The 112,445-nt window shown below is 73.0% G+C and carries 106 protein-coding genes, 2 pseudogenes and 1 riboswitch; of the genes and pseudogenes, 67 read left to right on the top strand and 41 right to left on the bottom strand.

Annotated features, from left to right (window positions below):
* Positions 1-161: 161 nt before the first annotated feature.
* The 10 genes from clsA (at position 162) to IE274_RS35790 (ending at position 10,557) form a co-directional block, all read left to right on the top strand.
* Positions 162-770, top strand: coding sequence for a cardiolipin synthase ClsA (gene clsA / locus IE274_RS35835; protein WP_190120119.1), 609 nt, complete (start codon positions 162-164; stop codon positions 768-770).
* Between the two features lie 112 nt (positions 771-882).
* Positions 883-3,378 carry a mannose-1-phosphate guanyltransferase gene (locus IE274_RS35830; protein WP_190120118.1) on the top strand — a complete coding sequence of 832 codons (2,496 nt, stop codon included), beginning with the start codon at positions 883-885 and terminating at the stop codon, positions 3,376-3,378.
* A gap of 89 nt (positions 3,379-3,467) precedes the next feature.
* Positions 3,468-4,367 (top strand): DUF881 domain-containing protein, encoded by a 900-nt coding sequence (locus tag IE274_RS35825; protein WP_190120117.1) that lies wholly within the window; start codon positions 3,468-3,470, stop codon positions 4,365-4,367.
* On the top strand, positions 4,364-4,696 hold the full coding sequence (locus IE274_RS35820) for a small basic family protein (protein WP_003988855.1): 333 nt from the start codon (positions 4,364-4,366) through the stop codon (positions 4,694-4,696). Before IE274_RS35825 ends, IE274_RS35820 begins: the two co-directional genes overlap by 4 nt.
* Positions 4,697-4,710: 14 nt before the next feature.
* Positions 4,711-5,559 carry a DUF881 domain-containing protein gene (locus IE274_RS35815; protein WP_190120116.1) on the top strand — a complete coding sequence of 283 codons (849 nt, stop codon included), beginning with the start codon at positions 4,711-4,713 and terminating at the stop codon, positions 5,557-5,559.
* A gap of 139 nt (positions 5,560-5,698) precedes the next feature.
* Positions 5,699-6,583 (top strand): double zinc ribbon and FHA domain-containing protein, encoded by an 885-nt coding sequence (locus IE274_RS40490; protein ID WP_372447256.1) that lies wholly within the window; start codon positions 5,699-5,701, stop codon positions 6,581-6,583.
* 42 nt (positions 6,584-6,625) lie between these two features.
* Positions 6,626-7,369 (top strand): transcriptional regulator FtsR, encoded by a 744-nt coding sequence (gene ftsR, locus IE274_RS35805; RefSeq protein ID WP_190120114.1) that lies wholly within the window; start codon positions 6,626-6,628, stop codon positions 7,367-7,369.
* A 53-nt stretch (positions 7,370-7,422) separates the two neighbouring features.
* A complete protein-coding gene (locus IE274_RS35800; RefSeq protein ID WP_005475662.1) occupies positions 7,423-7,896 on the top strand; it encodes a bifunctional nuclease family protein in 474 nt (157 codons plus the stop codon).
* 247 nt (positions 7,897-8,143) lie between these two features.
* On the top strand, positions 8,144-8,773 hold the full coding sequence (locus IE274_RS35795) for a MerR family transcriptional regulator (protein ID WP_190120113.1): 630 nt from the start codon (positions 8,144-8,146) through the stop codon (positions 8,771-8,773).
* Between the two features lie 92 nt (positions 8,774-8,865).
* Positions 8,866-10,557 (top strand): DNA polymerase IV, encoded by a 1,692-nt coding sequence (locus tag IE274_RS35790; RefSeq protein WP_190120112.1) that lies wholly within the window; start codon positions 8,866-8,868, stop codon positions 10,555-10,557.
* A gap of 400 nt (positions 10,558-10,957) precedes the next feature.
* On the opposite strand, the gene IE274_RS35785 is transcribed toward IE274_RS35790, so the two are convergent.
* Positions 10,958-11,320, bottom strand: coding sequence for a PRC-barrel domain-containing protein (locus IE274_RS35785; protein WP_190120111.1), 363 nt, complete (start codon positions 11,318-11,320; stop codon positions 10,958-10,960).
* 206 nt (positions 11,321-11,526) lie between these two features.
* Positions 11,527-11,624, top strand: a riboswitch (glycine riboswitch).
* A gap of 188 nt (positions 11,625-11,812) precedes the next feature.
* Between IE274_RS35785 and gcvP the strand changes: the two genes are divergently transcribed.
* Positions 11,813-14,701 carry an aminomethyl-transferring glycine dehydrogenase gene (gcvP, locus tag IE274_RS35780; protein WP_190120110.1) on the top strand — a complete coding sequence of 963 codons (2,889 nt, stop codon included), beginning with the start codon at positions 11,813-11,815 and terminating at the stop codon, positions 14,699-14,701.
* Between the two features lie 111 nt (positions 14,702-14,812).
* Here gcvP and IE274_RS35775 read toward each other — a convergent pair whose 3' ends face one another.
* A complete protein-coding gene (locus tag IE274_RS35775) occupies positions 14,813-15,019 on the bottom strand; it encodes a DUF5999 family protein (protein ID WP_190120131.1) in 207 nt (68 codons plus the stop codon).
* A gap of 358 nt (positions 15,020-15,377) precedes the next feature.
* Positions 15,378-15,962 (bottom strand): hypothetical protein, encoded by a 585-nt coding sequence (locus IE274_RS35770; protein WP_190120109.1) that lies wholly within the window; start codon positions 15,960-15,962, stop codon positions 15,378-15,380.
* Positions 15,963-16,445: 483 nt separating this feature from the next.
* On the opposite strand from IE274_RS35770, the gene IE274_RS35765 reads away from it, so the two are divergent.
* On the top strand, positions 16,446-17,966 hold the full coding sequence (locus tag IE274_RS35765) for a glutamate-cysteine ligase family protein (RefSeq protein ID WP_190120108.1): 1,521 nt from the start codon (positions 16,446-16,448) through the stop codon (positions 17,964-17,966).
* A 25-nt stretch (positions 17,967-17,991) separates the two neighbouring features.
* Here the strand turns inward: IE274_RS35765 and IE274_RS35760 are convergent, their stop codons facing one another.
* Entirely contained in the window at positions 17,992-19,764 is a 1,773-nt protein-coding gene (locus IE274_RS35760; RefSeq protein WP_190120107.1) for a substrate-binding domain-containing protein, read from the bottom strand.
* Between the two features lie 203 nt (positions 19,765-19,967).
* On the opposite strand from IE274_RS35760, the gene IE274_RS35755 reads away from it, so the two are divergent.
* Positions 19,968-20,768 (top strand): CPBP family intramembrane glutamic endopeptidase, encoded by an 801-nt coding sequence (locus IE274_RS35755; RefSeq protein WP_190120106.1) that lies wholly within the window; start codon positions 19,968-19,970, stop codon positions 20,766-20,768.
* A 107-nt stretch (positions 20,769-20,875) separates the two neighbouring features.
* Here the strand turns inward: IE274_RS35755 and IE274_RS35750 are convergent, their stop codons facing one another.
* The gene (locus IE274_RS35750; RefSeq protein ID WP_190120105.1) at positions 20,876-21,703 is read right to left on the bottom strand and encodes a PhzF family phenazine biosynthesis protein; all 828 of its coding nucleotides are present in this window, start codon (positions 21,701-21,703) and stop codon (positions 20,876-20,878) included.
* A gap of 217 nt (positions 21,704-21,920) precedes the next feature.
* Between IE274_RS35750 and IE274_RS35745 the strand changes: the two genes are divergently transcribed.
* Entirely contained in the window at positions 21,921-22,550 is a 630-nt protein-coding gene (locus IE274_RS35745) for a PadR family transcriptional regulator (protein ID WP_190120104.1), read from the top strand.
* Between the two features lie 97 nt (positions 22,551-22,647).
* Here the strand turns inward: IE274_RS35745 and IE274_RS35740 are convergent, their stop codons facing one another.
* On the bottom strand, positions 22,648-23,076 hold the full coding sequence (locus IE274_RS35740; RefSeq protein WP_190120103.1) for a type II toxin-antitoxin system Rv0910 family toxin: 429 nt from the start codon (positions 23,074-23,076) through the stop codon (positions 22,648-22,650).
* 154 nt (positions 23,077-23,230) lie between these two features.
* Between IE274_RS35740 and IE274_RS35735 the strand changes: the two genes are divergently transcribed.
* Positions 23,231-24,013 carry a putative protein N(5)-glutamine methyltransferase gene (locus IE274_RS35735; protein WP_190120102.1) on the top strand — a complete coding sequence of 261 codons (783 nt, stop codon included), beginning with the start codon at positions 23,231-23,233 and terminating at the stop codon, positions 24,011-24,013.
* Positions 24,014-24,077: 64 nt separating this feature from the next.
* Here IE274_RS35735 and IE274_RS35730 read toward each other — a convergent pair whose 3' ends face one another.
* On the bottom strand, positions 24,078-24,266 hold the full coding sequence (locus IE274_RS35730; protein ID WP_190120101.1) for a hypothetical protein: 189 nt from the start codon (positions 24,264-24,266) through the stop codon (positions 24,078-24,080).
* 198 nt (positions 24,267-24,464) lie between these two features.
* Here IE274_RS35730 and IE274_RS35725 point away from each other — a divergent pair, with 198 nt between their 5' ends.
* The 3 genes from IE274_RS35725 (at position 24,465) to IE274_RS35715 (ending at position 27,447) form a co-directional block, all read left to right on the top strand.
* Complete coding sequence (locus IE274_RS35725) at positions 24,465-25,007, top strand: Clp protease N-terminal domain-containing protein (RefSeq protein ID WP_190120100.1); 543 nt, start codon at positions 24,465-24,467, stop codon at positions 25,005-25,007.
* A gap of 179 nt (positions 25,008-25,186) precedes the next feature.
* Positions 25,187-26,206: an EamA family transporter gene (locus IE274_RS35720; protein ID WP_229910021.1), complete on the top strand. Its 1,020-nt coding sequence runs from the start codon at positions 25,187-25,189 to the stop codon at positions 26,204-26,206.
* 263 nt (positions 26,207-26,469) lie between these two features.
* The gene (locus IE274_RS35715; RefSeq protein ID WP_190120098.1) at positions 26,470-27,447 is read left to right on the top strand and encodes a DMT family transporter; all 978 of its coding nucleotides are present in this window, start codon (positions 26,470-26,472) and stop codon (positions 27,445-27,447) included.
* Between the two features lie 198 nt (positions 27,448-27,645).
* Here IE274_RS35715 and IE274_RS35710 read toward each other — a convergent pair whose 3' ends face one another.
* The gene (locus IE274_RS35710) at positions 27,646-28,290 is read right to left on the bottom strand and encodes an FMN-binding negative transcriptional regulator (RefSeq protein WP_190120130.1); all 645 of its coding nucleotides are present in this window, start codon (positions 28,288-28,290) and stop codon (positions 27,646-27,648) included.
* 7 nt (positions 28,291-28,297) lie between these two features.
* Entirely contained in the window at positions 28,298-28,999 is a 702-nt protein-coding gene (locus tag IE274_RS35705; protein ID WP_229910020.1) for a pyridoxamine 5'-phosphate oxidase family protein, read from the bottom strand.
* 107 nt (positions 29,000-29,106) lie between these two features.
* Here IE274_RS35705 and IE274_RS35700 point away from each other — a divergent pair, with 107 nt between their 5' ends.
* Positions 29,107-30,438: an aminotransferase class I/II-fold pyridoxal phosphate-dependent enzyme gene (locus IE274_RS35700; RefSeq protein WP_190120096.1), complete on the top strand. Its 1,332-nt coding sequence runs from the start codon at positions 29,107-29,109 to the stop codon at positions 30,436-30,438.
* Between the two features lie 116 nt (positions 30,439-30,554).
* Here IE274_RS35700 and IE274_RS35695 read toward each other — a convergent pair whose 3' ends face one another.
* Positions 30,555-31,604, bottom strand: coding sequence for a DMT family transporter (locus IE274_RS35695; RefSeq protein WP_190120095.1), 1,050 nt, complete (start codon positions 31,602-31,604; stop codon positions 30,555-30,557).
* Between the two features lie 74 nt (positions 31,605-31,678).
* Between IE274_RS35695 and IE274_RS35690 the strand changes: the two genes are divergently transcribed.
* A complete protein-coding gene (locus IE274_RS35690) occupies positions 31,679-32,581 on the top strand; it encodes a LysR family transcriptional regulator (protein ID WP_190120094.1) in 903 nt (300 codons plus the stop codon).
* A 226-nt stretch (positions 32,582-32,807) separates the two neighbouring features.
* On the opposite strand, the gene IE274_RS35685 is transcribed toward IE274_RS35690, so the two are convergent.
* A complete protein-coding gene (locus IE274_RS35685) occupies positions 32,808-33,275 on the bottom strand; it encodes a pyridoxamine 5'-phosphate oxidase family protein (protein ID WP_190120093.1) in 468 nt (155 codons plus the stop codon).
* A gap of 203 nt (positions 33,276-33,478) precedes the next feature.
* Between IE274_RS35685 and IE274_RS35680 the strand changes: the two genes are divergently transcribed.
* Complete coding sequence (locus tag IE274_RS35680; RefSeq protein ID WP_190120092.1) at positions 33,479-34,123, top strand: cysteine hydrolase family protein; 645 nt, start codon at positions 33,479-33,481, stop codon at positions 34,121-34,123.
* Between the two features lie 117 nt (positions 34,124-34,240).
* Here the strand turns inward: IE274_RS35680 and IE274_RS35675 are convergent, their stop codons facing one another.
* Both IE274_RS35675 and IE274_RS35670 read right to left on the bottom strand, forming a co-directional pair.
* Positions 34,241-34,816, bottom strand: coding sequence for a Rieske (2Fe-2S) protein (locus IE274_RS35675; RefSeq protein ID WP_190120091.1), 576 nt, complete (start codon positions 34,814-34,816; stop codon positions 34,241-34,243).
* Between the two features lie 32 nt (positions 34,817-34,848).
* A complete protein-coding gene (locus IE274_RS35670; RefSeq protein WP_190120090.1) occupies positions 34,849-37,095 on the bottom strand; it encodes a S9 family peptidase in 2,247 nt (748 codons plus the stop codon).
* A gap of 97 nt (positions 37,096-37,192) precedes the next feature.
* Between IE274_RS35670 and IE274_RS35665 the strand changes: the two genes are divergently transcribed.
* The 7 genes from IE274_RS35665 to IE274_RS35635 all read left to right on the top strand — a co-directional run bounded on the left by IE274_RS35665 (position 37,193) and on the right by IE274_RS35635 (position 43,382).
* Positions 37,193-37,969 carry a HipA family kinase gene (locus IE274_RS35665; protein WP_190120089.1) on the top strand — a complete coding sequence of 259 codons (777 nt, stop codon included), beginning with the start codon at positions 37,193-37,195 and terminating at the stop codon, positions 37,967-37,969.
* Entirely contained in the window at positions 37,966-38,376 is a 411-nt protein-coding gene (locus tag IE274_RS35660; RefSeq protein ID WP_190120088.1) for a DUF3037 domain-containing protein, read from the top strand. The genes IE274_RS35665 and IE274_RS35660 overlap by 4 nt, the downstream gene beginning before the upstream one ends.
* A gap of 191 nt (positions 38,377-38,567) precedes the next feature.
* A complete protein-coding gene (gene fabG, locus IE274_RS35655) occupies positions 38,568-39,329 on the top strand; it encodes a 3-oxoacyl-ACP reductase FabG (protein ID WP_190120087.1) in 762 nt (253 codons plus the stop codon).
* A 46-nt stretch (positions 39,330-39,375) separates the two neighbouring features.
* Positions 39,376-40,131, top strand: coding sequence for an SDR family oxidoreductase (locus IE274_RS35650; RefSeq protein WP_190120086.1), 756 nt, complete (start codon positions 39,376-39,378; stop codon positions 40,129-40,131).
* Between the two features lie 172 nt (positions 40,132-40,303).
* Entirely contained in the window at positions 40,304-41,890 is a 1,587-nt protein-coding gene (locus IE274_RS35645) for an ABC transporter substrate-binding protein (protein ID WP_190120085.1), read from the top strand.
* Positions 41,891-41,994: 104 nt separating this feature from the next.
* On the top strand, positions 41,995-42,678 hold the full coding sequence (gene ung, locus IE274_RS35640) for a uracil-DNA glycosylase (RefSeq protein ID WP_190120084.1): 684 nt from the start codon (positions 41,995-41,997) through the stop codon (positions 42,676-42,678).
* A 209-nt stretch (positions 42,679-42,887) separates the two neighbouring features.
* Positions 42,888-43,382, top strand: coding sequence for a hypothetical protein (locus IE274_RS35635; RefSeq protein ID WP_190120083.1), 495 nt, complete (start codon positions 42,888-42,890; stop codon positions 43,380-43,382).
* 44 nt (positions 43,383-43,426) lie between these two features.
* Here IE274_RS35635 and IE274_RS35630 read toward each other — a convergent pair whose 3' ends face one another.
* A complete protein-coding gene (locus IE274_RS35630; protein WP_229910019.1) occupies positions 43,427-43,948 on the bottom strand; it encodes a hypothetical protein in 522 nt (173 codons plus the stop codon).
* A 212-nt stretch (positions 43,949-44,160) separates the two neighbouring features.
* Positions 44,161-44,775, bottom strand: coding sequence for a TetR/AcrR family transcriptional regulator (locus IE274_RS35625; protein WP_190120082.1), 615 nt, complete (start codon positions 44,773-44,775; stop codon positions 44,161-44,163).
* Positions 44,776-44,886: 111 nt separating this feature from the next.
* On the opposite strand from IE274_RS35625, the gene IE274_RS35620 reads away from it, so the two are divergent.
* Together IE274_RS35620 and IE274_RS35615 are read left to right on the top strand one after the other, a co-directional pair.
* Positions 44,887-46,125, top strand: a complete 1,239-nt coding sequence (locus IE274_RS35620; RefSeq protein WP_190120081.1) for an FAD-dependent monooxygenase — start codon at positions 44,887-44,889, stop codon at positions 46,123-46,125.
* Positions 46,126-46,135: 10 nt separating this feature from the next.
* A complete protein-coding gene (locus IE274_RS35615; protein WP_190120080.1) occupies positions 46,136-47,041 on the top strand; it encodes a Gfo/Idh/MocA family protein in 906 nt (301 codons plus the stop codon).
* Here the strand turns inward: IE274_RS35615 and lnt are convergent.
* The 4 genes from lnt to IE274_RS35595 form a co-directional block, all read right to left on the bottom strand.
* Complete coding sequence (gene lnt, locus IE274_RS35610; RefSeq protein WP_190120079.1) at positions 46,986-48,617, bottom strand: apolipoprotein N-acyltransferase; 1,632 nt, start codon at positions 48,615-48,617, stop codon at positions 46,986-46,988. The two genes, IE274_RS35615 and lnt, sit on opposite strands and share 56 nt — an antisense overlap.
* Before the next feature lie 103 nt (positions 48,618-48,720).
* Entirely contained in the window at positions 48,721-49,257 is a 537-nt protein-coding gene (locus IE274_RS35605) for a nuclear transport factor 2 family protein (RefSeq protein WP_190120078.1), read from the bottom strand.
* Positions 49,258-49,501: 244 nt separating this feature from the next.
* On the bottom strand, positions 49,502-49,681 hold the full coding sequence (locus tag IE274_RS35600; protein ID WP_078619226.1) for a hypothetical protein: 180 nt from the start codon (positions 49,679-49,681) through the stop codon (positions 49,502-49,504).
* A 294-nt stretch (positions 49,682-49,975) separates the two neighbouring features.
* Positions 49,976-51,352, bottom strand: coding sequence for an MFS transporter (locus IE274_RS35595; RefSeq protein ID WP_229910018.1), 1,377 nt, complete (start codon positions 51,350-51,352; stop codon positions 49,976-49,978).
* 329 nt (positions 51,353-51,681) lie between these two features.
* On the opposite strand from IE274_RS35595, the gene IE274_RS35590 reads away from it, so the two are divergent.
* On the top strand, positions 51,682-52,377 hold the full coding sequence (locus IE274_RS35590; protein WP_190120077.1) for a TetR/AcrR family transcriptional regulator: 696 nt from the start codon (positions 51,682-51,684) through the stop codon (positions 52,375-52,377).
* Between the two features lie 9 nt (positions 52,378-52,386).
* Here IE274_RS35590 and IE274_RS35585 read toward each other — a convergent pair whose 3' ends face one another.
* Positions 52,387-53,310, bottom strand: coding sequence for a LysR family transcriptional regulator (locus tag IE274_RS35585; protein ID WP_190120076.1), 924 nt, complete (start codon positions 53,308-53,310; stop codon positions 52,387-52,389).
* Between the two features lie 170 nt (positions 53,311-53,480).
* Here IE274_RS35585 and IE274_RS35580 point away from each other — a divergent pair, with 170 nt between their 5' ends.
* Entirely contained in the window at positions 53,481-54,029 is a 549-nt protein-coding gene (locus IE274_RS35580; RefSeq protein ID WP_190120075.1) for a cupin domain-containing protein, read from the top strand.
* On the opposite strand, the gene IE274_RS35575 is transcribed toward IE274_RS35580, so the two are convergent.
* Positions 54,001-56,844: an alpha/beta hydrolase family protein gene (locus IE274_RS35575; protein ID WP_190120074.1), complete on the bottom strand. Its 2,844-nt coding sequence runs from the start codon at positions 56,842-56,844 to the stop codon at positions 54,001-54,003. The two genes, IE274_RS35580 and IE274_RS35575, sit on opposite strands and share 29 nt — an antisense overlap.
* Positions 56,845-57,046: 202 nt before the next feature.
* Here IE274_RS35575 and IE274_RS35570 point away from each other — a divergent pair, with 202 nt between their 5' ends.
* From IE274_RS35570 to IE274_RS35550, 5 genes are all read left to right on the top strand, one after another.
* The gene (locus IE274_RS35570; protein ID WP_190120073.1) at positions 57,047-57,589 is read left to right on the top strand and encodes a GNAT family N-acetyltransferase; all 543 of its coding nucleotides are present in this window, start codon (positions 57,047-57,049) and stop codon (positions 57,587-57,589) included.
* A gap of 577 nt (positions 57,590-58,166) precedes the next feature.
* Positions 58,167-59,186, top strand: coding sequence for an ATP-grasp domain-containing protein (locus IE274_RS35565; protein ID WP_190120072.1), 1,020 nt, complete (start codon positions 58,167-58,169; stop codon positions 59,184-59,186).
* Between the two features lie 195 nt (positions 59,187-59,381).
* Positions 59,382-59,765, top strand: a complete 384-nt coding sequence (locus IE274_RS35560; RefSeq protein WP_190120071.1) for a hypothetical protein — start codon at positions 59,382-59,384, stop codon at positions 59,763-59,765.
* A gap of 79 nt (positions 59,766-59,844) precedes the next feature.
* Entirely contained in the window at positions 59,845-60,276 is a 432-nt protein-coding gene (locus tag IE274_RS35555; RefSeq protein ID WP_229910029.1) for a peptidase inhibitor family I36 protein, read from the top strand.
* Positions 60,277-60,648: 372 nt separating this feature from the next.
* On the top strand, positions 60,649-61,233 hold the full coding sequence (locus IE274_RS35550) for a hypothetical protein (RefSeq protein WP_190120070.1): 585 nt from the start codon (positions 60,649-60,651) through the stop codon (positions 61,231-61,233).
* Positions 61,234-61,879: 646 nt separating this feature from the next.
* On the opposite strand, the gene IE274_RS35545 is transcribed toward IE274_RS35550, so the two are convergent.
* The 3 genes from IE274_RS35545 to IE274_RS35535 all read right to left on the bottom strand — a co-directional run bounded on the left by IE274_RS35545 (position 61,880) and on the right by IE274_RS35535 (position 64,424).
* Entirely contained in the window at positions 61,880-62,239 is a 360-nt protein-coding gene (locus IE274_RS35545) for a hypothetical protein (protein ID WP_190120069.1), read from the bottom strand.
* A gap of 350 nt (positions 62,240-62,589) precedes the next feature.
* Positions 62,590-63,462 carry an undecaprenyl-diphosphate phosphatase gene (locus tag IE274_RS35540; RefSeq protein WP_190120068.1) on the bottom strand — a complete coding sequence of 291 codons (873 nt, stop codon included), beginning with the start codon at positions 63,460-63,462 and terminating at the stop codon, positions 62,590-62,592.
* Between the two features lie 254 nt (positions 63,463-63,716).
* Positions 63,717-64,424: a TVP38/TMEM64 family protein gene (locus IE274_RS35535; protein WP_190120067.1), complete on the bottom strand. Its 708-nt coding sequence runs from the start codon at positions 64,422-64,424 to the stop codon at positions 63,717-63,719.
* 49 nt (positions 64,425-64,473) lie between these two features.
* On the opposite strand from IE274_RS35535, the gene IE274_RS35530 reads away from it, so the two are divergent.
* The 4 genes from IE274_RS35530 to IE274_RS35515 all read left to right on the top strand — a co-directional run bounded on the left by IE274_RS35530 (position 64,474) and on the right by IE274_RS35515 (position 67,953).
* A complete protein-coding gene (locus IE274_RS35530) occupies positions 64,474-65,187 on the top strand; it encodes a DNA alkylation repair protein (protein WP_190120066.1) in 714 nt (237 codons plus the stop codon).
* 167 nt (positions 65,188-65,354) lie between these two features.
* Positions 65,355-65,504, top strand: a complete 150-nt coding sequence (locus IE274_RS35525) for a hypothetical protein (RefSeq protein ID WP_190120065.1) — start codon at positions 65,355-65,357, stop codon at positions 65,502-65,504.
* A 121-nt stretch (positions 65,505-65,625) separates the two neighbouring features.
* A complete protein-coding gene (tuf, locus tag IE274_RS35520; protein ID WP_190120064.1) occupies positions 65,626-66,801 on the top strand; it encodes an elongation factor Tu in 1,176 nt (391 codons plus the stop codon).
* A 348-nt stretch (positions 66,802-67,149) separates the two neighbouring features.
* Positions 67,150-67,953 carry a spermidine synthase gene (locus tag IE274_RS35515; protein WP_229910028.1) on the top strand — a complete coding sequence of 268 codons (804 nt, stop codon included), beginning with the start codon at positions 67,150-67,152 and terminating at the stop codon, positions 67,951-67,953.
* Positions 67,954-67,984: 31 nt separating this feature from the next.
* Here IE274_RS35515 and IE274_RS35510 read toward each other — a convergent pair whose 3' ends face one another.
* The 3 genes from IE274_RS35510 to IE274_RS35500 form a co-directional block, all read right to left on the bottom strand.
* The gene (locus IE274_RS35510) at positions 67,985-69,310 is read right to left on the bottom strand and encodes an MFS transporter (RefSeq protein WP_190120062.1); all 1,326 of its coding nucleotides are present in this window, start codon (positions 69,308-69,310) and stop codon (positions 67,985-67,987) included.
* 123 nt (positions 69,311-69,433) lie between these two features.
* The gene (locus tag IE274_RS35505) at positions 69,434-70,537 is read right to left on the bottom strand and encodes a DUF8017 domain-containing protein (RefSeq protein ID WP_190120061.1); all 1,104 of its coding nucleotides are present in this window, start codon (positions 70,535-70,537) and stop codon (positions 69,434-69,436) included.
* A 139-nt stretch (positions 70,538-70,676) separates the two neighbouring features.
* Positions 70,677-71,717, bottom strand: a complete 1,041-nt coding sequence (locus IE274_RS35500) for a DUF8017 domain-containing protein (protein WP_190120060.1) — start codon at positions 71,715-71,717, stop codon at positions 70,677-70,679.
* 205 nt (positions 71,718-71,922) lie between these two features.
* Here IE274_RS35500 and IE274_RS35495 point away from each other — a divergent pair, with 205 nt between their 5' ends.
* The 7 genes from IE274_RS35495 to IE274_RS35465 all read left to right on the top strand — a co-directional run bounded on the left by IE274_RS35495 (position 71,923) and on the right by IE274_RS35465 (position 81,091).
* A complete protein-coding gene (locus IE274_RS35495) occupies positions 71,923-72,381 on the top strand; it encodes a DUF4442 domain-containing protein (RefSeq protein ID WP_190120059.1) in 459 nt (152 codons plus the stop codon).
* 135 nt (positions 72,382-72,516) lie between these two features.
* A complete protein-coding gene (locus IE274_RS35490; protein ID WP_190120058.1) occupies positions 72,517-72,984 on the top strand; it encodes a DUF6234 family protein in 468 nt (155 codons plus the stop codon).
* 76 nt (positions 72,985-73,060) lie between these two features.
* Positions 73,061-75,454 (top strand): beta-glucosidase family protein, encoded by a 2,394-nt coding sequence (locus IE274_RS35485; protein ID WP_229910017.1) that lies wholly within the window; start codon positions 73,061-73,063, stop codon positions 75,452-75,454.
* A gap of 14 nt (positions 75,455-75,468) precedes the next feature.
* On the top strand, positions 75,469-77,166 hold the full coding sequence (locus IE274_RS35480) for a carboxylesterase/lipase family protein (protein ID WP_229910016.1): 1,698 nt from the start codon (positions 75,469-75,471) through the stop codon (positions 77,164-77,166).
* 80 nt (positions 77,167-77,246) lie between these two features.
* Positions 77,247-77,954 (top strand): DedA family protein, encoded by a 708-nt coding sequence (locus IE274_RS35475; protein WP_190120057.1) that lies wholly within the window; start codon positions 77,247-77,249, stop codon positions 77,952-77,954.
* Between the two features lie 384 nt (positions 77,955-78,338).
* Positions 78,339-79,514 carry a serine hydrolase domain-containing protein gene (locus IE274_RS35470; protein WP_229910015.1) on the top strand — a complete coding sequence of 392 codons (1,176 nt, stop codon included), beginning with the start codon at positions 78,339-78,341 and terminating at the stop codon, positions 79,512-79,514.
* Positions 79,511-81,091 carry an alpha/beta hydrolase gene (locus tag IE274_RS35465; RefSeq protein ID WP_372447255.1) on the top strand — a complete coding sequence of 527 codons (1,581 nt, stop codon included), beginning with the start codon at positions 79,511-79,513 and terminating at the stop codon, positions 81,089-81,091. Before IE274_RS35470 ends, IE274_RS35465 begins: the two co-directional genes overlap by 4 nt.
* Before the next feature lie 62 nt (positions 81,092-81,153).
* Here IE274_RS35465 and IE274_RS35460 read toward each other — a convergent pair whose 3' ends face one another.
* Complete coding sequence (locus tag IE274_RS35460; RefSeq protein ID WP_190120055.1) at positions 81,154-81,693, bottom strand: gamma carbonic anhydrase family protein; 540 nt, start codon at positions 81,691-81,693, stop codon at positions 81,154-81,156.
* 175 nt (positions 81,694-81,868) lie between these two features.
* Between IE274_RS35460 and IE274_RS35455 the strand changes: the two genes are divergently transcribed.
* On the top strand, positions 81,869-82,642 hold the full coding sequence (locus IE274_RS35455; RefSeq protein WP_190120054.1) for an acyltransferase: 774 nt from the start codon (positions 81,869-81,871) through the stop codon (positions 82,640-82,642).
* Positions 82,643-82,763: 121 nt separating this feature from the next.
* Here IE274_RS35455 and IE274_RS35450 read toward each other — a convergent pair whose 3' ends face one another.
* The gene (locus IE274_RS35450) at positions 82,764-83,630 is read right to left on the bottom strand and encodes a DMT family transporter (RefSeq protein WP_190120123.1); all 867 of its coding nucleotides are present in this window, start codon (positions 83,628-83,630) and stop codon (positions 82,764-82,766) included.
* A 112-nt stretch (positions 83,631-83,742) separates the two neighbouring features.
* On the opposite strand from IE274_RS35450, the gene IE274_RS35445 reads away from it, so the two are divergent.
* A complete protein-coding gene (locus tag IE274_RS35445) occupies positions 83,743-84,327 on the top strand; it encodes a helix-turn-helix domain-containing protein (RefSeq protein ID WP_190120053.1) in 585 nt (194 codons plus the stop codon).
* A gap of 14 nt (positions 84,328-84,341) precedes the next feature.
* Positions 84,342-84,896: a YbaK/EbsC family protein gene (locus tag IE274_RS35440; RefSeq protein ID WP_190120052.1), complete on the top strand. Its 555-nt coding sequence runs from the start codon at positions 84,342-84,344 to the stop codon at positions 84,894-84,896.
* Positions 84,897-84,934: 38 nt separating this feature from the next.
* Here the strand turns inward: IE274_RS35440 and IE274_RS35435 are convergent, their stop codons facing one another.
* Together IE274_RS35435 and IE274_RS35430 are read right to left on the bottom strand one after the other, a co-directional pair.
* Entirely contained in the window at positions 84,935-86,131 is a 1,197-nt protein-coding gene (locus IE274_RS35435) for a CaiB/BaiF CoA transferase family protein (protein WP_190120051.1), read from the bottom strand.
* Positions 86,132-86,137: 6 nt separating this feature from the next.
* Complete coding sequence (locus tag IE274_RS35430; RefSeq protein ID WP_198897916.1) at positions 86,138-86,551, bottom strand: VOC family protein; 414 nt, start codon at positions 86,549-86,551, stop codon at positions 86,138-86,140.
* A 350-nt stretch (positions 86,552-86,901) separates the two neighbouring features.
* Between IE274_RS35430 and IE274_RS35425 the strand changes: the two genes are divergently transcribed.
* The 3 genes from IE274_RS35425 (at position 86,902) to IE274_RS35415 (ending at position 89,836) form a co-directional block, all read left to right on the top strand.
* A complete protein-coding gene (locus IE274_RS35425) occupies positions 86,902-87,768 on the top strand; it encodes a GNAT family N-acetyltransferase (RefSeq protein WP_190120050.1) in 867 nt (288 codons plus the stop codon).
* Positions 87,765-88,568, top strand: a complete 804-nt coding sequence (locus IE274_RS40150; RefSeq protein ID WP_198897915.1) for a lysophospholipid acyltransferase family protein — start codon at positions 87,765-87,767, stop codon at positions 88,566-88,568. Before IE274_RS35425 ends, IE274_RS40150 begins: the two co-directional genes overlap by 4 nt.
* Before the next feature lie 230 nt (positions 88,569-88,798).
* Positions 88,799-89,836 carry a phytase gene (locus IE274_RS35415; protein WP_190120049.1) on the top strand — a complete coding sequence of 346 codons (1,038 nt, stop codon included), beginning with the start codon at positions 88,799-88,801 and terminating at the stop codon, positions 89,834-89,836.
* Positions 89,837-89,871: 35 nt separating this feature from the next.
* Here IE274_RS35415 and IE274_RS35410 read toward each other — a convergent pair whose 3' ends face one another.
* A complete protein-coding gene (locus IE274_RS35410) occupies positions 89,872-91,239 on the bottom strand; it encodes a hypothetical protein (RefSeq protein ID WP_190120048.1) in 1,368 nt (455 codons plus the stop codon).
* A 229-nt stretch (positions 91,240-91,468) separates the two neighbouring features.
* Here IE274_RS35410 and IE274_RS35405 point away from each other — a divergent pair, with 229 nt between their 5' ends.
* The gene (locus IE274_RS35405) at positions 91,469-92,851 is read left to right on the top strand and encodes a molybdopterin-dependent oxidoreductase (RefSeq protein WP_229910014.1); all 1,383 of its coding nucleotides are present in this window, start codon (positions 91,469-91,471) and stop codon (positions 92,849-92,851) included.
* Positions 92,851-93,303, top strand: a pseudogene (locus tag IE274_RS35400) (hypothetical protein); the annotation flags it as partial. The gene IE274_RS35405 and the pseudogene IE274_RS35400, both read left to right, overlap by 1 nt.
* Here IE274_RS35400 and IE274_RS35395 read toward each other — a convergent pair.
* The 3 genes from IE274_RS35395 to IE274_RS35385 are packed head-to-tail and all read right to left on the bottom strand — an operon-like array spanning position 93,195 to position 95,439.
* Entirely contained in the window at positions 93,195-94,103 is a 909-nt protein-coding gene (locus tag IE274_RS35395) for a class I SAM-dependent methyltransferase (RefSeq protein WP_190120046.1), read from the bottom strand. The pseudogene IE274_RS35400 and the gene IE274_RS35395 overlap by 109 nt on opposite strands.
* Positions 94,100-94,741, bottom strand: a complete 642-nt coding sequence (locus tag IE274_RS35390) for a TIGR04282 family arsenosugar biosynthesis glycosyltransferase (RefSeq protein ID WP_190120045.1) — start codon at positions 94,739-94,741, stop codon at positions 94,100-94,102. The genes IE274_RS35395 and IE274_RS35390 overlap by 4 nt, the downstream gene beginning before the upstream one ends.
* Complete coding sequence (locus IE274_RS35385; protein WP_229910026.1) at positions 94,738-95,439, bottom strand: glycosyltransferase family 2 protein; 702 nt, start codon at positions 95,437-95,439, stop codon at positions 94,738-94,740. The genes IE274_RS35390 and IE274_RS35385 overlap by 4 nt, the downstream gene beginning before the upstream one ends.
* A gap of 345 nt (positions 95,440-95,784) precedes the next feature.
* Between IE274_RS35385 and IE274_RS35380 the strand changes: the two are divergent.
* Positions 95,785-96,543: pseudogene (locus IE274_RS35380) on the top strand (response regulator transcription factor); the annotation flags it as partial.
* A gap of 245 nt (positions 96,544-96,788) precedes the next feature.
* Complete coding sequence (locus IE274_RS35375) at positions 96,789-97,904, top strand: sensor histidine kinase (RefSeq protein WP_190120043.1); 1,116 nt, start codon at positions 96,789-96,791, stop codon at positions 97,902-97,904.
* Between the two features lie 34 nt (positions 97,905-97,938).
* Here the strand turns inward: IE274_RS35375 and IE274_RS35370 are convergent, their stop codons facing one another.
* A complete protein-coding gene (locus IE274_RS35370; RefSeq protein WP_190120042.1) occupies positions 97,939-98,988 on the bottom strand; it encodes an NAD-dependent epimerase/dehydratase family protein in 1,050 nt (349 codons plus the stop codon).
* 52 nt (positions 98,989-99,040) lie between these two features.
* Positions 99,041-100,081, bottom strand: coding sequence for a helix-turn-helix transcriptional regulator (locus IE274_RS35365; RefSeq protein WP_190120041.1), 1,041 nt, complete (start codon positions 100,079-100,081; stop codon positions 99,041-99,043).
* Positions 100,082-100,685: 604 nt separating this feature from the next.
* On the opposite strand from IE274_RS35365, the gene IE274_RS35360 reads away from it, so the two are divergent.
* Positions 100,686-101,429, top strand: a complete 744-nt coding sequence (locus IE274_RS35360; protein ID WP_229910012.1) for a hypothetical protein — start codon at positions 100,686-100,688, stop codon at positions 101,427-101,429.
* A 161-nt stretch (positions 101,430-101,590) separates the two neighbouring features.
* On the top strand, positions 101,591-102,655 hold the full coding sequence (locus IE274_RS35355) for a PucR family transcriptional regulator (protein ID WP_190120040.1): 1,065 nt from the start codon (positions 101,591-101,593) through the stop codon (positions 102,653-102,655).
* Positions 102,656-102,659: 4 nt separating this feature from the next.
* Here the strand turns inward: IE274_RS35355 and IE274_RS35350 are convergent, their stop codons facing one another.
* Together IE274_RS35350 and IE274_RS35345 are read right to left on the bottom strand one after the other, a co-directional pair.
* A complete protein-coding gene (locus tag IE274_RS35350; RefSeq protein ID WP_190120039.1) occupies positions 102,660-103,076 on the bottom strand; it encodes a CoA-binding protein in 417 nt (138 codons plus the stop codon).
* Positions 103,077-103,204: 128 nt separating this feature from the next.
* Entirely contained in the window at positions 103,205-103,780 is a 576-nt protein-coding gene (locus IE274_RS35345) for a TerD family protein (protein ID WP_190120038.1), read from the bottom strand.
* 242 nt (positions 103,781-104,022) lie between these two features.
* On the opposite strand from IE274_RS35345, the gene IE274_RS35340 reads away from it, so the two are divergent.
* Positions 104,023-104,433, top strand: coding sequence for a BlaI/MecI/CopY family transcriptional regulator (locus IE274_RS35340; protein WP_190120037.1), 411 nt, complete (start codon positions 104,023-104,025; stop codon positions 104,431-104,433).
* A gap of 8 nt (positions 104,434-104,441) precedes the next feature.
* Entirely contained in the window at positions 104,442-105,422 is a 981-nt protein-coding gene (locus IE274_RS35335; protein ID WP_190120036.1) for a M48 family metalloprotease, read from the top strand.
* A gap of 7 nt (positions 105,423-105,429) precedes the next feature.
* On the opposite strand, the gene IE274_RS35330 is transcribed toward IE274_RS35335, so the two are convergent.
* Entirely contained in the window at positions 105,430-105,885 is a 456-nt protein-coding gene (locus tag IE274_RS35330) for a tellurite resistance TerB family protein (protein WP_164326594.1), read from the bottom strand.
* 136 nt (positions 105,886-106,021) lie between these two features.
* Between IE274_RS35330 and IE274_RS35325 the strand changes: the two genes are divergently transcribed.
* The gene (locus tag IE274_RS35325; protein ID WP_190120035.1) at positions 106,022-106,723 is read left to right on the top strand and encodes a transcriptional regulator; all 702 of its coding nucleotides are present in this window, start codon (positions 106,022-106,024) and stop codon (positions 106,721-106,723) included.
* A 96-nt stretch (positions 106,724-106,819) separates the two neighbouring features.
* Here the strand turns inward: IE274_RS35325 and IE274_RS35320 are convergent, their stop codons facing one another.
* A complete protein-coding gene (locus IE274_RS35320; RefSeq protein ID WP_190120120.1) occupies positions 106,820-107,488 on the bottom strand; it encodes a 4'-phosphopantetheinyl transferase family protein in 669 nt (222 codons plus the stop codon).
* A 157-nt stretch (positions 107,489-107,645) separates the two neighbouring features.
* On the opposite strand from IE274_RS35320, the gene IE274_RS35315 reads away from it, so the two are divergent.
* Genes IE274_RS35315 through IE274_RS35300 form a run of 4 tightly spaced genes read left to right on the top strand, consistent with a single transcriptional unit; the run spans position 107,646 to position 112,391 of the window.
* Positions 107,646-108,272, top strand: coding sequence for a YigZ family protein (locus tag IE274_RS35315; protein ID WP_190120034.1), 627 nt, complete (start codon positions 107,646-107,648; stop codon positions 108,270-108,272).
* Positions 108,273-108,311: 39 nt separating this feature from the next.
* Entirely contained in the window at positions 108,312-110,693 is a 2,382-nt protein-coding gene (locus IE274_RS35310) for an FHA domain-containing protein (RefSeq protein WP_190120033.1), read from the top strand.
* Between the two features lie 25 nt (positions 110,694-110,718).
* Positions 110,719-111,372, top strand: coding sequence for a hypothetical protein (locus IE274_RS35305; protein WP_190120032.1), 654 nt, complete (start codon positions 110,719-110,721; stop codon positions 111,370-111,372).
* Positions 111,372-112,391, top strand: a complete 1,020-nt coding sequence (locus IE274_RS35300) for a serine/threonine-protein kinase (RefSeq protein WP_190120031.1) — start codon at positions 111,372-111,374, stop codon at positions 112,389-112,391. The genes IE274_RS35305 and IE274_RS35300 overlap by 1 nt, the downstream gene beginning before the upstream one ends.
* The last annotated feature ends 54 nt before the right edge of the window (positions 112,392-112,445 follow it).

Here is a 112,445-nt window from a genome sequence, read left to right as displayed (position 1 = left end):
ATTTGATAGAGAGCTGGTCCCTGAACTTCGGTTCAGGGACCAGCTCTTTTTTGTTTCCTGGACCTTTTCCGGTGCCGCGCCACCCCCTCTGCACAGCCATCTGACAACTGACGGTAAGGTCAGGGGGCATCATTGGCTCGTTCCCCACAGGAGGCCCCCGGGTGGAGGTCCAGGAGACTCGCGTCCAGACGGACCGGGTCCTCACCATCCCGAACATCCTCAGCATGGCGCGTCTCGTCGGCGTACCCGTCTTCCTGTGGCTGATCCTCAGGCCGGAGTTCGGCGGGCCGAACAGCGACGGCTGGGCGCTGCTCGTACTCGCGCTGAGCGGCGTCAGTGACTATCTCGACGGCAAACTGGCGCGACGATGGAACCAGATCAGCAACCTGGGCCGGCTCCTCGACCCGGCAGCCGATCGGCTCTATATCCTGTCGACGCTGGTGGGCCTCACCTGGCGGGGGATTCTTCCGCTGTGGCTGACTTCGCTGCTACTGCTGCGCGAACTGGTTCTGCTGGTGATGGTCTGGATCCTCCGGCGGCACGGCTATCCGCCGCCGCAGGTGAACTTCCTCGGCAAGGCCGCCACCTTCAACCTGATGTACGCCTTTCCACTACTGCTGCTCAGTGACGGAACTGGCTGGATCCATACACTCGCTGCTATTTTCGGATGGGCGTTCGCCGGATGGGGTACAACGCTGTACTGGTGGGCAGGGATCCTCTACGTGGTTCAGGTCCGCCGACTTGTCAAGACGGATGCCATGGCCGATTGAGCCCGTCAAAATGACGGGTGGGGCGGCCGGAAGGCTCGTACCTGAGTGAACGGGCTAATCCTGGCAGGCTGAGTCGGCTAGATCGTCGTCTATCAAGGAGGACGTTTCCGACATGAAGGCCGTCGTGATGGCTGGGGGCGAAGGCACGCGCCTGCGCCCCATGACCTCGAGCATGCCCAAGCCGCTCCTGCCGGTGGCCAACCGGCCGATCATGGAGCATGTGCTGCGCCTGCTGAAGAAGCATGGGCTCACCGAGACCGTAGTGACAGTCCAGTTCCTGGCGTCGCTCGTCAAGAATTACTTCGGCGACGGTGAAGAGCTCGGGATGGAGCTGACCTATGCCAATGAGGAGAAGCCACTCGGCACCGCCGGCAGCGTGAAGAACGCTGAGGAGGCCCTGAAGGATGATGCTTTTGTCGTCATCTCCGGCGACGCTCTGACCGACTTCGACCTCACCGATCTGATCCGCTTCCACAAGGAGAAAGGCGCGCTTGTCACCGTCTGTCTGACACGCGTTCCCAATCCGCTGGAATTCGGCATCACCATCGTCGACGAAGAAGGCAAGGTCGAACGTTTCCTGGAGAAGCCGACCTGGGGGCAGGTCTTCTCCGACACCGTGAACACCGGCATCTACGTCATGGAGCCCGAGGTCTTCGACTATGTCGAGGCCGATGTGCCGGTCGACTGGTCGGGTGACGTCTTCCCGCAGCTCATGAAGGAAGGCAAGCCCATCTACGGCTACATCGCCGAGGGCTACTGGGAGGACGTCGGCACCCACGAGAGCTACGTGAAGGCTCAGGCGGACGTGCTGGAGGGCAAGGTCGACGTCGAACTCGACGGCTTCGAGATCTCGCCCGGCGTATGGGTCGCCGAAGGCGCCGAAGTGCATCCCGATGCCGTGCTCCGCGGCCCGCTGTACGTCGGGGACTACGCGAAGATCGAAGCGGACGCCGAAATCCGTGAGCACACCGTCGTCGGCTCGAACGTCGTCGTGAAGAGCGGAGCCTTCCTGCACAAGGCGGTCGTGCACGACAACGTCTACATCGGGCAGCACAGCAATCTGAGAGGCTGCGTCGTCGGCAAGAACACCGACATCATGCGGGCCGCCCGCATCGAGGACGGCGCCGTCATCGGCGACGAATGCCTCGTCGGTGAAGAATCGATCATTCAGGGCAACGTGCGGGTCTACCCGTTCAAGACGATCGAGGCCGGCGCGTTCGTCAATACCTCGGTCATCTGGGAGTCCCGCGGACAGGCGCACCTCTTCGGCGCGCGCGGCGTCTCCGGCATCCTGAACGTGGAGATCACACCGGAACTCGCCGTACGGCTCGCCGGAGCGTACGCGACGACGCTCAAGAAGGGCTCCACCGTCACCACGGCACGTGACCACTCCCGTGGTGCGCGGGCACTGAAGCGGGCGGTGATCTCCGCCCTCCAGGCCAGTGCCATCGACGTACGCGACCTGGAGAACGTGCCGCTGCCGGTCGCGCGGCAGCAGACGGCGCGTGGCAGTGCCGGTGGGATCATGATCCGTACGACGACGGGGGTGCCGGACTCCGTCGACATCATGTTCTTCGACGGGCGCGGGGCGGACCTTTCGCAGGCGAGCCAGCGGAAGCTCGACCGGGTGTACGCGCGCCAGGAGTACCGGCGCGCGTTCCCCGGCGAGATCGGGGACCTGCACTTCCCGGCCAGCGTCTTCGACTCCTACACCGGGTCGCTGCTGCGCAACGTCGATACGACGGGGATCGCCGAGTCGGAGCTCAAGGTCGTCGTGGACGCGTCCAACGGCAGCGCCGGGCTCGTCCTGCCCAGCCTCCTCGGGAAGCTCGGCGTCGACGCCCTGACGATCAACCCCGGGCTCGACGAGTCGCGGCCCACCGAGTCCGCCGACGCACGCCGGTCCGGTCTGATGCGGCTCGGTGAGATCGTGGCGTCGGCGCGCGCGGCCTTCGGGGTGCGGTTCGACCCCGTGGGCGAGCGGCTTTCGCTCGTCGACGAGAAGGGGCGGATCGTCGAGGACGACCGGGCCCTGCTGGTGATGCTGGACCTGGTGGCCGCTGAGCGGCGCAGCGGCCGGGTGGCGCTGCCGGTGACCACGACACGTATCGCCGAGCAGGTCGCCGCTTACCACGGCACCCAGGTGGAGTGGACGACGACGTCACCGGACGATCTGACCCGCGTCGGACGCGGTGATTCCACCGTCTTCGGCGGCGACGGGCGTGGTGGGTTCATCGTGCCCGAGTTCAGCAGCGTCTTCGACGGCACGGCGGCCTTCGTACGGCTCATCGGGCTCGTGGCGCGCACGCAGCTCACGCTCAGCCAGATCGACGCCAGGATTCCGCGTGCGCACGTCCTGCGGCGCGATCTGGCTACTCCGTGGGCCGTCAAGGGTCTCGTGATGCGGCATGTCGTCGAGGCCGCGGGCGAGCGGTCCGTGGACACGACGGACGGGGTACGGGTCGTGGAGGCCGACGGACGTTGGGTTCTCGTACTGCCCGACCCCGCGGAGGCCGTCACACACCTGTGGGCCGAGGGGCCCGACGACGCGTCCGCCCAGGCGCTGCTCGACGAGTGGGCCGCGGTGGTGGACAGCGCCGGACACTGATGGCGCAAATGTGCCGGACAGCACCCGTAAGTGGTGCTGTCCGGCACGCCGGTGGGGCCGTTCGGAGGTAGTGCCCGCGACGTGCGACGATGTGCGGCATGCCGCAGCAGCCCCCCGTTCGGAGCACCGTCTCGCGCCCCCGGCGCCCGGACGCCTCCATGTCGCTGCTCACCACCGTCATGGACCACAGCCTGGACGAGGGGTACGCGGAAGCCGCCGCCCGCAAGAGGGAAACCGGCACAGGTGGAGTCCCCAAGACGCTGCGGGCCAAGCTGGGGCTCGCGGTCGGTCTGGTGCTCGCCGCGCTCGTGGTGACCGTGGGTGCGGCGCAGGCGCGGATAGCGGCGCCGGAGCTGGCCAAGGAGCGCTCCGAGCTGATCGAACGAGTCGAGTCGGCGACCGCGGACGCGGACAAGCTCGAGGACGAGGTCGACGATCTGCGCGGCGATGTGAGTGCGCGTCAGCGGGCCGCCCTGGAGAAACACGGCGGCGGCCGGGCCGAGTTGGTGTCGCTGCTGTCCGGCGCGACGGAAGTGCACGGGCCGGGTGTGAAGCTCGTGATCGACGACAAGAAGGAAGCCGACCAGGGCGGTGGCGGGCCCCGGGAGAGCTCGGGGTTCTCCGACAACGGCCGGGTGCGGGACCGCGACATGCAGCGCGTCGTCAACGGCCTGTGGGAGTCGGGCGCGGAAGCCATCGCGATCAACGATCAGCGGCTGACCGCGCTGTCGGCGATCAGGGCGGCCGGTGACGCGATACTGGTCGACAACAGGCCGCTGGTGCCGCCGTATACGGTGCTCGCGGTGGGCGACGGGCAGAAGCTGAGCACGAGGTTCCAGAACAGCGTGGACGGCCAGTATCTGCACGGTCTGCAGGAGAACTTCGGCGTCCGGACCAGCATTTCCGCGATGGACGACGTCCGGCTCCCGGCCGCGCCCAGTGTGACCGTACGAACAGCAGAGCCGAAAGCAGGAAAGGGCACATCGTGATCGCCGTACTGGGCCTCGTCGTGGGAGTCGTGGCCGGATTGTTGGTCCGGCCCGAGGTTCCGGCGGTGGTCGAGCCGTATCTTCCGATCGCCGTGGTGGCCGCGCTCGACGCGGTGTTCGGCGGTCTGCGCGCGATGCTCGACGGCATCTTCGACGACAAGGTCTTCGTGGTGTCGTTCCTGTCGAACGTGGTGGTGGCCGCGCTGATCGTCTTCCTGGGCGACAAGCTGGGCGTCGGCGCCCAGCTGTCCACCGGTGTCGTCGTGGTCCTCGGCATCCGGATCTTCTCCAACGCCGCGGCGATCCGCCGGCACGTCTTCAGGGCGTGACGGCGATGAGTCCCATGAACCCCATGAACAGGGAGAACCCGCCCGAGGACGGCAGGCGCAGGGAACTGCCCGCCGAGGTCCCGGTGACGCCCGGCACGGCCGCTGACGGGGCGCCGGGGAAGCCGAGCGGGGACACCACCCTGACCGGCCGTCAGAGGCTCGTACAGGGGATCTGGCCGCCGCGCCTGACGCGGGCGCAACTCATCGTCGCCCTGCTGTTGTTCGTTCTCGGCCTGGGGCTCGCCATCCAGGTGCGGTCCACCAACGACAGCAGCGCGCTGCGCGGAGCACGGCAGGAAGATCTTGTCCGTATTCTCGATGAACTGGATGACCGAACTCAGCGTCTGGAAGATGAGAAGCGGAGACTGGAGGAACAGCGCACCGGTCTCGAGAACAGCTCGGACCAGGCCGAGGAGGCCCGCAAGCAGACGGTCGAGAGAGAACGACAGCTCGGCATTCTGGCGGGCACCGTGGCGGCGCAGGGCCCCGGCATCACGCTGACCATCGACGACAAGAAGGGGACGGTTGAGGCTGACATGCTGCTCGACGCCATCCAGGAGTTGCGCGCCGCCGGTGCGGAGGCCATCCAGGTCAATGACGTCAGGGTGGTGGCCAGCACCCATCTGTCGGATGCGACGGGCGGCGGTGTGCGCGTGGACGGCCGGAAGGTCTCCGCGCCCTACCGCTTCAAGGTCATCGGCAAGCCGCAGGACCTGGAGCCGGCACTGAACATCCCCGGAGGGGTGGTGCAGACTCTGGAGAAGGAGCAGGCCACGGTCACTGTCGCACGTACGGAGAAGATCGTCGTGGATGCCTTGCGACCGGCGAAGCGGCCTGACTACGCTCGGTCGTCCTCCCAGTGAGCCGGGAGCGCATGGGGGCCGTTGGTCCAGGGCATGAGGTTGCGGGGGGTCGGCGCACCGCAGACGGGGTGCGTGGTGGAAACTGTTTGGCGGCTACGGACGTTGTGAGGATGTCGGTAGTACCGCGGTATGACGGTGTGTGCAATCAGGGTTCGTCCTGCCCCACGGGCGGGTCTGTTTCGGTCAAGGGGAATCGCCCGTGAAGTTGTTTGCGAAGTTGTTCGGCAAGAGCGCACGTGAAGACGCCCGTCATCGTGCGCCGCGCGCTGGAGACGTGCCGGAGACACAGGTGGGCGAGCGCCCGCTGTTCCGGGACCAGGTCGGCGGAGACATTTCGGGCGGACAGGGCGCGTCGTCTGTTGACCCTGCCAGTTCCGGCCGCATAGGTTTCGGGGAACCGTCAACCTCAAGTACGGGTGGAGGGTTTACCCCCGACCCGTACGCGTCCAATGCCCCTGCGGGGCAGCCGCGGCAGGAGGATCCGTCCATGTCGGCCCTGGTGTGTACGAGGTGCGGGAACCGCAACGCGCAGGCGAGCCGGTTCTGTTCCAACTGCGGTGCGCCGCTGCGGGCCGGAGCGGTCGCCGAGCGTCCGTCCGAGACCACTTCGACGATCTCCATCTCCGGACTCGAGGCCTACGACGCCGAGGTCACCGGACAGACGCTGTCCCCGGCGCTCTCGCCCGAGGCGCAGGCGGCCGTGGACGCGCTGCCGCTCGGCTCGGCGCTCCTCGTGGTGCGGCGCGGCCCGAACTCGGGCAGCCGCTTCCTCCTGGACGGCGAGCTGACGACGGCGGGGCGCCACCCGCAGAGCGACATCTTCCTGGACGACGTGACCGTGTCGCGCCGCCACGTGGAGTTCCGTCGCCTCGCGGACGGCTCCTTCACCGTCGCCGACGTGGGCAGCCTCAACGGCACGTACGTGAACCGGGAGCGGATCGACTCCGTCGCGCTGTCCAACGGCGACGAGGTGCAGATCGGCAAGTACCGGCTGGTCTTCTACGCGAGCCAGCGGGGCATCTGACCCTCCCCCAGACTCCGTCTGGGGGGACCCCAGGGAAGGTCCATGCTGCACACAACGAGGGGCGGTGCCGGAAGCGGCACCGCCGCCGCGGACCAACGGCTGATGAGCATCGGCACCGTGCTGAACGTGCTGCGTGACGAATTTCCCGAGGTCACCATCTCCAAGATCAGGTTCTTGGAGTCCGAAGGGCTTATCGAGCCGCAGCGCACACCGTCCGGCTACCGCAAGTTCAGCCCGGACGACGTCGAGCGGCTCGGTTACGTCCTGCGGATGCAGCGCGACCACTACCTGCCGCTCAAAGTGATCCGTGAGCAGCTCGACGCCACGGAGCCCGGTGGGGTACCCGCCGTACCCGCTCCTGGGCAGTCGCCCGAGTCTGCTGACAGCGAATTCCCGGAGGCCGACGAGGAGCGCACCGCGGCGCGGCTGGGGCGGGACACCCTGCTGGCCGCCGCCGAGGCCGACGAGCGGCAGCTCGCCGAGTGGGAGACGTACGGCCTGATCGCGCCCCTGCCCGACGGGAGCTACGACGCGGACGCCGTGACGGTGGCCGCGCTGGTCGTCGAACTCGGTCGATTCGGTATCGAACCCCGCCATCTGCGGGCCATGAAAGCGGCCGCCGACCGGGAGGCGGGCCTCGTCGACCAAGTCGTCGCGCCGCTGCGCAGGCACCGCAATCCGCAGACCAGGGCCCATGCGGAAGCCCGTACGAAGGAGCTCGCGGGGCTCACGGGCAGGCTGCACGCGGCGCTCGTGCACAGTGCCCTCGGCGTCCGGGTGCGCTGACCCGATCGGTGCCCGACTACCCAAACCTGCCGGGCACGTCCTAGGGTTGCTGTGTGAACGAGCTCGACGTCGTAGGTGTCCGGGTCGAAATGCCCTCCAACCAGCCGATCGTGCTCCTGCGTGAAGTGGGAGGCGACCGGTACCTCCCCATCTGGATCGGACCAGGGGAGGCGACCGCCATCGCCTTCGCACAGCAGGGCATGGCGCCCGCACGGCCGCTGACGCACGACCTGTTCAAGGACGTGCTGGAGGCTGTCGGCCAGGAGCTCACCGAAGTACGCATCACCGACCTGCGTGAAGGCGTGTTCTACGCCGAGCTGGTCTTCGCCAGCGGAGTCGAGGTGAGCGCGCGGCCCTCCGACGCCATAGCGCTGGCGCTGCGCACCGGGACGCCGATCTTCGGCAGTGACGGGGTGCTCGACGACGCCGGGATCGCCATTCCGGACGAGCAGGAGGACGAGGTGGAGAAGTTCCGCGAGTTCCTCGACCAGATCTCGCCCGAGGACTTCGGCACCAACAGCCAGTGAGCCGTCGGCGGCGGCGGATCGGGCGCCTCGGTCGGCCGTCGACAGCCGGTGGATCGGCGTCGTACATCAGCCGGTAGGACCTCTCCGGGAGGCCGTCTCCGGATCATTCGGCTAGCCTTTCCCCGCAGTGTGGGAGGGGAAACCACTCGCAGGGTGATTATCACCCGGCGTGCCGAGTGTGGCGTTCGTTGACGAGCCCCTGGTGACTGCCTACCGTCGAGGAGGCAGGTCAAGGACGGAGGTCGGCGTGAGAAGCAGCGGCGACGGCACAGCGGTGGGCGGTCCGTACCCGCATCACAGCAGCTCGGCCGATCACTCTCCGAAACGCCCGGTGGCAGTGCCCGGCGGTACCTCCGGACCGGAAGGTCAGGAGAGCCCCGAGCAGGACCGGGTCGGATATCGGGGGCCCACGGCGTGCGCCGCCGCGGGCATTACGTACCGCCAGTTGGACTACTGGGCGCGGACCGGGCTCGTCGAGCCCAGTGTGCGCGCGGCCGGTGGCTCCGGGACCCAGCGGCTCTATAGCTTCCGTGACGTGGTCGTTCTGAAGATCGTGAAGCGGTTCCTCGACACCGGGGTCTCGCTGCAGAACATCCGCACCACGGTCCAGCATCTGCGCGACAGCGGATTCCGGGACCTGGAGCGCACCACGCTGATGAGCGACGGGGCGACGGTCTACGAGTGCACCTCGCCCGCCGAGGTGCACGATCTGCTCCAGGGCGGACAGGGCGTCTTCGGGATCGCCGTGGGCGTCGTGTGGCGCGATGTGGAGGCGGCTCTGTCGCAGCTCCACGGGGAGCGCATCGACACCGGGGAGACACTGGTGGGGAACCATCCCGGGGACGAGCTCGCGAGGCGGCGCAACCGGGCCGTGTGAGGCGGTCGGCGGCGTTCCTCGGTGGTCCTGGCGGGGCCCCTGCGCCTGGTGGCTCAGGGGCATTGTCAGTGGCGTAGGGCAGCATCGGAGATGTGAGGACCGCGCCGACGATTCTGCATCTCGACATGGACGCCTTCTACGCGTCCGCCGAGCAGGCTGCCAAGCCGAGCCTGCGGGGCAAGGCTGTCGTCGTGGGCGGGCTCGGTCCGCGCGGTGTGGTCGCCACCGCCTCCTACGAGGCACGGCGGTTCGGGGTGCATTCGGCGATGCCCATGGGGCAGGCGCGGCGGCTCGCGCCGAACGCCGCGTATCTCGTGCCCCGGTTCTCGTTCTACCGGTCGATCAGCGAGCAGGTGATGCGGCTCCTGCGGGAGTTGTCGCCGCTGGTGGAGCCGCTGAGCCTGGACGAGGCCTTCGTGGACCTGGAAGCGGGTGGCGTCGCGGCGGACGAGGCGGCGGCGCGGGCCGTGGGGGAGCGGCTGCGGGCGGACATCCTGCGGGTCACGGGGCTGACCGGGTCCGTGGGGCTCGCCGCGTCCAAGATGCTGGCGAAGATCGCCTCCGAGGAGGCCAAGCCGGACGGGCTCGTGCTGATATCGCCGGGTACGGAGCGGGAACTGCTCGCGCCCATGACCGTGCGGACGCTGCCCGGGGTGGGGCCCGCCACCGGCGACCATCTCCGGCGGGCCGGGATCACCACCGTCGGGGAGCTGGCCGAAGCCGGGGAGGACGAGCTCGTACGGCTCCTGGGAAAGGCTCACGGCGGGTCGCTGTACGCGATGGCGCTGGCGCAGGACGAGCGGCCCGTGGTGGCCGAGCGGGACACCAAGTCGGTCAGCGTGGAGGACACGTACGACGTGGACATCCACGACCGGGTGCGGGTCCGCATGGAGGTGGCCCGGCTGGCCGACCGGTGCGTGCAGCGGCTGCGGGACGCGGGGCACTCCGGGCGGACCATCGTGCTGAAGGTCCGCCGCTTCGACTTCTCCACGCTGACCCGGTCCGAGACGCTGCGCGGGCCCACGGACGACCCCGGTGTGGTGCGCGAGGCGGCCGCGCGGCTCCTCGAGTCCGTGGACACCACGGGTGGGGTGCGGTTGCTGGGGGTCGGGGTGAGCGGGCTGGCCGACTACACGCAGGAGGATTTGTTCGCGCAGGCGCAGGCGCAGGTTGACGCGGCGGCGCAGGCCGACGCTGCGGCGGGTGCGGGTGCGGGTGCGGGTGCGGGTGCGGGTGCTGGTGCTGGTGGGGAGGGTGTGATGGCTCAGGCGGGGGCTGGGGTGGGCGTGGTCGCCGGTTTGGGGACTCAGACGGAGGCGGGGCCTGAGGTGGGGGAATGGGGCGGGCGTGAGATGGCGGACGGTGGCATGCGGGGTGAGGGCGCGGTCGGGGGCGCGGCTTGTGGTGCGGGGAGCGGTGGTGTGGTGCCTGGTGGCGGGTTTGGTGGTGGGGCGCCCGGCAGTGAGGCGTCTGGGGGTGGTGATGCCGGTGGTGGGGAGTCTGTGGCTTTGGCTGAGCGCAGGTGGTCGGCCGGGCATGACGTGCGGCACGCGGTGCACGGGGCGGGGTGGGTACAGGGGAGTGGGCTGGGGCGGGTGACGGTCCGGTTCGAGACGCCGGGGTCGGTGCCAGGGCGGGTGCGGACGTTTCGGACGGACGATCCGGAGCTGGAGCTGTCGGATCCGGTGCCGTTGGTGGCGGCGGACGTGGGGGTGGCAGGTGTCGTGGAGGACGAGGGTGTGGCGGCTGTCGGGCAGGCCGGAGGTGCTGGGGCTGCTGAGTAGCCCGAGGTCGCGGAGAGTGCCGGAGAAGGCCGAACCGTTGGGGGCGCCGGGCAGGCCGGGGAATCCGGGGCCATGGAGGACAGGTCGGGCTGGCCGAGCAGCCAGGAGCACCAGGAACCCTGAAGTCGCCTACCACACCTGAGCGGCCGCGAGCGAGCACCGGAGACTCTGCGGACTCCTCGACCTGCGCGAGCATCGCGACCTGCGCGTACGAGTACGTCGCGAATGCCCAAGCAGGAGTAGCCGCCCGGTCAGCCTGAGGGCGCCCGTAGGCGGGGCAAGGCCGGGGTGGGCCGGGATGGGCCGGAGTGAGCCGCGGTGGGCCGGAGCGAGCCAGGGTGGGCGGGAATAGGTATGAATGAGCCGGAGTGGGAGGGAAACGGAAGCTTCGGGCCCTTGGCTACGTTGCCGTGTGGCCGAAGTCGGTGTCCGGCGGAGGCGGGGGTGGGGCCAGGTCGAGGCCGTAGTGGCGGTAGAGCTGGAGTTCCTGTTCGGGGGAGAGGTGGCGGCCTACGCCGAAGTCCGGGGCGTCCTTGATGAGGGCGCGCTCGAAGGGGACCCGGAGGGTGCCGTCGTTGATCAGCTCGCTGGGTTCCAGGGGGACGAAGGCATCCCGGCTGAACAGCCCTGTTCGTATGGCCGCCCACTCCGGCGCACCGGTGGCATCGTCGAGATAGACCTCGTCGACGGTGCCGATCTTGGCCCCGTTGCGGTCGAACGCCTTGCGGCCGATCAGGTTGCGCGGATCGATGTCGGTCTGCACGGGCCCTCCAACTGGTCGCGAGTCGTTCGTGCTCGTGCCTGCTTATGGGTTCTTACAGGTGCTTGTGGCTGCTTGTGCCTGGTTGTGCGTGCTCGTGCTCACTCGTTCGGGATTTTGCTTGTCATCACTACGAAAGAGCACATCGGGGCGGGCGGCCACTCGAGGGATCGGCCGCGGTCCTCGCTGGTAGGCTGGCCAGTGACTATTGACCCCGTGCGGGAGAGCTCTTCGGTGGCAGCACCGGAGGCGCCGAAGGAGCAACTCCTCCCCGGAATCTCTCAGGCCCATGTACCGCACGGACGAGGTCACTCTGGAAAGCAGGGCGGGCGTCGGGCGGGCACGTTCGGAACCCTTCCTCACCGACGGTGAAAGCAGCGCTGCCCTAGGGCGGAGCTGTGAAGCTCTCAGGTTGAGATGACAGAGGGGGAGGCCGTCCGGGTACCCGCGCCGTGGTGCCCCTCGCAGGTCGTGTCAGACCAGGAGGCCTCCGCAATGACCGCCACTCCTCGTACTCCGCTCGCGCAGCTGGAGCAGGGAATCCCCTTCGAACAGCGGCACATCGGACCCGATGCAGAAGCCCGCGCCAAGATGCTCGCCCAGGTCGGGTACGGCTCGCTCGACGAGCTGACGGCCGCCGCGGTGCCGGATGTGATCAAGAACGCCGATGCCCTGGAGCTGCCCGGCGCGCGGAGCGAGGCCGAGGTCCTGGCCGAGCTGCGCTCCCTGGCCGACCGCAACCAGGTGCTCGACTCGATGATCGGGCTCGGCTACTACGGCACGTTCACGCCGCCGGTGATCCTGCGGAACGTGATGGAGAACCCGGCCTGGTACACGGCGTACACGCCCTACCAGCCGGAGATCTCGCAGGGCCGCCTCGAAGCGCTCCTGAACTTCCAGACCGTCGTCGCCGACCTGACCGGACTGCCCACCTCCGGCGCCTCCCTGCTCGACGAGGGCACCGCCGCCGCCGAGGCCATGGCGCTCTCCCGGCGCCTGGGCAAGGTCAAGAACGGCGTCTTCCTCATCGACGCCGACGTGCTGCCGCAGACCGTCGCCGTGATCCAGACCCGGGCCGAGCCGACCGGTGTCGAGGTCGTCGTCGCGGACCTCTCGGACGGCATCCCGGCGGACGTCGCCGAGCGCGGCGTGGTCGGCGTGCTGCTCCAGTACCCGGGCGCCTCCGGTGCCGTACGGGACATCAAGGCGCTCATCGACCAGGCTCATGACCTCGGCGCAATCGTTTCTGTGGCCGCCGACCTGCTGGCGCTCACGCTGCTCACCTCGCCCGGTGAGCTCGGCGCGGACATCGCCGTCGGCACCACCCAGCGCTTCGGCGTGCCGATGGGCTTCGGCGGCCCGCACGCCGGCTACATGGCGGTCCGCGAGAAGTTCGCGCGCAGCCTGCCCGGCCGCCTCGTGGGCGTCTCCGTCGACGCCGACGGCAACAAGGCCTACCGGCTCGCGCTGCAGACCCGTGAGCAGCACATCCGCCGTGAGAAGGCGACCAGCAACATCTGTACCGCGCAGGTGCTGCTCGCCGTCATGGCCGGTATGTACGCCGTCTACCACGGCCCCGAGGGCCTCAAGGCGATCGCGCGGCGCACCCACCGGTACGCGACGATCCTCGCCGCGGGCCTCAAGGCCGGGGGCGTCGAGGTCGTGCACGAGGCGTACTTCGACACGCTGACCGTCCGTGTACCGGGCAAGGCCGCCGACGTCGTGACCGCGGCCCGCGAAGGCGGCGTGAACATCCACCTCGTGGACGCCGACCAGGTGTCGTTCGCGTGCGACGAGACCACGACGCGGACGCAGCTCGCCGCGATCTGGACGGCGTTCGGCGTCGAGGCCGACGTCGAGGCGCTGGACGCCTCCGTCACCGACACGCTGCCCGCCGGGCTGCGGCGCTCCGACGAGTTCATGGCGCACCCGGTGTTCCACCAGTACCGCTCCGAGACCGCGATGCTGCGCTACCTGCGCCGCCTCGCCGACCGGGACTACGCCCTCGACCGCGGCATGATCCCGCTGGGCTCCTGCACCATGAAGCTCAACGCCACCACGGAGATGGAGCCGGTCACCTGGCCGGAGTTCGGCCAGCTCCACCCCTTCGCGCCCGCCCAGCAGGCGCAGGGCTATCTGACGCTGATCCGCGAGCTGGAGGAGCGGCTCGCCGAGGTCACCGGGTACGACAAGGTGTCGCTGCAGCCCAACGCCGGTTCGCAGGGCGAGCTCGCCGGACTGCTCGCGGTCCGCGGCTACCACCGTGCCAACGGCGACGACCAGCGCACCGTCTGCCTGATCCCGTCCTCCGCGCACGGCACCAACGCCGCCAGCGCCGTGATGGCCGGGATGAAGGTCGTCGTGGTGAAGACCGCCGACGACGGCGAGATCGACGTCGAGGACCTGCGGGCCAAGATCGAGCAGTACCGCGAGCAGCTCGCCGTCCTGATGATCACGTACCCGTCGACGCACGGCGTCTTCGAGGAGCACGTCGCCGACATCTGCGCGCAGGTGCACGAGGCCGGCGGCCAGGTCTACGTGGACGGCGCCAACCTCAACGCCCTGGTGGGCCTCGCCAAGCCCGGCCACTTCGGCGGCGACGTCTCGCACCTGAACCTGCACAAGACGTTCTGCATCCCGCACGGCGGCGGCGGCCCCGGCGTCGGCCCGGTGGCCGTGCGCGGGCACCTCGCCCCGTACCTGCCCAACCACCCGCTGCAGCCCGCCGCCGGCCCCGAGACGGGCGTCGGGCCCGTCTCGGCCGCGCCGTGGGGCTCCGCCGGCATCCTGCCGATCTCCTGGGCGTACGTACGCCTCATGGGCGGCGAAGGACTCAAGCGCGCCACGCAGGTCGCCGTGCTGTCGGCGAACTACATCGCCAAGCGCCTGGAGCCGCACTTCCCGGTGCTCTACACCGGCCCCGGCGGGCTCGTCGCGCACGAGTGCATCATCGACCTGCGGCCGCTGAGCAAGTCCACGGGCGTGAGCGTCGACGACATCGCCAAGCGGCTCATCGACTACGGATTCCACGCGCCGACCATGTCGTTCCCGGTCGCCGGCACGCTGATGATCGAGCCGACGGAGAGCGAGGACCTGGACGAGCTCGACCGGTTCTGCGCGGCGATGATCGCCATTCGCGGCGAGATCGAGAAGGTCGCGAGCGGCGAGTGGAGCGCCGACGACAACCCACTGCGCAACGCCCCGCACACCGCCGCCGCGCTCGGCGGCGACTGGGAGCACGCCTACAGCCGCGACGAGGCCGTGTTCCCGGCCGGTGTGGTGGCGGCTGACAAGTACTGGCCGCCGGTGCGCCGCATCGACCAGGCGTACGGCGACCGGAACCTGGTCTGCTCCTGCCCGCCGCTGGATGCGTACGAGGACTGAATACCCCGGCGCCGTGCGCGCGGTGTCGAGCGACCCGCGCGTGGCCGCACATGAGTCAGGGCCGGTTCGGACAGGATGTCCGGGCCGGCCCTTGTGTGCGTGGTGGACGGCTCAGGCGGCCGTCATCACCTGGCTGGTGGCCAGTGGCCGGTGCGGGGCAATGATCTCCCCGTTCGGCAGCAGCTCACCGGTGTCCTCGAAGAGCAGGACGCCGTTGCACAGCAGACTCCATCCCTGCTCCGGGTGGTGTGCCACGAGGAACGCGGCTTCCCGGTCGGCGGATTCGGCTGTCGGACACGGTGGCTGGTGCTGGCACATGGAAGGGTTCTTTCGCTGCGTGGTGATGGTCGTGACGTCCGTCTTGCGGCTCGATGCGGTGTTCATCGCCGCCCCCCGTTAATTTGTCGGTCCGGTCCAGTGTTGCCCTACGGGCGTCATTCCGCAGGGATTTTGCTGCAGCGGTTCCTACTGCTTAATGACGTATCACCCGCCCGGACGGTTCAGCCCAACTCCCCTGTCTCTTCGGGTGGTTCGTGGTAGCCGAAGTGGGCTAGTCCGGTTGGGCGGGGCGGACAGCGGGTGACAGGGCTCTGACCCGCAGCGACGGGGCCGTACGCAGCCGTGCCCCGCGGCCCGGGCGGGCGGCGGGGCACGGCAGAGCCCAGGGGTGGTGACGTCAGGCGGGCGAGCCCAGGAGCGGGGCCGGGGTCAGGCGGTGGGTGAGCACCGGGAGCAGGTCGGCGGCGCGGTGCGGGCGGTGGGCCGCGATGCCGGGGGGTGCGGGGGCGAGGGGCACCAGGAGGTCCGTGGGGGCGAGCGGGCCGCTCGCGCCGTCGTCCGTGCAGTCGGCGTGCAGCCACAGCGTGAGCATGTACAGCTCGGGCACGGAGAGCAGCCGGGGCTGGTAGGGCTTCGGCATCGACTCGGCGTGCCGCAGGGCCAGCTCGGCGGAGGCGATGTACGGACCTTCGCAGAAGTGCGAGAAGGCCCAGCCGTCCGGCGTGAGCATCGTGTCGGCGGCGGCGACCGCGTGCTCGCCGCAGCGGATCAGGAAGCGCCAGCCGGTGAGCCTGGTCGGGGACGTGCCCGTCGCCGTGACGTGGTCCAGCTCGTGGACCGGCAGCGGCAGTTCCGCGCTCGTGGGGCCCTGGGCGGCGCGCAGGGCCGGGGTACGGGCCCCGCGGACGGCGGTCGGGGAACCGAGGGCCGCGAGGACGCTGCGCAGGGCGGGCGCGGGAGCCGGGGGGACAGACAGGGGCATGGTGGGTCGCCTCTCTCATTCGACAGGCACAGTTGAGCGGGGGCAGGTGCGGACGGCGCTGTCAGCTCTGGGCCAGAGGGGCGGGGGCAGGGGGACCGCGAGCGCCAACTCTCTGCCTCAACCGCGGAGTTTATACGACGGGTGTTCAGAGAGTGTTTCGCCTAACCGCCCCGAATATCGCGGTCAAGTCGCTATCCGGTCACCCTGTTGGGGGTTTTCTCCCGATTCCGGATCACTTCCCGAGCGGTGACCTCGGCATTCCCCGCGGCCGCGGTCGGCTGATTCTCGTTGGTTTTCTCCACCACAACGTGCGGATCAAAAACCGCGCACTCCGTCATGCCTGGTGAATGTGCCGCGCGACAACTTCCCCCAGGGTACTGGTCCATGGTCCCGGGCGGGGCGTTATGGATCACATCGGCTGGGCATCATCCCCCGTACACAGTGGCCGGGCCGCCGGCGGCCGCTCCGAGGAGGGACGCTTCGATGGGCGAGAAGGTCGTGGCAGGAACGTTTGACCTGTCCGATCGACACCTGTACCGCAGCAAGCTCCGGACGTGCCTCGCGGCGCTGTCCCGGCTCCTCGAGGAGGGGCGGTTCGACCGGCCCAAGAATCTGATGGGCCTGGAGATAGAGCTGAATCTGGCGGGGCCCGACGGCATGCCGAGAATGATGAATGCGGAAGTTCTCGAACGCATCGCGAGTCGCGATTTCCAGACCGAGCTCGGAATGTTCAATCTGGAAGTGAATATTGCGCCGCACCGGTTGGGCGGCCGCGTTCTCGACCGGCTCGCCGAAGAGCTGCGCACGGGTCTCGCCTATGCGCACCGGAAAGCGAACGAGGTGGACGCGGGCATCGTGATGATCGGTATTCTGCCGACGCTCTCGCGCCAGGACCTGGTCTCCGCGAACCTCTCCGCCGTGGACCGCTACGTGCTGCTCAACGATCAGATCGTGGCGGCGCGCGGCGAGAGCTTCGTGCTCGACATCGAGGGCGTGGAGCGCCTCACGTGTACGTCCGCGTCGATCGCGCCGGAGGCGGCCTGCACGTCGGTGCAGCTGCACCTCCAGGTCACGCCGGGCAAGTTCGCCGACGTGTGGAACGCGGCCCAGTCCGTCGCTGCCGTGCAGGTCGCGGTGGGCGCCAACGCGCCGTTCCTGTTCGGCCGCGAGCTGTGGAGCGAGTCCAGGCCGCCGCTGTTCCTGCAGTCCACCGACACCCGGCCGCCCGAGCTCCAGGCGCAGGGGGTGCGGCCGCGCACCTGGTTCGGCGAGCGCTGGATCAGCAACGCGTACGAGCTCTTCGAGGAGAACCTGCGCTATTTCCCGGCCCTGATACCGCTGTGCGAGGACGAGGACCCACTGGGCGTGCTCGACGCCGGAGGCGTGCCGCAGCTCGCCGAACTCGCCCTCCACAACGGCACGGTGTACCGCTGGAACCGGCCGGTGTACGGCATCGCCGACGGCGTACCGCATCTGCGCGTGGAGAACCGGGTGCTGCCCGCGGGGCCCACGGTGACCGACGTGATCGCCAACGCCGCCTTCTACTACGGCGTGGTGCGGGCGCTCGCCGAGGAGGCGCGGCCGGTGTGGTCGCGGCTGCCGTTCGAGGCGGCGGCCCGCAACTTCGACACCGCCTGTCGCTACGGCATCGAGGCACAGCTGGAGTGGCCGCGCCGGGGCCGGTACGGGGGGACGACTCGCGTGGCCGCCGTCGACCTCGTACGCGACGAGTTGCTCCCGCTGGCCGCGGCCGGGCTCGACGCGTGGGGGGTGGAGGCGGCCGACCGGGACCTGTACCTCGGCGTGATCGAGGAGCGATGTCGCAGGCGGGTCAACGGAGCCTCCTGGCAGTCGGCGACCTACCACCGGGCCCTGGAGCGCGGCCTGGAGCGCGACGCGGCGCTCGCGGCCACCACGCGGCGCTACTGCGAGCTGATGCACACGGGCGAGCCGGTGCACACCTGGCCGGTGGGGCTGCCGGCACCGGCGTTGCCGCTGGGCTAGGGGGCGGGTCGGCAGGGGCCGCGTCTCACTGCTGTGTGCCCGCCTGCACGATCGCCTTCAGGATCACCGAGTGGATCTGGGCGGGGTCGTCGACCTCGTGGCCGGAGCCGCCCGTGGCCCGGGCGATCTGGTCGGCCTCCCGCTCGTCGGCGTCCGGGCCGACCGCGATGGCGATGATCGGCAGCGGCTTCTCGGGGTCGGCGAGGGCGCGCAGACGGGAGATCAGTTCGGCGCGCGAGATGCTGCCCGGGTCCTGGTTGACGCCGTCGGTGAGCAGGACGAGCGTGTTGAACTTGCCGCGCGAGTAGCCCTTGTGGGCCTTCTCGTACGCGGCCAGCGTCGTGTCGTACAGGCCGGTGGCCCCGCCGGGGACGGGCCGCAGCGCGCCGAACGCCTTGGTGAGGCGGTCGCGCTGGGTGCCGTCGCCCTTGCGGTCGCCGAGGCGGCCGGTGGGGACCAGCTCGCGGTAGTCGCGCGGGCCGTCGAGGCGGGTGGCGAACTCCCACAGGCCGATCTCGTCGTCGTCCGTGAAGCCCGCGAGGGCCTGGAGCAGGGCGGCCTTCGTGACGTCCATGCGGGACTCGCCGCGCCCCGGCACGAGCTGGCGCATCGAGTCCGAGGCGTCGACGACCGTGATGAACCGTGCGCTCTGCACCGTGATGGTCCACAGACCCAGGGTCTCCTGCACCGCCTTGTCGGAGGGCGCCTCGCCCGGCTCCTGCGCGTACGGCTGCGGGGTGCGCCCGCCCGCCGCCGTGACCAGGCCGGCCGAGGGCCGCTCCCCGTCCGTCCGGAACCCGTGCTCCGCGAGGATGCGCCGGCCCGGCTTCTCGCCGAACAGCGTCATGAAGCGCAGCGCCGCCCGGCTCTGGTCGGTGGAGAGCTCGTTCTCGCGGATCAGCGTGTACGGGTAGTCGAGGACCGGTGACCCGTCCTCGGGGTAGAAGAGGTCGAGGGCCTGCTGCTCGTCGGCCGCCGCGTTGTGCGCGAACGACGCCTGCTCGGAGAGGATCAGCGCCTCGTTGCGGCGGGGGTTGCCGCGCTCGGCGCTCGAGGAGTCGCGGGCCAGGGTGTCCAGGAGCCTGCCGTCGCTGTCGGACGTACGGGACGACAGAGACTTGGCCGTCGCGGCGGCCCGGGTGTCGGCGTCCTTGGCGTCGGACGCGCGCGCGGAGGCGCCCAGCTTGGTCAGGGCGAGCAGCCCGCTCGCGCTGCGCGCCGGGTCCGCCGCGCCGAGCCGCGGCGCGTCCGCGCGCGGCGACGCGCCCGCCAACTGGCTCCAGGTGTACGTCTTCCGGGGCCACCCCAGCTTCTCCGCGGCGGACTCCAGCATGCCGACACCGATCGGCGAGGAGGCGATGTTCCCCGCCGGGGACACCCGCGCCTGGCCGCCGCCGATCCCGGCGCGCTGCACCCACACCTTGGAGTCCGGCACCCACACGTCGTACCTGGCCTTCGAGCCGTCGCGGCGGAGCTCGTCGGCGACCTTGTACGGCTCGCGGGCGGTGACACGGATGTCCATGCAGTGGCCGTCCGAGGTGATGTCCCGCTCGCGCACGTGGTCGGCGGCGTCCTTGAGGGCGGGGGTCACGGCGGGTGCGGCGACGACGTCGAGGCGTACCGCGTCGTCGCGGCAGGAGTCGCCGAACGGCAGGAATCCGCCGCGGACCGCCACCGCCGCGCCCGCCGCGACGGCCAGGACGAGGGTCGTGACCAGGGCGACCGTGCGCCTACGAGCCCGTGGGCGTGGGTCGGCTGCCGCCGTCCTGCGCCCATCGGGCAAGCTGTGACGTCCCATGGCGGTGCTGCCCCTCCCCGTGCGATGAAGCTGCGACGAAGCAATGAAAAGCAACAAACAAGGATGAAAAGGACGAGGGGGACGGCACGCCACGGTCGGCGTCCGTCCCCCTCGGCCTGTCGCGCACGTGGTTCGTAAGTTCTTTCGAGACCCTAGCGGCACGGGGACGGGGATGAGGCGGGATTACTCAACTGGAGGCAGGAGTGCAAGCGGAGCCGGGGCCAATGGCCGGTTCTATTCCTGAGGCAGGGCCCTCGCGGCGGTTCCTGCGGGACGAGACGCTGCTCGTCCTGGCGCTGTCGCTGGGCGCCAGCGGAGTGTCCGCGCTGATCAGCTTTATCGGCTCGGTCACCAGGCCGGGCGGTCTGAAGGACCAGGCGGCAACCCTCAACTCGTCGGCCGCGCCGGGGCGGCCGTGGCTCGATCTCGCCTGGCAGCTGTTCGGCATCACGACGGCGCTCGTGCCGGTGGCCCTGGTTGCGCACTTCCTGCTGCGCGAGGGATCGGGCCTGCGCGGGATCGGCTTCGACCGGAGCCGCCCCTGGCCGGACCTCGGGCGGGGCACGGCGGTGGCCGCCGTCATCGGCTCCACCGGCATCGCGTTCTATCTGGCCGCCCGAGGGCTCGGCTTCAACCTCACGGTGGTGCCGGAGGACCTGCCCGACGTCTGGTGGAAGTACCCCGTCCTGGTCCTTTCGGCGCTGCAGAACTCCATCCTCGAGGAGGTGATCGTCGTCGGTTATCTGCTGCGCAGGCTGGACCAGTTGGGGTGGTCACCGACGAAGGCGCTGATCGGGAGTTCGGTGCTGCGGGGGTCGTACCACCTGTATCAGGGCATCGGCGGGTTCATCGGGAACATGGCGATGGGGGTGGTGTTCGTGTACCTGTACCGGCGGTGGGGCCGGGTCGGACCGCTCGTCGTCGCCCACTCGCTGCTCGATATCGGGGCGTTCGTGGGGTACGGGCTGCTCGCGGGGAAGGTGGGGTGGCTGCCGACGGCGTGACGAGCGGGGGCGGGGCGTGGCCCGCGGTGTGCGGTGAGGTTGCGCGCGGTGGGGGTGCGCGCCGCCGTCACGCCGCCTTCGTCACGCCGTAGGGATGCGTGCCCCTCTCACGCCAGCAGGTCGCCCTCGATGACCGTCACCGCGCGGCCGGTCAGGAGGGTGCGGTCGCCGCGGACGGCGGTCCGGACGCGGCCGGAGCGGGCGGAGGCCTGCAGTCCGGTCAGGTCGGTGCGGCCCAGGCGCCCGCTCCAGAACGGGGCGAGCGCGGTGTGCGCGCTGCCCGTCACGGGGTCCTCGTCGATCCCGACGCGCGGGAAGAAGCCGCGCGAGACGTAGTCGTACCCCCGGCCGGGATCCTCGGCGGGCGCGGTCGCGATGACGCCGCGCTCGGAGTGCTGGGCGAGGGCCCGGTGGTCCGGCGTGAGCGCGCGGACCGTCTTTTCGTCCGCCAGCTCGACCAGCAGGTCGCCCAGGTGCGGGCCTGTGTCGTACGCGGAGAGCGGCCGGGCGCCCAAGGCCTCGACCGCCGCCTCCGGCAGGTCGGCCGGGGTGAGCGGGGCCGTCGGGAAGTCGAGGGTGAGGGTGCCGTCGGCGTGGGCGGTGGCGCGGAGCACGCCCGCGCGGGTGGCGAAGCGCACGGGGCCGGTGGCGGCGCCCGTGGCGTGCAGGACGTGCGCCGTGGCCAGTGTGGCGTGGCCGCACAGGTCGACCTCGGTGGCGGGCGTGAACCAGCGCAGCGCCCAGTCCGCGTCGCCGCCTTCGGGCAGGGGGTGGGCGAAGGCCGTCTCGGCGTGATTGACCTCCATGGCCACGTGCTGGTGCCAGGCGTCGTCCCTGAACGCGTCGAGGAGTACGACCCCGGCCGGGTTGCCGGTGAACGGGCGGTCGGCGAAGGCGTCGACGATGCGGATCCGCGTCCGCGGTGGTGTGGTCATGGGTCGACGTTAGAAAGCCACCCGCAGCTGCCACCAAGGCCAATTCGCTTCGGCTGGACCTACTTGTGCCTCCTGGGCCTGGATGTGGACGTCTGTTGCGGCTGAGGGTTGCCGACCGAACAGTTCCGATATATCGTTGAAGCATCGCGACTGATCAACGATGTCGCGGAAGGTTCCGCACGGAACAACGAATGGAACGACGGAAGGACTGAACAACATGCGTTCCCACGGTTTTGAACACGAGCACAAGCACGGTCATGGACGCGGGCGCGGCCCGTTCGGACCCGGCCGCGAGGACCGGGGCGGCTTCGAGGGGCGGCGCGGCGCGTTCGGGCCCTTCGGTCCCGGATTCGGCGGCGGCGGCCCTTGGGGCGGCGGTCGCGGTGGCCGGGGCGGGCCCAGGGGCAGGGCGCGGCGCGGTGACGTACGCGCATCGATCCTGGCCCTCTTGAAGGACCGGCCGATGCACGGCTACGAGATGATCCAGGAGATCGCCGAGCGCAGCGGCGGGGCGTGGAAGCCCAGCCCCGGCTCGGTCTACCCGACCCTCCAGCTCCTGGAGGACGAGGGTCTGATCGCCAGCGAGAGCGAGGGCGGCAAGAAGCTCTTCGCGCTCACCGACGCCGGCCGCGAAGCGGCGGACGAGGGCCCGGACGCCCCCTGGGAAGAGGCCGGGCGCGGGGTCGACTTCGAGGCCCTTACCGAGATCCGGCAGGCCGGGTTCGGCCTGATGGAGGCGTTCGGCCAGGTCTGGAAGACCGGCTCCAAGGAGCAGCGGGAGAAGGCGCTCGCGGTCATCAACGACGCCCGCAAGAAGCTGTACCTGATCCTCGCCGATGAGGACTGACGCGGAGCGGGCTCGCCGCCCGCACCGCTGGTGAGGCGCCCCGCGCGTGCTGCGCGGGGCGCCTTGCTGTCGTGGTGCCCCCGGCGCGCGCGAACGGTCAGGTCACCAGGGCGCCCAGCTTGCGGAGCGACTCGTTCATGGCCGCCGTCGCCGAGTCCTTGAGCTTGCCCGCCATGAGGCTCACCGCGGCGCCGGTGAACTCGCCGTTCGCGCGGATCGTCGTCGCCTCGCCGTCCGGTTCGAGCGTGTAGCGGGTGCTGACGTCGACGCCCATCGGGCCCTTGCCCTTGATCGCGAAGACGCGGGCCGGCTCCAGCTCCACGATCGTCCAGGCGACCTCGGCCGGAAAGCCCATGAGCTTCATGTTCTCCGTGAAGGTGCCGCCCGTCTCCAGGGTGTCGGGGCCGCCCTTCGGGAAGCTGGTGTGCGTGGAACTCCACTGCGCGTACGCGGAGAAGTCGGTGAGCTGCGCCCAGACCTTCTCCGCCGGTGCCTCGATACGTGCCTCCGCGCTGACTTCGGCCATGCGGCCACCCCTTCTCGTCGGGTGCTGCGCCGGGCGCAGCCACGGTGTCGCGGAACGTATCCCCAGGCCCCGGAACATTCAATACTGATGGGTCGTCAGATCTGGCTGCCCGGGTAGGGTTGGCTTCTTTGCCCGGACCGCAGGAAGGCCCTTGATGCCCTGGTCAGCCCACTCCACCGTTGTCGAACGGCTGCGTGCCGCGGGCTGTGTGTTCGCCGAGGACGAGGCCGATCTGTTGCTCGCCGCGGCCGACGGCCCGGACGAGTTGGACGCCATGGTGGCGCGGCGGGTGAGCGGCCTTCCGCTGGAACACGTCGTCGGGTGGGCCGAGTTCGCGGGGCTCCGCGTCGCCGTCGACCCGGGCGTGTTCGTGCCGCGCCGCCGCACCGAGTTCCTGGTCCGCGAGGCGGCCTCGCTCGCCGGTCCCGGCGCCGTGGTCGTCGACCTGTGCTGCGGGTCGGGCGCGCTGGGCGCCGCGCTCGCCGCCGCCCTCGGCCGCGTCGAGCTGCACGCGGCCGACATCGATCCGGTCGCCGTGGCCTGCGCGCGCCGCAACGTCGGGGTCGCCGGAGGGCACGTCCACGAGGGCGACCTCTACGAAGCGTTGCCTGAGGGGCTGCGGGGGCGCGTCGACGTGCTGCTCGCCAACGTTCCGTACGTGCCCACGGAGGAAGTCGCCCTGCTGCCCGTCGAGGCGCGCGAGCACGAGGCGCGGGTGGCGCTCGACGGGGGTGCGGACGGGCTGGATGTGCTGCGGCGGGTGACCGCGGACGCGGCACGGTGGCTGGCGCCGGGCGGGCGGCTGCTGTTCGAGACGAGTGAGCGGCAGGTGCCAGCGGCGGTGAAGGTGGTCGGGGGCGCGGGGCTTGTGGCGAGCGTGGTCACGGATGAGGAGTTGTACGCGACCGTGGTGGTGGGGGAGCGGGCGGGGGTGTAGGCGTGGCCGGAAGGGCGTGGGTGCCCTCGGCCCGTACGGCCTGGTCCCCGGAACGCTTCCCCGCTCAGCCCACGTGCTGTATCACCGCCGCGTCGAAGAGGTCCAAGGCCCGCGGGAAGGGGCCCTCGTCGTGGCAGTGCCAGGCTTCCCAGAACAAGTCGGCGGGCAGCGCGTCCGCGGGGGCGTACACGCGGTACACGTACTGCCTGCCGTCGATGGCCAGGAGGGCGACCATCCAGCACCTGCTCTCCATGCCTCTGACAGACGAGCGCCGGTGCGTGGTGGTTGCGCACCCGGCGTGAAGCAAGGCGGCGCGCGCCCCATCTGCGAAAATAGCCAGAAGTCATCCGTAAGGAGGACAACCTATTCGGCCATGCCCAACCTGTGTCGGACACGGAAATGCTTCCCGCCGCCGATGCCGTGGTCCGCGGAGACTGATGGGGTGGGGGATGTGCAAAGCCGTACCCCCCAGGGCGTCGAACCCGGCCCGAACCGAGCAGACATCGAATCCAGCCTGAGCGCGGCGCTGGCCTCGGTGATGGCCGGTGCGCGCCGCCGGGCCGTGCGTGACGGGGACCGGCAGGTCGACACCGCGCATCTGCTGCACTCGCTCCTGGAGCAGGAGCCGCGGGTACGGGCCGTGTTCGACGGCGGCCCGCAGGTCGCGCGGCTGCTCGGCTATCTCGTCCAGCGCAGCATCGGCTACGGCCTGCAGTGGCAGGGCACCGTCGAGGACTCCGGAGCGGTGCCGCTGGTGGCGGCGGCCAAAGAAACGGTTCTTTCGCCCGCGGCCGCCGGTGCCATGGAGGCGGCCTCCGACCGCGCCACGCTGCGCGGCGAACCGCAGGCCGAGGGCGTCGATCTGCTCGCGGCCCTGGCCGCCGACACCGAGTGCCGGGCCGTCGAGGTGCTGCGGCGCGCGGGCGTCGACGTGGACGCGCTGCTGGTGCGGATCGAGAACGGGGCCGAGACGGGGTGCGAGTCCGGCTGGTGAGGTCGACGGCCCTGGTGAGGCCGCCGCCCGGTGAAGCCGATGGCCAGTGAGGCCGATGGCCAGTGAGGCCGACGTCCGCTCAGGTCGATGTCCGGTGACGACCGGACCCTCGGCGTCCGCCCGTTGAGACAGTGGTCAAAGAGGGTGACGGTCATGACGTCGCCTGTCATCATGTGCCGGTGCTCGGGTCTGAGAAGAAGTCACAGGGGAACCCGCAGGCGCGGGCGGAGCACGGGCGAGGGCTCGGTCTCGGCCTCGCGCTCCTTTCGGCGTTCGCGTTCGGCGGCTCCGGTGTCGCGGCCAAGCCGCTGATCGAGGCGGGCCTCGACCCGCTGCACGTGGTGTGGCTGCGGGTGGCGGGCGCCGCTCTGGTGATGCTGCCGATCGCCTGGCGCCGACGCGCGCTGGTGCGGCAACGGCCCGCGCTGCTCGCGGGCTTCGGACTGCTCGCCGTCGCCGGTGTGCAGGCCTGCTACTTCGCCTCGATCTCCCGCATCCCCGTCGGCGTGGCCCTGCTCATCGAGTACCTGGCGCCCGCCCTCGTCCTCGGCTGGGTGCGGTTCGTGCAGCGCAGGCCCGTCACCAAGGCCGCCGCGTTCGGCGTGATCCTCGCCGTCGGCGGACTCGCCTGTGTCGTCGAGGTGTGGTCGGGTCTGAGCTTCGACACCGTCGGACTGCTGCTCGCGCTCGGCGCCGCCTGCTGTCAGGTCGGCTACTTCGTCCTGTCCGACCAGGGCAGCGACGCGGGCGCCGAGGCCCCGGACCCGCTCGGCGTCATCGCGTACGGCCTGCTCGTCGGCACAGCCGTGCTCACCGTGATCGCGCGCCCCTGGGGCATGGACTGGCAGGTGCTCGCCGGGAGCGCCGACATGGACGGCTCGGCGGTGCCCGCCTGGGCCCTCATCGGCTGGATCGTGCTCGTCGCCACCGTCGTCGCGTACGTCACCGGGGTGGTGTCGGTGCGCAGGCTCTCGCCGCAGGTGGCGGGCGTCGTGGCGTGCCTCGAAGCGGTCATAGCGACCGTGCTCGCCTGGGTCATGCTCGGCGAACGGCTCTCGCCGCCGCAGCTCCTCGGGGGCGCCATCGTCCTGGTGGGCGCGTTCATCGCCCAGTCGTCGGCACCCGCGAAGCCGGAGGGCTCCGTGGTCCGCGTCTCAGACTCCGAAGAGGAGTTGTCGCCGAGCGGCAGCGCCGCCTAGGGTGGCGATCATGCACGCACGAGCGCTCGTCCTTCCGCCTCCCGCCGCTTAACGCGCGGGCCTCTCACGGATCACGCCCGGCCATCGGCCGGGTGGACGGTGCTGCCCGCAGACGCCGGTCCAGGACCTGCGTCACCGGGCCTCAACGCCCGCGCGTGATCGCGCACCCGCAGTTCTGTACGGGTGCCCGCGCGCCGGTGCGCCCGTGACGCGGTCTTCCTCCTGAACTTCTGCGGAGATTTCACGTGTCGAGCGTGTCAAGCATGTCGAACGCGGCCACCGCGTCGACCGATTCACCTGCTGTGTCCGGACTGTCCGTCGGGCGCGGCCTCCTGTATCTGGGCATCGCCGGTGCCGCCTGGGGCACCGCCGGTGCCGCCGCGTCGCTGGTCTTCTCGGACAGCGACATGGGGCCCGTCGCCCTCTCCTTCTGGCGCTGCGCCGGAGGTTTTCTGCTGCTGCTCGGCGCACGGCTCGCGCGGCCGCGCCGGGCCGCGCGCTCCGGGGTCGGCTTGCCGCGCCGCCGCCGGGCGCTGCGCGTCACCGTCGTCGGCGTGGCCCTCGCCGTCTTCCAGACCGCCTACTTCGCGGCCGTGGAGGCGACCGGGCTCGCGGTCGGCACCGTCGTCACGCTCGGCGCGGGGCCCGTCCTCATCGCGCTCGGCGCCCGCCTCACCCTGGGGGAGCGGCTCGGGGTCGGCGGGAGCTGCGCGGTGGGCGGCGCGCTCGCCGGACTCGGCGTGCTGTTCGTCGGCGGCGGGGACGCCGCCGTGCGTCCCTGGGGCGTCGCCTGCGCGCTGGTGTCGGCCGCCGGGTACGCCGTCATGACGCTGCTGACCCGGTGGTGGGGGCGCGACGGCGGGACGGACTCCGCCGGCGACACCATGGGGGCCTTCGCCGTCGTGTCGGTGTGCCTGCTGCCGCTCGCCGTGGCCGAGGGCCTCGTGCCGCACACGGCCGAACCCGCGCGCGTACTGGGCTGCTTGCTCTACATCGCCGCCGTGCCGACGGCCCTCGCGTACGCGCTGTACTTCGCCGGGGCGGCCGTCGTCCGTTCCGCGACCGTCTCCGTGATCATGCTTCTGGAGCCGGTGAGCGCGGCCGTCATCGCCGTCGCCCTGCTCGGCGAGGAGCTGAACACGGCGACCGTGGCGGGCACGCTCCTGATGCTCGCGGCGGTCACGGGGCTCGCGTGGACGGAGGCGCGGGGGGCCGCGCGGGGAGGAGCTGTGACGGGGTGAGTGGGCCGGGCGCCGCCTGAGTTGCGGGCGGCGCCCGGTGGCGGCGGGGCGTGCGGCTCCGGCTTTCCCGGCCGACTTCGGCTCTTCCGGCGGACATCGGGCTTCCCGTCGGACCTCGGCCGTCCTGTCCGGCCTCGGCCTCGGCCTTGCCGTCCGCCTTCGGCCCGTCCGGCGCCGCCGTGTCCCGTCCGGCTCCGGCTACTTCGCCGCGCGACCGTCCAACTGGTGGGCCAGCGCGGCCGCGTCGTGCGGGCCGCCCCGCTCCTTGAGGCCCGCCGCTATGCGGTCCTGCACCTCCAGCGGCTTGTGGTGGGCGTACTTGAACTTCGCCTGTACGTCGACGACGTCGAGGGACACCCCTCGGATGCCGGTGAGGAGCCTGCCGAACGGCTCCTCGCCCACGGCCGTCGGCGCCGAGCCACCGTCCGGCTGGAAGTGGCCGACCTGGCGGTTCAGGAGCTCGGCCTTCTCGGCGGGGTCGTCCACGATCCGGGCGGTGCAGTGGAGCTGGACGGCGGCGTAGAAGCTGGTCGGCACGCCGTGCTCGGGCGGGACGTCCGGGGCGGAGCCCCACGGTCCCGGCACGAAGACGTAGTCGTCGACCACGCTCAGGACGACGTCCGGGTTCGCCTCGAGCGCCGCCCACAGCGGGTTCGGGCGCGCCAGGTGGAGCAGGACGCGGCCGCGCGGGCCGGAGTCGGCGTCGTACACGAAGTGCGTCGGCTGGATGTGGGGCGGCTCGCCGCGCAGGCCGTTCACGGCGAGCTGTCCGAAGTCGTGCTGGGCCAGCCACCGTTGCCACTCGGCGTCGGAGGCCGGTGCGTCCCAGGGGTGGACCAGCAGCACCATGTCAGACCTCGAGCAGGTAGTCGGGCACGTCGATGCCCGGGGCGAGGTCGTCGGACGGGATGACGGGGTCGTAGCCCTTGCGCAGCGGGACGACACCGGACCAGTAGGGGAGGTCCATGTCCTCCGGCTCGTCGTTCGGCGCGCCCGTGCGCATCTTCGCCGACACCTCGTCGAGGTCGAGGTACAGCACGGCGGTCGCGGCCAGCTCCTTGGTGTTGGCGGGGCGGGAGTCGGCGGCGCGGCCCGGCACGACGTGGTCGACGAGGGCGTCCAGCGCGGTGCGCTTCTCCTCGGGGTCCGTGACCTGCCGGGCGATGCCGTGCACCACCACGGAGCGGTAGTTGATGGAGTGGTGGAAGGCCGAGCGGGCCAGTACGAGACCGTCGACATGGGTGACCGTCAGGCACACCGGAAGGCCCGGATCCGCCTCGGCCTCCGGAGCGGCACCCGCCATCCGCAGGGGCCGCGACCCCGTCGAGCCGTGCACGTAGAGCCGCTCGCCGACGCGGCCGTACAGCGTCGGCAGCACGATGGGGGCGCCGTCGCGCACGAAGCCGAGGTGGCAGACGTAGGTCTCGTCGAGTATCGCGTGCACCAAGGCGCGGTCGTACGCCGCGCGCTCGCGGGACCGCGTGGGGACGGTGCGGTCGGTCGGGGTGTAGGGGGCGCTGTCCGGTGTGGCCGGCTGCGTCGTCGTCTCCATGGCCTTCTCCATCGCTTCGCGGGGTCCTGCGGGTCTGGCTGCGTCGTGCCGAACCCTGCTGACTCTACTGGTTGCCAGGGTCATTGCACTAGTGCATAATGAACTTTGTGCTAGGAGACTATCCGATCGAAGGGCGCGGCGCAGCCGAGATCGCGTCGAGCGTCGAGCGCGCGGTGAGCGGCGGTGCGCTGGAGCCGGGCCAATCGCTGCCTCCGATGCGGGAGTTGGCGGTTCAGTTGGGCGTCAATCCCAATACGGTCGCGGCCGCGTATCGCACGCTGCGTGAGCGCGGGGTCATCGAGACGGCGGGGCGGCGTGGCAGTCGCGTCCGCAGCAAGCCCGCCACGACGGCCCGCGACTACAGCCGCCTCGACGTGCCACCCGGTGTGCGCGACGTGGCGAGCGGCAATCCGGACACGGCCCTGCTGCCGCCCCTCGCCGAGGCCTTCGCGGCGGCCGCGAAGCAGGCGGACCGGGCTCCCGCTCTGTACGGGGAGGCGCCGGTGGTGCCGGAGTTCGGGCGGCTCGCGCGCGCGGCGCTGGACGCGGACGGGGTGCCGGACGGGCCGATCGCGCTCACGTCCGGGGCGCTCGACGCCATCGAGCGGGTGCTCACCGTGCGCCTCAAGATGGGCGACGCCGTGGCCGTCGAGGACCCGGGCTGGGGGAGCGTGCTCGACCTCGTGTCCGGGCTCGGGTTCCGGCCGGTGCCGGTGCCGGTGGACGACGACGGACCGCTGCCCGACGGCGTGGAGCGGGCGCTGCGCTCCGGCGCGCGGGCACTGGTCGTCACGGGTCGTGCCCAGAACCCGACCGGCGCTGCCATCAGCGCCGCACGCGCGCGTGCCGTGCGCGACGTCCTGGCCGCGCACCAGGAGACGCTGGTCGTCGAGGACGATCACGGCCACGGCATCGTCGACCTGCCGCTGCACACCCTGACGGGCGTCACGCACGCGTGGGCCTTCGTCCGCTCCACCGCCAAGGCTTACGGCCCGGACCTGCGGCTCGCCGTGCTCACCGGGGACCCGGAGACGGTCGACCGGGTGCAGGGGCGGATCCGGTTCGGCCCCGGCTGGGTCAGCAAGGTGCTCCAGCGGGCCGTCGCGCGCCTGTGGGAGGGCGGGGCGGTGGACGCACGCGAGGTGGCGGCGGCGTACGGCCGCAGACGGGACGCGCTGATCGACGCGCTCGCCGCGCGCGGCGTCACGGCCCACGGCCGCAGCGGGATGAACGTGTGGGTGCCGGTGCCCGACGAGACCGGCGTGGTCGCGAGCCTGCTGCACGCGGGCTGGGCGGTGTCGCCGGGGGCTCGGTACCGGCTCGATTCGCCCCCGGGGGTGCGGATCACCGTCTCCACCTTGTCGGGTGAGGACATCGAGGCGGTGGCCGACGCGGTCGCGGCGGCGGTCGGGCCGGTGCCCGCGCGGAGGTATGGCTGAGGGGGAGGTGGGCTGAGGGCGGGGGCGTCGCCTCGGGTGCGGCTGCTTCCCAGGGGTGCGCTGTGTTGCCGGGTGCGCGCCGCGGACCCGGGGCCTGCTGCGAACCCCCGGGCGCGCTACGAACTCCGGGGTGCGCGGCCCCGTGCCCTGGACTGGGTGAGTGCCGCGCCCGCCAGGATGACGACGGCCCCGACCGGTGTCGTCCAGGTCAGCGACTCGCCGAGCACCGCGACGCCCGCCGCCGTCGCGATGACGGGGATGAAGTACGTGACCATCTGGGCCATCGTCGGGCCGACCTCGGCGACGATGCCGTACTGGATGAGCAACGCGATGCCCGTGCCGAGCGCGCCCAGGGCGACGATCGCGAGCAGCGGCACCACCGGGAGGTGGGTCGGCATGGACGTGAACAGGGGCGTCACGACGGCGAGTTCAAGGGTGGCCAGGAGCAGTTGCGTGCCCGTCAGGGCGAGGTTCGAGTGGCCGGAGCCCGCCAGCGTGCGGCGTACGTAGATCCAGCCGATCGGATAGCTCAGCGAGGCGAGCAGCGCCATGGCCGTGCCGCGCGGCTCCAGGTCGCTGAAGCCCTGCCAGGCGCCGAGCACCGTGAGCACCCCGACGAAGCCGAGCGCGAGCCCAGCGACCCGGCGCCGCGTCGGGCGGTCCTCGGAGAGCGCGGCGAGCGAAAGGACCATGCCCCACAGCGGCGACGTCGCGTTGCAGATCCCCGCCAGCGTCGACGGGATCGTCAGCTCGGCGTAGGCGAAGAGGGAGAACGGCAGGGCGTTGAGCAGCAGCGCCGCCACCGCCAGATGCGCCCAGGTGCGCGGCGAGCGGGGCAGCCGCTCGCGCTTGACGATCAGGACGGCCGCGACCACCGCCGTGCCGAAGAAGAGCCGCCCGAAGGTGACCTGGAACGGTGCGTACCCCTCCGTGCCGACCTTGATCAGGAGAAAGCTGAAGCCCCAGATCAGGGACAGGACGGCGAAGCGCACGCGCCAGTCGAAGGCGCGGCGCCCGCCCGCCCGTGTGGCGGAGTCCGCGGCGGAGGTCGCGGACCTGACGGGCTTCGTGGACCCGGTGCGCGTGCCGGGTGTGGTGCGGGGGTCCGACGGTGCGGTCGGCTCGGAGGCGGAGGTCGGCGCGGAAGGGGCCGCGGAGGTGCTCATGCAAGCCACCCTGGGGCATTCAACGTCTTAGTACAAGCGAGATTTATTGCCCGATATCGCGTAGCATTGCTTACATGTTGAACCTGGAGCGCCTGCGGACCCTCGACGCCCTCGCGCGGCACGGCTCGGTGAGCGGCGCCGCGGCGGGTCTGCATGTCACCACGTCCGCCGTCTCCCAGCAGATGACCAAGCTGGAGCGGGAGGTGGGTCAGCAGCTGCTCGCGAAGAACGGCCGGGGTGTGCGCCTCACCGACGCCGGACGGCTGCTCGCCGAGCACGCGGCGCGCATCCTGTCCCAGGTCGAGCTGGCCCAGTCGGACCTGGAGCGGCAGCGCGGCCAGGCGGTCGGGGAGCTGCGGATCTCCGCCTTCCCGACGGCGATGCGCGGGCTGCTTCCGGCCGCTCTGTCGTCCCTGCGCGTGCGCCACCCCGGCCTGCGCGTCGGCGCCCAGGAGCTGGAGCCCCAGCAGGGGGTCAACGGCGTGGTGCGCGGCGACCTCGACCTGGCGGTGGTCCTGGACTGGTACAACAAGCCGCTGCCGGTGCCCGACGGCCTGATGAAGGCGCCGCTCATCGACGACCCGGCGGACGTCGCGATGCCGGTCGCCCACCCGATGGCCGACTGCGCGGAGGTGGACCTGGAGGACTTCGCCGACGACGAGTGGATCACGTGGGCGGACGGCGAGTTCTGCCACGAGTGGCTGATGTTCACGCTGCGTGCGAAGGGCTTCGAGCCGCGCATCGGGCACCGCGCGGAGGAGCACCACACGCAGCTCGCGCTGGTCGCCGCCGGGCTCGGGGTCTGCGTGGCGCCGCGGCTCGGCCGTGACCCGATGCCGCCGGGCGTGCGCACGGTGCCGGTGCGGCACCGGGTGCGGCGGCATGTGTATGTGGTGTGGCGCGCGGACGCCGACCGGCGGCCGTCGATCCGGGCGGCGGTGGAGGCGTTGCGGGTGGCGGGGGCCGGGTTGGGGTGATGGGGGAGTCGGTGTGGTGGGCGGGGCCGGTCGGGGTGGCTTGAGGTCGGCCCGCGGCCCGGGGCTGGCGTGCGGTCGGCGCAAGCGGGCGCCGACGTGCGGTCGGCCAGGGCGACGGCAACCGCGGCGACGGCTGGGGCGCTTCGGCGCCGCGGCGAGCGTGCGTGCCAGGCGTCGCGACGCCGCGCCGACCCACGCGACGCCGCGCCGACCCATCGGACACGCCCTAAGGCTGCGCCAGCTTCCGGAAGTCCCAGGACGCGATCGCGTCCGGCGTCAGCCGCAGCCACGCGTGCCTGCCGTCGTGCACCATCTCCTCCAGGCCGAAGTTCTTGCGGGCGAACAGGCGCTCCGGCACGTCGAGTTCGGGGCACGGCTCCCCGGTGCGCGGCGACTCGCCGACGAACTCCGCGGTGCCCGTCAGCTCCACGCCGCGCAACTCCCCGTACTGCTCACCGGCGTCGACGACCACGGCGAGCCGCGGGTCGCGGCGCAGCTCCGCCCAGCGCTTGCTGCGCGTGATCGAGTACAGCCACAGGGACGTGCCGTCCCACGCGAACCACAACGCGCTGACGTGCGGGGCGCCGTCGGCGGACACCGTCGCCACCCGGCAGGTGCGTTCGGCGGCGAGGAAAGCGTCCAGCTCGCCCGGCGTCATCATGATCCGGCGACCGCGCCGCTGTGTGGTGGCCATGCGTCGTCCTCCCCTTGCCGCTGCGCCCAGTCGGCCCACGGGCCCGGCACAGAACTGACTGACCGTCAGAGAAGCATGAGGCGTCTTCCGCCGTGACGCAATGCCGGTTAACCTCCCGCGCACCGCGATCACCCGCCTGCGGGGAGCCGATGCCCGGCAGGCGCGCGGCACCGACCGGCCCGTGGCCCGCGACAGGGGGAAGCATGCCGTCGTACGCACAGCTCAGGGAGATCGTCGACCCCGCAAGCACCGTCCTGATGACCGTCGAGTGCCAACAGGGCGTCGTCGGGACCGACAGCGCGCTGCCCGAACTCGCCAAGGAGGCACGCTCGTCCGGCGCGCTCACCAACGTCGCCCGGCTGGTGAAGGCCGCCCACCTCGGCGGCGTCCAGGTGCTGCACGCCGTCGCCGAACGCCGCCCCGACGGACGCGGCGCCAACCGCAACGCACGGCTCTTCCGCGCCGCCGAACGGCTGCCTGTGCAGCAGCTCTCCGGCACCACGGCCGTGCGGATCGCGGCGCCGATCGAGGTCGCCGAGGAGGACTTCGTCGTACGCCGCCTGCACGGCCTGTCGCCGATCGCGGGCACCGACGTCGACGCGCTGCTGCGCAATCTGGGCTGCCGCACGCTCGTCGTGACCGGTGTCTCGGCCAACGTGGCGATACCGAACGCCGTCTTCGACGCGGTGAACCTCGGCTACACCGCTGTCGTGCCCGCCGACGCCATCGCGGGCGTCCCTGCCGACTACACGCCCGCGCTGGTCAGCAACACCCTCGCCCTGGTCGCCACGGTCACCTCGACGGAGGAGGTCCTGGGCGCGTGGCAAGGGCCGCGCCGCTCCGGGTAGTCCCGGCTCGGTGCGGCCCGTGGCCCGACGGCGTGGCGGGCGCTGGTCGCGCACGGCGGGGCGGGCCGCCGTGCGCGCCGACCCGTCTCCCGCGTCGGGCCGGTTCGAGGTCCCGCGTCAGGCCAGCTTGATGGAGTCGCCCTCGACGGTGATCTTCGCCGCGGGCAGCGGCTTCGGCGCCGGGTCCTGCTGCACGCTGCCGTCGGTGATGTCGAACTTGCTGCCGTGACAGGGGCAGTTGATGGTGCCGCCCTCGACGCTCGTCACGGCGCACCCCTTGTGCGTGCAGCGGTTCGAGAAGGCCTTGAACTCGCCCTTCTTCGGCTGGGTGACCACCACTTCCTCGTCCTTGAAGATCTTGCCGCCGCCCACCGGGATGTCCGCCGTCTTGGCCAGCACGGCGCCGCCGGCGCCGCCGTCCTCCTCGTTCTCCGAGGCGTCACCGGCCTCCCCGGCCGGTTCCGACGACCCCTTGTCGTCCTCCGAGCCGCAGGCGACGAGCGCGGTGACCAGGCCCACGGCGCCCACCGCGGTGACGACGGTGCGACGGGTGGGGCTGGGGGAGCGGGTGGGGTTCGGGGAGGTGCTCAGGCAGAGGCCCGAGGAGCGTGCGGCGAGGGCTGTGGTGGGGCTGTCCGCCGTCGGCAGGTGCTGCTCGGCGGTTTCGGCCCTGTCTTCCCTGGAAGCAGTCATGCCGGATGGTACGGACGGCGGCGCGGAGTTGTTCAGCCGTTCAAGGACCTTTTCAGGAAGTCGAGCTCCAGATTCAGCAGATTGGCCGCAACGTCCTCCTGGGCCACCAGATGGCTCGCCCCGGGCAGCGGCAGGACCGTGTGCGGTCGCCCCGCCGCGAGCAGCGCCGACGACAGGCGGAGCGTGTGCACCGGCAGGACGTTGTCGTCGGACAGGCCGTGGGCCAGCAGCAACGGACGCGACAGACGGTGCGCGTGCGCCAGCAGGGAGCAGCGTTCGTAGTGCTCGGGCTGGACGTCCGGGTGCCCGAGGAAACGCTCCTTCCAGTACGTGTCGTACAGCCGCAGGTCCGAGGGTGCCGCCCCGGCCACCGCCGCGTGGAAGACATCCGGCCGGTGCAGCACCGCGCCCGCCGCGAGATAGCCGCCGAAGGACCAGCCACGGATGCCCACCCGCTCCAGGTCAAGGTCCGGAAACAGCTCGGCCGCGGCGCGCACCGCGGCCACCTGGTCGTCGAGGACGGGCGTCAACTGATCGCCGTGCACCGCGTGTTCCCAGGCCGGCCCGCGCCCCGGCGTGCCCCGCCCGTCTGCGATCAGCACCGCGAAGCCCTGCTCGGCGAACCACTGGGCGACGACCGTCCACCACGCGCGCGCGTGCACCACGAGTTGCAGCGAGGGCCCCGAGTACGGGCACAGCAGCACCGGCAGCTTCCCGGAGCCCTGCTCGTGCCACGACGGCAGGAACAGCGCGCCGCGCAACTCGCGTTCCCCGAGGGTGAGATGACGGGGCTTCGGGGTCAGGACGGGCTCTTCGGAGAGCACCGCTATCTGTCCCACGGGCTGCCCGGTGCGCAGCACTGTCACCGTGTGGCCGTCCGGCGTCCGGCTGTCGAGGACCACGGTGTCGCCGCCGATGGCGGCAGTGTGCACGCCGGGGCCCTGGCTGAGGCGCACCGGGGCGGACTTGCTGGACTCACCGTCCACGGTCAACGACCAGACGTGCACCTCCGTAGGCTCGTCCGACGCGGTGAACCAGACCCGCCCGCCCCCGACAGCGAGCACCGCGCGTACATGCAGCCCCGGCGGCGTCTCCGTGTCCCCCACGCGCACACCCGCCGTGTCGGCGTCGACGAGTCGGTGCAGCACGGGCGTGCCGTTCGCAAGCCGGGCCGGGGTGCCCGGTACGAGGCCGAGCCACGGGCTCTCGTGCTGCTGGTCGACCAGGCGGCACTCGCCGCTCCCCGGGTCCAGCGCCAGGACGGACACGGAGCGCTGATCACGGGTCTGGAGCGTGACCAGGGGGCTGTGCGCGTCCCAGGACGCCCGCAGGACGTAGTCGAACGCGGCGTCTGTCCACGCGGCCGCGTCGCGATTCCCTGAGCGCGCCGAGTGGTCTGAGTGTTTCGAGCAGTTCGAGGACACCGCGTGCGCCGACGGGTGCTCCGATGCCTTCGACGGCGTACGGACAGCAACGCGCGAGCTGTCCGTACGCAGGATGTGCAGGCTCGTCTCCGCGTTGTCGGTGCCCGCCGCCGGGTAGGGCACCGAGCGCGGCGGCTGCTCCGGACGGGCCGGGTCGGAGAGCCACCAGCGCTGCACGCGCGCGGTGTCCACGCGCGCGACGAGAAGGGCGTCGCCGTCCGGCGACCACCAGAACGCCCGGTGCCGGTCCATGGATTCGGCGGCGACATGGTCGGCGAGCCCGTACGTCACCTCGTCGCCCTCGGGCTCGGCGAGCGCCCGGTCGCCCGTGCCGTCGGCGCCCACCACGCGCAGGGCGCCCCCGGTGACGTACGCGATGAGCGAGCCGTCGGGCGAGGGGCGGGGGTCGACCACGGGGCCCGGGGTGCCGATCCGGCGCGGCGCGCCGCAGTCCGTGCGGACCGTCCACAGGGCACCGGACACCGCGAAGGCGACCACGCGCGCGTGGTCGTCGGTGGCGAACGACACGACTCCTTGGGACGCCTCCCGCGCGCGTTCCCTGCGGACCCGCTCGGCCTCGGGCACCGGCCCGGCGGCGCCAAGGGCGAGCGGATCCGCGAGCATCCGCTCGACGCCGCGCTCGCCCCCGCTGCCATCCCCCACCCCGCCCCCGACCTCGTACAGCCACAACCTGCTGACCGGATCGTCGCCCGCCGTCGAGCGCACGAAGAGCACACGGGTGCCGTCCCGCGACACGGTGAAGCCGCGCGGCACCCCGAAGGCGTAGCGGTGCGTGCGGGCGAACTGGGCCGGGAGTTCAGAGGCGAACTGGGCCGGGAGTTCAGAGGAGTTCATGGAGTGACTGTAGACACCACCGAGGCGGGGAGGCGGGGGGCGGGCGAGGGCCCGGGGGAGCGGCCGGAGTGCCGGACCCCGGCAGTAACCTGGGGCAATGCTCACCGAAGTCACCGCCGTCCGGTACGTCACGCCGCTGCGTGAGGGCGGATCGCTGCCCGGACTCGTCGAGACCGACGACGGCCGCGGCGCCTACGAGACGTACGTCATGAAGTTCACGGGCGCGGGCCAGGGCCGCAAGACGCTCGTCGCCGAGGTGATCTGCGGGCGGCTCGCGCACCGCCTCGGGCTGCGCGTGCCGGGGCTCGCGGGCATCCGGCTCGACCCGGTCCTCGGCCTCGGCGAGCCGGACCAGGAGGTGCAGCAGCTCCTGAAGTCCAGCGGCGGGCTCAACCTGGGCATGGACTATCTGCCGGGCGCCCTCGGCTTCGACCCGCTGGCCTTCGAGGTGGACCCGCTGGAGGCCGGGCGCGTCATCTGGTTCGACGCGCTGATCAACAACGTGGACCGCTCCTGGCGCAACCCGAACCTCCTGGTGTGGCACGGCGACGTCTGGCTCATCGACCACGGCGCGAGCATGATCTGGCACCACAACTGGCCGACGGCCCGGGCCGCCGCCACCAAGCCGTACGACGCCTCGGACCACGTCCTCGCCCGCTACGCCCCCGACGTCGCCGCGGCCGCCGCCGACCTCGCCCCCCGGGTCACCGCGGACCTCCTCGCCGAGGTGACCGCCGACGTGCCCGACGTCTGGCTGGCCGACGAGGCAGGCTTCGACACCCCCGACGAGGTGCGGCACGCGTACGCCGAAACGCTGCTCCCGCGCGCGGAGAGCATCCACGAACGCATCACCCTGGAAGGCGCCGCGAAGTGAGCGAGACGACCGAGCCGAACGGCGCCCCCGCGCGGGACGTCTTCGAGTACGCGCTGCTGCGTGTCGTGCCGCGCGTGGAGCGCGGTGAGCAGTTCAACGCGGGCGTGGTGCTCTACTGCCGCGCCAAGTCCTACGTGGCCGCCCGCACGCACCTGGACGAGGCGAAGCTGCGCGCCCTGGACCCGGAGGCCGACGCGGCGGGCGTGCGCACGGCGCTGCGGGCCGTCGAGGGCGTCTGCCGGGGCGGTGCCGCGGCCGGGCAGGCGGCGGGCGACGACGCGGGGCGGCGGTTCCGCTGGCTGATCGCGCCGCGCTCCACCGTCGTCCAGCCGGGACCGGTGCACACGGGCCTCACCGCGGACCCCGAGGCCGAGGTGGAGCGCCTCGTGGAGCTGCTGGTGCGCTAGCGGTTCCGGGCCTGGGGGAGACGTAATGAGTCACAGTGGCCTGAGGGCCGTTGACACCGGGTGCCAGGGCTTCTAGCGTCTCGTCTGCTGAAGGTACTAAGCGGTCGCTCACCTGGGAGTGCGCCGCGGCACCCACCTCCAGAAGATCCGCACGGCATGAGAGCCGCACCCCAAGGGCGAGGAGAGCCAGCATGTCCACCACTGAGCAGCGCGTCGCGGTCGTGACCGGAGCAGCGCGAGGCATCGGCGCGGCGACCGCCGTCCGGCTCGCCGCCGAGGGCCGCGCCGTCGCCGTGATCGACCTCGACGAGGCCGCCTGCAAGGACACCGTCGCGCAGATCACCGCCGCCGGTGGCAAGGCGATCGCCGTGGGCTGCGACGTGGCCGACGAGGCCCAGGTCGAGGCCGCCGTCACCCGGATCGCGGCGGAGCTCGGCGCGCCCACGATCCTGGTCAACAACGCGGGCGTGCTGCGCGACAACCTGCTCTTCAAGATGAGCGCCACCGACTGGGACACGGTCATGAACGTGCACCTGCGCGGCGCCTTCCTGATGTCCCGCGCCTGTCAGGCGCACATGGTGGACGCGGGCTTCGGCCGCATCGTCAACCTCTCCAGCTCCTCCGCGCTGGGCAACCGCGGCCAGGTGAACTACGCGGCGGCCAAGGCGGGCATGCAGGGCTTCACCAAGACGCTCGCCAAGGAGCTCGGCAAGTTCGGCATCACCGCCAACTCCGTGGCGCCCGGCTTCATCGTCACCGAGATGACCAAGTCCACCGCCGAGCGCGTCGGCATGGGCTTCGAGGACTTCCAGGCCGCGGCCGCCACCCAGATCCCGGTGCAGCGCGTCGGCAGGCCGGAGGACATCGCCAACGCCATCGCCTTCTTCACCGGCGACGCGGCCGGTTTTGTGTCCGGGCAGGTCATGTACGTGGCCGGCGGCCCGCTGAACTAGCGCCCCGCCCGACAAGCACAAGACCTAGCGCAAAGGACCAGGACAGATGGCAGTGCAGGACAGCGGCAAGGCGGCGCTCATCACCGGGGCGAGCCGCGGCATCGGGTACGGCATCGCGGAGGCGCTGGTCGCCCGCGGCGACCGCGTGTGCATCACCGGACGCAACGAGGACGCGCTCAAGGAGGCCGTGGAGAAGCTCGGCGCCGACCGCGTCATCGGCGTCGCGGGCAAGGCCCACGACGAGGCCCACCAGGCGGTCGCCGTGGAGCGCGCCATGGAGGCGTTCGGCCGCGTCGACTTCCTCATCAACAACGCCGGTACGAACCCGGTGTTCGGGCCGATGGCCGACATGGACCTGAACGTGGCCCGCAAGGTCTTCGAGACGAACGTGATCTCCGCGCTCGGCTTCGCCCAGCTCACCTGGAAGGCATGGCAGAGCGAGCACGGCGGCGCGATCGTCAACATCGCCTCCATCGCGGGCGTCGCGCCCTCCCCGTTCATCGGGGCGTACGGCATGAGCAAGGCCGCCATGGTCAATCTGACCCTGCAGCTCGCGCACGAGTTCGCGCCGAAGGTGCGGGTCAACGCCATCGCTCCGGCCGTGGTGAAGACCAAGTTCGCGCAGGCGCTCTACGAGGGCCGCGAGGAGGAGGCCGCCGCGGCCTACCCGCTCGGCCGTCTCGGCGTGCCGTCCGACATCGGCGGCGCGGCCGCGTTCCTGACCTCTGAGCAGTCCGACTGGATCACCGGTCAGACGCTTCAGGTCGACGGCGGCATGTTCCTCAACGCGGGCGTCGGCTGACGCGATCGGGCGTTCCCCGACAGAACCGGAGGAACCCCCGGGAAAGCCCGGATTGACGTACGTACGTGACGTTCTCACGCATGAAGTGCCCCGCCGGTGAGCCGGGTTGGTACGGCGGGGCACTGCGGTATGGTCTGCCGATCCATGGCACGGCAGACCGAGGAGCGTGCACGTGTTCAGAAGAGTTCACCCGCGTTGTCTGCGGCCGGTCACGCTGCTCGCGTCCCTTTCCCTCGTCGCCGGCTGCGGCGTGCTGTCCTCCGAGGGTTCGGACGGCGGGGACGCCATCACGGTCGGTACGACGAGCGCGCCGAGCACCCTCGATCCCGCGGCGGCGTACGACGGCTCCTGGGAGCTGTACCGGAACATCTTCCAGACGCTCCTGAGCTTCCCGTCCGGCGCCACCGAGCCCCAGCCTGACGCGGCCGAGCGCTGTCGGTTCACGGACGACAGCAGCATGGTCTACACGTGTACGTTGCGCGCCGGGCTGAAGTTCTCCGACGGCCACGAGCTGGACGCGCGGGCCGTGAAGTACTCCTTCGACCGGATGCGGCGCATCGACGTCAAGGGCGGTCCGGCCGGACTTCTGGGCGCGCTGCGGACCGTGCAGACCAAGGGGGACCGGACTGTCGTCTTCCGGCTGCGCAAGCCCGACGCCACATTCCCGTTCGTCCTCGCCACCCCCGCCATGTCGATCGTCGACCCCCGCGAGTACCCGGCCGACAAAATACGCGAGGGCGACGAGATCAACGGCTCCGGGCCGTACTCCCTCAAGAGCTACCAGCCCGGTGACCGGGCCGAACTCACCAAGAACAGCCACTACGAAGGCGCGGCCGACCGCAAGAACGACGCCGTGACCATCCGCTACTTCCGCGACTCCGACGCCATGGTCGAGGCGCTGCGCGACAAGGACCTCGACGTCACCTTCCGCGGCCTCGCGGCCCGGGACGTCGTGGCGCAGCAGGGCCCGGACAAGGCGAGCGACATCCGGCTCGTCGAGGGCGCCGGGACCGAGATCCGCTACCTGGTCTTCAACCCCAAGGACCCGTGGGCCCGCAAGCCCGCCGTGCGCAAGGCGTTCGCCCAGGTGATCGACCGCGGCGCGCTCGCCCACAAGATCTACAAGGACACCGTGGAGCCGCTGTACTCGATGGTCCCGCGCGGTGTCACCGGGCACGGCACGGGCTTCTTCGACGCCTACGGCAACCCGAGCGTGACCAAGGCGCGGCGGATCCTGACGGCGGCGGGCATCACCGAGCGCGTCCCGCTGAACCTCTGGTACACCACCGACCGCTACGGCTCGGCCACCGCTCCGGAGTTCGCCGAGATCAAGCGGCAGCTGGAGGCCTCGGGCCTGTTCAAGGTCACGATCAAGGGCAAGCCGTGGAAGGAGTTCGACGCGGCCTACAAGCGGGGCGAGTACCCGGTCTTCGGGCGCGGCTGGTTCCCGGACTTCCCGGACGCGGACAACTTCATCGCGCCCTTCGTGGGCGCGCGCAACGTCCACAACATCCCCTACCTGTCGCCGGAGGTCACCGACGAGCTGCTGCCGCGCTCGCGCCGCGAGGCCGACCGGAGCAACGTCGTGGACCAGTTCGAGCGCGCCCAGCGGATCCTCGTCGACGACGTGCGGCTGCTGCCGCTGTGGCAGGGCAAGCAGTACGTCATGGCGAGCGAGGAGATCTCGGGTGCCGAGCGGGCCCTCGACCCCTCGGCGATCATGATGATGTGGGAGCTGGGGCGCAAGACGAGCTGGTAGGCGACGGCCCCGGGGCGCGGGGCGGGGCCCGGGGGCGATGGATTGTCAGTGGCCGCCGGTAGGTTCTGTGGTGCAGAACTGAACGCACCCCGGAGGTTGTTGACGTGACCGACATCGCCATGCTGCCCGCGTCCTGGCGCGGAGTCCTCGGCGAGGAACTGCAGAAGCCCTACTTCAAGGAGCTCACCGAGTTCGTCGAGGAGGAGCGTGCGAAGGGGCCGGTCTTCCCGCCGCGCGACGAGGTGTTCGCCGCGCTGGAGGCGACACCCTTCGACCGGGTGAAGGTCCTCGTCCTCGGCCAGGACCCTTACCACGGTGAGGGCCAGGGCCACGGCCTGTGCTTCTCGGTCCGCCCCGGAGTGAAGACCCCGCCCTCGCTGCGGAACATCTACAAGGAGCTGAAGGAGGAGCTCGGCCACCCGGTGCCGGACAACGGCTATCTGATGCCGTGGGCCCAGCAGGGCGTGCTGCTCCTGAACGCGGTCCTGACGGTCCGCTCCGGCGAGGCCAACTCCCACAAGGGCAAGGGCTGGGAGAAGTTCACCGACGCGGTGATCCGCGCGGTGGCCGAGCGCCCGGATCCGGCGGTGTTCGTCCTGTGGGGCAACTACGCCCAGAAGAAGCTGCCCCTCATCGACACGGAGCGGCACGTCGTGGTCAAGGGCGCGCACCCCTCGCCGCTGTCCGCGAAGAAGTTCTTCGGCTCCCGGCCCTTCACCCAGATCGACGAGGCGGTGGCGGCCCAGGGGCACGAGTCCATCGACTGGCGCATCCCCGACCTGGGCTGAGCAGGCGGGAGCGCCCCGCGTCGCACCGCGCCTGACCGCGATTGTCAGTGGTGGCCGCTAGCGTCGGAACCGACTCGTGGGGCCGGTGGCCGGACACCGGCCGACGGCCCCACGGCTGACGAACGACCGACGGATCGACTGACACGACGGACCTGCCGCGGGGCCCCGCCCGGCTCGCGGCACGTCCGGCGGACGCGGAGGGCGACGCGGTGGCGGAGCGGCAGGAACAGACAACGGACGACGAAGACGCCGTGATGACCCGCATCGGGCAGGCGGTCATGCTCCAGCACGCGGGCGACCGCGAGGAGGCGCGGACCCGATTCCTCGTGCTCTGGTCGGAGATCGGCGAGGAGGGCGACGCCCTGCACCGCTGCACCCTCGCGCACTACATGGCCGACACCCAGGACGACCCGGCGGACGAACTCGCCTGGGACCTCAGGGCGTTGTCGGCGGCGCACGAGCTGACGGACGAACGCGTCGGCGCCCACCACCAGTCCCTCGCGGTGCGTGGCTTCTACCCCTCGCTGCACCTCAACCTGGCCGCGGACTATGTGAAGCTCGCCCGCCCGGCCGCGGCCCGCAGCCACCTGCGCCTCGCGCGCGGCGCGGTGGGCGCACTCGGCGACGACGGCTACGGGGACGGCATCAGGGCGGCGCTCGACCGGTTGGAGGCGCAGGTGGGGGAGGGGGCGGTGGAGGAGTAGCGGTCGAGCCGGGGGTCCGTGGGCTCACCCTGCCCCACCCGGCCTCAACGCCCGTACGCCGCCCGGCAGATGGCCGCCTCCGGGCTGTCCGGCTCCCAGCCCCCGTGCGTCCGGCCGAGCGCGCACAGGTCGACCTCGACGCGGGCGCGCGGCGGCGGGTCGGAGCGGGGTGACTTCTCGTCGTGGCGGGGGTGGTCCTGGTGCCGTCCGTCGTGGCGGTGCGGGGGCGGGTCCGAGCGCCCTCGGCGCTTGTCGCGACTGCGGGCGTCGTCGTCACCGGTGGGCGAGGGCGAGGTGGTCGAGGGCCGGTCCGACGGGGTGGCCTTCGCCCGCGGGGAGGCGGTACGGGACGGGGTGGCCGCCGGGCCGCCGCGCTCCAGCGAGTCGCGGGCCGGGGCCTGCACCGCCCGCGGCGGCCGGGCCGAGGGCGTCCGGGCGGGCGTCGACGGGCCCGCCGACACCGAGCCCCGACCGGCCGTCCGCTCCACCCCCGTGCACCCGGAGAGAGCCAGCACGGCCACGGCCGCGGACACGAGAAGCACCGAGGTGGTCGTCGATCGCTGCACCCGCGCCACTCTGCTGCCCCCGGCGTGCCCCGGGGCGACGAACGAACCCGCATGCCCCGCACGGGTGACACCGGCGCACGCCATCGCCCGCTTCGTGAGCAGCTAAGCCGCCCTGCGTCGTGAGCCAGGGCGCCCTGCGTCGTGAGCCAGGCCGCCCCGCTTGGCGAGCCAAGCCACCCCGTGTCGTCGGCTAGGCGGCCCCGCTCCGTGGGCTAAGCCGCCCCGCCCGCGCCCCCGTCGAGCATCCCCCGCAGCAACTCCCCGAACCCCTCCCGCAGTTCGTCCACCGTCGGCGCGGCCGCGTGGTACGAACCCGCGACGCACGAGAACATCATGCCGTCGCACCACGCCACCAGCGACAACGTGTGCCGCTCCGGGTCCTTGGAGCCCGCGGCGACCATCAGTTCGCGCAGCGGCTCGCGGAACTGGGCGCCCGCCGAGTCGTAGTACGACCGCAGTTCGGGGCGGCGGGTGGCCTCCAGGGCCAGTTCGTAGCGGGACAGGAGCAGGCCGCGGTGGTCGTCGCCGGTGAGGAAGCGGTGCAGGGCGACGGCGAGTCCGGAGATCAGGGTGTCGCGGTCACCTGCCGGGTCCGGCAGTTCGCTCGGCGTGAGGACGTCGTTCTCGCGCTCGGCCTGGCGGCGGACCGCGGCCTCCAGGAGGGCCAGCCGGGTGCGGGCGTGGTTCGACGTCGACCCCGGGGGGAGCCCCGCCGCCTCGTCGACGGCCCGGTGGGTGAGGCCGCGCATGCCGCGCTCGGTGAGCAGTGACAGGGCGGTGTCGGCGATGAGTTCGGTGCGGGCTGTCCCCGTGGCACGTACAGGCATGTGGCCCAGCCTACCGTCTGTACTACAGATGTAGTAGCGTCTCGCTGTCGGCACTACATCTGTAGTTTCCGCCGGTGCCTTGGTCAAGTATGCGCGCGACAAGGAGAGATCATGCCCGGAACAGCGAATTCTCCCGAGCCCCACGCCGTTGTCATCGGCGGCGGCATCGGTGGGCTCACCGCCGCCATCGGCCTGCGGAATGCGGGCTGGCGGGTCACCGTGCTGGAGCGCGCCGGGTCCCTGGAGCCCATCGGCTCCGGCATCGGCCTCGCCCCCAACGCCCAGCGCGCCCTGGACGTGCTCGGCCTCGGCGACCGGGTGCGCGAGCTCGCCGCGTGGGAGGGTGCGGGCGGGGTGCGGGCGCAGGACGGGCGCTGGCTGGTGCGGACCAGCGCGGCCGCGACGGAGCGGGCGTTCGGCGGCACGCTGGTGCTGCTGCACCGCGCGACGCTCGTCGACCTGCTCGTCGCCGAGCTGCCCGCCGACTGCCTGCGCACCGGCGTTGACGCCCGCCTCACCGACCCCGGCGGCCCCGGCCGCCGAGCCGTCGTCACGACCGGTGACGGTGACATCGAGGCCGACCTCGTCGTCGGCGCCGACGGCATCAACTCCGCAGTCCGGACGGCCCTGTTCCCCGCGCACCCCGCGCCCGCGTACACCGGCTTCACCGCCTGGCGGCTCATCGTGCCCGCGCCCGAGCGCCCCTTCGCGCCGCACGAGACCTGGGGCCGCGGCGGCGTCTGGGGCACCCACCCACTCAAGGACGGCCGTGTGTACGCGTACGCCACCGCGCTCGTCCCCGAGGGCGGGCGCGCGCCCGACAGCGAGAAGGCCGAACTGGAGCGCCGCTTCGCCCGCTGGCACGACCCGATCCCCGCGATCATCGCCGCGGCCCGCCCCGAGGACGTCCTGCGCAACGACGTGCGCCACCTCATCGAGCCGCTGCCCGCCCACCACCGTGGCCGCGTGGCCCTCATCGGCGACGCCGCGCACGCCATGGCGCCCACCCTCGCCCAGGGCGGCAACCAGGCCATCGAGGACGCCGTCGTGCTCGCCCACCACGCGGCACCGCGCGCCGACCTCTTCGCGGGCCTGGCCGCGTACAGCGCCGCCCGCGTCCCGCGGACCACGGCGATCGTACGGAAGGCCGCCCGCGCCGCCCGCCTCAACCACCTCACCGGCAGCCCCGTACGGGCCGTGCGCGACACCCTGCTCAGGACGGCATCGCGGCTCGGCCCGAACCTGATCCTGCGGGGCTTCACCTCCATCGCCGACTGGCGCCCGCCCCAGCCCCCGTATGCTGCGGGAACAGGCTCGGGGGCGCAGGAGCGTGAACCGGCACGACGGTAGGGAGACAGTGGTGAAGGTCGGCTGCATCGGACTCGGCGACATCGCGCAGAAGGCGTACCTCCCGGTGCTCGCCACCCGGCCCGGCGTCGAACTGCACCTCCAGACCCGCACCCCCGCCACCCTGGAGCGCGTCGCCGCCGTCCACCACGTGGCGGAGCCCCGCCGCCACACCGACCTGGACGCGCTGCTCGCCCAGGGCCTCGACGCGGCCTTCGTGCACGCGCCCACCACCGTCCACCCCGAGATCGTCGGCCGCCTCCTGGAGGCCGGGGTGGCGACGTACGTGGACAAGCCGATCGCGTACGAGTACGCCGAATCCGAGCGGCTCGTGGAGCTGGCCGAGGAGCGCGGTGTCAGCCTCACCGTCGGCTTCAACCGCCGCTACGCCCCCGGCTACGCCCAGTGCGTCGAGCACCCGCGCGAGCTGATCCTGATGCAGAAGAACCGCGTGGGCCTGCCGGAGGACCCGCGCACCATGGTCCTGGACGACTTCATCCACGTCGTCGACACCCTGCGCTTCCTCGTGCCCGGCCAGATCGACCACGTGGGGGTGCGCGGCCGGGTCGAGAACGGACTGCTCGAACACGTCGTGCTGCAGCTCGCGGGCGACGGGTTCACCGCGATCGGCGTGATGAACCGCCTCAGCGGGTCCACCGAGGAGATCCTCGAAGTCTCCGGCCAGGACACCAAGCGGCAGGTCCTGAACCTCGCCGACGTCATCGACCACAAGGGCCAGCCCACCGTGCGGCGGCGCGGCGACTGGGTGCCGGTGGCGCGGCAGCGCGGCATCGAGCAGGTCGTGCTCGCCTTCCTCGACTCCGTGCGCGCGGGCAAGGTGCTCAGCGCGCGGGACGCGCTGGCTAGCCATGAGCTGTGTGAGCGGGTGGTGCGGGCCGTTCAGGAGCAGGCCTCCTGAACGCCCGCGCGCCCTCCGCCGCGCACAGCAGCGCGAGGACGACCAGCGCCGCGTGCACCGGCCAGTCGCCGAACCGCACGTACAAGGTGGTGCCGGTGGCCAGCGGGACGTCGTACGCCGCGGTGCTCGACGCCGACGTGCCGAGCGGCGCGCCGACGCGTTCGCCGCTCGGGCCGTAGACGGCCGAGACGCCGGTGAGCGTGGCGTGCACCATGGGGCGGCCGGTCTCGGCGGCCCGCACGGCCGCGAGCGAGGCGTGCTGCTCGGGCGCCCAGCTGTGCTGGAACGTCGACGTGGCGGACTGGGCGAGCAGCACCTGCGCGCCCTCGCGGGTGAGGTGGCGGCTCATGTCGGGGAACGCCGACTCGAAGCACACCAGCGGACCGACCCGCAGCCCCTGCCCCACGGTCATCACGACGGGCCGGTCGCCGCGCCTGCGGTCCTCGCCCGCGGCCTTGCCCACCGAGGTCGCCCAGCCGAGCAGGGAGCGCGCGGGCACGTACTCGCCGAAGGGGACCAGGCGCATCTTGTCGTAGCGGTCGCCCGTCGGTCCGTCGGGGCCGACGAGCACCGAGCTCTTGAAGATGCCGGGACGGTCCGAGCGGCGGGCGTCGACGTTCACCAGGATGTCGGCGTCGAGCTGCCGGGACAGCGCGGTGAGGCGCCCGGCCAGGTCGGGCCGGTCGGCCAGGTCGTGGCCCACGCTGCTCTCGCCCCACACCACGAGGTCCAGGTCGCGGCCCGCCAGGGAGCGGGTGAGCTGTTCCTCGCGGTTGAACCGCTGGTCGGCGCTGTCCACGCCGTTCATGACGCCCGGCTGGACGACGGCGACGCGGATGTGGCCCGCGGGTTCGGGGCGCGGGGACCAGGTCCAGGCCGCCGTGGTGGCCGCGCCGACGGCGACGAGACCGGCGACGGCGGGGACGCGGGCGCCCCGGTTGGTGGCGAGCACGGCGACACCCGTGTTCACGGCCACGACCAGCGCGCTGACCAGCCACACCCCGCCGACCGACGCGAGCCGCAGCGCGGGTTCCACCTCCCACTGGCTGGAGCCGAGCAGCCCCCAGGGCCCGCCGAGCCCCTCCCAGGACCGCACCAGCTCCACCATCAGCCAGCCGGACGGCAGGACGAGCAGCGCCGCGGCGGCCCGCCCCGGGGCGGGCGTACCGCCGAGGAGGCGACGTACGAGCCAGCCCCACGGCGCCCACAGCAGGCCCAGCAGCGCGGCGATGACCAGCGTGAAGACGTGCAGGCTCGGCAGCAGCCAGTGGTGCACGGCGACCATGAAGCCGAGCCCGCCGAGCCACCCGTCGAGCGCCGCGCGGCGGGGCGTCGGCGCCGAGCGGGCGAGGAGGATCCACGGCACGAGCGCGACGTACGCGAACCACCACCAGGACGGCGCGGGGAACGCCAGGGCGGGCAGGGCGCCGCACAGGGCGGCGAGGGCGCCGCGCTGCCAGGGCGAGGTGAGATCGCCGCGCCGCCACGGCGCGGCGTCGGGCGTGCGCCGCCACGCCGTGGCGTCCGCCCAGGTCGGCACCCATCGGTGCCGTTGCCTGCTGCCGAGAACGTCCATGCAGCGCGCCTTTCTGCCCCGATCCGTCCGACGCGGCTGGTGCGTCCGCAGTCGTACGTTCAGTGTGCGCGCCCCTGACGATCTAGGACAGGGGGCGCATGGTTCAGGTAACCGGGTCGGACCAGTGCTGTCTGCGCCACTTCTCGTGGACGACGACCTGGCGCAGCCGCCAGCCGTTGTGGGTGCGGACGGCGGTGAATTCGTAGCGGCCGCCGCATTCGAAGTCGGGCGCGGTGCTCCCCGGCCGGTCGGCGGCGCCCGGGCCACCTGGCTCGGCCGTGCGGTCGGCGCTGTCAGCCGTGTCCGCCTTGCCTGCCAGCCGCATGGGGTTGGCGTAGTCGGCCTGGATGCGGGCGGAGTCGCCGATGTCCTGGTCGCGGACGTCGAAGCGGATCCTGCGGTTGACGATGAGGTGCTGGCGTACCGCGAAGATCCGCAGGGACTCCGTGAGCCAGTCGGCGACCTCGGACATGGGTCCTTCGATGCCGCCGGCCGAGCGGTAGTCGGCGCGTCCGTCGGGTGCGAACAGCCGACGGTAGCCGTCCCAGTCGCCGTCGTCGACGGTGATGGCGTAGTCGGTGATGAGGGTGTCGATGGCCAACCGGTCAAGGACTGCGGCGAGTTCCACGCGCTGCGTCATCGGATCAGTCTTGGGCACCGGGGGTGCGGAGCCAAGAGGCCGGGCGCGAGTGGTTGTGCCGCCGGGGCCTCAAGTGGCTTGATGGGTCCGTCCGGACTGGTGGGGAGGGTGCGCGCGAGCTGGTGGTGATCGCTCGCGCGCGGTCGGGGATTTCCTCGGTGGCGGGCGGACCTCAGACGCGGTGCGGCCGACTGACGGCTCACGCGCGGAAGAATGCGTGCGTACTGCCCCCGTTGTGCGCCGCTTATGCGGCCTGCACGATCTCCGCGCGTACCGCCTCGGCCCACTCGGTCACCAACTGCTCGTACTCCCGCCGCTGTTCTACGGAGAGGCGGCCGCCCGCACGCAGCCACAGGCCGCGTATCCGCTCGTTCAACTCGGCCGACGACCGCACGGAACCATGGGGTTGAGGGGTGAGGGGCATGAGGTCAAGCCTAGGGGATAGCCCTGACAATCGGAACTGTCAGCTACCGCACACCTGCGGCAGGTGATCGCGCCGGGGCGCCGCAAGGCGCGCGCGTCCGGCGCGAGTTGGAGTAGGTGCGCTGGTCGGCGGGGCTCGGGAGGGTGGTTGAGGTCCGCCGGGGCGCGGTGTAACGGGCTCGCGCAGTGACGGACGGCACCATGCGGTACGTCACTTGGCGCGCAGGGGGCCCGCGTTCGGTGATGCCGCCGTCGGACAGCGGCATCACCGGCACTGGACCGCTGCCGTCGTGCGTCAGGTCGTGGTGGGCCTGATGCGCCGGGCGGCGAGGATTCCGGCGGCCGCGAGCGCGGCGGTGAGGGCGAAGGTCACCGTCAGGGCGAGGGTCACCGAGCCGCCGTGGGCCGCGGACAGGGTGACGGCGGCGCCGCCGAGGCCGCTGAGGACGGCGACCGCGAGGGTCTGCGCGAGCTGCATCGAGCCGCTGGCCTCGCCCTGCTTGTCGGCCGCCGCCTGCTCCATGGCGTCGGTGGTCGCCGCGTTGAAGGCGACGCCCATGCCCGCGCCGCCGATGGCCCAGCCCGCCACGGCCGTCAGGGCGGGCACGGCGTCGACGAGGACGCCCAGCGCCATCACGGCGATGCCCACGAGCAGGACCGCGAAACCGGCGGCGATCGGCGCGGCCCGCGAACGCCCGCTCCAGCGACTGTCGGCCCGGCCCTGCCAGGTCGCCCCGAGCACCCAGGTGATGGCGCCCGCCGAGAGCCCCAACCCGGCCTCCGTGGCGCTCAGTTCGCGCAGCCGGACCAGGCCGAGGGGCAGGAACGCCTCGCTGCCGAAGTAGGCGCCGCAGAGCAGGAAGCGCAGGACGACGCCGGTGGGCACGCCGCGGCGCACGGTCAGCGTGCCCGCCGGGGTGACGCGCCGCAGCGCGAGCACGGCGATGGCGGCGCCCACGGCGGACAGGGGGATCAGGAGGGCGAGTTGGCGCAGTTGCAGGCCTGCCAGGAGGAGGCCGGTGCCGGCGGCGAGGAGGACGCTGCGGGCTACGGGGGTGGACCACCATGGGGTGGCTTCGGTGGCCGGGGCCGGGGCCGGGGCTGAGACCGGGTCCGGGGCCGGACTTCCAGGGTCTCCGGCGTTCCCCGGGCGCCCGAGACGGCGCAACTGCGGCAGCGCGAGCGTCGCCGCCACCGCGATCAGGGGCAGCAGCAGCACGAACACCCCGCGCCAGGAGACATGGTCGGCGATCACGGCCGCGATGCTCGGCCCCACCAGGGACGGCACGGTCCAGCCGCCGGAGACCAGGGCGAACATGCGGGCACGCAGGCGCTGCGGATAGGCCAGCGCGATGGCGGTGTACGCCAGCGCCATCACGGCCCCGACCCCGAGCCCCTGGAGGAACCGACCGGCGAGGAAGGCGGGCCAGTTGGGCGCGGCCCCGGCGAGCGCGCAGCCGACGGCGAACACCGCGAGGCCGAGGGTGAGCGGGCGGGCCGGGCCGTGGCGGTCGGCGGCGACGCCCGCGGCGACGGTGCCGATCAGGTTGGCCAGCATCAGCGCGGACAGGCCCCAGCCGTACGCGTTGAGTCCACCGAGGCGGCCCGCGATCTCCGGCAGCACGGTGGCGACACCCATCGACTCGAAGGCGACGAGCCCGACGGACAGCACGATGCCCCAGGTGAGGGCGGAGTACGGGGCGCGGAAGACGCTCTCGGGGCGGGCGGTCGCCGCGGCCGCCGGTTGCGCCCGCGATCGCGTGGACGACTGCGTACGTGACTCCTGTGCGGGTGATCCGTGCGCGGTCGGCCCCGGCTCGGGCGATTCCTGCGCGGCTGACCCCTGCGCGGGTACTTCCTGCCCGGGTGACTCCTGCGCGGCTGGCCCCGGCTCGGGTGCTTTCCGCGTGGTCGCTTCTTGCTCGGACGGCAAGGTCGACCCCCCATCTTTCGTTTCGATCCGGAATGGAACGAAAGTAGATGCTACCTATACTTGCCGCCATGGCAACCCCCGAGTCCGCGGCCCCCGCCGCCCGTCCCGCCCCCGCGACCGGCCGGACGGGACGCCCCCGCGACGTACGGCTCGACGAAGCCATCCTGGAAGCGACGCTGGCGCTCCTGGAGGAGTCCGGCTACCCGAACCTGACGATGGAGGGCGTCGCGCGCCGCGCCGGTACGACCAAGCCGGCCATCCGCCGCCGCTGGCCGTCCCGGCAGCACCTGGTCATCTCCGCCCTCGCGGAGAGCATGGGCACCGCGCCCACCCCCGACACCGGCTGCACGCACTGCGACCTGATCCTCGGCATCGAGACCCTGAGCCAGGCGTTCGGCGGCACACTGGGGCGACGTACGCTGCCCGCGCTCGTGGCCGAACTGGCCGACGACCCGGATCTCGACCGCGTCTTCAACGAGACGATCTTCCGCCCCCGCAGGGCCACCACCGAGGCGGCGCTGCGCCGGGGCGTCGAGCGCGGTGACATCCGGCCCGACGCCGACATCGACCTGCTCCTGGACATGCTCGGCGCCACCACGTACCACCGGGTGCTCTTCGGGCACCTGCCGGTGACGGACTCGCTGGCTCACGACGTCGTGATGGTGCTCATGGAGGGTGCGGCGACCCCGCGTTGGCGCGGCCACTACCGGCAGCAGCACCAGGACGACCCGCGCGCGGGCGGACCGGCCGTGCGGACGGGCTGAGCCGAGCGGTCAGGCGCGCAGGGCCTGGAGCAGGTGGCGCAGGGGTGGGCCGGGCGGGCCCGGCAACGCGGCCAGCGACGTGGTGAGTTCGGGGGCGGCCAGGCGTCGTACGGCCACGCGGGGTACCGGCGGCAGCCCCGTCACCTCGTAGAAGACCGTCCAGGAGGGCGAGTCGGCGCTCTGCTCGGCCAGGCCGGTCAGGGTCTCCTGGAGGGTGGTGAACGGCGGCCCGAGCAGGGGTTCCGCTCCGACGGCCCGCAGCGCTCCGGTCACGAGGTCGTGGAAGGGCGGGTTGTGCTCGCGCGGGGCCAGGCGCAGCGGGAGGTCCGCCACCTGCTCTAGCCGCAGGGGCGGGGCGCTCGCCGGGGCCGGGCCGGACGCGGGCTCCGGCCCGCCGTCGGACCGGGCCGCCGCCGGATGGTCCGCGGGCAGCGCCACGTACAGCGGATCCCGCCACACCGGCAGCAGTTCGAGCCCCGGCGCTCGCGGCACCGCCCGCACCAGCGCCGCGTCCAGCTCGCCGGAGCGCACCGCCGCGAGCCGCTCGGTGAGGGGCAGTCGGCGCAGCCGTACCCGGAGCCGAGGGGCCGTGCGCCGCAGTGCGTCCAGGAGGCGGTACGTCCGGTCGCCCGGCCCCTGGACGGTGCCCAGGCGCAGCAGCCCCTCGTCGCCGGACGCGACGTCGGCGGCGACCCGCCGGATGCGGTCGGCCGCCGCGAGCACGGCCCGGGCCTCGGGCAGGAGCCGCTCACCCGCGGCGGACAGGTGGACGTGCCGCGTGGACCGGTCGAACAGCGCGACGCCCAGCTCGCGTTCCAGGCGGCGGACCTGCTGGCTGACCGCCGACTGCACGACGCCGAGGCGCTCGGCGGCCCGGCTGAAGCCGCCCTCGTCGGCCACGGCGGCGAAGTACTGGAGCTGGCGCAGTTCCACGGGTTCCTCCTGCGGCGCCGATGCGGCACGGCCCACGGCCGTCGCCGCGTCGTGATCGGCGATTCATCACGATCGGTGATTTCTGCAGGGAACAACTGCTTCTGGTGCGCGACTTCTTCCCCGGATCGAATGGGAGCCACGAACAAGGCGACAGAAAGAGAGCACGGGCCATGACCGAGCAAGAAGCCCTGGGCGCCCCGGCCAGAACAGGTGCCCTCATCGTGCGGGCCGGTTCCGCCGAACACGTCCCCCTGCCGCACGGCGGCGGCTTCGACCTGCTGGCCGACGGCGCGGACACGGGCGGCGCTCTGGGGGCGAACGGGCTGACCCTCGGCGCGGGCGCGGACGGCGCCAGGCCGCACTTCCACGCGCGGTCGACGGAACTGTTCCACGTGCTCGACGGAGCCGTGGAGTTCTTCCTGGACGGCGGGATGACGACGGTCACACGGGGTGGACTCGTCGTCATCCCGCCCGGGATGCCGCACGCGTTCGGCGCGGCGGCCGGTGCGACCGCCGCACTGCTGGCGGTCCTGACACCGGGGGTCGACCGGTTCGGCTACTTCCGTGCCCTGGGCCGCGTTCAGCACGGCCTGGACACGTTCGACAGCCTCCTGCCCGAACAGGACCGGTACGACGTGCACTTCCTCGGCGGCGCGGACGCCGCCGCCTGGGACGAGGCGCGCGGCCGGGCTACGCCCGGTCGCGCACCGTCCCGGTGACCGTCGGGCCGACGTGCGGCTCCCACGCCTGGTCGTAGGTGACCAGGCGCAGCCGAACGGTCTCCTTGGACTCCCGCACCCGGTCCTTGACGGTGGGCACGCTCACCTCGACGCTCCGCTTCCCCGCGGCGATGCCCGCCGGGACGTACGGCGCCTCCGACACCTTGGACAGCCGTCGCGCCGGGTTCGGCGACCGGTCGAAGGTCTTCTTCAGCCAGCGCTTGTCGACGTCCTTGGTGGACAGTTCGGTGCCGCCGGCGACCCGGCGGATCTCGAATCCGGCCTCGATGTCGGTGTCGGCCGCCTCGGACAGCGTGACGCGCCACTTGAGGGCCTTGCCCTCGGTGACCCGGTTCGCGACGGGCTTGACGGTGACCTTGGGCATCGGGTCGTCGTTGCGCACGAGCACCCCGCCCTGGTGGGAACCGACGACCGCGCCGCTGACCGCCTTGACCATGACCTCGTGGGACGTGTCGGCGCCGTAGCGCTTGTTGCCGCGCACCGTGACGGGCACCTCGACGGGGTCGCCGCCCGGGCGGACCGTCACGATCTTGCTCGTGGTCCTGCGCGTACGCGGATCGGTCACGAACAGCCGGACCTTGCCGGTGCCCTTCCCGGAAACCCGCACCGGCACCCGGTACTTGCGCACACCCGAGTCACCCTCGTCGACCTTCAGGCGGCCGACGTCGACCCGCGCGAGGTCGGCGGTCCCGGCGTCCGGAGTGCCCGGGCGCCAGCCCCACCCGTCCATCAGCCAGGCGCGCCCGGAGCGGCTCTGCGGGGTCAGCTCCAGCGAGGCGACCTGCTTGAGGTCGACCCCGGCGCGGGCGGCGGCGGACAGCGGTACGCGGACCTCGCGCCCCCAGTAGGAGGCGGTCATGTCGGTGCCGGGCAGCCCGTTCACGCGGACCGCGCCGAGCTTCGCCCGCTTGCCCGAGGCGTCCGTGACCGCGACGTCGAGGCGGGTGCCGGTGCTGTTCGGCGGCACGATCACCCGCAGCGCGAGCGACGTGGAGCCGTCGAGGGACACGGGCTTCTTCGGGGTGACCTTCGTCGGCGTGCCCGGCTGCGACCAGCGCATCGCGACCGCGCTCCGGCCCGGCTCCGGCGAGGGGCCCCAGGCCGCGAAGTGCGGTGAGGCGCCGTGCACATCGGGGGCGAGGCAGGAGCGGGACTCCCTGCTGTCCACCTGCGCGCACAGCCGTCCGCCGGACACCGCGACCGAGGAACCCGGTACGAACGCGGGCGTGCGGTTGCCGCCGACGGCGTGCGTGAGCACGCGCGCGGGCTTCGCCGACGGGGCCCGGCGGCCGGAGCCGTCGAGCAGCGGACGCACCCGGTCGTCACCCTCGACGAACAGGCGGGCCGCCGCCGCGATGTACGTGGAGCCCGCCTTCTGCTGCTGCTTGGCGGTCAGGCGCGTGGGCTTGCCCTTGGCACACACCGCGTCGGGCCTGCTGCCGGAGCTGAAGTCGTCGGACGCGGGCGCCTCGGCCTGCCCCGGCGTCCATTCGGTGTTGAAGAAGTTGTGGTTGGCGCCGACCACGTAGACCGCGCTGTGCAGGGCGGTGCCGCGGCTGACGCCGCGCGTTCCGTCGGCGTAGATCTGGCCCTGGAGGTCGGACACGTCGCCGTCGCAGCCGGGCAGGATCGCCGCCGACGGCACGTCGGGGGCCGGGTTCTGGCCGAAGATCGTGGGGCCGATCAGGACGGTGCCGCGGATGTTCCAGCGCGCCGGTCCCGGCGCCCCGTCCTCGGCGGCGGGCGGCGGGGTCAGGCTGTCGAGCGCGGCGCGGTTGACGCCCTCGCCGCCCCGGGAGTGGCCCACGAGCAGCACGCGGGACAGGTCGGCCGGAGCGGTGTCGCGCACGGCCTTCGGGGCGTCGCCGCGGCCCGCGGCCCAGTCCGCCCAGCGGGCGAGGTGCTGACGTACCAGCGACGAACGGGCCTCGGCGCCGCCGTCCTCGGCCACGTCGTCCTGGCCGTTGATGCCGTTGGCGGCGATCGACACCGTCACATAGCCCTGCGACGCCAGGAGCTTCTGGTCGTGCAGGTAGCCGCGGTGGCTCGGCACCGGCTTCGTGCCGCGCTTGCAGGGCCAGCCGCCGTCCTCGGCGCCGCCGGCGTTGTAGCAGGTGTAGTGGCGGCCGTGCAGGAACAGCGCGAGCGGCCGCTTGCCCGGGGCGTCGACCGGCCCGACCACGGTGCCGCGCATCTCCACCGGCGCGGGGAAGCCGGGCAGGCGCACCGACTTCTGGGTGTACTCACCGCTGACCGTGCGGTACTTGCCGGGCACGCCCGGGTCGACGCGGTTCGTGGGCAGGGGGGCCGACTGCTCGGCGGCATCGGCGGGCGGTGAGATCCGCGGGGGCGCGGCGGTGTCCTTCGCGCCCGCGTCCAGACGGCGGCCACCGGCCTCCGCCCGCAGGTCCCCGGCCGCTCCGAGGTGCGTGTCGTCCAGCCGCAGGCGGAAGGTCCGCTGGTCGGCGGCGGGCACGGGGACGCCGAGGAGCCGGTCGCCGGAGTAGAACTCGACCCGGGCGTCGCCCATCGGCACCGCCTCGGGGGCCTGCCACACCAGGTGCTTGCGGGCGCCGGACCCGTCGACCCGCCACCCCTTGGGCAGTTGGTCCTCGGCCGCCCCCGGTGGGGTGGGGTCTCCCGGTGCCGCGGGGGTGCCTTGCGGCGCGGCGGTTCTTGGTGACGCGGGCGGTATTCGGTCGGCGGACGGCTGCGCGTGCGCGAGGCCCGGCACCCCCACCGCCAGCGCGATGACCGCCGCGGCGGCGGTCACCGAGCGCGGGACATGGATCAAGACATTCCTCCGGTTCCATCCTGTTCATCAGCCCCCCGGATCCCTGGAGAGATCACAGGGCCCCCGGGCCTGGAGGATGACAACGGGCGTACCGGGGTTGCCTCGTGCATCACCCTTCACTTGTCCACGTGTGTCGTTCGGCACGTGCCACGGGTGTCGCTCGGCACTTGTCCACGCGGCGTCCGCCACGCATCATGCGGACATGGTTGATCATGATTTCGGGGCCCTGACCGCCGTCCGGCTCGCCGCGTACTCCCGGGCCGAGCAGAACGAGATCCTCGGCGACGGCGCCGACCCGTTCGGCGTCGCGGAGACCGGCCTGACGTGGCTGCCCAAGGAGGAGCACTTCGGGGTCAGGTCGGCGGCGGGCCGACTCGTGGCCCACGCGGGCCTGTTGCGACTGCCGATGGCGATCGGCGGCACCCCCACCGAGGTGATGGGTGTCGGCGGCGTGGCCGTCGCACCCGACGTGCGCGGCCGCGGCCTGGCCCGCACCGTCCTCACGGCGGCGCTCGACCACGCCCGCACGCTGGGGCCCCGGCACGCCCTGCTCTTCTGCCGCCCGCCCCTGGTCGCCCTCTACGAACGGCTCGGCTGGCGGGCTCTGGAGGGCGATGTCCACGTGCAGCAGCCCGACGGGCCGGTGGTCATGCCGCTGCGGACGATGTGGACGCCGTTGGGAACGGGACCCGAGGCGGCCCAGTGGCCGACGGGCGACGTGCGGCTGCTGTCGTTCCCGATGTGAGCGGCGAGGTCGGCCCAGCGTGATCTGGGCGGTGGCGCCCGGTGCGATCCGGGGTGGCGGGTGCGCGGTGGTGCGTGGTCCGGTCGAGGGGGTGTCCGCGGCGGGTGCCTCGCTAGCGGGCGGGTGTCCCACGCGGCGCGGGCGGCGTGCGGGAGGGGCGCGTACCGGGCGCACGAGGCGCAGACCGGGCGCGGGAGACCGGCGCGCCTGCGCACTGGCCGGGGGTCCGGCCCGCGCCTACAGTGTGGGGCCCATGGCGCTGCGGTACCGAGCACGGAATCCGCGTACGGCACTGAGCAGGGATACGGAACCGAGTACGGAAACGGAACACGGGGCCACCGCCCCGCGGCACGTGTCGGGCGCGGGCGCTGCCCCGGCCCGTGGTCACAAGGACCCCCGGCCGGGCGCCGCCCCGGCCCGCCACCGCCGGGACGGCCGGCGGGCGCGGACGCGGCGCCGGACGGGACCCGGCGACCTCCTGCCGCGGAGCGGACGCGTCCCGCCGTGACCGCCGCCCGGGCCCGCGCCACGACGTGCGCGCGGACCGAGTGCGCGCCCAGAGCCGCTGGAGGCAGCCGTGTCCGGACCGTGCGTCGCCCTGATCACCGATCCCACGTCCCCCGAGGGCTGCCGGGACTACCTGGCCCGCGCCGTCGAACTCCTCACCGGCGCGCCACCGCGTCGCATCGACTCCCGCCACTTCGCCCCCTGCGGCACCGGCCGCGTCCGTGACCGCGACGGGATCCGTTTACGCCTCGACGTGCCCGACCAGGGACTGGAGGTGGTGCCCGAAGTGGTCGTGCTGTACGAGATACCGCCGCACCGCCGCCGCGCCCTCGCCGCGTTCCAGCGGCTCCTCGCCCACCACCGCGCGGTGACCCTGGGCGCCGGGGTGACGGCGTGGCGGACGGCCACGGAGAAGGACCGCACGGTCGACCGCTTCCAGCGGGACGGCATCGCGCAGATGGACACGGTCGTCCTCACCCGGCCGAGCGCGCACGAGGCGACCGTCGCCTTCGACGAGCTCGGCCGTGACACCTGGGCGCGGCCGGTCGTCGGCACCGGCGGCAGCGACACCTTCCACGTCACGTCCGCGGCCCAACTGGCCGAGGCCACCGAGTACTACGCGCGTCGGCGCAGCGCCTGGCTGCTCTCGCGCGACGCCGGGAACGTCACCGCCGACGGCGACCGGCACCAGTTCCGTGTGTTCGTCCTCGGCGGCCGCGTCATCCACGCCCGGGAGCACATCCAGCCCGCGACGGACACCCCCTGCAACACCTGCCAGGGGGCGACCGCCACCTTCATCGCCCCGCGCGACCTGCCGCGCCGCCTCACCGAACTCGCCGTCGCCGCCACCGCGTCGGTCGGACTGCCCTTCGCCGGGGTCGACCTGGCGATCGAGAACGGCGGCGTCGTCTTCGAGGTCAACGTCCAGCCCGCCTTCATCGAGGGCGAGTTGGAGCACGTGGCGATCCCGTACGTCCAGGCCCACCTCGACGCGCTCGCCCAGGCGACGGGGAGCCACCGGGGCCGCCATCCGGCGCGGGGCAGGCGGTGGGGGAGCCAGGTCCACGGGCGGTCGCCGCGGGTGGCGTAGGACGTCCGGTCCTTTCCGCGGCGGCCCACGTCCCCGCTGCGAGAGGCCGCTTCACGTCAGCCTGAACGCCGGGTCTCACACCTTCGGGCGAGGGGCGGAATGTCTGACTCCGTGCAGGGGCAGCCTCGCCGTGCCCACGTCCCGGTCTCCGGGCAGGGGTGCCCCAGCGACCCGAAGAGCGACCCGAAGGTGGCCATGCTCCGCAGAATCGTCCTGTCCGCGACCCTGCTCGCCGCCCTGGCCCCCGCGATCGTCTCGACCGCCCCCGCGTCGGCGTCCGCGCCCGCACACGGCGCCGTCGAGCGCGCTCCCGGGGAGGTGTGCTTCTGGACCCAGGCCGGGCAGCACGGCACGGGCTGGTGCTACCGGCCCCCGGGCTACGCCGAAGTCCCCGCGTCCCACCACGACAAGACCGCGTCCTTCCGTTCCGACGTGAACCGGAACCTGTACGCGATCGACTGGGTGCGGGACACCTGCTACTACCGCCTCATCCGCCCGTACGACTTCAGTGACAACTGGTCCTGGGGCTCCCGGATCGACGGCGTCTCCGACAGGACAGAGGGCTGCCAGAGCGCCTGACGACCACCGTTCGGCAGACCCCGACCCACCCCACCGCACCCGACTGCGCCCAACAGAAAGGCCACAGCCCGATATGACGATGAAGCCCGCCTCCGCTCCCGAGTCGGCCCCGAACGCCGCCCCCGCGTCGAGGGGAAGGACCGCCAAGCGGGCCCTCTTCGGCGTCGCCGCGGCGCTGCTGGTGACCGGAAGCCTCGCCGTCGCCGCCCCGGCCGGGGCGGCCGACTGTCCCAGCGGCGAGTTCTGTGCCTGGGAGCACTCCGACTACAAGGGCCAGCGTGCCAACTGGTCCGGCGACGACGGCTGGTGGGAGAGCTACATCGCGGACGAGGACTCCTCGTGGGCGAACCACGGCATCTCGGGACCGGGCATCAAGGACCACGTCAAGGTGTACTCGCGCGCCCACCAGGGCGGCCACATGACCATCTGCCTCACCCCGGGGCAGGAGGTCAACTACAACGGCGCCGCCAACGACAACGGCGACTCCCACACGTGGGCCATGAGCTGCTGATCGCCTCGAACGCCCGGCACGGGCCCGCTGCCTTCGGGCGGCGGGCCCGTACGCATCTGCGGACGCCCCCCGTCACGCGGACCGCAACGGCCGCACACCGGCGCGGAGTTGTCTCGGCCAGTTCTGGCATCCCGCCCGCCGTTCTCCTCCCGGCGGGGGCATAAGCGAAGTCGGACCGCGTATAAGAGAAGTGAGGAACCAAGCGAACCAGGAACCATCGCGTCGTGCCCCGCCCGCCCGCCAGGCAGGGCGACGGCGCACAGTGCCCCGGACCCCGGCTCCGCCCCCTCACGGGGGTGTCATGCCTGTCCGTCCGTGCCCCCTTCGGGCCACGGCGGCAAGAGGAGGTCGACTGTGGGGACCGTGCACCGCATGACGGAGGCCGAGTGCCGTGAGGTGCTGGCCCGGGCCTGGACCGGCCGCCTCGCGGTGGCCCGGCGCGGGCGCCCGTACGTGGAACTGGTCGGCCTGGTGGTGCGCGACGGGGCGCCGGTGGCGCTGGTGTCGGACGCGGGGCCGGTGGCGCGGGCGCTGCCGCCCGTGGTGGCGCCCCGTCAACTTGTCGTCCTGGAGGCCGAGGACACGGACGACGCGGACGGCGCCGACGGCAGTGGCGGTGTCCGCTGGGCGGTCCGGGCGGTCACGGCGCTGGGGCGGCCCCGCTGGGTGGTCGCGGCGGACGAAGTGGGCGCGTGCCGCCATGCCGCGGGCGCGCGGGGGCTGGACGTCACGGTGGACGTTCGGTTCCTGACGCTGACCGGACCGGTGCTGAGCGGCGAGCACTATGTGCTGCGGTGCGGGCCCGGCGGGCCGGCGGTTCCCGTGGACGACGTGACCGGGGCGGCTCCTGGGGGAGTTGAGCCCGCGGGAGGCGGCCGCGTTCAGGGCGGGGTGGCCGCGCGCGGAGGAATTGCCTCCCGTTTGCGACAGCGGTCTTCACTGCGTGGACTGGTTTGACTACTGTGGGTACAGGCATGGTCAGGACGCGGCCGCCGAGGCATGGGCATCGCCCAGGAACGGCCTCTTGGATTTCCCACGGGCCTCCCATGGACTCCCCGCGAGGTCCCAGGACGCTCGACGAGGTCCCACGGGCTGCTCACGGACTTCCCAGGGCTCGTCACGGACTTCCCCGGACTCGCCATGCGGCCGCACCTGCCTTCCCCCGCGCCGGCGGGGGGCCGGCCGGGCGCGGTGACCTCCAGACCGGCTGCCCTCGCGGGCCGACGGTCCTTGACGGGCGGCTGTTCGTGACGGACGCCGCACGAAGGAGGGGGTAAGGCAGCCGGGGCCGCGCTCCAGGCAGCGGACACCGCGGCCCCGGCTCCTCCTCTCCTCGGGGGGAGGCTCCCGCCCGCCCCCGAGGAGAGGACAGCGGTGCGAGGACGCCCGGCGGAGGGGGAGCCGCCACGTCCTCGCACCTCGCGGCCGCCGCCCCCGCCGACGAGCCGGCGGCGGCCGCCCGGGGATACGCCCGTAGGACCAGCGTGCACCCATCGGAAAGAAAAAGCGCCCCTCTTGCCTACACAACGTGCCCAGACGGCCGTTTTAGGTAGCAGAGGGGCGCATGGGGTCAAAGTGGCTACGCACGGTGACCAGTTGAGGGTTACGGCACGAAGTCGAAGGAGTAGTACACGTTGGTGCTGTCCTGCCAGCCGACGCGGGGGTCGACGTAGGCCCTGGCCCCGCCCTGGCAGTCCCGGTCCTTGTAGAGGTAGATCCTCTTGTCGGTGCCGTTGAATCCGGCGATGGCTCCGTCGTAGTAGAGCTGGTAGCAGTAGTACGTGTCGGGATTGCTCTCCGTGCGCGTCACTCCCGACCGCTCGGTCCACTGGACGTAACAGGCCGTGCCCGGGTTGCAGGTCGGAGCGGCCGCACCCGCGGGCGCCCCCGCATGCGCGACACCGGACACCGTGATCGCGAGACCGAACGCGAGCGCGAGACGTAAGGCAGCTTTGCGGTACATCACCGCATACCCCTCTCCATCATGATTTGGCACCACACAAGGCACCGGTTCGGCATACGGCACACCAGATCCGCATACGACGGCCATACTCCCGTCAAGCCACCAGCCCCGTCCATCACTCGTCCGAGGGGCGCAGAGCGCTGAGCGGGGCGCTTGTCCGGCGCGCGAATCCCGGCTTCCGGATCCGGCCGTCCAGCCCACCCGAACGTCCAGCCGCACGTGATCGCGCCCTCGCGGCCCTGCTCTGCGGGGGCTCCGCCACGCAATGCCTCCTGATGTCTCCCGGCATGAGGAAGCCCCCGTGGCCGTCAGGCCTGCGGGGGCTTCGTGCTTGCGGTGGCGTGCTCGTGCTAGCCCGCCGACTCGCCCGCGTGCGGGCTCAACGTACCGGCTCCCACCAGGATGAACAGGATGATGCCGAGCAGGACGCGGTAGTAGACGAAGGGCATGAAGCTCTTGGTGGTGATGAACTTCATGAACCATGCGATGACCGCGTAGCCGACCACGAAGGCGATGATCGTGGCGAAGATCGTGGGGCCCCAGGAGACGTGGCCCTCGCCCGCGTCCTTGAGTTCGTAGGCGCCCGAGGCGAGGACGGCGGGGATGGCGAGGAGGAACGAGTAGCGGGCGGCGCTCTCGCGGGTGTAACCCATGAGGAGGCCGCCGCTGATCGTGGCGCCGGAGCGGGAGACGCCGGGGATGAGGGCCATGGCCTGGCAGACGCCGAAGATCAGGCCGTCCTTGACGCCGAGTTCCTTGAGGCCCTTCCGTTCGCGGACGGCGCGGTGCTTGCCGCCCGTCTCGTCGCGGGCCGCGAGGCGGTCGGCGATGCCGAGGACGATGCCCATGACGATCAGCGTCGTCGCGATGAGGCGCAGATCGCGGAACGGACCCTCGATCTGGTCCTTGAGCGTGATGCCGAGGACACCGATCGGGATCGAGCCGACGATCACCAGCCAGCCCATCTGCGCGTCGTGGTCCGAGCGCGGCACCTTGCCGATCAGCGAGCCGAACCAGGCGCTGATGATCCGCCCGATGTCCTTGCGGAAGTAGATCAGGACAGCCGTCTCCGTGCCGATCTGGGTGATCGCGGTGAAGGCGGCCCCCGGGTCGTGCCAGCCCGCGAACGCCGCGGTCAGTCGCAGGTGAGCGCTGGATGAGATCGGAAGGAACTCGGTCAGTCCCTGGACGAGTCCGAGGATGAACGATTCGAGCCAAGACATGAAAACTGCGCCGTCCAGTAACTGATCGTGTGCTGACCCGTGAGGTGGCGGTCAGAAGCGTTGGCGGGGGACCAGGAGCGGCGAGGCGTGGTGCGGGCGTGCGCGGGGTCGTGCGGGGGCCGGGAGGGGTGATCACGTGCCTCGCCGGGGGCAGCGTAGCGCCACAAGATGAAGCGCTCGTGCGAGGGCGGTCGCCGGGGGCGTCGGGGTGGTGATCGACAGGGCCGTGCGGGGTGTCGCGGGGACGCCCTGCCTCAGTGTCCGCCCCGCAGCCGGTGCCGCTTGCACCACGCCACCACCGCGCCCCCGAGCCCCGTCACCGCGATGAACCCCATCGCGATCAGGAACGCGGGCGACGTCGGCGTCGAGGCGCGGGCGCCCGCTATGACGTACGCCGCCGTGTTCGGGATCGAGCCGAGGGCGGTGGCGAGCAGGAACGGCAGCCAGCCCATGCGGGACACGGCGGCGCAGTAGTTGGCGGCGGCGAAGGGCACGCCGGGGAAGAGCCGCACCGCCAGCATCGAGCGGAACCCGTGCTTGCTGAGCTGACCGTCGGCCGCCCTCAGCCAGCGCCCCCGCAGCAGCGGCCGCAGCGCGTCCTGCCCGAGCACCCGGCCGAGCCCGAAGGACACCCCGGCCCCCAGGACCGTGCCCGCGATCGCCGCGGGAATCCCGGCCTGCGAGCCGAACAGCGCGCCCGCCGCCAGGTTCAGCAGCGGCCGCGGCACGAACGCCACCGTGCACATGCCGTACGCCACCGCGAACGCGCACACCGCGGCGGCGCCGTTGAGCTGCGGCGGCCAGCCCTCCGACAGGAGCCGCTGCGGCTCGAAGAGCAGCACGCCCGTACCGGCCGCGACCAGCATCAGCACGAGCAGGGACAGCCGAGCCCACGGTGACAGGAGCACCCGGGTGCAGCGCACGGCGAGGCCCGGCGTCGGGGCGGCGGCGGTGTCGAGCATCCGGGGAGACTAACCGACGGAAGTATCTGATCGCCGTATGGTGCGTCTCATGAGCGTCACAGTGCCGTCGAGTCCGCTGGCCGACACCGTCGTGGCGCGGCTCGCCGGGCGCTACGCGGAGGCGGCCGATCCGGTCCGGGCCGCGGACACGCGGGCGTACATGAAGGACATCGCACCGTTCTTCGGCCTCACCTCGCCGGTGCGGCGCGAACTGCACCGGGCCGTCCTCGCCGGGACCCCGCGTCCCGACGAGCCGGACTGCGTCGCCATCGCCCTGCGCTGCTGGGAGCTCCCGGAGCGCGAGTACCAGTACTTCGCCGTCGACTATCTGCGGCGCAACGTGCGGCGCTGCTCCTCCGGCTTCCTGCCGGTCGCCCGGCACCTCGTGACGACCCGCTCCTGGTGGGACACCGTCGACGCGCTCGCCGCGCACGTCGTCGGCGGCCTCGTCGCCGCCGACCCCGTGCTCAAAGCCGACATGGACGCCTGGATCGGGGACGAGGACCTCTGGGCGGCCAGGACCGCGCTGCTCCACCAGCTCCGCTACAAGGACGCCACGGACACCGACCGCCTCTTCGCGTACTGCGAACGCCAGGCACGGCACCCGGACTTCTTCATCCGCAAGGCCATCGGCTGGTGCCTGCGGGAGTACGCGAAGACGGATCCCGACGCCGTACGCGACTTCGTCGGGCGGCACCGGGACGTCCTCGCGCCGCTGTCCGTGCGTGAGGCGCTGAAGAACATCGGGGACGTTCGTAGCTGACCCCGACGGGACAACAGGGGAGCAGGGACGGCCGGGACAACCGGGAGGGGCGCGGCGGCGGGGCCCGCCCGTGGTGCGCCTGGGGCTCCTGTGACTGGTGTGCCGCAACTGCCGTATGAGGCCCCTGTGCCAGGGAAATTGATTCGACGCGGACCAGGGCGTCGGCGATGATCGTCGACATGTTCCGGCACGCCTCCTTCCCGCTCACGTCCGCAGTCGCGGACGCGGTCGAGGCTGCCGTCCCTCCGCTCGCCCTCGCGGTCGCCGCACCGCCGGCCGCCCTCGCCGCCCTTCCTTCCGACGGCGCCCGAAGCTGACCCTCCCCGGACATTCCGGCGGACCCCGCAGGGGGAGGGTCGGCCAGGCCCCCGGGGGTCCCCGTCCGCAGGCCGTCCGTGCCGCGGGCCACACCTTTCGAGTTCCGGAGAAGGAACCACCATGTCCAAGACGGCTTACGTCCGCACCAAGCCCCACCTGAACATCGGCACGATGGGCCACGTCGACCACGGCAAGACCACCCTGACCGCCGCCATCACCAAGGTCCTCAGCGAGCGCGGCACCGGCACCTTCGTGCCCTTCGACCGGATCGACCGGGCGCCGGAGGAGGCGCAGCGCGGCATCACCATCAACATCGCGCACGTCGAGTACGAGACCGACACCCGGCACTACGCCCACGTCGACATGCCCGGCCACGCCGACTACGTGAAGAACATGGTCACCGGCGCCGCGCAGCTCGACGGCGCGATCCTCGTCGTGTCCGCGCTCGACGGGATCATGCCGCAGACCGCCGAGCACGTGCTCCTGGCCCGGCAAGTCGGCGTCGACCACATCGTCGTGGCCCTGAACAAGGCCGACGCGGGCGACCCGGAGCTGGCCGACCTCGTCGAGCTCGAGGTGCGCGAGCTGCTGTCCGCGCACGGGTACGGCGGGGACGCGGTGCCCGTGGTCCGGGTCTCCGGGCTCAAGGCGCTCGCGGGGGAGCCACGTTGGACGGCGTCGATCGAGGCGCTGCTCGACGCGGTGGACACGTACGTCCCGATGCCGGAGCGGTACGTCGACGCGCCCTTCCTGCTCCCGGTCGAGAACGTCCTCACGATCACCGGCCGGGGCACCGTCGTCACCGGCGCCGTCGAGCGCGGGACCGTCCGCGTCGGCGACCGGGTGCAGGTGCTCGGCGGCGACGGCGACCAGGAGACGGTCGTCACCGGCCTGGAGACCTTCGGCAAGCCGATGGACTCCGCGCAGGCCGGGGACAACGTCGCGCTGCTCCTGCGCGGCATGCCACGCGACGCGGTCCGCCGCGGCCACGTGGTCGCGGCCCCCGGCAGCCTCAGTCCGAGCCGCCGCTTCACCGCGCAGGTGTACGTCCTGTCCACCCGCGAGGGCGGCCGCAGCACCCCGGTGTCCACCGGCTACCGACCGCAGTTCTACATCCGCACCGCGGACGTGGTCGGCGACATCGACCTCGGCGACGCGGCCGTCGCCCGCCCCGGCGACACGGTCACCATGACCGTCGAGCTGGGCCGCGACATCCCCCTGGAGCCCGGGCTCGGCTTCGCCATCCGCGAGGGCGGGCGGACCGTGGGCGCGGGGACGGTCACGGAGGTCGGCTGACGCCCTCCTGTTCCGGACGGCGCCCGGACGCTTGCTGGCGTCCGGGCGCCGTGGCGGGGGCGGGCCCGCCCCCGGCTGTGTCCCTGGCGGGGCATGGCCGGGGAGCACCTGAACCGGCACGGACAGCGGTACGGATACGGGCACAATGGAGCCGTGAACGAGCCCGTCGAGCGATCCGGACCCGAGGCGATACCCGAACCGCCCGCCGACGCGTCGGCCGACGCGACCCCCGAGGCGCACCCGGGACCCTCACCCGAGGCGCACCCGGCGCCGACCCCCGAGGCGGCGCACCCGGACCCCGCACCCGCACCGGACCCCGTCCCCGTCACCCGCCCCGTCGACCACGGCATCGCCAAGCTGCTCCCCGACGTGGACCGGGCGCGGGCCTGGCTCCTGACTGTCGACGGGGCGCCGCAGTCGTACGTCGACCTGGACGAGCCGACGCACCTGGAGTTCGAGTACGCCCGCAGGCTCGGGCACGTCCTGGACACCGTCGCCGCGCCGGGCCGCCCGCTCGACGTCGTGCACCTCGGTGGGGGCGCGCTCACCCTGCCGCGTTATGTCGCCGCGACCCGACCGGGGGCCGGGCAGGACGTGGTCGAGGCGGACCGGGGGCTGCTCCGGCTCGTCGCCGAGGCGCTGCCGCTGCCCGTGGGCTCCGGGATCACCGTGCACGGCGCGGACGCCCGCGCCTGGGTGGAGGCCGCACCCGCGGCCAGCGCCGACGTGCTCGTGGGCGATGTGTTCGGCGGCTCCCGCGTGCCCGCGCACCTCACGTCGGACACGTACGCCCGCGCGGTGCGCCGCGTGCTGCGCGCGGACGGCTGCTACGCCGCGAACCTCGCCGACGGCGCGCCCTTCGCCTTCCTCCGCTCCCAACTCGCCACCTTCGCCGCGGTCTTCGAGGAGCTGGCGCTGATCGTCGAGCCCGCCGTGCTGCGCGGCCGCCGCTTCGGCAACGCCGTGCTGCTCGCCTCGCGCGAGCCCGTCGACATCGACGCCCTCGTCCGGCGCACAGCGGCGGACGCGTTCCCCGCGCGGGTGGTGCACGGGGAGGCGCTGCGGGGCTTCATCGGGGACGCGCGTGTCGTACGGGACGCGGACGCGGAGGCCTCGCCGCAGCCGCCGGACGGGGCGTTCAGCATCGGCTGAGCGGCCCCTCGGCCCCGACCCGGCCCCGGGCTCAGGCGGACGGCTTCTCCAGGGACACCCCGTCCGGAGCCGCCCCCTCAGGATCCTCGGCCGCATCCGCCGCCCCGTTCGCGTGCGCGGCCACCACCCCCTTCGTACGCCGCGTCAGATTCCGTACGTCCGGAACAAGCAGCACCGCCGCCGTCACCACGAGCACGAGGACCGCGCACCCCCACAGCGAGGTGGACCGGCCGAAGGTCTGCTCGGCGGGGCCCGCGAGCGCCGTGGCCAGCGGCACCATCGCCACGGAGCCGAACCAGTCGTAGGCCGCGACGCGGGACAGCTTCTCCTCCGGGATCTCCTGGTGCATGGCTGTCATCCAGGAGACGCCGAACACCTCGATGGCGACACCGCTCACGAACATCACCGCGGCGAGCCCGGCCACCGGCAGCGGCACCGCGAGCGCGGCGGACGGCGCGGCCAGGGGGAAGACGCACAACGTACCGGCGAGCAGCAGGCGCCGCGGCTTCCAGCGCATCATCAGCAGCGCCCCGCCCACGGTGCCCGCGCCGAACGCCCCGAGCGCGAGCCCCCAGGGCCCCGCGCCGCCCAGCTCGTCCTCGGCGACCAGCGGCCCGAACACGGACTCGGCCGCGCCGACGACCGCGACCACCACGGAGAACTGCGCCACGATCGACCACAGCCAGGGCCGCCCGATGAACTCCTGCCAGCCGTCCCGCAGATCGGCGACGAGCCCGCCGCCGGGGGCGCGCCGCGGTATGTGGCCGACGTCGAGGAAGGCGCGCAGCGCGCCCGCCGCGGCGAAGGCGACCGCGTCCACGGCGAGCACCCAGCCGGGCCCGATCACCGCGACCATCAGACCGCCGAGCGCCGCGCCGCCGAGGCCCGCGCCCTGCATGGCCATCCGGTACAGCGCGAAGGCCCGCCCGGCCTGTTCGCCACTGACGGACGACAGGAGCATGCCCTCGGACGCGGGCCCGAAGAACGCCTGGCCGGTGCCGCCGAGCGCGGTGAGCAGCATCATCTGCCACAGCTGCGGGTCACCGGCGAGCACGACGGCGGCGAACACGGCCTGCGAGACGAAGTTGAGGGCGTTGGCGGCGACCATGACGTGGTGCCGCGGCAGCCGGTCGGCCACCGCGCCGCCGATGAGCAGGAACAGCACCAGCGGCAGTGTGCGCGCCGCCGCGACCAGACCCACGTCACCGCCGTCGCCCCCGGCGTCGAGCACCGCGAACGCCGCCGCGATGAGCGCGCCGTGACCACCGAGATTCGTGATGATCGCGGCGGCAGTGAGCAGCGTGTAGTTGCGACCGGCCCACGAGGGGCGGCGGGAGGCGGTGGGTGAGGTCACCACGGGACTATCCCCGGCGGGCCACCCCCCTGACAAACCGATTCTCCGGCCGCCGCGCGGGCGACCGGAGAATCGGTTCGGAACTCAGGACTCAGGAGTCGGCACAGCCCGGCGGACACGTGGGGTTCAGGAGGCGTCCTCGGACTCGCCCGCCAGCCGCACCGTCGAGAGGATCTTCTGCACCTGGGCGTCGGAGACCTCCTCCTTCACGCCCTTGGCGCCGTACATGGACCACGCCACGTAGTCGCCCGCCGCGTTCTTGAACGCGAAGGTCGTCGCCTTGCCGTCCGAGTCGCACTTGTCCGACTTGTCGGCGCCGGAGGTCGTGGACGTCGTCACGCTGCCCGTGATGCCGGACTTCGTGGTGTACGACTTGACCTTGCCGATCTTGATCTTCTTCTTGTCGGACTTCTTCTGCTCGGTGTAGCCGCCGAAGACCCACCACGCCGAGTCGTTGCGGGACACGTCCTTGGTGTTCTTGGCGCCGTTCTGGCCCTTGGTGCCGACGACCGCGAGCGAGGTGTCGTCCTTCTTCCCGTCCTTGTCGTCGTCGGACGAGCACCACTTCTCTTTGTAGATCGCGGGCGCGGACATGATGATCAGCGCGCTGCCGTCGCCCTTCTTGCGGTCCTCGAAACCGATGAAGGTGTCCGGCGACTTGATCGTCCAGTCCGCCGGTACGTCGAAGGCGGTGCCCCACTTGGGGTTCACCACGACCTGCCAGCCGGGGATGGTCGGCTTGGGGTCGCCGTCCGTGCCGCGCGGGTTGTCGTCGTCCGACGCGGTCGGGCTCGGCTTCTTGGTGACCGACTTGGACGGCTTCGGAGCCGCCTTGTCCGACTTGTCGTCGTCGCCGTCACCGCCGAGGACCAGGAAACCGGTGACACCCGCGGCCGCGACCACGGCGATCGCCGCGACGATGGCCGTGACCTTCGTCCTGTTGCCGCCGCCGGTCCCACCGCCGCTCGGGTCGGGCCCGCCCGCCTGGGGCGTCCCCATCGGGAACGTCGGCGCGCCCCACTGCGGCTGCCCGGGCTGACCGGGCTGGCCCACGGGGGGCTGCCCGGCGGGCGGCTGCTGGTAGGGATTGGGCTGCTGGGGCCCGGGCTGCTGCTGGTACCCGGGCTGCTGATACGGATTGGGCTGCTGGTACCCGGGCTGCTGGTACGGGTTGGGATTCTGGTCCTGCGGGTTCTGCTCGCCCCCGGGCGGCTGCTGTTCTGGCCACATGGCCAGTAACCATAGATGGGCCGGGGCCTCAGGTGCCACGCCCGGTCACCAGCCGGACCGGCACCGGGGCAGGGGGCTGACGAAGCGGTGACGAAGTGGTGAAGAAGTAGTACTGACGGGCGCGAGAACGCGCCGCTCGTCAGCCCGTCGGCTTGCCGTACAGCCGCACCGTGGCGAGGATCTTCATGATCGTCGCGTCCGGGATCTCCTCCTTGACGCCCCGGGCGCCGTACAGGCTCCAGGACACGAACTCGCCCTCGGAGTTCTTGAAGCCGAAGGTGATCGCCTTGCCGTCGGACGCGCACTTGCCGCGCTGCGGCGTGTTCGTCGACTTGCCCCACGCGATGCTGCCCTTGATCCCGGACTTGGTGGTGTAGGGCTTCGCCTTCTCGTCGTACGTCATGGTCTTCTTGTCCGGCTGTGTGTATCCGCCGTAGATCCACCAGCCGACGGTGTTGACCGCGACCTCGTCGGTGTTCTTGCCGCCGCGCCCGCCCTTGGTGCCCGCCGCGGCCAGCTCGATGTCGTCGAAGCGGCCGTCCTTGTCGTCGTCGGACGTGCACCACTTGGGCTTGAGCACGGCGGGCGAGCCCATCGTCGCCACCGGCTCGCCCGTCTTGTGGTCCTCGATGTTGATGGCCCGGCCCGGCCCCTGCACCTGCCACTCGGGCGGTACGTCGAAGGCGGTGCCCCACTTGGGGTTCACGACGACGCTCCAGCCCGGCACGGTCGCCTTCGGTCCGCCGCCCGTGCCCCGGTCGCTGTCGTCGCCGTCCGACGTCGGGGACGGCTTGTCGGTCGCCTGCTCCGAGGAGTCGGCCTTGTCGGCTTTATCCGACGTGTCGTCGTCGCCGAGTATCAGGAAGCCGGTGACGCCCGCGGCCACGACCACGGCGGCCGCCGCGACGATCGCGACGACCTTGGTCCGGTTTCCGCCACCACCGTTCCCGCTCCCGCTCCCGCCGCCGCCCGGGCCCGGCGGCTGTGGCGCGCCCGGGTACGTCGGGGCGCCGCCCCACTGTCCCTGCTGTCCGGCGACCGGCTGCTGGTACGGGTTGGGCTGCTGGTAACCCGGCTGCTGCGGCTGCTGGGGGCCAGGTTGCTGATACCCCGGCTGCTGGTAGGGGTTCGGCTGCTGGTGCCCGGGCTGCTGGTACGGGTTCTGGTCCTGCGGGTTCATGGCGGATCACGATACGGGTGCGGGGTGGTGGCGCCCTCGTGAGCCCTGGCCGTTGCCGAGAGTGCCCCGGATGTGGGGGGATTGGGCGCGGTGGTGAGCGGCGGCACGGTGACTCGGGGACGGGTGGGCCGCCGGAGTCGTCCCGGTGTGCGGCCGGGGGTGAACCCCTGGCCAAGGGAGGCTACCGGTGGGTAACATCTGCCGCATGAGCGCAGACCAGATGTCGATCGGCGAGATGCTCGCCGCCACCGTGCCGATGGCCAAGACCCTGAACCTCACGTTCGTCGAGACCACGCCCGAGCGGGCCGTGGTCGAACTGCCGGACCAGAGCGAGTACCACAACCACGTGGGCGGACCGCACGCCGGCGCCATGTTCACGCTGGGCGAGTCCGCGAGCGGCGCCATCGTGCTCGCCGCCTTCGGGGCCCACCTCACGCGGGCCGTGCCGCTCGCCGTGCGTGCCGACATCGCGTACAGGAAGCTCGCGATGGGCGCGGTCACGGCCACCGCCACGCTCGGTCGTCCGGTCGCCGACGTGGTCGCCGAGCTGGACGCGGGACAGCGCCCGGAGTTCCCGGTGGCCATCGCCATCACGCGCGCGGACGGTGCCGTGACCGGCGAGATGACGGTCGTGTGGACGCTGCGCCCCAACGACCCGAAGTAGCGGACGTCCGAGGCGGCGGCTCCGGGAGGCGGGAGCGGCCCGGGATGTCGGGCGTGGTGCCGGTGCCTCGTGCGGCTGCGTGACTGAGTATCCGTACTCAGGTGCGGGCGGGGCCCGGCGGTGAGCATGGGTGGGATGAGCCTGCCGAGCGCGCCGCCCGCCTTCGACGCCTCCGGCGACACCGGTGCCGACCGGCGCGCCGACGTCGCCACCGCCGTCGGCCTCTTCCTGCTCGAAGGGGCCGTCCTCTTCGCGGTGTTGGGGGCGTGGCTCCTGACCGGGGTCTCCTTGTCGTCCACGGGCACGCTCGCCCTTGAGCCCGACCGTCCCGGCGGCTATCTAGTCGCCGCCGGGACGGTCGGGCTCCTCGCCGTTCTCGCCGTCGTCGTCGCGATCCGCGGGCGGGCCGTGGTGACCGCGTGGAGCCAGGGGCTCATGGTGGTGCTGATCGCTGCCGCGGTGTGCTGGGGCCCGGGGTGCCCGGACCGGAAGCACGAGGTGCGGCAGGACCGGAAGCAGCCCGCGCCCGCGTCCACGTGGCAGGGGCAAGTGGCCTGCCGCAGTGGTGGCGACAGCGACGAGTGCGCCACCACCGGGCGCTGACACCCGACCCCGCCCGGGTCGTTGACACGAGTCACCTCCGGTCGTAGCTTTTCCGCCGCACCGATGGAATCCGACGGTGCGTCAGACGGTAGAGGCGGCGCCCGTGTCCGACACCATGTCCCGCGTGGAGTACCTGGTCCGCGCGCTCACCCTCGACGAGAAGATCTCCCTGCTGCACGGCGCCGCCGACCCCGAACGGCTCGGGCAGGCGGGCTATCTGCCCGGGGTGCCCCGGTTCGGCATCCCCGAGCTGCGGCTCGCGGACGGGCCCGCCGGGGTCCGGGTCGACGCGCCCGCCACCGCGCTGCCCGCGCCGGTGCTCCTGGCGGCCGCCTTCGACCCCGAACTGGCCCGCCGCTACGGGCGGGTGATCGGCCGTGAGGGGCGGGCGCTCGGCCAGGACGTGCTCCTGTCGCCGATGGTCAACCTCGTCCGCACCCCGTACGCGGGCCGGAACTTCGAGACGTTCGGCGAGGACCCGCTGCTCGCCGCCGACCTGGTCGCCCACGAGATCACGGGCATCCAGGAGGAAGGGCTGATCGCGACGGTCAAGCACTTCGCGCTGAACAACCAGGAGCAGGACCGCGTGTCCGTCGACGTGCGGGTCGACGAACGGACCGCGTACGAGACGGAGTTGCGCGGCTTCGAGGCTGCCGTCGCCGCCGGGGTGGGCGCGGTCATGGGGGCGTACAACAAGGTCGACGGTGTCTACGCCTGCGAGAACGCGGGGCTGCTCGGCGAGGTGCTGCGCGGGCGGTGGGGGTTCGACGGGTGGGTGCTGACGGACTGGTTCGCGGCCCACTCGACGGTCGCCGCGATCGCGGCGGGCCTGGACATGGAGATGCCGGACGGCAGGCACTTCGGCGCGGCCCTCAAGCAGGCGGTGGCGGCCGGGAGCGTGCCCCAGGCGTGGGTGGACCGGTCCGTGCGGCGGCTGCTCGGCGTGCTCGACCGGTTCGGGCTGCTCGACGGGAGCGCGCCGCCGCGCCCGCGCCGCGATGCCGAAGCGGGCGCGGCCGTCGCCCTGGAGGTCGCCAAGGCGGGTGCCACCCTGCTGCGCAACGAGCGCGGAGCGCTGCCGCTGACCGGGCCCGCAGCCCGCTCCCTCGCCGTGATCGGCCCCACCGGCGCGGTGCCGTTCGTCAGCGGCGGCGGCAGCGCGCACGTCGTCCCGGACCGGGCCGGTAGACCCTTGGACGCCATCAAGTCCCGTGCGGGGCGGGACGCGCGGGTCCGTTACGCCGTCGGCGAGGATCTGTTCGGCACGGCGCTGCCGACGCTCGCTCCCGGCGGCTTCGATCCGGAGGGGCAGCGGGTCGGGCCGGGCGAGGACTGGGCGTACGCGGGGACGCTGGGCGTCGACGAGAACGACGAGTGGACGTTCGTCATCCACTACTCCGGCGCCCGGCCGACGGTGCGGCTCGACGGCGTCGAACTGTTCCCGCCCGCGCCGGGCTTCGGCGAGTACTTCACGGGCGGGCTCGTGTCGACCGCCCCCGACGGGCTGTCCGTACGCCGGAGGACGCTGCCGCTGGGGGCCGGCGGGCACCGTCTGGAGATCTCCGCGCAGGGCGGCAAGCGAGGGCAGACGTTCCGGATCCGCCGGGTCACCGGGGCGACCCGCGCCCGGGACGTCGCCGAGGCGGTCCGCGCCGCGAGGGACGCACACAGCGTCGTGCTCTTCGCGTACGAGGACGCCACCGAGGGCCAGGACCGCACGACCCTCGCCCTGCCCGGCCACCAGGAGGCCCTGATCGAGGCGGTGACGGCCGCCAACCCCCGTACGACCGTCGTCCTCAACACGTCGTCGGCCACCTCGATGCCCTGGCTGGAGCGCACCGCCGCCGTGCTCCAGATGTACTACCCGGGCCAGGAGGGCGCGGCCGCCACCGCCGCCGTCCTCTTCGGCGACTGCGACCCGGGGGGTCGGCTCACGCAGTCCTTCCCCGTCGACGACGACCACCATCCGACGGCCGGTGACCCGCGCCGCTATCCGGGCGTCGACGGCATCGAGGAGTACACGGAGGGCATCCACATCGGCCACCGCTGGTACGACGCGCGCGGCGTCCGGCCGCTGTTCCCCTTCGGCCACGGACTGTCGTACACCACCTTCCGCTACGCCGAATTGACGGTTCTTCCGGCGCCTGGCGGCGGGATCGAGGTGAGTTTCCGGGCGAAGAACACCGGGGTGCGTGACGGGATCACGGTGGCCCAGGTGTACGTGGGTGCGTCGCCGGACGTGCGGCTTGAGCAGGCCGTGCGTCTGCTCGGCGGGTATCGGCGGATCGCGCTGCGGGCGGGGGAGGAGCGGCGGGTGACCGTGCGGATCGCGGCGCGAACGCTGTCCCTGTGGGACGAGCGGCGGGGCGAGTGGGTACTCGGTACAGGGAGGAGGGAGGTGCAGGTGGGCGTGTCCGCTCGGGAGTTGGTCCTTTCCGGAGTCATCGATGTGAAGGCGGTGCGGGTGTGAGGAGTGGCCGGAGCGTGGGGTGTGTCGTGGCGGCGGCCGGGGTGCTGGCCGTGGCCGGGGTGGTGGGGCTCGCGCCGGAGGCGGCGCGGGCGGGACAGGAGGCCCGGACGGGGCAGGCCGTGCGGGCCGAGTCCGGGGGCGGCGGTGGCTGGGTGGTGGTGCGCACCGACTCGGGCCGGGTGCGGGGGCGGGTCACGGACGAGGGGCGGCAGTTCCTCGGCATTCCGTACGCGCGCCAGCCCGTCGGCGCGCTGCGCTGGAAGGAGCCGCGGCCGGTCGCGCCCTGGCACGGGGTGCGCGCGGCCACGGGCTACGGCAACCGCTGTGTGCAGACGCCGAGTTGGGACCCCGGGTACGAGAAGCCCAGTCATACGGAGGACTGCCTGGCGCTCAATGTGTACGCACCCGAAGGGGACGCGGGGGACGCGGGAGCCTCGCGGGACGGCGGGGCCGGGCAGGCGCGGGCCCGCGCCGACGGGCGGCGGCCCGTCATGGTCTGGCTGCACGGCGGCGGGCTCACCGCGGGCGCCGGTGAGGACATCGTGCCGGACCGCTTCGCCCGTACCACCGGCACCGTCGTCGTCACGGTGAACTACCGCCTCGGCGCCATGGGTTTCCTCGCCTCACGGGCACTCGACGGCGAGGCGTCCGACGGGGTGTCCGGCAACTACGGGCTGCTCGACCAGCAGGCCGCGCTGCGCTGGGTGCGCGCCAACATCGGGCGGTTCGGCGGCGACCCGCGCCGGGTGACCGTCGCGGGCGAGTCCGCGGGCGGCCGGTCCGTCTGCACGCACCTCGCCTCGCCGACCGGCCGCGGCCTGTTCCGCGGGGCCGTCATCGAGAGCGGGGCGTACGACGACTGCGCGGGCCGCGAGCGGCGGCAGGCGGCCGGGGACGGCACCGCGTTCGCGAAGAAGGCGGGCTGTCCGGACCCGGCGACCGCCCTCGCGTGTCTGCGGCGAAAGCCCGCGAAGGACATCCTGGCCGCGCAGGCGGAGTTCGACTGGGGGCCGGTCGTCGGCGGGCGCTTCCTGCCCGTACAGCCCGCGGAGGCGTTCGCGCGGGGCGGTGCGGCGAAGGTGCCGGTGCTGAACGGCGCCAACACCGACGAGGGCACGCTCTTCGCGTTCGCGCGGTTCGACGGGCGGGGTGAACCGCTCACCGCCGAGCGGTACCCGGGCGTTCTCGACGAGACGTACGGCGTCGGGCTCGCGGAGCGGGTCGCGCGGCGCTACCCGCTCGCGCGCTACCCCTCGCCCTCGCACGCCCTCGCCGCGACCATCGGCGACCAGCTCTTCGCCTGCTCGGCGCTGCGCCTCAACCGCTCGCTGGCCGGGCGCGGCCCCGTCTACGCGTACGAATTCGCGGACCGCACCTCGCCGCCCTTCGCCAGCCTCCGCAACCGCGGCACGGACTTCGCGTTCGGTGCGACCCACGTAAACGAAGTGCAATATCTCTTCAAACACTTCGGCCTCCCCACGCCCCTGAACGCCGAACAGCGCGCCCTGGCCCGGCAGATGACCGCGTACTGGGGCTCCTTCATCCACTCCGGAGTGCCCCGCGCGGACGGCGCTCCGACAGCTCCCGACCAGCGCACTCGCCCCGGCGACGTCCTCTCGCTGCGCACCGCGTCCGCCGGCGGGACCACGGTCGACCCGGCCGTGGCACGCGCGCACCAATGCTCCCTGTGGGACGCGGCCGTACCCCGCTGAACAGGTAGGCTTCCCCGTCGTGCGTGATCGACAAGGACGCGCACGCCGGGGGAGTCACAGCTCAGCGGAAGGAACCGGGGTTGCACGTCCAGGAGTGGCTGGAGAACGTACCGGCCGTCAGCGTCTACCTGCTCGTGGGACTGGTCATCGGCCTGGAGTCACTGGGCATCCCGCTCCCCGGCGAGATCGTCCTCGTCTCCGCCGCGCTGCTGTCGTCCCAGCACGGCGAGGTGAACCCGGTGATCCTCGGCGCCTGTGCCGTCGCGGGCGCGGTGATCGGCGATTCCATCGGCTACGCGATCGGGCGCAAGGGCGGTCGACCACTCCTGGCCTGGCTGGAACGGAAGTTCCCCAAGCACTTCAGCGCGGCGAACGTCGGCAGCGCCGAGCGGTCGTTCCAGAAGTGGGGCATGTGGGCGGTCTTCTTCGGCCGCTTCGTGGCGCTCCTGCGGATCTTCGCCGGTCCGCTGGCGGGTGTGCTGCGCATGCCGTACTGGAAGTTCGCCATCGCCAACGTTCTCGGCGGCATCGTGTGGGCGGGCGGCACCACCGCCGTCATCTACTACATCGGCGTGGTCGCGGAGGACTGGCTCAAGCGCTTCTCGTACGTCGGCCTCGGCATCGCCGTCCTCATCGGCATCGGCTCGATGCTGCTGGTGAAGCGGCGGGCCAAGAAGGCGGCGGCGGAGCATGCGGCGCAGGGCGGTGCGGAGGTGCCCGGGCAGGGGGCCGCTGTGGCCGAGGGTGAGGCGGCGCTTGCGGCGACCCGGAGTGCCACCGGCGGCTGAGCCGCGCCGAGTCCGGCTTCAGGTCGGCCTCTGGTATCCCTCTCATATCCTTTCGTGCCCTTTCGTACCCGCTCGTGCCTCGCGCGCGAGCGGGTACGTTCCTGTGTGCCCGGCGCGCACGCCCGCAGCGGGCGCCGCCCGTGCTTCCGCGCGCCCGCCGCCGTCCAGGTCCGCCCACGGGCCCCTCAACGGGGTGCAGCCTGCTCTTCCTTGGTCCCAGGGGGCCTGCCCCCGCCCGCATCCGGGGGCAGGCCCTAGTGAGCGCGGGCTGTTGGGCCCCTAGCGTCGGTCGACATGACATGTGTATGGCGCACCGAGAAGAGAACTCCCTTACCCGGCCGCCGAGCCGGGCGCGCGACCGCGTTGGCCGTGGTGACAGCGGCGTTGGCGCTGCTAGCCCCCGTGGCGAACGCGGCGGCCCGCCCCGGCACCGAGCCCCGCCCGGCATCCCCGCCTCCCGACTGCGACGCGGCGCGCGGTGCGGTGCGGGGCTCCCTCGGCACCCTCGTCGACCACCACGGCGTCCCCGGCGCCGCCGCCGACGTGGTCGACCGCCGCTGTGGGCCCTGGTCCGTCGCGCGGGGCGTCGCCGACCTGGACACCGGCCGCCGGATGGACGCCGAGGACCGGCTGCGGATCGGCAGCACCACCAAGACCTTCACCGTCGCCGTCGTCGTCCAGCTTGCCGCCGAGCGCAAGATCGGCCTGGACGCTCCCGTCGAGCGCTATCTGCCGGGCCTGATCCGGGGCAACGGCTACGACGGCCGCAAGATCACCGTGCGGCAGCTGCTCCAGCACACCAGCGGACTGCCCGACTATGTGGAAGCCCTCGCCGAGCGGCCCGTGAAGGAGTGGCGCTTCCGGCACTTCGAGCCCCGCGAACAGATCGCCGCCGCCCTCACGATGCCGCACCCGGACAAGAAGTGGCACTACGCGACGACCAACACCGTCGTCGCCGGGCTCATCGTCGAGAAGGTCACCGGGCACCGCGTCGAGGCGGAGGTGAACCGCCGGGTCATCCAGAAGCTCGGCCTGCGCGACACCTACTGGCCGGGCGACGCCACCCGCATCCGGGGCCCGCACTCCCGCAGCTACTTCTCCGCTGCCGACGGCGAGCGGGGCGGTACGCCGCCGTCCTGGGCCGACGGCACCGAGTGGAACATGACCTTCGCCGGCGCGGGCGGGGCCCTCGTCTCGACGCCCGCCGACGTCAACCGGTTCTTCGGCGCGCTGTTCGGCGGGAAGCTGCTGCCCGCGCGCTGGCTGGCCGAGATGAAGCGCACCGTCCCGGCCGACCCGGACCGCCTCTGGCCCGGCGCCCGGTACGGCCTCGGCCTGATCTCGACGCCGTTGGAGTGCGGCGGCCGCTGGTGGGGGCACGCCGGCACGGTTCCCGGGGGGCACCGCGCAGTCGGCGCGGTCGGCCCCGGCGGCCGCACCGTCTCCGTCGCCGTCAACCAGCTGCCCGCCACCGAACACGCCCAACGGGACTTCCGGGCGGTCGTCGACAGCGCCCTGTGTCCCCCCGACCGCACCTCGCACCCCAAGGAGAACCCGTGACGAGCCCCAGCGCCGCCGTGCGCCGCACCGCGGCCGTGGGCCTCGCCCTCGCCGCCTGCTGCACCGCCGTCCCCACCATGGCCTCGGCGACCGCACCCGCCACGGCGGAACCCGGCGGGACCGCCCCCGGCCTCGGCCGCTTCTACGACCAGCGCCTGGACTGGCGCAGCTGTGTCCTGGGGCCGGACGACGAGACGGGCCACGCCCTGGCGAAGGCCGGAGCCCGCTGCGCCGACGTGACCGTGCCGCTCGACTACGCCGACCCCGGCGGGCGCACCATGACCGTCGCGATATCCCGCATCAAGGCCACCGACACCCGCCACCGCGTCGGCCCGCTGCTCCTGAACGGCGGCGGCCCCGGCGGCCCCTCGCTCGGCGACGCCCCGGACACCCGCAAGGCCATGAAGGACGTCGGCGCGCGCTACGACATCATCGGCGTCGACCCGCGCTTCGTCGGCCGCAGCAACCCGCTGGACTGCGAGTGGCCCGTCTCCAGCGCCATCTTCTCCGCCGGGCTCGGCCGCGCGGGCTTCGACCGGCAGGTCGCCCTGCACAAGGACCTGGCCGCCAAGTGCCGCGCGACCAACGCCTTCGTGCTGCCGTTCGTCAGCACGCGCAACACCGCCCGCGACATGGACGTCATCCGTGGCGCCCTCGACGAGCGGAAGATCTCCTACCTGGGCTACTCGTACGGCACCTACCTCGGCACCGTCTACACCCAGATGTTCCCCGGCCGCTACGACCGCGTCGTCCTCGACGGGGCGATCGACCCGCGCCGCTACGGCCCCCGGCTGCTGCGCGGTGCCGAGCCCGAGAACGACCGCGCGCTGTCCGACTGGGCGGCCTGGGCGGCGAAGCGGCACGGCACGTACGGCCTCGGCCGCACCCGTGCCCAGGTGCTCGCCACCGTCGACCGCACCATCGAGGCGTCCGCGCGCGGCTTCACCGTCGGCACCGCCCCCGACAGCTTCCGGCTCGACGACACCACGGTGCCGACGCTGCTCTTCATGGGCATCTCCGACGACACCGACACGGCCAGGGCGGCCCTCGGTGAGCAGACGTCCGTGCTGGCCAAGGCGGCGAAGGGGCAACCGACGCGGCTCTCCCCGGAGTTCACCGAGGTCCTGCGGTCGTACATCACCGGCACGGACTCGCACTACGGCAGCGTGCAGACGGCCATTCTGTGCGGCGACGTGGCGGCCCCGCGCGACCCGGAGCGGTACTGGCGCGACGTCCAGCGCAGCCGTGCCGCCCACCCGGTCACCGGACCGCTGACCAACAACCTCAACGCGTGCGCCTTCTGGGACCGCCCCCGCGAGGCACCCACCCAGGTCCGGGACGACGCCCCGGCGCTGCTCGTGGGCGCGACCGGTGACCCGCGCAGCGACTACCAGGGCACCGTGGCGCTGCACGGCATGCTGCCCAGCTCCCGGCTGATCACCCTGAAGGGCGCCAACCGGCACGGGGTCTACGGCTACTACGGCAACGCCTGCGTGGACGCGAAGGTCAACGCCTACCTGGACACCGGCAAGCTGCCGGGCAAGGACGTGACCTGCGTCAAGAAGAAGAACGCCTGACGGACACCGCCTGCCCGGTCCGACGGCACCACCGTCGGCCCCGGGCAGGCGGCTCGTCGGTTCTAGGCCTCCCGGCTCGCGTTCGCCTCGCGGTGGGCCTTGGCCAGCTCCACGTACAGCGTGCCGTTGAGGGAAATGCCCGCGCGCTCCTCCTCGGTGAGCTCGCGCTTGACCTTCGCGGGGACGCCCGCGACCAGCGAGCCCGGCGGTACCCGCATTCCCTGCGGCACCAGGGCCTGCGCGGCGACGAGGGAACCGGCGCCGATCACCGCGCCGTTGAGGACGGTGGCGCCCATGCCGATCAGGCAGTCGTCCTCGACGGTGCAGCCGTGCAGGACCGCGTTGTGGCCGACCGAGACGCGCTCGCCGATGGCCATCGGGAAGCCCGGGTCGACGTGCAGGGTGCAGTTGTCCTGGATGTTGCTGTCGGCCCCGATCTCGATCGGCCCGCAGTCGGCGCGCAGGACCGCGCCGTACCAGGTGCTCGCGCCCGCGCTCAGCGTCACCTCGCCGATCACCACCGACGTGGGTGCGGTGAAGGCCTCCTGGTCGACCTTCGGCTCCTTGCCGGCCAAGCCCATGACGAGTGCCTGCTGGCTCATCGGCTCGCTCCCTCTCTCCCGTACGACCCCGTGCCGCCGTGGCGGTCGTCGCGTCGTCGTCCCGTGTCGCGCCTGAGCGAACCGTACGGGACGGTGCGCCGGTCACCGCCGTGTGGGGTGAAGATCACAGGGGGTTGGCGTGCTCGGCGCGCGCCCGGCTGAGTAACGTGAGCGGGTGCCCCGAAACAAGAACGTGTTCTCATCGCTGGCCGCCTGGCGGCGCGGCGTGGCGCAGCGCGCCGTCCACGCCGGATGGGACTGGGTGCAGCGCACCGGCGCCGTCACCGCGCGGCGGCCGGGACGGCTGCGGTTCGGGGCGATCGGCGAGGGCACGCGGCTCGCGTTCCCGCAGGGCACGGTCTTCGGGGCGCCCTGGATCCGGCTCGGCGCGCACTGCATCGTCGGCGAACAGGTCACCCTCACCGCCGGGTTGATGCCCGACCTCGACCTCGGCCCCGACCCGATCCTGCGCATCGGCGACGGCGTCGTGCTCGGCCGCGGCAGCCACGTCATCGCGGACACGACGGTGACCATCGGCGACGACTGCTACTTCGGCCCGTACGTGTACGTGACCTCGACGAACCACTCCTACGACGACCCGCACACGCCGATCGGCAAGCAGTGGCCGCGGATGGAGCCGGTGGAGATCGGGCCCGGCTGCTGGGTCGGCACGGGCGCGGTGATCCTGCCCGGGGCCCGGATCGGCCGCAACGTGGTCGTCGCCGCCGGTGCGGTGGTGCGGGGCGAGGTGCCCGACCACGCGGTGGTGGCCGGGGCGCCCGCCCGGGTGGTGCGGACGTGGTGCGCGGAGCGGGGGTGGGAGCCGCCGCTGCGTACGCCCGCGCCGGTGCCGATCCCGGAAGGCGTCACACCGGAACAACTCCTCGCGCTGGGCGAGTTGACCGACCTGGAAGCGGCGCGGCTGGCCGAGGTCGAGGGGAACGTCTGAGCGGTCCCGGTGGCGCCCTGAAGGGGCGCGGCGGCTCCGCCGCGTGGGCGCGACCGGCCGCGATGGACCCGCAGGCGCACGACGGCCTGGTGCGGCGCATCCAGCGGCGCGCTGCCGCGGCTCAGCCCGTCGCCAGCAGCAGCGTGCCCACCAGGGCCAGTCCCGCCCCCGCCGCCTGCACCCCGCGCAGCCGTTCTTTGAGGACGCCGCGCGCCGCGAGCGCCGTCACGATCGGGTAGAGCGAGGCGAGTACGGCGGCGACGGTGACGGGGCCGCGCTGGGCCGCCAGCGCGTACGTGCCGTTGGCGGCGACGTCCGCGAGACCCACGAAGGCGAGCGCGGGCAGCGCGGACCAGATCACGCCCATTCCCTGGCCTTCGGGGAGCGCCACGGCGCCGCGCCGCACGGACACGTACAGCGCCGTGCCGCCCGCGACCACGTTCGTCACGCGCTGCACGAACAGCGCCAGGAACAGGCCGGTGACGCTGCTCGACGCCTCCGCGATGAGCGCCATGACCGCGCCGAAGCCGAAGGCCGCGAGCAGGGTCAGGAGCACGGCCTGCCGCTGCACCGGGGCCCCGCGCAGCTCCGGTCCGCCCGCGAGGACGATGCCGACGACGGCCACCGCGATGCCCGCGAACTGCCCGAGGCCCGGCCGCTCGCCGAGCATGAGCCCGACGCCCACCGGCACGGCGACGCCGAGCGAGCCGAGCGGCGAGACGACGCCCATGGGGCCGAGCGCGAGGGCCTGGTAGAAGGCGAGCATCGCGACCGGGCCGACGAGTCCCGCGCCGACCGCGAACCACAGCTGCGGCCCCCACGCGCTCCAGCCGCCGGTGGCGATCACCACCGCGCCGAGCACGACGACCGCGACGCACTGCGAGGCGACGACCACGGTGAGCGCCGGGATGCGTCGGGTCAGCAGTCCGCCGCCGAAGTCGGCGAGGCCCCACATCAAGCTGGTGGCCAGGGCGAACAGTGCTGTCAGTCCCGTCATGGGAAGCCTCGCAGTACAGTGTGGTGAACCTTCGGGAACCCTCAGGTGCACCACACCGTAGTTCAGTACAGTGAACTCTGTCATCCAAAATATTGGACGGAATGTGTCGGACCTCGACCAGCTGACTCAGTCGCTCGCGCGCAACCTCAAGCGCTGGCGCACCGAACGGAACTTCACGCTCGACGCGCTCGCGGCCCGCGCGGGCGTCAGCCGGGGCATGATCATCCAGATCGAGCAGGCCCGTACGAACCCCAGCGTGGGCATCACGGTCAAGCTCGCGGACGCGCTCGGCGTCAGCATCACCACCCTGCTCGACTACGAACAGGGGCCGCACGTGCGGCTCGTGCCGCCCGAGCAGGCCGTGCGGATGTGGTCCACGGAGGCGGGCAGCAGCACGACGCTCCTGGTCGGGACCGAGTCGCGGGGGCCCTTCGAGCTGTGGTCGTGGCAGTTGATGCCGGGCGACGGCAGCGACTCCGACGCGCACCCGCCGGGGACGATGGAGCTGCTGCACGTGCGGACCGGCGAGCTGACGCTGGTCGTGGACGGCGAGGAGCACCTCGTGGCGGCCGGGTCGGCGGCGTCGTTCGAGGCCAATGTGGCGCACGGGTATCACAACAAGGGTGCGGATCCTGTCGAGATGACGATGGCGGTGTCGGTACCGCCCGCTCACGCGGGAGCGTACTGAGCTACCGTGCCGCCATGCGCGCTCCTCTCGGTGACTTCGACGTAGTCCGCCCCGCCCCCGAAGCCCTGGACCTGCTGGTCGCCCCCGTCGCCGCTGCCGTGCGCGGCTGGAGCGGGGCCGTCCCCGCCGCCGAGCTGATCCACGTCGACACCGACCCGCGGTGGGCCGACACCGCCACGTTCGTGGAGCACTACGGCCCCGAACTGCTCGCCCAGTCCGCGAATTGCGTCGTCGTCGCCGGTAAGCGCGCGGGCGAGACGACGCTGGCCGCGTGTCTGGTCCTGTCGGCGGCGCGCGTCGACGTCAACGGCGTCGTACGCCGCCAACTCGGCGCCCGCAAGGCGTCGTTCGCGCCGATGGACACCGCCGTCGGCGAGACCGGCATGGAGTACGGCGGCATCACCCCCATCGGCCTGCCCGGCACCTGGCCGCTCCTCGTCGACGCGGCGGTGGCCGACCTGCCGTACGTCCTGGTCGGCAGCGGCAGCCGCCGCGGCAAGCTGATCGTGCCGGGCAAGGTGTTCGCGGGGCTGCCGAACGCGGTGGTGATCGAGGGGCTCGGCGCCTGACGAGCCGCCGCGCGCGGGTGGCAACGCCCCTTCCGGCGCTAGGAGATGACGCCCGCGCCCCGCAGCCGCTCGATGTCCGCCGCCCCCCGGCCCAGCTCCGCCAGGATCTTCTCCGTGTGCTCGCCCACGCCCGGCACCGGATCCATGCGCGGACTCACCCCGGACAGGTCGGCGGGCGGCACCAGGGCCTGCATGGCGGGCGCCGCGCCCGGCAGGCCCACGTCGCGCCAGCGGCCGCGTTCGGTGAGCGCCGGGTGCTGGAGGAAGTCCGGGACGGTGTTGACGCCCGCGTTGGCGATGTTGGCGGCGTCGAGCAGCGCCGTCGCCTCCTCGCCGCCCAGCTCCGCGAAGCGTGCCTGGATCACCGCGTCCAGCTCCTCGCGGTGCGCGACCCGCGCGGAACCGTCGGCGAAGCGCGGGTCGGCCACCAGCTCGGGGCGGCCCAGGAACCGCTCGCAGAGCGCCGCCCACTCCGGCTCGTTCTGCACGGAGAGCAGCACTTCCTTGCCGTCGGCCGCGGTGAACACGCCGTAGGGCGCCACCGTCGCGTGCCGGGCGCCGACGCGCGGGGGCTGCGTGCCGCCGTACCGCGTGTAGTACGCGGGCTGACTCATCCACTCCGCCAGCGCGTCGAAGAGCGACACCTCCACGGCGGGAGCGCGGCCCGTCGTCGCGCGCGTGAACAGCGCCGACAGGATGCCGCTGTACGCGTACATCCCCGCCGCGATGTCGGCCACCGAGATCCCGACCCGCACGGCCTCCTCGGGGGTGCCGGTGAGCGAGAGCAGCCCGGTCTGGCACTGCAGGAGCATGTCGTACGCCTTGCGGTCCGCCCACGAGCCGCTGGTGCCGTAGCCGCTGACCGTGCAGGTGATCAGGGACGGGTGCCGGGCCTGGAGGTCCGCCGCCGCGAGCCCGAGCCGGTCGGCCGCGCCCGGCGCGAGGTTCTGCACGAACACGTCGGCGCCCGCGAGGAGTTCGCTCAGGACCTGCTGGCCCGCCGCTGACTTCACATCCAGCGTGAGCGATTCCTTGGAGCGGTTCAGCCACACGAAATAGCTGGCCTGGCCGTGCACGGTGGTGTCGTAGCGGCGCGCGAAGTCGCCCCCGCCGGGGCGCTCCACCTTGATGACCCGGGCGCCGAGGTCCGCGAGCTGGCGGGTGGCGAAGGGTGCGGCGACGGCCTGCTCCAGGCTGAGGACGGTGATGCCGGTCAGCGGCGGCGGGTGCGGCACGGCCGGTCAGCCCCTCGTCCCTCGGTACTCCTCGTGGAACTGCTCGAACGACACCTCATAGCCGTCCGGGTCCAGGCCCACGAAGATCCGCGCCCAGTCCGTGTCCTCGGGCTCCGTGAGCACGGTGAGGCCCTCGGCGCGCCAGAGGGCGTAGACGGCGTCGAGGTCGGGCGTCGGCACGGCCAGCGTGCAGCCGAGGCCGAGCGGGCCCCGGCGGGCCGCCGCGCCGCGCTCCTCGTCGTAGTACCCGTGCGCGTCGCGGGCCGTCAGGATCAGCCAGGTGTGGCCGAACGTGAGATAGCGCAGGTGCGGCTGCCCGTCGTTCGGCAGCTCGCGGAAGCCGAGCTTCAGGTAGAGGTCGCCGGAGGCCTTGAGGTCCTCGACCCGCAGGCCGATCTTGAGCTGCTTGCTGCCCATCATGTGATGCGCCCCTCCCGTGGCCGCGCCGGACGGGATCGGCGGCCGGCGTGGGACGACGGTACCCGGGGGCGCGGGGCGGGGGGCGACCACCGCCGTTCACCTGATGCTCACGAGGGTCGGCACGATCGGTCTCGCGCACCTTGTGCGCAGTTCAGCCAGGGCGGTCACCGTGCTGAACAGGCGCCCTTCCCGCAGTCGGCCGCACGGTCCAGACCTCACCCGCTCGCCGCACTCCCCTCGGTCCCCCTGCTTCTCCCGTGCGGCCCCGCTTTCCCCTCCTCGCTCCTGTCGCCCCTGCCCGTCGGTTTCAGCGGACTCCCCGTCCGTCCCCGTCGAACGGAGAACGTGTCATGACCGCGACACCCGTCACTCCCGCCCGCGCCGCCGCTCCGGCCACGCCCAGCTCCCCGGCCACGCCCAGCTCCCCGGCCGTCGCTCCCGGCACCGCCGTCCCGGCCACCCCCGACGCCCCTGTTTACGTCCCGTCCATCGCCGACTCCGAAGACCAGATCCGGGCCGCCCAGCGCCTGCGCTTCCAGGTGTTCGGCGAGGAGATGGGCGCCAGGCTCGACACCCCCGTGCCCGGCCACGACATCGACGCCTTCGACGCGCTCGCGGACCACCTGATCATCACCGACACCACCAGCGGCGACATCGTCGGCACCTACCGCCTGATCCCGCCGGGACGCACCGAACGCGCCTACTCCGACGGCGAGTTCGACCTCTCGGCGCTGCGCCCGCTGCGCTCCGCCACCGTCGAGGCCGGGCGCTCCTGCGTGCACCCCGACCACCGCTCCGGCGCCGTGATCAACCTGATGTGGTCGGCGCTCGCCCGCTACGTCCTGCTCTCCGGCCACCGCTATCTGGCGGGCTGCGCCTCCGTGCCGCTCGCCGACGGCGGCACCGCCGCCGCCAGCGCCTGGCTGCTCGGCACGGCCAAGCACGTCTCGCCGCCCGAGCTGCGCGTCCACCCGCACCGCCCGTGGACGCCCGGCGGCCCCGCCGGACACCGGCCGACCTACGCCGACCTGCCGCCGCTCCTGCGCGGTTACCTGCGCCTCGGCGCCTGGATGTGCGGGGCGCCCGCCCACGACCCGCAGTTCGACTCCGCCGACTTCTTCGTCCTGCTCGACACCGAGCGGCTCAGCGACCGGCACCGCCGCTTCTTCCTCGGTGACGCCGAGCGCGGCCCCGCCGTGCCCGGGAGGAGCGCGTGAACCCCTGGGCCGTGGACGCGGGCTGTCCGCGGACCTGCGCGGTACGGCCCGCGACCCGGGTCGGACCCGCCGCGGAAGCGCTGCGGTACGCGGCCGTCGCCCGCGAGCTGGGGCGCGGCCTGCTCCTGGGTGAACGCCTCGCCGGGGAGACGGCGCCGCGCGTCCAGGCCCGCCGGGTCCTACGGGCGCTCGGCGTCGATCTGGAGGCGGCCCTCGCGCCGCTGAGCGTGCCGGGCACCGACACCGGCACCCTGATCGTCGCCAACCACATCTCGTGGCTGGACGTCGTCGCGCTGCTCGCGGTCGAGCCGGTGTCGTTCCTGGCCAAGAAGGAGATCGGCCGGTGGCCGGTGGTCGGCACGCTCGCCCGCCGGCTGGGCACGCAGTTCATCGACCGCGAGGGCGGTCGGCGTGAACTGCCGCTGATGGTAGGCGAGTTGGCGAAGACGCTGGCATCCGGGCGGTCGGTGCTCGTGTTCCCGCAGGCCACCACGTGGTGCTCGGTCGGCTCCGGGAGGTTCCGGCGGGCCGCGTTCCAGGCCGCGGTGGACGCGGGCGTGCCGGTGCGGCCGGTGACGGTGGCGTACCGGCAGGGCGGTGCGGCCAGTACGGCGGCGGCGTTCCTCGCGGACGAGGGGTTCGGGGGGTCGCTGCGGCGGGTGGCGGTCGCCCGGGGGCTCACGGTGCGGGTCACCGCGCACGCGCCGCTGCGCGGAGATGACCGCAAGATGCTCGCGGCGCAGGCGTGGGCGGCGGTGTGTGCCGGGGAGGAGGCGGCGACGGCGGGGGCGCACGGCTGAGGCGGCCCGGACCGCTGGGTGCGGGGGCATGGCTGAGGTGGCCGAGGCGTGGGTGGACCGGGGGTACGCGGTCGAGGTGGGTGCACGGATGGGTCCCAGGCGCGCGGCCGGGTCGCCCTCCTGCGGCCACGGTGTGTGACCGCGTACGTTCAACTCGTGTTCACGGCACGCTCGCGCACCGCTGGCACGCTCGTCCCGCCCACCCCACCCCCTACGAAAGAGGATCACCGGTGCCCGCCACCCGAAAGCTCCGTACTTCCCTCCTCTGCGCGAGTGCCCTCGCCGGTGCCGCCGCGCTCGTCCTCCAGGCCGCGCTGCCCGCGCGGGCCGCCGCGGACTTCGACGTGACCGCGACGGTGGAGACCGCGCCGGTGTCGCACAGCGGGGACGCCGCCGACGACCCGGCGATCTGGGTGCACCCCGGCGACCCGGCGAAGTCCGTCGTGGTGGGCACGGACAAGAAGGGCGCGCTGGAGGTGTACGACCTCAAGGGCGCCCGGATCCAGCGGATCGACGGGGACCACGGCAACAACGTCGACGTACGCGGGAACGTCGTCGTGTCCGCGGACGACGAGGCCGCGGGCGGCGACGGCGCGCTGCACGTGTACCGTGTCGACCCGGCCACACGGCAGCTCAAGCACCTCAAGGACGTGCCGACCGAGGTCACCGCGCACGGCGTCTGCCTGTACACGTCGCCGCGGTCCGGGAAGCTCTACGCCTACCCGAACTCCACCTCGGGCCGCGTCGAGCAGTGGGAACTCGCCGTCAGCGGCGACACGGTGACGGCGACCTCCGTGCGGCTCTTCGACGCCGGGTCGGCCGTCGAGGGCTGCTACGCGGACGAGAGCACCGGCAAGCTGTACCTCGGCGAGGAGGACGTCGGCGTGTGGGTGTACGGCGCCGAGCCGGGCGCCGGGACCACCCGCACCAAGCTCGACTCCACCGGCTCCGGCGGCCACCTCACCGCCGACACCGAGGGCATCGCCGCCGCCGGGAACCGGCTGTTCGTCTCCTCCCAGGGCAGCAACGACTTCACCGTCTACGACCGGCGCAGCGGCGCCTACCTCGGCCGCTTCGGCGTCGCCTCCGGCACCGCCGCCGACGACTGCGAGGACACCGACGGCATCGACGCCACCGCCACGGCCCTCGGCGCCGCCTTCCCCCAGGGCGTGTTCATCTGCCAGGACGGCTCCAACGGCGCACCCGGGTCCAGCGGCAACCAGAACTTCAAGTACGTACCTCTGGAGCGGATCACCGGCCGCGTCTGATCCTGATCGCGGCCGCCGGTCAAGCCCGGCCGGGCTCACCAGCCCGTGAACAGCAGGTGGTTGACGGTGAGGGCGAGCACCGCCTGCGCCGTCAGCCACGCCCCGGCGGTCCGGCGCGGCAGCAGCGCGGCGGCAGGCAGCAGGAAGAGGGCGAACGGCAGCCAGATGCGTTCCGTCTCCGCCTTGCTCATGCCGGACAGGTCCGCGGCGGCCACCGCGAGCAGGGCCGCCAGGACCAGGCCCACCAGACGGTCGGTCGCCGTGGCCGCACCCATGCGCCAACGGCGTACCGCACCGGGGGACTTCGCGACCGCCCGCCGCAGCCCCGCCACCGTCGCGAGCCCCACGACCAGGACCGTGCAGGCCGGATTGGCCCACACCCAGTACCAGTACGGGCGGACGCCCGCCGCCCCTTGGTAGTAGCGCTCCACCAACAGGCGGTACGCCTCCCACCAGTTGAAGCCGAGCACCGTGAACACCAGCGGCACCACCGCCGCGCCCGCCACGAAGTACGGCAGCGGGCGCGGCGAGCGGGCGATGAGCAGGACACCGGCGGCGATCACGGCGAAGAGCGTCAGGCCGTACGACAGGTAGCAGGTCAGGCCGAACAGCAGACCGGCGCCGGCGGCCGCGAGGGCGGGGGAGCGGACCGTGCGCGTCGCCGCCAGGGCGAGCAGCGCGACCATCCAGGCCGCGACGGCTGCGAAGTAGCCGTCGGCCGACACCCCCATCCATACGGCGGCGGGCACGAGCACCAGGAACGGCGCCGCACGGCGGGCCGTCGCCTCGTCCGCGAGGGTCCGCAGCGTGATGAGCACGGCGAGGACCGCCGTGCTGCCCGCCGTGATGACGAACGCGCCCGCCCAGCCACCGCCGCCGAGGCCGAGCCGGTCCAGGAGGACGAAGGTCAGCGGGGCGGCGGGCGGGTGGCCCGCGGTGTGCGCGGGCCAGTGGTACTCGCCGGGCACCTGCACGATGTGCTGCGTGAAGTCCCGCAGCGTCGCCGGGATGTCGTCGAACCGGTCGATCACCCGCAGGTACTCGTACTTCGTGGTGAGGCGCTCGGCGACCCCGCGGTGCCAGCCGTCGACGAGGGCGAGCGACCAGATCCACGCCGTGGCCGCCGCCCACGCGCCGACGAGCAGCGCCCGCCAGGGCAGGCGCGCGGCGAGCGCGGGCCCGTACGCGACCACGAGGGCGGCCACGGCGAGCGCGGCCGGGGTGCCCGGGCCCAGGTGCGGATCCCACTTGGCGTACAGGGGTGGCCAGTTGACGTGCAGGCTGCCGTCGTGGTCCTCCAGGTGGCGGCCGACGGCGACGGCCGCGGTGACGAGGAGCGCGGCGAGGGCGACGGCGACGAGGTCCCGGCGGGAGCCGGACGGGCGTGGTTCGGGGTGGTTCACCCTTGGCACGGTAGGCCGCCCGAGGCGTCGGAAGGCGCCTGTGCGGGCCCGCGTCACCGAACCGTCAGATCTTGTGGCCGTCGACCCGCCCCGATGCCGGAACGCTCTCCTCCGCGCGCCGCGACGTCAGCGTTTCGTCATGAGTCGCACCCGCCGAACCGCAGGTCGCCCGGCTTACGGTCGGGGCAAGGCGACGGACCCACGTCGCGCGGACCGTCGAGGACGCAGCATGCGCGACGCACCCCCACCCGCCCGCAGGACCGCTCTTCGGACGCTGCTCCGGGCAGCGCCGAGGAAGATCGAGGAGCACTCGCCGTCGGCGCCCGGCTTCTGGCGCAGCCCGCTGCGCGGGCCGTGGTTCACCGCTGTGCTCGGCACGGTGCTCCTGTTCGGCACGACCCTCCTGTTCGTCACCGGCCTGCTGTCGTACGCCGCGTACAACCCGGACCTCGCGGCGGTCAACGACAAGACGCCCGACAAGGGCCTGCTCGGCTTCTACCTCTTCGCCTGGCCCACCGACCCGCACTGGCTGTACCGGCTCACCCAGGGCCTGCACGTCACCGTCGGGATCACGCTGATCCCGGTGCTCCTCGCCAAGCTGTGGTCGGTGCTCCCGAAGCTCTTCGCGCTGCCGCCCGCGCGGTCCCTCGGCCACGCCCTGGAGCGGCTCTCGCTGCTCCTGCTCGTGGGCGGCGCGCTCTTCGTGTTCGTGACCGGCGTCCTCAACGTCCAACTGGAGTACGTCTTCCCGGGGTCCTTCTACCCGCTGCACTTCTACGGCGCCTGGGTGTTCTTCGGCGCCTTCGTCGCCCACGCGGCGCTGAAGCTGCCGCAGACGGTGCGGGTGCTGCGGGCGGGCGGGCTGCGCGAGCGGCTGGGTACGCACGAGGGGCGGGAGCCGGAAGAGGACTCCGGGCGCGGCGGCGATTCGGGGCGCGGCCCCGACGCGGCGGACGGGCTCGTCGCGCCCCGGCCCGCCGGTCCCACCGTGTCCCGGCGCGGCGCGCTCGGCCTCGTCGGCGGTGGCTCGCTGCTGCTCTTCGCGACGACCGCGGGGCAGAGCTTCGACGGGTGGCCGCGCGCCACCGCGCTGTTCGCCCCGCACGGCGGCGACGAACCGGGCCGGGGCCCCGGCGCCTTCCAGATCAACAAGACCGCCCGCTCCGTCGGCGTCGGCGCCGACCGCACCGGCGAGTCCTGGCGGCTCGTCGTCGTCGGCCCCGGCCGCACCCTGCGCCTGACCCGCGCCGACCTGCTCGACCTCGCCCAGCACAGCGCCGACCTGCCCATCGCCTGCGTCGAGGGCTGGTCGACGTCCGACCAGGCGTGGAGTGGCGTACGGCTGCGGGACCTCGCCGCGCTCGCCGGATACGACGGGAACGCCGCCGACGCACCCGGCGTCCTCGTGGAATCCCTCCAACTGCGCGGCTCCTTCCGCCGGGCCGCCCTGCGCGACAACCAGGTGCGCGACGCCCGCTCCCTGCTCGCGCTGCGCGTCAACGGCGCCGACCTGACGCCGGACCACGGCTACCCGGCCCGCGTCATCGTGCCCGCCGCCCCCGGCGTACTGAACACCAAATGGGTGTCCCGGCTCACCTTCGGAGAACTGTGATGACTCGGACGAGACGGCTGTCCGCCCCGCTGCGGCGCTGGTACGGCGAAGGCCCGCTCCACCTCCTGCTGCTGCTCGCCTCGTTCGCGCTCGCGCTCTACGCGGGCGTGCGGCTGCTCGCCGACGACTGGGTCATGGTCGTGGTGTGGTTCGTGGGCGCGGCGCTGCTGCACGACCTGGTCCTGGTGCCGGTGTACGCGGCGGCCGACCGGGCGGTGACGGCGCTCGTCGGCGGGCGCGGCGGCGGGCACCGGGAGCGGACGATGTACGTCCGCGTCCCGGCGGCCCTCTCGCTGCTGCTCCTGCTGGTCTGGTATCCGCTGATCACACGTCAGGTCCCGCGCTACGAACGGTCGACGACCCTGCCCGCCGGCGTGTTCCTGACGCGGTGGCTGCTGGTGACGGCGGCACTGTTCGCGGGGTCGGCGCTGTGGTGCGCGGTGCGTACGTGGTCGGTGTCGCGGTCGGGGCGGGAGGCGGGTACAGGGCGGGGCTGACGTGCGGCGGGGTGCTGCGCGGGGTGTGCCCGGTGCGGGTCCGGTACGCCCCGCGCGGCGCGTCCGGCGGCTCCCTCGCGCGGGTCCCGGCGGCGCAGCGCCACGAAGCTGCGGCCGTCCGCCGACCACTGGTCGGCGACCTGCCAACCGGCCGCGCGGGCGTACCCGAGCAGCGCGGGCGTGCCGATCCTGGCCCACGGGAACACCTCGTCGGGGTCGGCCCGCCCGCGGCCGTCGTCGAGGTGCACGCGCACCCGCTCGTCGATGTCGACCGGCGCGGTCTCGGCGATCAACAGCCCGCGCGGGGCGAGGAGTTCGGCCACCCGGGCGAGCAGCGCGGCGGGGTCGCCGCCGATGCCGATGTTGCCGTCCATGAGCAGCGCGGTGCCCCAGCGCCCCTCGCCCGGCAGGGTCTCGAACACCGAGCGGCGCAGTGCCGTGCCGCCGAGCTCCAGCGTGTGCCGGACCGCCGCCTCGCTCACGTCGATGCCGAGCGTGCGGCGGCCGAGGGCGGCGAGCGCGGCCACGAGGCGGCCCGGGCCGCAGCCGATGTCGAGGACCGGTCCCGCGCAGCGGCGCAGCGCCGACAGGTCGGCCGGGTCCGGGGCCGCGCACCAGCGCTCCACGTCGAGCGGCAGCAGCCAGCCGTCCGGGCGCCGCAGGAACAGCGGGCCGCGCCCGGTGCGCAGCGCGTCGGCGTACGGTCCCGCGCACCACGAGGGAGCCGCGTCCGGGCGCGGCACGACCGTGCTCATCGGCGCCCGGCCCCGGCCAGGCGGGCCAGTTCCGCGGCGAACCGGGTGTGCGGGGCGTCCGCCGCGACCGCGGCCGCGTCCGCCGCCGTGTCCACGTCCCGCAGCACCGGCAGATCGCGCACGCGCAGGCCCGCGGCGGTGAGGCGGGCGCGCTGCACGGCACCCGTCGTCGGCGTGGACATCGGCACCCCGCGCAGCAGCCCCGGATCGGGCGCGGCGAGCCCCAGCGCCCAGAACCCGCCGTCCGCCGCCGGCCCGAACCACGCGTCGGCGGCCCGCCAGGCGTCCGCCGCGAGCGCGGGCGCAAGGAGTGCGGGCGAGACCTGCGGGGTGTCCATGCCGACCAGCAACGCGGGCCCCGCACAGGCGCCGAACGCCCCGGCGAGCCGCTCGTCCAGTCCGCCCGTGCCCTGCGGCACCACCTCGATGCCGTCCGGGAGCCAAGGCCCCGGCACCCCGTCGAGCACGAGCACACGCCGCCGCGCGGGCGCGGCGAGCACGGCACGCAGCGTGTCGACGAGCGCGGCCTCGGCGAGCCGGGCGGCCTCGTCGGGGGTGTAGGGCGGGGTGAGGCGGGTCTTCACGCGGCCGGGGAGGGGGGCCTTGGCGATGATCAGGAGGGTGAGGTCGGGTGTCATCGCGTCGAGTCCTCCCGCGTCGGGCGGGTCGGCCGCGTCGGCCCCGCGCCCGGGCCCGGTGGCTCCGCGAGGACCGCGCGCATGTCCCCTACCGCCTGCCACGTGCCCCGCCACGTACCGGTGACCTTCGACTTGCCGGCGCGCGGCAGGTAGGGCACGTCCCGCTCCTCGATCCGCCAGCCCGAGTCGGCGGCCCGGACCACCATCTGCAGCGGGTAGCCGCTGCGCCGGTCGGTCAGGGCCAGGGCGAGCAGGTCCGTGCGGCGGGCCGCCCGCAGGGGGCCCAGGTCGTGCAGGCGCAGGCCGGTGCGGCGGCGCAGCATCCGGGCCAGGGCGAGGTTGCCCGCGCGTGCGTGGGGCGGCCAGGCGCCGCGTGCCCGCGGGCGCCGACGGCCGAGGACGAGGTCGGCGCGGCCCGCCGCCACGTCGCGTACGAAAGGTTCGAGCAGGCCCGGATCCAGGGACGCGTCGCAGTCGCAGAAGCAGACCACGTCCGCGTCGGCCGCGGTGAGCCCCGTGTGGCAGGCGGCGCCGAAACCGCGCCGCGGCTCGTGCACGACGGTCGCGCCGAGCGAGCGCGCCAGGTCCGCGGAGCCGTCCGTGGAACCGTTGTCCACGACGATGGCGCGCCAGCCCGCCGGGATCCGCGCCAGCACCCAGGGCAGCGCGTCGACCTCGTTGAGGCAGGGCAGGACGATGTCGGCCGGCGGAGGCGCGGCGGCGGGGTCCGGGGCGGCGGCCGAGGCCGGGGAGCCGGAGGCGCCGAGGAGACCGTGGGCGTCGGGGGAGGAGTGGTTCACGGCATTCACCCTACGAAGCGAAAAGGGGCAAAACGGGCGCCGTCTCCTTACGAAACGCGGACGTCGAACCGGGGTGGGTCGGGGGCGCCGGGCCTTCCCGGACTTGGCCGTCGGCCCCCGCTGCCAGCCCTGACGACCGCCCCTGCGTCCAGTCCTGCGTCCAGTCCTTACGAAACGAGGACAACCGCAGGCCGGAGCCCCTCGGGGTCCGCGCGCGCGAGCACGTGGTGCGACGCTTGTCGCATGGAGACACCACCCCCCGGCACTGGTACCGGCCCCGGCACCCGCGAGCCCGCACCGCCCGGCACCGGCCCCGCCGCCCGTGTGCTCGTCGTCGACGACGACCGCACCGTCGCGGAGGTCGTCACCGGCTATCTGGACCGCGCCGGGTACGAGGTCGAGCAGGCGGAGGACGGCCCCGCCGCCCTCGAACGCGCCGCCGCCCGCAGGCCCGACCTCGTCGTGCTCGACCTGATGCTGCCCGGCATGGACGGCCTGGAGGTCTGCCGTCGGCTCCGGGAGCGGGGGCCCGTGCCCGTGATCATGCTGACCGCGCGGGGCGACGAGGACGACCGGATCCTGGGCCTGGAGATAGGGGCCGACGACTACGTCACCAAGCCGTTCAGCCCGCGCGAGCTGGTGCTGCGCGTGGAGTCGGTGCTGCGCCGCAGCCGGGCGTCCGCGCCCCGCCCCCGCCCCGGCGGCTCGCTCCTGTGCGCGGCGGGCCTCGCCCTCGACCCGGCGGCCCGCCGCGCCACCAAGAACGGCACCGAACTCGCTCTGACGGTGCGGGAGTTCGACCTCCTCGCGTTCTTCCTGCGCTACCCCGGCCGGGCCTTCGGCCGGGAGGAGTTGATGCGGCAGGTGTGGGGCTGGGACTTCGGCGACCTGTCCACGGTCACGGTCCATGTGCGCAGGCTGCGCGGGAAGGTGGAGGACGATCCGGCGGCGCCGCGGCTGATCCAGACGGTGTGGGGGGTCGGGTACCGGCTCGACGGGGCGGACTCGGGGGCGGGCGCGGACGTGGCGGATGCGGGAGCCGTGGACGAGGTTGCCGCGAGCCCGGTTCCGGCACGCTCGGTCGACACCCCGGGCCCGGTTCCGGCGGACGCGGTCGAGGCTCCGGGCGGGGCTCCCGCAGACCCGGGCGCGGCCACCGCCCCGGGCACGGCCCCCACCGCCACCGCCGCAACTCCCGCCCCGCCCAAGCCCCCGCACACCCCGCCCGGAGAGGGCACCCCCCGACCATGACCGACATCCTCCTCATCGCCCTCTACGCCTTCCTCGGCGCGGCCGCCGCCGGACTCCTCGGCGCCCTCGTCCTGCGCCTCCTGCGCCACCGCTCGCTGGTCGTCTCGCTGACCGTCGTCGCCGCCGTGGCCGTGACGGCGATGCTCGCCGGGACGCTGGCCGTGGCCTGGCAGATGTTCCTGTCCCGGCACGACCTGACGGTCGTCACCGTGGTGGTCGCCATGGCGGCCGTGGTGTCCCTCGCGACCGCGCTGATCCTCGGCCGGTGGGTGGTGGCCCGCAGCAAGGCGCTGACGCTGGCGGCCCGTTCCTTCGGTACGGGCGGCAGCTTCGCCGCGCCCGACGAGCCCGCGACCGCCGAACTCGCGGCCCTCACCCGGGAGCTGGAGTCGACCAGCGCGCGGCTCGCCGAGTCCCGGGAGCGCGAGCGGGCCCTGGAGAGCTCCCGCCGTGAGCTGGTCGCCTGGATCTCGCACGACCTGCGGACACCGCTCGCGGGTCTGCGGGCCATGGCGGAGGCCCTGGAGGACGGCGTCGCCGCGGACCCCGACCGCTATCTGCGTCAGATCCGCACGGAAGTGGAGCGCCTGAACGGCATGGTCGGCGACCTCTTCGAACTCTCCCGCATCCACGCGGGCGCGCTCGCCCTGTCGACCGCGCGGATCTCCGCGTACGACCTCGTGGGCGACGCGCTCGCCGGGGCGGACCCGCTGGCGCGGGAGCACGGTGTGCGGCTCGTGGGGCGGCGCATCGACGCGGTGCCGATCGAGGTCGACAGCAAGGAGATGAGCCGGGTCCTGGGGAACCTGCTGGTCAACGCGATCCGGCGGACTCCGGCCGACGGCACGGTCGCGATCGCGGCGGAGTGCTCGGACGACGGGGTGGTGCTGTCCGTGACGGACGGCTGCGGAGGCATCCCGGAGGAGGACCTGGGCCGGGTCTTCGACACCGGCTGGCGCGGCACCCACGCCCGTACGCCCCCGGCGGGCGCGGGCCTCGGCCTCGCCATCGTGCGCGGCATCGTCGAGGCCCACGAGGGCCGCGCGGCGGTACGCAACGTCTCCGGAGGCTGCCGCTTCGAGGTGGTCCTGCCTCCGGCGGGACCGGCGTAGGACCACCGCAGCGGCACCGCGGCCCCGGCGTGTCTCACCGCAGCGCCACCCCCGCGAACTCCCGCATCCCCTCGGCGAATCCGACCTCGGGCCGCCACCCCAGTGCCGCTCGCAGCCGCGCCGAGTCCGCCGTCACATGCCGCACATCGCCGAGCCGGTACTCCCCGGTGACCACCGGCGCGGGCCCGCCGTGGGCCTCGGCGAGGGCGCGCGCCATCTCGCCGACGGTGTGCGGGTCGCCGCTGCCCGTGTTGTACGCGGTGAACGACCCGGCCCCCGCGTCCCGTACGGACTCCAGGGCCGTCGCCCCGGCCGCCGCCACGTCCCGTACGTGCACGAAGTCCCGCCGCTGGCCCCCGTCCTCGAAGACGCGCGGCGCCGCACCGCGGGCGAGCGCCGAGCGGAACAGGGCGGCCACCCCGGCGTAGGGCGTGTCGCGGGGCATGCCGGGGCCGTACACGTTGTGGTAGCGCAGCGACACCGCGCGGCCGCCGGTCGAGCGGGCCCACGCCGCGCTCAGGTGCTCCTGCGCGAGCTTCGTCGTGGCGTACACGTTGCGCGGGTCGACGGGCGCGTCCTCGGCCACCAGGCCCGGCGCCAACTCCGCGCCGCAGGACGGGCAGCGGGGCTCGAACCGCCCCGCCGCCAGATCCGTCTCGGCGCGCGGCCCCGGCCGTACGACCCCGTGCCGCGCGCACACGTACCGGCCCTCTCCGTAGACGACCATCGACCCGGCGAGCACCAGGTCCCGCACCCCCGCCCGCGCCATCGCGGCGAGCAGCACCGCCGTGCCCAGGTCGTTGCAGCCGACGTACGAGGGCGCGTCCGCGAAGTCCTTGCCGAGGCCCACCATCGCCGCCTGGTGGCACACCGCGTCGACCCCGGCCAGGGCCGCCGCCACGCCCTCGGGGTCGCGCACGTCCCCGACGAGGAGACGCTCGCCCGGGCGGGCCGCGCGCGGCGGCCGGCTGTGCGCCGACGCGAGGACGGCGTCGTAGGAGACGACTTCGTGGCCGCGCGCCAGGAGCGTGTCGACGATGTGTGTTCCGATGAACCCGGCTCCGCCGGTGATCAGTACCCGCATGCCGCCACGCTAGGCAGCGAAGGGCCCGGTCGGCGCGTGCCGCGGCCCCGCGTCACCGTTCCGTAAGACCCTGACCCGCGCGGCCGTCGTCACCGTGGCCGTACAGCGCGGTCGTCCGGACCCCCGCCTGGAACCGCGTCCGCACCCCGAGCACCGCCATGATCCGGCTCATGCGGCGCTCGACCGTGCGCTGGGCGACCCCCAGGCGGCGGGCGATGGCGCTGTCGGTGAGCCCGGCGCGGAGATGGGCGAGCAGCAGCTCGTCGTCGGGGGAGAGGCCGGCGTGGGCGGCCGGGGCGGCGGGCCACAGGGGGGTGGCGCGCTGCCAGAGGAGCTCGAAGAGGGCGATCAGGCCGTCGAGGAGCGCGGACTGCTGGAGGACCAGGATCTCCTCCTCGCTGGGCAGCACGAACGGCACGAGTGCCACCTTGCGGTCGGCGACGACCAGCTTCAGCGGTACGTCCGCGAGGACCCGGCTCTCCTCGCCGCGCTCGGCGAGGTCCCGGGTCGCCTCGACGCGGCCGGGGCCGTCGAGGCCCGCCTGGTCGTAGATCGCCCGATAGCGCAGGCCCTTGTCGAGGCGTTCGCGCTGCACGGTGTCCTGACGCCGCAACGGCTCCACCACGTAGGGCGGCTTGTCCAGGATCAGCATCTCGCTCTTGGCCATCTGCTGGGTCTGGAAGAACTGCTGGGCGATCGCCTCGCGGCCGCGCAGCACCTGTACCGGCGAGCCCTCGCCGCGCAGCCGCCCGGCCCGGAACTCCTCGGCGAGCCCGGCCGCGGCGAGGCGCGCGTGCGCGATCTCCTCCTGGCGGCGCAGTGCGAGGACTTCGAGCGCCACGTCGGGCGGGGCCGGGGTGAGCCGCCCGGTGCCGTCCGCGGCTCCCGTCAGGAGGCCCAGCTCGGCCAGCGAGCGCACATGCCCCCGCACGCGCTCCTCGGTGCGGCCGGTGGCCGCCGCGAGCGCGTCGAGCGTCGAACCCGGTGCCGCCAGGAGCGCGCGGTACACGCGCTCGTCGTCGGGGCCGACGCCGAGCCCGGCGAGCACCGGCGCGTGCGGGGGTGGCGGAGTCTGCTCCGGCGTCGCGTCCATGCCACCGTCTTCCCTTTCGTGGGCGTCGGAATGCCGACACTGGCGGAACTCCGACGCTCCCGCGGGCACGGACCCCGGTACGGTCGTGCCTGTCATGGATGCGGTTGTCATGAACGCCGAAGTCGCGTGCCGGAAGCGGCAGTCTGCCTGACAACGATTTCCGCGTCCACGGCACGTTCCGTCTTCCGGCGACGCCGCGGGCCGTGCAGGGCCGCGCGTGGCGCGCGATACGAGACCGGCACGGGATGCCCCGGCTCGGCGCCCCGCACGTCAGGGGCGCCAAACCCCCCACTCGGGGCATCCCGTGCCACCCGCGCCCGCTGCCTTCTTCGCGCGCCCTCCGGCTGCTGACGGCCGCCCCTCTCTGCTGCCACCGCACCCGTCCCACCTGCCCTGTTGGGGCGCAGCCGACGGCCGTGCGCCGGTGCGGCATCAAGAACGCGTAAAGATTGCCGGAAAATGGCAGTGCGTCGAAGGGCCCGGTCGCGTCAGGATGGGACGGCAGGGACGGGGGGCGAGGGCCCGGGTGCCGGATCACGGAAACGTGATCCGGCACCCGGGTACGTGCGTGCCCCCGTGCGTGACCGGTCAAGGGGGCGGGGGCATGGGGGAGTTGATCGACGCGGCGGTGGGGTTCCCAGGCGTGGCCTTCACCTCGGCGATGGTGGTGGTGCTGTGCTTCTGGCTGCTCGTCGCGGTGGGCATCGGGCGGCCCGGCAGCTTCGACGAGGACGCCGATCTGGGCGCCTTCGGGCTCGGCGGGGTGCCGGTGTCGGTGGCCGTGTCGCTGCTGGTGGGGACCGGCTGGGTGGTGAGCCTGGCGGGCTCCGTCGCGCTCGCGCGGACGCGGTGGTCGGGGCTTGCGCACGCGGCGGGGGACCTGGGGCTGCTCGTGGTGGCGGCGCTCGTCGCGTACGGCGTGACGCGCGTGCTGGTCCGGCTGTTGGCGCGGGGGGTGGGTGAGCGGGCCCGTTCGTCGACGCGGGGCCCGGACGGCGGGACCGGTCCGGCGCCGCGCGACTTCGTCGGCTCGGTGTGCACGGTCCGCACGGAGTGGGTCGATGCGGAGTCCGGCCGGGCCGAAGTGGCCGCGCCGGACGGGTCCGTGGTCGTCGTCGAGGTCCGGCAGGACCCGGCCGGGCCGGGGCAGGCGCTGGCGGTGGGGAGCAGTGCGCTGTTGCACGCGTACGACGACGCCGGGGCGTTCTTCTGGGCCGCGCCGTGCACGGTGGCGCTTGCGCCGGGGCGGAGCCGGTCCGACGCTGGGCGTGGCGCTGTGGACCGGCCGGGCGGACCTGCGGACGCCGAGCCCTCGGGCGACGCCTGGCCCCACGCCGACTGCGCATGAGGGCCGGCCCGCGCGCGGTCCGTGCAGGCCGGACGGTGACAGCACGCGTCGACGGACCGGCGGTGCCGGCCACCCCTCTACCCACCGACCCCCCACCCCTTCCGCCCGCACCCCATGCGTGAGAAAGGCGTCAGGGAACGATCAGGCTGTCGGGGGTACGGGTGGCGAGTCATGACATACCGGGCGACTACCTGGACGGCTACGCCGGGATACTCGCCGACGCCTCCGCCACCGGCCGCGGCCTGACCCGCGAGGAGTTGGAGTCGCGCCGCGCCCTCGGCGAGCGCGCGGCCGACGCCGGGTACGGCCTGCGCGCGCTGGTCGGCGCGCACCTCGCGGCGACGCGGGCGTACGGGTCGGGCCCCGGCGGGCCGGTGCCCGCCGAGTCCTTGCTGGCCGCCGTCGAGCAGGCCGTCGACGCCTTCGCCGAAGGATACGAACGCGCCCAGCGCCTGGCGATCCGTCAGGAGGAGACCGCGCGCCGGGAGTTCATCGACGACCTGTTGCACGGCCGCAGCGACCTGGGCCTGCTCGCCGAGCGCGCCGAACGCTTCGGGTTACGCCTGTCCTTGGCCCACGCCGTCGCCGTCGCCCAGGGCGAGGCCGCCTACGAGGAGGGCGACCGGGCGCCGCGCGCCGTCGAGCACGCGCTCGCGGGCCGCTTCGGCGACCGCAGCGTCCTGGTCACCACCAAGGACGGCCGACTGGTGTGCGTGGCGCCCGGCGACCAGGACGAGGTCCTCGACTTCTTCGCCGCGCAGGCGCACGCCGCCACCGAGGGCGGCCGCGTCGCCATCGGCCGCTCGCAGCCCGGTCCCGGCGGTGTCGTCCAGTCGTACGAGGAAGCCCTCGGCGCGCTGGACCTCGCCGAGCGCCTGGACCTGACCGCGCCCGTCCTGCGCGCCGCCGACCTCCTCGTCTACCCGGTCCTCAGCCGCGACCGGCAGGCCATGGCCGACCTGGTCCTGAACACCCTCGGCCCGCTGCGGGCGACCCGGGGCGGCGCCGAACCCCTCGTCGAGACCCTGTCGGCCTACTTCGACACCGGCTGCGTCGCGGCCCAGGCTGCCCGCCGCCTGAACCTCAGCGTGCGCGCCCTGACGTACCGCCTGGATCGCATCCACCGCCTCACCGGCACCAACCCCGCCGACCCCCTGCACCGCTACACCCTCCAGACGGCGGTGATCGGGGCACGCCTCCTCGACTGGCCGGAGCGCCCGTTCTGACGCCCTACGCCGACGGCCCGAGCCGCGGTATCTCGATCGCGGGGCACCGGTCCATGACCACGTCGAGGCCCGCCGCGCGCGTGCGTTCGTACGCCGCCTCGTCGACGACGCCGAGCTGGAACCACACGGCCTGCGCGCCGATGGCGACGGCCTCGTCGGCGACGGCGCCCGCGAGGTCGCTGTTCACGAACACGTCCACGACGTCGACTTCGAAGGGGATGTCGGCGAGCGAGGCGTACCCCTGCTCGCCGTGCACCGTCTCCGCCTTCGGGTGGACGGGCACGATCCGCTTGCCGTACCGCTGCAGGACGTCGGCGACGCCGTGCGCGGCGCGCCGTTCGTTGTTCGACAGGCCGACGACGGCCCAGGTGTCACCGAGTCCGGTGAGGATCTTGCGGACGGTGGCGGGGTCGCCGTACATGTCGGGCCTCCAGAGGTGTCGTCGCTCTCCCTACGCCAACGGCGGCGCGGGCCCGGGGATTCCCGGGCCCGCGCCGCCGTCGCGTCCGGGCGGTCGGCCGTCGTGCCCGCGGCCCCGCCGGGCAGGCGTCAGACGTTGACGCCGAAGTCCGACGCGATGCCGCGCAGGCCGCTGGCGTAGCCCTGGCCGACGGCGCGGAACTTCCACTCGGCGCCGTGGCGGTACAGCTCGCCGAAGACCATCGCGGTCTCCGTGGAGGCGTCCTCGGAGAGGTCGTAGCGGGCGATCTCCTGGTTGTCCGCCTGGTTCACCACGCGGATGAACGCGTTGCGGACCTGGCCGAAGCTCTGGCCGCGGTTCTCCGCGTCGTGGATCGACACCGGGAACACGATCTTCGTGATCTGCGGGGGCACCCCGGCGAGGTTGACCTTGACCGCCTCGTCGTCGCCCTCGCCCTCACCGGTGAGGTTGTCGCCCGTGTGCTCCACGGAGCCGTCGGGGCTCGTGAGGTTGTTGTAGAAGACGAAGTGCTGGTCGGAGACGACCTTTCCGGAGTCGTCGCAGAGCAGCGCGCTGGCGTCGAGGTCGTAATCCGTGCCGGTGGTCGTCCGCACGTCCCAGCCCAGGCCGATCAGCACGGCGGTGAGGCCGGGCGCCTCCTTGCTCAGCGAGACATTGCCGCCCTTGGAGAGGGAAACTCCCACGTGTCCTCCTGTGGTCCGCTACCGAGATTCGCTCCCGGCCGTGGTCAGGACCGGGACTTAGAATCTACATGAGTGTAGAAGCGTGCGACGGGGCATGGCCCCTTCCGGCCGTTACGATGTGGCGCTCCCTGTGAGACGTACGCGACATACGTGATGTATGTGATGCGGGGGGAGTGCGAGGCGACGGAGTGCGGGCGGCAGCGGCAGGCGCGGCACACCGCGACGGGAGGCGAGGACACGGCATGACGCAGCACGGAGACGGGCCGGAGGGGCCGCGTCCGCGCAGGCGCGGGCAGGGCGAGCTGGAGGCCCAGGTGCTCGCGGCGCTGCACGGCGCGCGCGGGCCGGTGAGCGCGGCCTGGGTGCAGGAACGCCTCGGCGGCGATCTCGCGTACACGACGGTCATGACGATCCTCACGCGGCTGCTCGCCAAGAACGTGGTGACACGTGAACGCGCGGGCCGCTCCTTCGTCTGGCGCTCCACCGCCGACGAGGCCGGGCTCGCCGCGCTGCGCATGCGCAAGGTCCTCGACGGCGAGAGCGACCGCTCGGCGGTGCTCGCCAGCTTCGTCACCACCCTGTCCGCCGACGACGAGCGGCTGCTGCGCGATCTGCTCGGCGACGCGGGCGGCGCCGCCACCGCGGAGGACTGACCGGACGCATGGGGCTCTTCGTCTTCCTGCCGCTCGTGCTGCCGCTGACCGCCTGGCCGGTCGCCCGGCTCGCCGCCCAGCATCTGCACCCGCGCACCGCGACCCGCCTGCTGACCGCTCTGGCCGCCGTGATGGCGCTGTGCAGCACGCTCTGCCTGGCCCTGCTCATGGTCGTCGGCACCGCCCAACTCCCCGGCAACCCGCTGCCCGACGGCTGGTCGGACCCGGAGGTCCGCGCCGCGCTGCCGTACGACGAGGTCGCGGGCCGGGCCGCGATCCCGGCGCTGACGATCGTCTGCGGGGCGCTGGCGCGCACGCTGTGGCGGCATGCGACGGTACGCCGCCGGGGGTGGCGGGCGCTCGCGGGGTTGCCCGGTACGTCGGTGGCCGTGCTGCCGGACGCGACGGAGGCGTACGCCTACGCGCTGCCCGGGAAGGAGCGCCGGGCCGGGGGCCGGACCCGGCGCGGGCGCCGCGCGCCGCACGGGCGTGTCGTCGTCAGCCGCGCCCTGCTCGACCGGCTCCAACCCGCCGAACGCCGCGCCCTGTTCGCCCACGAGCGAGCCCATCTCGCCGCGCGCCACCACCGGTTCCTGCTGGTCACGCAGTTGGCCGCGCGCGCCAACCCGTTCCTGCGGCCGCTGCGCACGGCCACCGCGTACACCGCCGAGCGATGGGCCGACGAGGAGGCCGCGGCGGTCGTACGGGACCGGCGTGTGGTCGCGCGGGCCATCGGCAAGGCGGCGCTCGCGCGCCCGCGCACGGCCGCGCCGGCGGGTCTTGCGGGTCTTGCCGCGGTGGGTCCGGTGCCGCGCCGCGTCGCCGCCCTCCTCGGCCCGGCGCCCGCCGCCCGCACCAGGCCCTCGCTGTTCACGGCGATGGGCCTGGCGCTCTGGGGCGCCGCGTGCGGCACCGCCGTGTCCGCGATGTCCTCGGCGAACGCGACGGTGACGATGGTGCTCGTGCTGCGGGCGGCCACGCCGCTGTGACGGACCGTCAGAGGTCGAACTCGTGCGGCGGCAGGTCGAGGGCGAAGCACGCCTCGCGCACCACGGCCTGCTCGTCCTTGTCGAAGTCGCCGTCGGCGCCGCCGATGACGATGCCGATCTGGATGACGGCGCGCGCCTCGGCGGGCTTCTTCTTGGCCTTCGCGACCTCCTGCAACACGCTCACCTTGCCGAACGCGAAGTCGGCCGTCAGCTTGTCCACGTACGCGTCGAAGCGGCGCCGCAGGTCGTCCGCGGCGAAGTTCTGGAGCACCTCGTTGGTGGCGATGAGCTGCGCGACGCGCTGTCGCTCGGCGGCGTCCACGGTGCCGTCGGCGGCGGCGACGAGCGCGCACATCGCCATGCTGGAGTCGCGGAAGGCCCCGCTCGTGAGGTCGTTCTTCTTCGCCGTCAGCTGCGCCTGCATCGTCGACGCGGATTCCTTCAAGCGGTCCCACAGGGCCATGGAAAAACTCCATCAGTTGGTGCCGGCAGTTGCTGCCGACCAATTTCTACAGCACTGTAGAAGTTAGCATCCGCGGCAGCTATGCCGAAAAGTCCCGTAGGTCACGTAAGTTCCGCCCGCACGGAAAGGCCGACCGATGACATCGACGCCCCCCGAGCGCTCGCACCGCACGGCACGCGAACTCCTGGAGAGCGCGACGGCGGAGCTCGCCCCTAAGCCGCACGCGAATCCCCTGGTCCCCCTCGTCACGGACGGCGGCGCCGACCGGCGCGCGCTCGCCGCCCTCGCCCTGGAGCAGTGCCGGGTCATCCCGGCCGACCGCCGGTCCTTCCTGCATCTGGCCGCCCGCTCCGCCGACGCGGGCCTGCTCGCCTGTGCGGCCTTCTTCGCCTCCCTCGCCGAGGGGGAGGCGGTGGCCCTCGACCGGCTCGGCCCGCTGCTTGCCGCGTGCGGGGTGGACGCGGAGCAGGCGGCGGTGTACGTCCCGACGGCGGGCTGCCAGACCTATCCCGCATACGTGGCGTGGCTCGCCCTGAACGCCGAACCGGCCGACGCGGTGCTCGCTCTGACCGCCAACTTCGCGGCGTGGGGCGGCTACTGCGGCGCGCTCGCGGAGGCGCTGCGCGGACGCTACGGCTTCTCCGACGAGGCCTGCGGCTTCTTCGACTTCTTCGCCGGGCCCGCGCCGGACCTCGACCGCGCGACCCTCGCCGCGCTCCAGGAGGGCATCGACCTGGAACGCCTCACGCCCACCACGGCGCTGCGGCAGGGGCGGCAGGGGCGGCTGCTGCAGGACTACGAGGAGATGTTCTGGGGGACGCTGGCGGGGCTCGCCTAGGGGCAGGGCCACGCGCGTACGCGTGGCCCCGGGTGCGCATGGCCGTGAACCCCGGGCGCGCACGCGCGCCCGGGGTTCACGGCCATGCGCGGGGTGTTACCCCGCCTGCTCCGCCCGCATCACGATGGCCGTCACGACGACCCCGTCCCGTACCAGCCAGGTACCGGAGAACCCGGTCAGCTCCGAGCCCGCGACCACCGGACCCGCCACCAGGAGCTCGGCGGTGAACGTGCCGTCCGCGCTGATCTCCAGGTGCGCGTCCTCGAAGCCGAGCCAGCGCTTGGCGAGCGGGAACCACGCCTTGTAGACGGACTCCTTGGCGCTGAAGAGCAGCCGGTCCCACGGGACGGACGGTTCCGTGACGGCGAGCGCGGCCAGTGCGGCGCGCTCCTTCTTGTCGCTGACCAGGTCGAGGACGCCCGGGTCGGACAGCGGCTCGGCCGGTTCGGCGTCGACGCCGACCGAGGTGACGTCGCCCGCGCGGGCGACGACCGCGGCGCGGTAGCCCAGGCAGTGCGTCATGCTGCCGACGACGCCGGCGGGCCACACCGGCGCGCCCTTGTCGCCGCGCAGGATGGGCCCGGGCGGCACGTCGATGCGGGCGAGCGCGGTGCGGGCGCAGTGGCGCGCCGTGGTGAACTCGCGCTGCCGCTTCGGCACGGCCTTCGCCACGTACGCGACCTCTTCGGGGAAGAGGACGGCGTCGGCCGGATCCTCGCGGGTCTCGACCACGAAGACGGGCTCTCCGGCCAGGAGAGTGCTCAATATGCCGGTCTCGTCGGATACTTCGCCGGTGGACTTCGAGGGTGACGTCACGATCGATCACTGTACCGGCGGCCCGCGCGGTGTGGTCCCGGAGCCCCGATCAGGCCCTGGTGGCCGCCGCGCGGGGCCCCGCAGAACGAGCGCATAGGGTGGCCTGATGCAGGACGAGTACCGCACCGTGGCCCGCGAGGGCGTGCACGAGACCGAGATCAACCGCTCGCGCTTCCTGTGCGCGCTCGCACCCGCCGCCACCGAGCAGGAGGCCCAGGACTTCGTCGCCCGCGTCCGCAAGGAACATCCGACGGCCTCCCACAACTGCTTCGCGTACGTCATCGGCGCCGACGCCTCCGTGCAGAAGGCGAGCGACGACGGCGAACCGGGCGGTACTGCCGGTGTCCCCATGCTCCAGATGCTCCTGCGGCGCGACATGCGTTACGTCGTCGCTGTCGTGACCCGCTACTACGGAGGCGTCAAGCTCGGCGCGGGCGGTCTGATCCGCGCCTACGGAGGCGCCGTCGGCGAGGCCCTGGACACGCTCGGCACCCACACCCGCCGCCGCTTCCGCCTGGCCACCGTCACCGTCGACCACCAGCGCGCGGGCAAGATTCAGAACGACCTGCGGTCGGCGGGGCGCGACGTGCGGGACGTGCGCTACGGGGACGCGGTGACCATCGAGATCGGCCTGCCCGACGCCGACGTCGCGGCCTTCAGGGCGTGGCTCGCGGATGCCACGGCGGGCAGCGCGGGGTTCGAGCTCGGGGGAGAGGCGTACGGGGACGCCTGACGGCAGGCGTGAATCTGTGCGAATAGGTAGAATTCGGGCATGGGGAAGCGGCCCGTGACGCCGACTGCGCCCGAACTCGTCCTCGAGACCGACACCGGCTCCACGGTGATGAGTCCGAGCCGGGACTATCACGTCGGCCGTGACCCGCTGAGCGACGTCGTCATCGACGACGCCCGCGTCTCCTGGCACCACGCCGTCCTGCACGCCGAGCTGGACCACTGGACGATCGCGGACGAGCACAGCACGAACGGCACCTACGCCGACGGGACGCGCGTCCACGAGTGCGGCGTCGGACCCGGCAGCGTCATCCGCTTCGGCAACGTCACCGACGGCCCGCGCGCGGTGCTCGTCGGCCGGGAGCCGCCCGCGCCCGCCGCCCCCGAACGCCCCTCCGGCGTCCGCACGCCCTCGGCCACCGGCACCTTCCGGCAGCCGACGACCGTGCGCCCGCTGCCCACCCGCACCGTCCGCATCGGCCGTGCCGCCGACAACGACCTGGTCATCGACGACCTGGTGGTCTCGCGCCGCCACGCCGAGCTGCGCTTCCTCGCCGACGGCAGGTACGAGATCGTGGACCTCGGCAGCCACAACGGCACCTATCTGAACGGCCAGTCGGTCGCCCGCGCCCAGGTCATGCCCGGGGACATCGTCGGCGTCGGCCACCGCGCGTACTGCCTCGTCGGGGACCAGCTGCAGGAGTACGTCGACACGGGCGAGGTGTCGCTCGACGTGCAGGAGCTGACGGTCGCCGTCGACCGGGGCCGCAAGACGCTCCTCGACCGGATCTCCTTCCCCGTCGGCGAGAAGTGCCTGCTCGCCGTCGTCGGCCCCAGCGGCGCGGGGAAGTCCACCCTCCTCAACGCCCTCACCGGCCTGCGCCCCGCCGACGGCGGCACCGTGCTCTACGACGGCCGAGACCTCTACCGCGACTACGCCGAGCTCCGCCAGCGCATCGGGCTCGTCCCGCAGGACGACATCCTGCACGCCCAGCTCACCGTGCGCAGGGCCCTCGGATACGCCGCCGAACTGCGCTTCCCCCAGGACACCGAGAAGGCGGAACGCCGGGCCAGGGTCGACGAGGTCATCCGCGAACTCGGCCTGGAGCAGCGCGTCGACCAGCCCATCCACAGCCTCTCCGGCGGCCAGCGCAAGCGCGTGAGCGTCGCCCTCGAACTCCTGACGAAGCCGTCGCTGCTCTTCCTCGACGAGCCGACGTCCGGGCTCGACCCCGGCATGGACCGCTCGGTGATGCACATGCTGCGCGGCCTCGCCGACGACGGCCGCACCGTCATCGTCGTCACGCACAGCGTGCTCAGCCTCGACGTGTGCGACCGGCTCCTGGTGCTCGCGGCGGGCGGCAGGATCGCCTACTACGGGCCGCCGCAGGACGCGCTCCCGTTCTTCGGCTTCGACCAGTGGCCCGAGGCGTTCGAGGCCTTCGAGGGGGACCGCGACCGGGACTGGGCGGCGGGCTACCGGCAGTCGCCGTTCCACCAGCGGTACATCGTCAACTCCTCCGCGCAGCCGTACCTCCTGCCGCAGGGCGGCGCGGTCGCCGCGGCAGGCGGCCCGGGGCGGGGTACCGCCTTCGCGCCGCCGCCGAAGGCGCAGAGCTGGGGGTCCCAACTGCGCACCCTGGTGCGGCGGTACGCGGCCGCCCTCGGCGCCGACCGGACCTTCCTCGCGATCATGATCGCGCTGCCGTTCGTGATGGGCGCCATGGCCCGCGCCCTGGCCGGGAGCAGGCTGACCCAGGAGACGGCGATGAACGCGCTGCTCATCCTCTGTGTGGGCGGAGTCCTGACCGGTGCCGCCAACGCCGTGCGGGAACTCGTCAAGGAACGGGTCATCTACCAGCGCGAACGGGCCGTGGGGCTGTCCAGATCGGCGTACCTGATGTCCAAGGTCGTCGTGCTCGGAACGATCACCGTGCTGCAGGCCGTCGTGCTGACCCTGGTGGCCCTGCTGGGCGTCGACCTCAACGCGCCCCGGGGCGAGGGAGTGCTGCTGCCGCCACTGGCCGAGATCACCGTGGCGGTGGCCCTGCTGGCCTTCACGGCCATGATGCTCGGCCTGCTCGTCTCGGCCCTGGTCCGCAAGGAAGAGGTGACGATGCCGCTGCTCGTGCTCCTCGCCATCGTCCAAGTGGTGTTCTGCGGCGCGCTCCTGAAGCTCCACGGGGTGCCCGGCGTCGAGCAGCTGGCGTGGCTCGTGCCCTCGCGGTGGGCGCTGGGCGCGATGGCGGGGACCATCGACCTCGGCAGGATCGTCCCGGGCGAGCTGACGGCCGACCCGCTGTTCCGGCACTCCACGGGGGTCTGGCTGCTCAACATGGGCATGCTGGTGGCCCTCTCGGTCGGCTTCGGATACGTGGTCGCCAGGCTGCTGCGGCGGCACGAACCCGCGGTCATGCGGAAGTAGCGAGCGGCGAGCAGGAGCAGACGCGATGACCACTGCGGACTTCCGCCCCACCCACGTCGTCCCCCAGGACGGGCTGCCCGCCTGGGAGGCGCCGGACGCGAACCGGCCCACGACGCCGCTCGACGCGCTGCTGCCCGTGCAACTGGTCGACCGGCTCGGCGACTGGGGCCGGATCGTCTGCGCCAACGGCTGGTCGGCCTGGGTCGACGGCCGCCTCCTGGTCGCCGTGCCGCACGATCCACCGGCCGCGGGCCACCCGCCGGCCCGCACGGCGGACCCGCGCCCCCTCCTGGCACGGTCCGAGGACGCCCTGGCCCGCTACCGGCGCGCGGCGGAGGAACTCGCGGACGGCGGGACGGACGGCGAGTCCTTCCGCCGCCGGACCCGCGGCCTGCGCGTGGGCATGATCGTGGACGGCGAGTCGATGTGGCTCTACGACGCGGAACACGAGCGGTGGGTGTACTGCGACGGGGCGCGGCTCAGTACGTACGCGACGGGGGAGGGGCCGAGCGCGCACGGCGAGGGGGCGGGTGGGGCGCCGGTCGCGGGGCCGGAGCCGACACAGGTGGTCGAGGCCGTGCCGGATCCCGCCCCCGACCCCTACGGCGAGGACCCCACCCGGCGCATCCCACCCGTCACGGTCGACCCCGGCCCGCCGCACCGGCCCGGTGACGCCTGATGGGGACCGCGCCGCGCGCGGCGCCGTCGAGCGGCAGTCCGCACTCCGGGCGCCCGTCCGACCTGGTCGGGAAGCAGATCGCGGGCTACCGGGTCGAGAGCGAGATCGGGCGCGGCGGCATGGCCGTCGTCTACCGCGCCAAGGACCTGCGCCTGGACCGGACCGTCGCCCTGAAGCTGCTCGCCCCCGAACTCGCCCGCAACGACACGTTCCGGCAGCGCTTCACGCACGAGTCGCGGGTGGCCGCAGCGATCGAGCACCCGCACATCGTGCCGGTCTTCGAGGCGGGCGAGACCGACGGCGTGCTCTACATCGCCATGCGCTACGTCCCCGGGCTCGACCTGCGCCACCTCCTCGACCGCTCGGGCCCCCTTCCCGTCGGCACGGCCCTGCGCATCGCCGCGCAGGTCGCGTCCGCGCTCGACGCGGCCCACGACCACGGACTCGTCCACCGCGACGTCAAACCCGGCAACATCCTCGTGGCCAAGGGCACCGACAGCGACCACCCGGAGCACGTCTACCTCACGGACTTCGGCCTGACCAAGAAGTCGCTCTCGCTGACCGGGTTCACCTCCGTGGGCCAGTTCGTCGGGACGCTCGACTACGTGGCGCCGGAGCAGATCTCGGGCCGCCCGGTGGACGGCAGGTGCGACGTCTACAGCCTCGCCTGCGTCGTCCACGAGAGCCTGGCCGGCGGGCCGCCCTTCCAGCGCGACGACGACATGGCGCTGCTCTGGGCCCACCAGTACGACCAGCCGCCCCGCCTGACCGAGCAGCGCCCCGACAGCCCCGGCGCCCTCGACGGAGTCCTCGCGAAGGCGCTGGCCAAGAGCCCCGACGACCGGTACGGCTCCTGCCTGGAGTTCGTGGCCGCGCTGCGCGCCGCGGTCACGGGCAGCGCGCAGGGGCACCCGCCCACGCAGGTGGACCTCCAGGTCGTGGCCGCCCCGGCGGATCCGGGGACGCCGCCGGAGCCGCCGAGCTGGGCCCGGCCGGTCTTCCGGCGGCTGCCCGGCTAACTGGCTCTAACAAAAGCTGCTGATCATGAGACTGTCGGCCTGTCTGCACGTAGG

The organism is Streptomyces flavofungini, assembly GCF_014650815.1.
GTDB lineage: Bacteria > Actinomycetota > Actinomycetes > Streptomycetales > Streptomycetaceae > Streptomyces > Streptomyces flavofungini.
This window is presented reverse-complemented; position numbering and strand designations above follow the sequence as displayed.

What these genes read in the sequence shown, in the direction of transcription:
- IE274_RS35505 (WP_190120061.1), bottom strand. Translation starts at nt 70,537, where the DNA reads ATGTGGCCAGAACAGCAGCCGCCCGGGGGCGAGCAGAACCCGCAGGAC.
- IE274_RS35625 (WP_190120082.1), bottom strand. Translation starts at nt 44,775, where the DNA reads ATGCCTGTACGTGCCACGGGGACAGCCCGCACCGAACTCATCGCCGAC.
- IE274_RS35730 (WP_190120101.1), bottom strand. Translation starts at nt 24,266, where the DNA reads ATGGAGAGCAGGTGCTGGATGGTCGCCCTCCTGGCCATCGACGGCAGG.
- IE274_RS35715 (WP_190120098.1), top strand. Translation starts at nt 26,470, where the DNA reads ATGTCGAACGCGGCCACCGCGTCGACCGATTCACCTGCTGTGTCCGGA.
- IE274_RS35535 (WP_190120067.1), bottom strand. Translation starts at nt 64,424, where the DNA reads ATGCTCGACACCGCCGCCGCCCCGACGCCGGGCCTCGCCGTGCGCTGC.
- IE274_RS35545 (WP_190120069.1), bottom strand. Translation starts at nt 62,239, where the DNA reads ATGTACCGCAAAGCTGCCTTACGTCTCGCGCTCGCGTTCGGTCTCGCG.
- IE274_RS35430 (WP_198897916.1), bottom strand. Translation starts at nt 86,551, where the DNA reads ATGATGGGCAGCAAGCAGCTCAAGATCGGCCTGCGGGTCGAGGACCTC.
- IE274_RS35395 (WP_190120046.1), bottom strand. Translation starts at nt 94,103, where the DNA reads ATGAGCACGGTCGTGCCGCGCCCGGACGCGGCTCCCTCGTGGTGCGCG.
- IE274_RS35735 (WP_190120102.1), top strand. Translation starts at nt 23,231, where the DNA reads ATGCCCTGGTCAGCCCACTCCACCGTTGTCGAACGGCTGCGTGCCGCG.
- IE274_RS35360 (WP_229910012.1), top strand. Translation starts at nt 100,686, where the DNA reads ATGGGGGAGTTGATCGACGCGGCGGTGGGGTTCCCAGGCGTGGCCTTC.
- IE274_RS35375 (WP_190120043.1), top strand. Translation starts at nt 96,789, where the DNA reads ATGACCGACATCCTCCTCATCGCCCTCTACGCCTTCCTCGGCGCGGCC.
- IE274_RS35680 (WP_190120092.1), top strand. Translation starts at nt 33,479, where the DNA reads ATGCCGTCGTACGCACAGCTCAGGGAGATCGTCGACCCCGCAAGCACC.
- IE274_RS35670 (WP_190120090.1), bottom strand. Translation starts at nt 37,095, where the DNA reads ATGAACTCCTCTGAACTCCCGGCCCAGTTCGCCTCTGAACTCCCGGCC.
- IE274_RS35600 (WP_078619226.1), bottom strand. Translation starts at nt 49,681, where the DNA reads ATGCCCCTCACCCCTCAACCCCATGGTTCCGTGCGGTCGTCGGCCGAG.
- IE274_RS35460 (WP_190120055.1), bottom strand. Translation starts at nt 81,693, where the DNA reads ATGAGCCAGCAGGCACTCGTCATGGGCTTGGCCGGCAAGGAGCCGAAG.
- IE274_RS35580 (WP_190120075.1), top strand. Translation starts at nt 53,481, where the DNA reads ATGACCGAGCAAGAAGCCCTGGGCGCCCCGGCCAGAACAGGTGCCCTC.
- IE274_RS35815 (WP_190120116.1), top strand. Translation starts at nt 4,711, where the DNA reads ATGAACCCCATGAACAGGGAGAACCCGCCCGAGGACGGCAGGCGCAGG.
- IE274_RS35500 (WP_190120060.1), bottom strand. Translation starts at nt 71,717, where the DNA reads ATGAACCCGCAGGACCAGAACCCGTACCAGCAGCCCGGGCACCAGCAG.
- IE274_RS35405 (WP_229910014.1), top strand. Translation starts at nt 91,469, where the DNA reads ATGCGCGACGCACCCCCACCCGCCCGCAGGACCGCTCTTCGGACGCTG.
- IE274_RS35675 (WP_190120091.1), bottom strand. Translation starts at nt 34,816, where the DNA reads ATGACTGCTTCCAGGGAAGACAGGGCCGAAACCGCCGAGCAGCACCTG.
- IE274_RS35570 (WP_190120073.1), top strand. Translation starts at nt 57,047, where the DNA reads ATGGTTGATCATGATTTCGGGGCCCTGACCGCCGTCCGGCTCGCCGCG.
- IE274_RS35390 (WP_190120045.1), bottom strand. Translation starts at nt 94,741, where the DNA reads ATGACACCCGACCTCACCCTCCTGATCATCGCCAAGGCCCCCCTCCCC.
- IE274_RS35830 (WP_190120118.1), top strand. Translation starts at nt 883, where the DNA reads ATGAAGGCCGTCGTGATGGCTGGGGGCGAAGGCACGCGCCTGCGCCCC.
- IE274_RS35440 (WP_190120052.1), top strand. Translation starts at nt 84,342, where the DNA reads ATGCGCGCTCCTCTCGGTGACTTCGACGTAGTCCGCCCCGCCCCCGAA.
- IE274_RS35550 (WP_190120070.1), top strand. Translation starts at nt 60,649, where the DNA reads ATGACGGAGGCCGAGTGCCGTGAGGTGCTGGCCCGGGCCTGGACCGGC.
- IE274_RS35770 (WP_190120109.1), bottom strand. Translation starts at nt 15,962, where the DNA reads ATGCCCCTGTCTGTCCCCCCGGCTCCCGCGCCCGCCCTGCGCAGCGTC.
- IE274_RS35825 (WP_190120117.1), top strand. Translation starts at nt 3,468, where the DNA reads ATGTGCGGCATGCCGCAGCAGCCCCCCGTTCGGAGCACCGTCTCGCGC.
- ftsR (WP_190120114.1), top strand. Translation starts at nt 6,626, where the DNA reads ATGCTGCACACAACGAGGGGCGGTGCCGGAAGCGGCACCGCCGCCGCG.
- IE274_RS35490 (WP_190120058.1), top strand. Translation starts at nt 72,517, where the DNA reads ATGAGCCTGCCGAGCGCGCCGCCCGCCTTCGACGCCTCCGGCGACACC.
- IE274_RS35685 (WP_190120093.1), bottom strand. Translation starts at nt 33,275, where the DNA reads ATGGCCACCACACAGCGGCGCGGTCGCCGGATCATGATGACGCCGGGC.
- IE274_RS35750 (WP_190120105.1), bottom strand. Translation starts at nt 21,703, where the DNA reads ATGACCACACCACCGCGGACGCGGATCCGCATCGTCGACGCCTTCGCC.
- IE274_RS35650 (WP_190120086.1), top strand. Translation starts at nt 39,376, where the DNA reads ATGGCAGTGCAGGACAGCGGCAAGGCGGCGCTCATCACCGGGGCGAGC.
- gcvP (WP_190120110.1), top strand. Translation starts at nt 11,813, where the DNA reads ATGACCGCCACTCCTCGTACTCCGCTCGCGCAGCTGGAGCAGGGAATC.
- IE274_RS35705 (WP_229910020.1), bottom strand. Translation starts at nt 28,999, where the DNA reads ATGGAGACGACGACGCAGCCGGCCACACCGGACAGCGCCCCCTACACC.
- IE274_RS35495 (WP_190120059.1), top strand. Translation starts at nt 71,923, where the DNA reads ATGAGCGCAGACCAGATGTCGATCGGCGAGATGCTCGCCGCCACCGTG.
- fabG (WP_190120087.1), top strand. Translation starts at nt 38,568, where the DNA reads ATGTCCACCACTGAGCAGCGCGTCGCGGTCGTGACCGGAGCAGCGCGA.
- IE274_RS35315 (WP_190120034.1), top strand. Translation starts at nt 107,646, where the DNA reads ATGCAGGACGAGTACCGCACCGTGGCCCGCGAGGGCGTGCACGAGACC.
- IE274_RS35300 (WP_190120031.1), top strand. Translation starts at nt 111,372, where the DNA reads ATGGGGACCGCGCCGCGCGCGGCGCCGTCGAGCGGCAGTCCGCACTCC.
- IE274_RS35425 (WP_190120050.1), top strand. Translation starts at nt 86,902, where the DNA reads ATGACCGCGACACCCGTCACTCCCGCCCGCGCCGCCGCTCCGGCCACG.
- IE274_RS35555 (WP_229910029.1), top strand. Translation starts at nt 59,845, where the DNA reads ATGAAGCCCGCCTCCGCTCCCGAGTCGGCCCCGAACGCCGCCCCCGCG.
- IE274_RS35665 (WP_190120089.1), top strand. Translation starts at nt 37,193, where the DNA reads ATGCTCACCGAAGTCACCGCCGTCCGGTACGTCACGCCGCTGCGTGAG.
- IE274_RS35340 (WP_190120037.1), top strand. Translation starts at nt 104,023, where the DNA reads ATGACGCAGCACGGAGACGGGCCGGAGGGGCCGCGTCCGCGCAGGCGC.
- IE274_RS35350 (WP_190120039.1), bottom strand. Translation starts at nt 103,076, where the DNA reads ATGTACGGCGACCCCGCCACCGTCCGCAAGATCCTCACCGGACTCGGT.
- IE274_RS35335 (WP_190120036.1), top strand. Translation starts at nt 104,442, where the DNA reads ATGGGGCTCTTCGTCTTCCTGCCGCTCGTGCTGCCGCTGACCGCCTGG.
- IE274_RS35605 (WP_190120078.1), bottom strand. Translation starts at nt 49,257, where the DNA reads ATGACGCAGCGCGTGGAACTCGCCGCAGTCCTTGACCGGTTGGCCATC.
- IE274_RS35560 (WP_190120071.1), top strand. Translation starts at nt 59,382, where the DNA reads ATGCTCCGCAGAATCGTCCTGTCCGCGACCCTGCTCGCCGCCCTGGCC.
- IE274_RS35525 (WP_190120065.1), top strand. Translation starts at nt 65,355, where the DNA reads ATGATCGTCGACATGTTCCGGCACGCCTCCTTCCCGCTCACGTCCGCA.
- IE274_RS35695 (WP_190120095.1), bottom strand. Translation starts at nt 31,604, where the DNA reads ATGAGCACCTCCGCGGCCCCTTCCGCGCCGACCTCCGCCTCCGAGCCG.
- lnt (WP_190120079.1), bottom strand. Translation starts at nt 48,617, where the DNA reads ATGGACGTTCTCGGCAGCAGGCAACGGCACCGATGGGTGCCGACCTGG.
- IE274_RS35765 (WP_190120108.1), top strand. Translation starts at nt 16,446, where the DNA reads ATGGGCGAGAAGGTCGTGGCAGGAACGTTTGACCTGTCCGATCGACAC.
- IE274_RS35690 (WP_190120094.1), top strand. Translation starts at nt 31,679, where the DNA reads ATGTTGAACCTGGAGCGCCTGCGGACCCTCGACGCCCTCGCGCGGCAC.
- IE274_RS35330 (WP_164326594.1), bottom strand. Translation starts at nt 105,885, where the DNA reads ATGGCCCTGTGGGACCGCTTGAAGGAATCCGCGTCGACGATGCAGGCG.
- IE274_RS35540 (WP_190120068.1), bottom strand. Translation starts at nt 63,462, where the DNA reads ATGTCTTGGCTCGAATCGTTCATCCTCGGACTCGTCCAGGGACTGACC.
- IE274_RS35310 (WP_190120033.1), top strand. Translation starts at nt 108,312, where the DNA reads ATGGGGAAGCGGCCCGTGACGCCGACTGCGCCCGAACTCGTCCTCGAG.
- tuf (WP_190120064.1), top strand. Translation starts at nt 65,626, where the DNA reads ATGTCCAAGACGGCTTACGTCCGCACCAAGCCCCACCTGAACATCGGC.
- IE274_RS35590 (WP_190120077.1), top strand. Translation starts at nt 51,682, where the DNA reads ATGGCAACCCCCGAGTCCGCGGCCCCCGCCGCCCGTCCCGCCCCCGCG.
- IE274_RS35760 (WP_190120107.1), bottom strand. Translation starts at nt 19,764, where the DNA reads ATGGGACGTCACAGCTTGCCCGATGGGCGCAGGACGGCGGCAGCCGAC.
- IE274_RS35740 (WP_190120103.1), bottom strand. Translation starts at nt 23,076, where the DNA reads ATGGCCGAAGTCAGCGCGGAGGCACGTATCGAGGCACCGGCGGAGAAG.
- IE274_RS35530 (WP_190120066.1), top strand. Translation starts at nt 64,474, where the DNA reads ATGAGCGTCACAGTGCCGTCGAGTCCGCTGGCCGACACCGTCGTGGCG.
- IE274_RS35305 (WP_190120032.1), top strand. Translation starts at nt 110,719, where the DNA reads ATGACCACTGCGGACTTCCGCCCCACCCACGTCGTCCCCCAGGACGGG.
- IE274_RS35620 (WP_190120081.1), top strand. Translation starts at nt 44,887, where the DNA reads ATGCCCGGAACAGCGAATTCTCCCGAGCCCCACGCCGTTGTCATCGGC.
- IE274_RS35365 (WP_190120041.1), bottom strand. Translation starts at nt 100,081, where the DNA reads ATGGACGCGACGCCGGAGCAGACTCCGCCACCCCCGCACGCGCCGGTG.
- IE274_RS35775 (WP_190120131.1), bottom strand. Translation starts at nt 15,019, where the DNA reads ATGTGCCAGCACCAGCCACCGTGTCCGACAGCCGAATCCGCCGACCGG.
- IE274_RS35325 (WP_190120035.1), top strand. Translation starts at nt 106,022, where the DNA reads ATGACATCGACGCCCCCCGAGCGCTCGCACCGCACGGCACGCGAACTC.
- IE274_RS35745 (WP_190120104.1), top strand. Translation starts at nt 21,921, where the DNA reads ATGCGTTCCCACGGTTTTGAACACGAGCACAAGCACGGTCATGGACGC.
- IE274_RS35370 (WP_190120042.1), bottom strand. Translation starts at nt 98,988, where the DNA reads ATGCGGGTACTGATCACCGGCGGAGCCGGGTTCATCGGAACACACATC.